At 42.4% G+C, this 115,343-nt stretch carries 97 protein-coding genes, 1 pseudogene and 2 riboswitches (2 of these 100 cut by a window edge); of the genes and pseudogenes, 26 read left to right on the plus strand and 72 right to left on the minus strand.

The features are described 5' to 3' along the window. From gcvPB to ACZ47N_RS05620, 4 genes are all read left to right on the plus strand, one after another. Positions 1 to 1,186, plus strand: the 3' portion of a protein-coding gene (gene gcvPB / locus ACZ47N_RS05605; protein WP_464888152.1) for an aminomethyl-transferring glycine dehydrogenase subunit GcvPB. 377 nt of this gene lie to the left of the window's left edge; only the last 1,186 of its 1,563 coding nucleotides appear in the window; the start codon falls outside the window, past its left edge; the stop codon is at positions 1,184 to 1,186. A gap of 6 nt (positions 1,187 to 1,192) precedes the next feature. Beyond that, entirely contained in the window at positions 1,193 to 2,308 is a 1,116-nt protein-coding gene (locus ACZ47N_RS05610; protein ID WP_464888153.1) for an ATP-NAD kinase family protein, read from the plus strand. Between the two features lie 319 nt (positions 2,309 to 2,627). Further along, on the plus strand, positions 2,628 to 4,643 hold the full coding sequence (locus ACZ47N_RS05615; RefSeq protein ID WP_464888154.1) for a sigma-54 interaction domain-containing protein: 2,016 nt from the start codon (positions 2,628 to 2,630) through the stop codon (positions 4,641 to 4,643). A gap of 290 nt (positions 4,644 to 4,933) precedes the next feature. Beyond that, positions 4,934 to 6,316 (plus strand): YfcC family protein, encoded by a 1,383-nt coding sequence (locus tag ACZ47N_RS05620; protein WP_464888155.1) that lies wholly within the window; start codon positions 4,934 to 4,936, stop codon positions 6,314 to 6,316. 63 nt (positions 6,317 to 6,379) lie between these two features. Here the strand turns inward: ACZ47N_RS05620 and ACZ47N_RS05625 are convergent, their stop codons facing one another. The 10 genes from ACZ47N_RS05625 to ACZ47N_RS05670 form a co-directional block, all read right to left on the minus strand. After that, positions 6,380 to 7,858 (minus strand): alanine/glycine:cation symporter family protein, encoded by a 1,479-nt coding sequence (locus tag ACZ47N_RS05625; protein ID WP_464888156.1) that lies wholly within the window; start codon positions 7,856 to 7,858, stop codon positions 6,380 to 6,382. A gap of 139 nt (positions 7,859 to 7,997) precedes the next feature. Continuing rightward, a complete protein-coding gene (locus tag ACZ47N_RS05630) occupies positions 7,998 to 9,338 on the minus strand; it encodes a sigma-54-dependent transcriptional regulator (RefSeq protein ID WP_464888157.1) in 1,341 nt (446 codons plus the stop codon). Then, positions 9,331 to 11,328, minus strand: coding sequence for an ATP-binding protein (locus tag ACZ47N_RS05635; RefSeq protein WP_464888158.1), 1,998 nt, complete (start codon positions 11,326 to 11,328; stop codon positions 9,331 to 9,333). Before ACZ47N_RS05635 ends, ACZ47N_RS05630 begins: the two co-directional genes overlap by 8 nt. A 262-nt stretch (positions 11,329 to 11,590) precedes the next feature. Continuing rightward, the gene (locus ACZ47N_RS05640; RefSeq protein ID WP_464888159.1) at positions 11,591 to 12,934 is read right to left on the minus strand and encodes a Na+/H+ antiporter NhaC family protein; all 1,344 of its coding nucleotides are present in this window, start codon (positions 12,932 to 12,934) and stop codon (positions 11,591 to 11,593) included. Positions 12,935 to 12,946: 12 nt separating this feature from the next. Then, a complete protein-coding gene (locus ACZ47N_RS05645) occupies positions 12,947 to 13,999 on the minus strand; it encodes a uroporphyrinogen decarboxylase family protein (protein WP_464888160.1) in 1,053 nt (350 codons plus the stop codon). A gap of 144 nt (positions 14,000 to 14,143) precedes the next feature. After that, the gene (locus tag ACZ47N_RS05650) at positions 14,144 to 15,946 is read right to left on the minus strand and encodes an ASKHA domain-containing protein (RefSeq protein WP_464888161.1); all 1,803 of its coding nucleotides are present in this window, start codon (positions 15,944 to 15,946) and stop codon (positions 14,144 to 14,146) included. Position 15,947: 1 nt separating this feature from the next. After that, entirely contained in the window at positions 15,948 to 16,964 is a 1,017-nt protein-coding gene (locus tag ACZ47N_RS05655; protein WP_464888162.1) for a uroporphyrinogen decarboxylase family protein, read from the minus strand. A gap of 34 nt (positions 16,965 to 16,998) precedes the next feature. Next, positions 16,999 to 17,667 carry a corrinoid protein gene (locus ACZ47N_RS05660; protein WP_330386619.1) on the minus strand — a complete coding sequence of 223 codons (669 nt, stop codon included), beginning with the start codon at positions 17,665 to 17,667 and terminating at the stop codon, positions 16,999 to 17,001. Positions 17,668 to 17,694: 27 nt separating this feature from the next. Then, entirely contained in the window at positions 17,695 to 18,765 is a 1,071-nt protein-coding gene (locus tag ACZ47N_RS05665) for a uroporphyrinogen decarboxylase family protein (protein ID WP_464888163.1), read from the minus strand. Between the two features lie 67 nt (positions 18,766 to 18,832). After that, positions 18,833 to 20,620 carry a GTP-binding protein gene (locus ACZ47N_RS05670; RefSeq protein ID WP_464888164.1) on the minus strand — a complete coding sequence of 596 codons (1,788 nt, stop codon included), beginning with the start codon at positions 20,618 to 20,620 and terminating at the stop codon, positions 18,833 to 18,835. Between the two features lie 282 nt (positions 20,621 to 20,902). On the opposite strand from ACZ47N_RS05670, the gene ACZ47N_RS05675 reads away from it, so the two are divergent. Both ACZ47N_RS05675 and ACZ47N_RS05680 read left to right on the plus strand, forming a co-directional pair. Further along, positions 20,903 to 21,682: a threonine/serine exporter family protein gene (locus ACZ47N_RS05675; RefSeq protein ID WP_464888165.1), complete on the plus strand. Its 780-nt coding sequence runs from the start codon at positions 20,903 to 20,905 to the stop codon at positions 21,680 to 21,682. Beyond that, the gene (locus tag ACZ47N_RS05680) at positions 21,679 to 22,110 is read left to right on the plus strand and encodes a threonine/serine exporter family protein (protein WP_464888166.1); all 432 of its coding nucleotides are present in this window, start codon (positions 21,679 to 21,681) and stop codon (positions 22,108 to 22,110) included. Before ACZ47N_RS05675 ends, ACZ47N_RS05680 begins: the two co-directional genes overlap by 4 nt. A gap of 22 nt (positions 22,111 to 22,132) precedes the next feature. On the opposite strand, the gene ACZ47N_RS05685 is transcribed toward ACZ47N_RS05680, so the two are convergent. From ACZ47N_RS05685 to kynU, 3 genes are all read right to left on the minus strand, one after another. Continuing rightward, positions 22,133 to 23,332 (minus strand): EAL and HDOD domain-containing protein, encoded by a 1,200-nt coding sequence (locus ACZ47N_RS05685; protein ID WP_464888167.1) that lies wholly within the window; start codon positions 23,330 to 23,332, stop codon positions 22,133 to 22,135. 257 nt (positions 23,333 to 23,589) lie between these two features. After that, positions 23,590 to 24,963 carry a tyrosine phenol-lyase gene (locus ACZ47N_RS05690; protein ID WP_464888168.1) on the minus strand — a complete coding sequence of 458 codons (1,374 nt, stop codon included), beginning with the start codon at positions 24,961 to 24,963 and terminating at the stop codon, positions 23,590 to 23,592. Positions 24,964 to 25,241: 278 nt separating this feature from the next. After that, positions 25,242 to 26,522 carry a kynureninase gene (gene kynU / locus ACZ47N_RS05695; protein WP_464888169.1) on the minus strand — a complete coding sequence of 427 codons (1,281 nt, stop codon included), beginning with the start codon at positions 26,520 to 26,522 and terminating at the stop codon, positions 25,242 to 25,244. A gap of 192 nt (positions 26,523 to 26,714) precedes the next feature. Here kynU and ACZ47N_RS05700 point away from each other — a divergent pair, with 192 nt between their 5' ends. After that, positions 26,715 to 27,551: a helix-turn-helix domain-containing protein gene (locus ACZ47N_RS05700; RefSeq protein WP_464888170.1), complete on the plus strand. Its 837-nt coding sequence runs from the start codon at positions 26,715 to 26,717 to the stop codon at positions 27,549 to 27,551. Between the two features lie 11 nt (positions 27,552 to 27,562). On the opposite strand, the gene mgtE is transcribed toward ACZ47N_RS05700, so the two are convergent. Together mgtE and ACZ47N_RS05710 are read right to left on the minus strand one after the other, a co-directional pair. Then, a complete protein-coding gene (gene mgtE / locus ACZ47N_RS05705) occupies positions 27,563 to 28,933 on the minus strand; it encodes a magnesium transporter (protein WP_464888171.1) in 1,371 nt (456 codons plus the stop codon). 134 nt (positions 28,934 to 29,067) lie between these two features. Beyond that, positions 29,068 to 29,871, minus strand: coding sequence for an MgtC/SapB family protein (locus tag ACZ47N_RS05710; RefSeq protein WP_464888172.1), 804 nt, complete (start codon positions 29,869 to 29,871; stop codon positions 29,068 to 29,070). Positions 29,872 to 29,946: 75 nt separating this feature from the next. Continuing rightward, positions 29,947 to 30,117: riboswitch (M-box (ykoK) riboswitch) on the minus strand. A 216-nt stretch (positions 30,118 to 30,333) separates the two neighbouring features. Between ACZ47N_RS05710 and ACZ47N_RS05715 the strand changes: the two genes are divergently transcribed. The 7 genes from ACZ47N_RS05715 to ACZ47N_RS05745 all read left to right on the plus strand — a co-directional run bounded on the left by ACZ47N_RS05715 (position 30,334) and on the right by ACZ47N_RS05745 (position 38,930). Next, positions 30,334 to 32,820 (plus strand): LuxR C-terminal-related transcriptional regulator, encoded by a 2,487-nt coding sequence (locus tag ACZ47N_RS05715; protein ID WP_464888173.1) that lies wholly within the window; start codon positions 30,334 to 30,336, stop codon positions 32,818 to 32,820. Positions 32,821 to 32,938: 118 nt separating this feature from the next. After that, positions 32,939 to 33,172 (plus strand): DUF2442 domain-containing protein, encoded by a 234-nt coding sequence (locus ACZ47N_RS05720; protein ID WP_464888174.1) that lies wholly within the window; start codon positions 32,939 to 32,941, stop codon positions 33,170 to 33,172. A gap of 46 nt (positions 33,173 to 33,218) precedes the next feature. Next, complete coding sequence (locus tag ACZ47N_RS05725; protein ID WP_464888175.1) at positions 33,219 to 34,382, plus strand: ABC transporter substrate-binding protein; 1,164 nt, start codon at positions 33,219 to 33,221, stop codon at positions 34,380 to 34,382. Positions 34,383 to 34,412: 30 nt separating this feature from the next. After that, a complete protein-coding gene (locus ACZ47N_RS05730) occupies positions 34,413 to 36,851 on the plus strand; it encodes an MFS transporter (RefSeq protein ID WP_464888176.1) in 2,439 nt (812 codons plus the stop codon). Next, the gene (locus tag ACZ47N_RS05735) at positions 36,848 to 37,879 is read left to right on the plus strand and encodes a DUF7005 family protein (protein ID WP_464888177.1); all 1,032 of its coding nucleotides are present in this window, start codon (positions 36,848 to 36,850) and stop codon (positions 37,877 to 37,879) included. Before ACZ47N_RS05730 ends, ACZ47N_RS05735 begins: the two co-directional genes overlap by 4 nt. A 27-nt stretch (positions 37,880 to 37,906) precedes the next feature. Then, a complete protein-coding gene (locus tag ACZ47N_RS05740) occupies positions 37,907 to 38,680 on the plus strand; it encodes a hypothetical protein (protein ID WP_464888178.1) in 774 nt (257 codons plus the stop codon). A 16-nt stretch (positions 38,681 to 38,696) separates the two neighbouring features. Then, on the plus strand, positions 38,697 to 38,930 hold the full coding sequence (locus ACZ47N_RS05745; RefSeq protein ID WP_464888179.1) for a hypothetical protein: 234 nt from the start codon (positions 38,697 to 38,699) through the stop codon (positions 38,928 to 38,930). Positions 38,931 to 39,165: 235 nt separating this feature from the next. On the opposite strand, the gene ACZ47N_RS05750 is transcribed toward ACZ47N_RS05745, so the two are convergent. The 6 genes from ACZ47N_RS05750 to tdh all read right to left on the minus strand — a co-directional run bounded on the left by ACZ47N_RS05750 (position 39,166) and on the right by tdh (position 45,309). After that, on the minus strand, positions 39,166 to 39,990 hold the full coding sequence (locus ACZ47N_RS05750; RefSeq protein WP_464888180.1) for an ABC transporter ATP-binding protein: 825 nt from the start codon (positions 39,988 to 39,990) through the stop codon (positions 39,166 to 39,168). Further along, the gene (locus tag ACZ47N_RS05755) at positions 39,991 to 40,968 is read right to left on the minus strand and encodes a glycine betaine ABC transporter substrate-binding protein (protein WP_464888181.1); all 978 of its coding nucleotides are present in this window, start codon (positions 40,966 to 40,968) and stop codon (positions 39,991 to 39,993) included. Further along, on the minus strand, positions 40,958 to 41,623 hold the full coding sequence (locus ACZ47N_RS05760; RefSeq protein WP_464888182.1) for an ABC transporter permease: 666 nt from the start codon (positions 41,621 to 41,623) through the stop codon (positions 40,958 to 40,960). Before ACZ47N_RS05760 ends, ACZ47N_RS05755 begins: the two co-directional genes overlap by 11 nt. A gap of 159 nt (positions 41,624 to 41,782) precedes the next feature. Then, positions 41,783 to 42,946 carry a dicarboxylate/amino acid:cation symporter gene (locus ACZ47N_RS05765; protein WP_464888183.1) on the minus strand — a complete coding sequence of 388 codons (1,164 nt, stop codon included), beginning with the start codon at positions 42,944 to 42,946 and terminating at the stop codon, positions 41,783 to 41,785. 80 nt (positions 42,947 to 43,026) lie between these two features. Beyond that, positions 43,027 to 44,217 carry a glycine C-acetyltransferase gene (locus ACZ47N_RS05770; protein ID WP_464888184.1) on the minus strand — a complete coding sequence of 397 codons (1,191 nt, stop codon included), beginning with the start codon at positions 44,215 to 44,217 and terminating at the stop codon, positions 43,027 to 43,029. 63 nt (positions 44,218 to 44,280) lie between these two features. Further along, the gene (tdh, locus tag ACZ47N_RS05775) at positions 44,281 to 45,309 is read right to left on the minus strand and encodes an L-threonine 3-dehydrogenase (protein WP_464888185.1); all 1,029 of its coding nucleotides are present in this window, start codon (positions 45,307 to 45,309) and stop codon (positions 44,281 to 44,283) included. 345 nt (positions 45,310 to 45,654) lie between these two features. Here tdh and ACZ47N_RS05780 point away from each other — a divergent pair, with 345 nt between their 5' ends. After that, positions 45,655 to 46,983 carry a YjiH family protein gene (locus ACZ47N_RS05780; protein ID WP_464888186.1) on the plus strand — a complete coding sequence of 443 codons (1,329 nt, stop codon included), beginning with the start codon at positions 45,655 to 45,657 and terminating at the stop codon, positions 46,981 to 46,983. Between the two features lie 96 nt (positions 46,984 to 47,079). On the opposite strand, the gene ACZ47N_RS05785 is transcribed toward ACZ47N_RS05780, so the two are convergent. From ACZ47N_RS05785 to ACZ47N_RS05800, 4 genes are all read right to left on the minus strand, one after another. Continuing rightward, complete coding sequence (locus tag ACZ47N_RS05785; protein ID WP_464888187.1) at positions 47,080 to 48,510, minus strand: copper amine oxidase N-terminal domain-containing protein; 1,431 nt, start codon at positions 48,508 to 48,510, stop codon at positions 47,080 to 47,082. Between the two features lie 260 nt (positions 48,511 to 48,770). Continuing rightward, positions 48,771 to 50,201: a copper amine oxidase N-terminal domain-containing protein gene (locus ACZ47N_RS05790; protein WP_464888188.1), complete on the minus strand. Its 1,431-nt coding sequence runs from the start codon at positions 50,199 to 50,201 to the stop codon at positions 48,771 to 48,773. A gap of 260 nt (positions 50,202 to 50,461) precedes the next feature. After that, complete coding sequence (yaaA, locus tag ACZ47N_RS05795) at positions 50,462 to 51,226, minus strand: peroxide stress protein YaaA (protein WP_464888189.1); 765 nt, start codon at positions 51,224 to 51,226, stop codon at positions 50,462 to 50,464. A gap of 120 nt (positions 51,227 to 51,346) precedes the next feature. Then, positions 51,347 to 53,044 (minus strand): oleate hydratase, encoded by a 1,698-nt coding sequence (locus tag ACZ47N_RS05800; protein ID WP_464888190.1) that lies wholly within the window; start codon positions 53,042 to 53,044, stop codon positions 51,347 to 51,349. Between the two features lie 190 nt (positions 53,045 to 53,234). On the opposite strand from ACZ47N_RS05800, the gene ACZ47N_RS05805 reads away from it, so the two are divergent. Further along, the gene (locus tag ACZ47N_RS05805; protein ID WP_464888191.1) at positions 53,235 to 53,798 is read left to right on the plus strand and encodes a TetR/AcrR family transcriptional regulator; all 564 of its coding nucleotides are present in this window, start codon (positions 53,235 to 53,237) and stop codon (positions 53,796 to 53,798) included. A gap of 58 nt (positions 53,799 to 53,856) precedes the next feature. On the opposite strand, the gene ACZ47N_RS05810 is transcribed toward ACZ47N_RS05805, so the two are convergent. From ACZ47N_RS05810 to ACZ47N_RS05875, 14 genes and pseudogenes are all read right to left on the minus strand, one after another. Continuing rightward, positions 53,857 to 54,702, minus strand: a complete 846-nt coding sequence (locus ACZ47N_RS05810) for a DMT family transporter (RefSeq protein WP_464888192.1) — start codon at positions 54,700 to 54,702, stop codon at positions 53,857 to 53,859. A gap of 202 nt (positions 54,703 to 54,904) precedes the next feature. Beyond that, the gene (locus ACZ47N_RS05815) at positions 54,905 to 55,546 is read right to left on the minus strand and encodes an RNA-guided endonuclease InsQ/TnpB family protein (protein WP_464888193.1); all 642 of its coding nucleotides are present in this window, start codon (positions 55,544 to 55,546) and stop codon (positions 54,905 to 54,907) included. 6 nt (positions 55,547 to 55,552) lie between these two features. Further along, on the minus strand, positions 55,553 to 56,023 hold the full coding sequence (locus tag ACZ47N_RS05820) for a helix-turn-helix domain-containing protein (RefSeq protein WP_464888194.1): 471 nt from the start codon (positions 56,021 to 56,023) through the stop codon (positions 55,553 to 55,555). Further along, positions 56,007 to 56,267, minus strand: a pseudogene (locus ACZ47N_RS05825) (IS607 family transposase); the annotation flags it as partial. The pseudogene ACZ47N_RS05825 and the gene ACZ47N_RS05820, both read right to left, overlap by 17 nt. Positions 56,268 to 56,303: 36 nt before the next feature. Continuing rightward, positions 56,304 to 56,783, minus strand: a complete 480-nt coding sequence (rlmH, locus tag ACZ47N_RS05830) for a 23S rRNA (pseudouridine(1915)-N(3))-methyltransferase RlmH (protein ID WP_464888195.1) — start codon at positions 56,781 to 56,783, stop codon at positions 56,304 to 56,306. 85 nt (positions 56,784 to 56,868) lie between these two features. After that, positions 56,869 to 58,116: a serine protease HtrA gene (htrA, locus tag ACZ47N_RS05835; RefSeq protein ID WP_464888196.1), complete on the minus strand. Its 1,248-nt coding sequence runs from the start codon at positions 58,114 to 58,116 to the stop codon at positions 56,869 to 56,871. A 32-nt stretch (positions 58,117 to 58,148) separates the two neighbouring features. Then, on the minus strand, positions 58,149 to 58,952 hold the full coding sequence (locus ACZ47N_RS05840) for an MBL fold metallo-hydrolase (protein WP_464888197.1): 804 nt from the start codon (positions 58,950 to 58,952) through the stop codon (positions 58,149 to 58,151). Between the two features lie 155 nt (positions 58,953 to 59,107). Continuing rightward, positions 59,108 to 60,385: a UDP-N-acetylglucosamine 1-carboxyvinyltransferase gene (locus ACZ47N_RS05845; protein WP_464888198.1), complete on the minus strand. Its 1,278-nt coding sequence runs from the start codon at positions 60,383 to 60,385 to the stop codon at positions 59,108 to 59,110. Between the two features lie 362 nt (positions 60,386 to 60,747). Next, the gene (gene yycI / locus ACZ47N_RS05850) at positions 60,748 to 61,626 is read right to left on the minus strand and encodes a two-component system regulatory protein YycI (RefSeq protein WP_464888199.1); all 879 of its coding nucleotides are present in this window, start codon (positions 61,624 to 61,626) and stop codon (positions 60,748 to 60,750) included. 31 nt (positions 61,627 to 61,657) lie between these two features. After that, on the minus strand, positions 61,658 to 63,112 hold the full coding sequence (locus tag ACZ47N_RS05855; protein ID WP_464888200.1) for a hypothetical protein: 1,455 nt from the start codon (positions 63,110 to 63,112) through the stop codon (positions 61,658 to 61,660). 20 nt (positions 63,113 to 63,132) lie between these two features. Continuing rightward, positions 63,133 to 63,660, minus strand: coding sequence for a hypothetical protein (locus ACZ47N_RS05860; protein WP_464888201.1), 528 nt, complete (start codon positions 63,658 to 63,660; stop codon positions 63,133 to 63,135). A gap of 75 nt (positions 63,661 to 63,735) precedes the next feature. After that, positions 63,736 to 65,550, minus strand: coding sequence for a HAMP domain-containing sensor histidine kinase (locus ACZ47N_RS05865; protein ID WP_464888202.1), 1,815 nt, complete (start codon positions 65,548 to 65,550; stop codon positions 63,736 to 63,738). Between the two features lies 1 nt (position 65,551). Further along, a complete protein-coding gene (locus tag ACZ47N_RS05870) occupies positions 65,552 to 66,238 on the minus strand; it encodes a response regulator (protein ID WP_464888203.1) in 687 nt (228 codons plus the stop codon). A 181-nt stretch (positions 66,239 to 66,419) separates the two neighbouring features. Further along, on the minus strand, positions 66,420 to 68,009 hold the full coding sequence (locus ACZ47N_RS05875; protein WP_464888204.1) for a LysM peptidoglycan-binding domain-containing M23 family metallopeptidase: 1,590 nt from the start codon (positions 68,007 to 68,009) through the stop codon (positions 66,420 to 66,422). 256 nt (positions 68,010 to 68,265) lie between these two features. Here ACZ47N_RS05875 and ACZ47N_RS05880 point away from each other — a divergent pair, with 256 nt between their 5' ends. Together ACZ47N_RS05880 and ACZ47N_RS05885 are read left to right on the plus strand one after the other, a co-directional pair. Beyond that, on the plus strand, positions 68,266 to 69,375 hold the full coding sequence (locus tag ACZ47N_RS05880) for a DnaD domain protein (RefSeq protein ID WP_464888205.1): 1,110 nt from the start codon (positions 68,266 to 68,268) through the stop codon (positions 69,373 to 69,375). After that, positions 69,375 to 70,364 (plus strand): ATP-binding protein, encoded by a 990-nt coding sequence (locus ACZ47N_RS05885; protein WP_464888206.1) that lies wholly within the window; start codon positions 69,375 to 69,377, stop codon positions 70,362 to 70,364. Before ACZ47N_RS05880 ends, ACZ47N_RS05885 begins: the two co-directional genes overlap by 1 nt. Positions 70,365 to 70,386: 22 nt before the next feature. Here the strand turns inward: ACZ47N_RS05885 and ACZ47N_RS05890 are convergent, their stop codons facing one another. The 19 genes from ACZ47N_RS05890 to ACZ47N_RS05980 all read right to left on the minus strand — a co-directional run bounded on the left by ACZ47N_RS05890 (position 70,387) and on the right by ACZ47N_RS05980 (position 88,374). After that, positions 70,387 to 71,670 carry an adenylosuccinate synthase gene (locus tag ACZ47N_RS05890; protein WP_464888207.1) on the minus strand — a complete coding sequence of 428 codons (1,284 nt, stop codon included), beginning with the start codon at positions 71,668 to 71,670 and terminating at the stop codon, positions 70,387 to 70,389. 150 nt (positions 71,671 to 71,820) lie between these two features. Next, positions 71,821 to 72,033, minus strand: coding sequence for a DUF1858 domain-containing protein (locus ACZ47N_RS05895; protein WP_464888208.1), 213 nt, complete (start codon positions 72,031 to 72,033; stop codon positions 71,821 to 71,823). A 91-nt stretch (positions 72,034 to 72,124) separates the two neighbouring features. Then, positions 72,125 to 73,462 carry a replicative DNA helicase gene (gene dnaB / locus ACZ47N_RS05900; protein ID WP_464888209.1) on the minus strand — a complete coding sequence of 446 codons (1,338 nt, stop codon included), beginning with the start codon at positions 73,460 to 73,462 and terminating at the stop codon, positions 72,125 to 72,127. 24 nt (positions 73,463 to 73,486) lie between these two features. Continuing rightward, positions 73,487 to 73,933 carry a 50S ribosomal protein L9 gene (gene rplI / locus ACZ47N_RS05905; RefSeq protein WP_464888210.1) on the minus strand — a complete coding sequence of 149 codons (447 nt, stop codon included), beginning with the start codon at positions 73,931 to 73,933 and terminating at the stop codon, positions 73,487 to 73,489. After that, the gene (locus tag ACZ47N_RS05910; protein WP_464888211.1) at positions 73,930 to 75,948 is read right to left on the minus strand and encodes a DHH family phosphoesterase; all 2,019 of its coding nucleotides are present in this window, start codon (positions 75,946 to 75,948) and stop codon (positions 73,930 to 73,932) included. Before ACZ47N_RS05910 ends, rplI begins: the two co-directional genes overlap by 4 nt. 37 nt (positions 75,949 to 75,985) lie before the next feature. Then, positions 75,986 to 76,912: a DUF2232 domain-containing protein gene (locus tag ACZ47N_RS05915; RefSeq protein WP_464888212.1), complete on the minus strand. Its 927-nt coding sequence runs from the start codon at positions 76,910 to 76,912 to the stop codon at positions 75,986 to 75,988. Positions 76,913 to 76,954: 42 nt separating this feature from the next. Then, positions 76,955 to 77,971, minus strand: a complete 1,017-nt coding sequence (locus ACZ47N_RS05920; RefSeq protein ID WP_464888213.1) for an FUSC family protein — start codon at positions 77,969 to 77,971, stop codon at positions 76,955 to 76,957. Continuing rightward, entirely contained in the window at positions 77,968 to 78,567 is a 600-nt protein-coding gene (recR, locus tag ACZ47N_RS05925; protein WP_464888214.1) for a recombination mediator RecR, read from the minus strand. The genes ACZ47N_RS05920 and recR overlap by 4 nt, the downstream gene beginning before the upstream one ends. A gap of 48 nt (positions 78,568 to 78,615) precedes the next feature. Further along, positions 78,616 to 78,963 carry a YbaB/EbfC family nucleoid-associated protein gene (locus ACZ47N_RS05930; protein ID WP_464888215.1) on the minus strand — a complete coding sequence of 116 codons (348 nt, stop codon included), beginning with the start codon at positions 78,961 to 78,963 and terminating at the stop codon, positions 78,616 to 78,618. 104 nt (positions 78,964 to 79,067) lie between these two features. Next, the gene (dnaX, locus tag ACZ47N_RS05935; protein WP_464888216.1) at positions 79,068 to 80,675 is read right to left on the minus strand and encodes a DNA polymerase III subunit gamma/tau; all 1,608 of its coding nucleotides are present in this window, start codon (positions 80,673 to 80,675) and stop codon (positions 79,068 to 79,070) included. Between the two features lie 94 nt (positions 80,676 to 80,769). Next, positions 80,770 to 81,486, minus strand: coding sequence for a CvpA family protein (locus ACZ47N_RS05940; protein WP_464888217.1), 717 nt, complete (start codon positions 81,484 to 81,486; stop codon positions 80,770 to 80,772). 4 nt (positions 81,487 to 81,490) lie between these two features. Beyond that, positions 81,491 to 82,645 (minus strand): hypothetical protein, encoded by a 1,155-nt coding sequence (locus tag ACZ47N_RS05945; RefSeq protein WP_464888218.1) that lies wholly within the window; start codon positions 82,643 to 82,645, stop codon positions 81,491 to 81,493. A 57-nt stretch (positions 82,646 to 82,702) separates the two neighbouring features. Continuing rightward, the gene (locus ACZ47N_RS05950; protein WP_464888219.1) at positions 82,703 to 83,221 is read right to left on the minus strand and encodes a DUF4446 family protein; all 519 of its coding nucleotides are present in this window, start codon (positions 83,219 to 83,221) and stop codon (positions 82,703 to 82,705) included. 25 nt (positions 83,222 to 83,246) lie between these two features. Next, the gene (locus ACZ47N_RS05955) at positions 83,247 to 84,389 is read right to left on the minus strand and encodes an aminotransferase class V-fold PLP-dependent enzyme (protein ID WP_464888220.1); all 1,143 of its coding nucleotides are present in this window, start codon (positions 84,387 to 84,389) and stop codon (positions 83,247 to 83,249) included. Positions 84,390 to 84,418: 29 nt separating this feature from the next. Next, positions 84,419 to 85,303, minus strand: coding sequence for a ParB/RepB/Spo0J family partition protein (locus tag ACZ47N_RS05960; protein WP_464888221.1), 885 nt, complete (start codon positions 85,301 to 85,303; stop codon positions 84,419 to 84,421). Next, a complete protein-coding gene (locus tag ACZ47N_RS05965; protein ID WP_464888222.1) occupies positions 85,303 to 86,076 on the minus strand; it encodes a ParA family protein in 774 nt (257 codons plus the stop codon). The genes ACZ47N_RS05960 and ACZ47N_RS05965 overlap by 1 nt, the downstream gene beginning before the upstream one ends. A 190-nt stretch (positions 86,077 to 86,266) precedes the next feature. Further along, a complete protein-coding gene (locus tag ACZ47N_RS05970) occupies positions 86,267 to 87,091 on the minus strand; it encodes an MBL fold metallo-hydrolase (protein ID WP_464888223.1) in 825 nt (274 codons plus the stop codon). 27 nt (positions 87,092 to 87,118) lie between these two features. Continuing rightward, entirely contained in the window at positions 87,119 to 87,661 is a 543-nt protein-coding gene (gene lepB / locus ACZ47N_RS05975) for a signal peptidase I (protein WP_464888224.1), read from the minus strand. A 152-nt stretch (positions 87,662 to 87,813) separates the two neighbouring features. Then, complete coding sequence (locus ACZ47N_RS05980; RefSeq protein ID WP_464888225.1) at positions 87,814 to 88,374, minus strand: hypothetical protein; 561 nt, start codon at positions 88,372 to 88,374, stop codon at positions 87,814 to 87,816. Positions 88,375 to 88,781: 407 nt separating this feature from the next. On the opposite strand from ACZ47N_RS05980, the gene nhaC reads away from it, so the two are divergent. The 3 genes from nhaC to ACZ47N_RS05995 all read left to right on the plus strand — a co-directional run bounded on the left by nhaC (position 88,782) and on the right by ACZ47N_RS05995 (position 92,873). After that, the gene (gene nhaC / locus ACZ47N_RS05985; protein WP_464888226.1) at positions 88,782 to 90,167 is read left to right on the plus strand and encodes a Na+/H+ antiporter NhaC; all 1,386 of its coding nucleotides are present in this window, start codon (positions 88,782 to 88,784) and stop codon (positions 90,165 to 90,167) included. 152 nt (positions 90,168 to 90,319) lie between these two features. Beyond that, complete coding sequence (locus ACZ47N_RS05990) at positions 90,320 to 91,420, plus strand: amidohydrolase (RefSeq protein WP_464888227.1); 1,101 nt, start codon at positions 90,320 to 90,322, stop codon at positions 91,418 to 91,420. A gap of 58 nt (positions 91,421 to 91,478) precedes the next feature. Then, positions 91,479 to 92,873: a YfcC family protein gene (locus ACZ47N_RS05995; RefSeq protein ID WP_464888228.1), complete on the plus strand. Its 1,395-nt coding sequence runs from the start codon at positions 91,479 to 91,481 to the stop codon at positions 92,871 to 92,873. On the opposite strand, the gene ACZ47N_RS06000 is transcribed toward ACZ47N_RS05995, so the two are convergent. The 4 genes from ACZ47N_RS06000 to ACZ47N_RS06015 form a co-directional block, all read right to left on the minus strand. Then, positions 92,870 to 93,688 carry an ABC transporter ATP-binding protein gene (locus ACZ47N_RS06000; RefSeq protein ID WP_093315439.1) on the minus strand — a complete coding sequence of 273 codons (819 nt, stop codon included), beginning with the start codon at positions 93,686 to 93,688 and terminating at the stop codon, positions 92,870 to 92,872. The two genes, ACZ47N_RS05995 and ACZ47N_RS06000, sit on opposite strands and share 4 nt — an antisense overlap. Further along, positions 93,685 to 94,740, minus strand: a complete 1,056-nt coding sequence (locus tag ACZ47N_RS06005; protein ID WP_464888229.1) for a FecCD family ABC transporter permease — start codon at positions 94,738 to 94,740, stop codon at positions 93,685 to 93,687. The genes ACZ47N_RS06000 and ACZ47N_RS06005 overlap by 4 nt, the downstream gene beginning before the upstream one ends. Before the next feature lie 14 nt (positions 94,741 to 94,754). Further along, positions 94,755 to 95,723, minus strand: coding sequence for an ABC transporter substrate-binding protein (locus ACZ47N_RS06010; RefSeq protein ID WP_464888230.1), 969 nt, complete (start codon positions 95,721 to 95,723; stop codon positions 94,755 to 94,757). A 97-nt stretch (positions 95,724 to 95,820) separates the two neighbouring features. After that, a riboswitch (cobalamin riboswitch) is annotated at positions 95,821 to 96,002 on the minus strand. Positions 96,003 to 96,377: 375 nt separating this feature from the next. Then, positions 96,378 to 97,832, minus strand: coding sequence for a sensor domain-containing diguanylate cyclase (locus ACZ47N_RS06015; protein ID WP_464888231.1), 1,455 nt, complete (start codon positions 97,830 to 97,832; stop codon positions 96,378 to 96,380). 245 nt (positions 97,833 to 98,077) lie between these two features. Here ACZ47N_RS06015 and ACZ47N_RS06020 point away from each other — a divergent pair, with 245 nt between their 5' ends. The 4 genes from ACZ47N_RS06020 to ACZ47N_RS06035 all read left to right on the plus strand — a co-directional run bounded on the left by ACZ47N_RS06020 (position 98,078) and on the right by ACZ47N_RS06035 (position 104,587). After that, positions 98,078 to 100,120, plus strand: coding sequence for a methyl-accepting chemotaxis protein (locus ACZ47N_RS06020; RefSeq protein WP_464888232.1), 2,043 nt, complete (start codon positions 98,078 to 98,080; stop codon positions 100,118 to 100,120). 103 nt (positions 100,121 to 100,223) lie between these two features. Beyond that, positions 100,224 to 103,040 (plus strand): bifunctional diguanylate cyclase/phosphodiesterase, encoded by a 2,817-nt coding sequence (locus ACZ47N_RS06025; RefSeq protein ID WP_464888233.1) that lies wholly within the window; start codon positions 100,224 to 100,226, stop codon positions 103,038 to 103,040. Positions 103,041 to 103,119: 79 nt separating this feature from the next. Then, positions 103,120 to 104,058 (plus strand): EamA family transporter, encoded by a 939-nt coding sequence (locus ACZ47N_RS06030; RefSeq protein ID WP_464888234.1) that lies wholly within the window; start codon positions 103,120 to 103,122, stop codon positions 104,056 to 104,058. Then, entirely contained in the window at positions 104,039 to 104,587 is a 549-nt protein-coding gene (locus ACZ47N_RS06035; RefSeq protein ID WP_464888235.1) for a flavodoxin domain-containing protein, read from the plus strand. Before ACZ47N_RS06030 ends, ACZ47N_RS06035 begins: the two co-directional genes overlap by 20 nt. Positions 104,588 to 104,702: 115 nt before the next feature. Here ACZ47N_RS06035 and ACZ47N_RS06040 read toward each other — a convergent pair whose 3' ends face one another. The 10 genes from ACZ47N_RS06040 to ACZ47N_RS06085 all read right to left on the minus strand — a co-directional run bounded on the left by ACZ47N_RS06040 (position 104,703) and on the right by ACZ47N_RS06085 (position 114,906). Further along, on the minus strand, positions 104,703 to 105,644 hold the full coding sequence (locus ACZ47N_RS06040; RefSeq protein WP_464888236.1) for an ABC transporter substrate-binding protein: 942 nt from the start codon (positions 105,642 to 105,644) through the stop codon (positions 104,703 to 104,705). A gap of 88 nt (positions 105,645 to 105,732) precedes the next feature. After that, positions 105,733 to 106,503 (minus strand): ATP-binding cassette domain-containing protein, encoded by a 771-nt coding sequence (locus tag ACZ47N_RS06045; protein ID WP_093315456.1) that lies wholly within the window; start codon positions 106,501 to 106,503, stop codon positions 105,733 to 105,735. Next, positions 106,496 to 107,233, minus strand: coding sequence for a GTP-binding protein (locus ACZ47N_RS06050; protein WP_464888237.1), 738 nt, complete (start codon positions 107,231 to 107,233; stop codon positions 106,496 to 106,498). Before ACZ47N_RS06050 ends, ACZ47N_RS06045 begins: the two co-directional genes overlap by 8 nt. Before the next feature lie 127 nt (positions 107,234 to 107,360). After that, a complete protein-coding gene (locus ACZ47N_RS06055; protein ID WP_464888238.1) occupies positions 107,361 to 108,536 on the minus strand; it encodes an ABC transporter substrate-binding protein in 1,176 nt (391 codons plus the stop codon). A 42-nt stretch (positions 108,537 to 108,578) separates the two neighbouring features. Beyond that, positions 108,579 to 109,748 (minus strand): nitrogenase component 1, encoded by a 1,170-nt coding sequence (locus ACZ47N_RS06060; RefSeq protein ID WP_464888239.1) that lies wholly within the window; start codon positions 109,746 to 109,748, stop codon positions 108,579 to 108,581. An 11-nt stretch (positions 109,749 to 109,759) separates the two neighbouring features. Beyond that, positions 109,760 to 111,079: a nitrogenase component 1 gene (locus tag ACZ47N_RS06065; protein WP_464888240.1), complete on the minus strand. Its 1,320-nt coding sequence runs from the start codon at positions 111,077 to 111,079 to the stop codon at positions 109,760 to 109,762. Beyond that, on the minus strand, positions 111,076 to 111,891 hold the full coding sequence (locus tag ACZ47N_RS06070; protein WP_464888241.1) for a nucleotide-binding protein: 816 nt from the start codon (positions 111,889 to 111,891) through the stop codon (positions 111,076 to 111,078). Before ACZ47N_RS06070 ends, ACZ47N_RS06065 begins: the two co-directional genes overlap by 4 nt. After that, positions 111,891 to 112,688: an ABC transporter ATP-binding protein gene (locus tag ACZ47N_RS06075; protein WP_464888242.1), complete on the minus strand. Its 798-nt coding sequence runs from the start codon at positions 112,686 to 112,688 to the stop codon at positions 111,891 to 111,893. Before ACZ47N_RS06075 ends, ACZ47N_RS06070 begins: the two co-directional genes overlap by 1 nt. Next, positions 112,681 to 113,700, minus strand: a complete 1,020-nt coding sequence (locus ACZ47N_RS06080; RefSeq protein ID WP_464888243.1) for a FecCD family ABC transporter permease — start codon at positions 113,698 to 113,700, stop codon at positions 112,681 to 112,683. The genes ACZ47N_RS06075 and ACZ47N_RS06080 overlap by 8 nt, the downstream gene beginning before the upstream one ends. A 30-nt stretch (positions 113,701 to 113,730) precedes the next feature. Next, a complete protein-coding gene (locus tag ACZ47N_RS06085; protein ID WP_464888244.1) occupies positions 113,731 to 114,906 on the minus strand; it encodes an ABC transporter substrate-binding protein in 1,176 nt (391 codons plus the stop codon). A 109-nt stretch (positions 114,907 to 115,015) separates the two neighbouring features. Between ACZ47N_RS06085 and ACZ47N_RS06090 the strand changes: the two genes are divergently transcribed. Beyond that, positions 115,016 to 115,343 carry the 5' end (the start) of a Crp/Fnr family transcriptional regulator gene (locus ACZ47N_RS06090; protein WP_464888245.1) on the plus strand. Its footprint extends 368 nt past the window's final position, so 328 of the gene's 696 nt are visible here — the first part of the coding sequence; it begins with the start codon at positions 115,016 to 115,018; its stop codon lies off the right edge, out of view.

The following is a 115,343-nucleotide window of genomic DNA, read 5'->3' on the forward strand; positions in this document are numbered from 1 at the left end:
AGAATCTGTTCAGGGAATCCTGCAAATCATGTATGAGACAGATGTCATGATGAGAGAAATTTCTGGTATGGATCGATTTTCATTTCAGACCGCCAGCGGTAGTCAGGCTGCCTTCGCCATGTCCTCGATTATCAAAGCATGGCATCGGCACCATGGCCAGGATCATCAGCGAGATGAAATCATTACCACGGTTCACTCCCATCCATCGGATGCCGCCTGCCCTGCAGTAAAAGGCTATAAAGTAATTACTATTTTCCCAGACGAAGAAGGCTATCCAGATTACGAAGCTTTTAAGGCCGCCGTTTCCGAAAGAACCGCCGGCTTCATCTGTGCAAATCCAGATGATACCGGCATCTATAATAAACGTATCCAGGAATTCACCAAGCTGGTTCATGAGAAAGGTGGTCTTTGCGGTTACGATCAAGCCAATGCCAACGGTTTATTGGGCGTCACTCGAGCCAGAGAAGCGGGTTTTGATATGTGCTTTTTCAACTTGCATAAAACCTTTGGTACTCCCCACGGCTGCGGAGGGCCAGGATCTGGTGCTATCGGCGTCACCAAAACACTAGAAAGCTTCTTACCCGCTCCCATCATTGATTTTAACGGAGAGGCCTATTTCCTTAATCACGATCTGCCAAACAGCATTGGACGAGTACGTTCCTATAATGGTGTTGCACCCGTAGTGCTAAAAGCTTATGCATGGATGCGTAGCATGGGACCAGAAGGACTTTACGAAGCAGCTAAAGTTGCCGTATTAAACAACAACTATTTATGCCGAAAACTAACGGCTATAAAGGGCATCGACCTACCCTTCAGCCCAGAAAAACAGAGAATCGAACAAACTCGCTACACGTTAGAACAAGTGACAAAAGACACCGGCATCACCACCGGTGACATCCAACGTCGTATGATGGATTTTGGACTGCATTACTGGACCAGCCACCACCCTTATTATGTTCCGGAACCAGCAACCTTTGAACCAACGGAAACCCCCTCCAAAGAAGATTTGGATGAGTACATTGCCACCCTTAGCCATGTAGTACAGGAAGCCTATGAAAACCCAGAAATAATCAAAACCGCCCCCCATAACAGCACCATTCATCTGGTAGACGAATCTGGAATGGACGACCCCCAGCAATGGGCTATGACTTGGAGAAGTTATCTAAAAAAAACAAAGAAAGCGTGATATCCCATGAAAAAACTAGGACTCATTATCAACCCAGTAGCAGGCATGGGCGGTAGCGTTGGTCTCAAAGGAACAGACGGACTGGCAGAAAAGGCAAGGGCACTGGGTGCCCTGCCTCAGTCTGGCCATCGAAGCCATCGTGCTATGAAAGAACTGGTGTCCCTGAGGGACCACCTGCATATTATCACGGTTGCTGGAGCTATGGGTGAGATTCCCCTTAAGCATTTGGGCTTTCACTATACATCTATCCCTACCAGAGAAGGATCACAGACAGAAACCACGGCCCAAGATACCCGTTATGCAGCGGAAGAACTGCTTCGTCACCAAGTTGATTTAATTCTCTTTGCTGGAGGAGACGGCACTGCACGAGATTTATATGAGGTCCTAGGTGAAAAAGTGCCTGTCGTAGGAATCCCGGCTGGTGTCAAGATTCACTCCCCGGTGTACGCCACTAACCCAGAGGAAGCAGGCAAACTAGCCCTTGGCTATTTAGAAGGAACTATTAAACGCATAAAGAGCGCAGAAGTGCTGGATATTGATGAGGACGCCTACCGAAATGGTCAGGTGAACACTAAGCTATATGGTTACTTACGTGTCTTAGATAACGCACGTCTCATGCAGGGAAAGAAAAGTGGAAGTCTTTTATCCGAAGAATCTTCTCAAAAATCTATTGCCTTGGGCATTGCAGACAACATGGAAAAAGACATCCTCTACCTCATTGGCCCTGGTTCCACTACTCGTCACATTATGGAAGCTTTATCTTTACCAGCGACACTGCTGGGGGTGGACTTGGTTTGCAATGGCCAGCTCATAGCCTCAGATCTTTCGGAAAAAGAAATTTTGTTTCATATCCATCATCAAAAGAGTCGGATCGTTATTACGCCTATCGGCGGACAGGGCTATCTTTTGGGTCGAGGCAATCAACAACTTAGTCCCAAAGTGATTCAAGAAGCGGGTATTGATAATATCATTGTCATGGCCACAGTTCACAAGATACAAGCCCTTATGGGACGTCCTTTTCTAGTAGATACTGGAGATCCAACTTTGGATGCTCAACTAGCTGGTTATGTTCGAGTGCGTACGGGCTATCAGGATTCCGTGATGTATCGGGTGCATGGATAAAAACCCTAAAAATTCAGACATCATTCCTCCAATTAATCGTATCCCGATTCTGACCTACCTCTTTAATTCATATGGATCCTTTCAAAATTATCATGTAACCGTCAGCATCGGCATCAGTAAAGCAAGAAAAAAGATACCAGGGCAGCCATGGTTAAACGGGTTGATCCAGGGCTCTATCCAAGAAAGCACCAAGGAAGAAACGGTGTGCTCCAAGGAATTAATGATCCTTTTTTCTCATTGATTATTCGTTCATTTTATGACGATACTATGAGGGAGCTATTCTTTAAGATAGAGCCACAAACCCGAAAGGTGGATTTCTGTGAACCAAATTGCCATCCTTGCTCATAATGCCAATGCCGCCTCTTTTTATAAGGACATTCTGGATTCGATTTTTCAGATCAATACGCTTCCTTTGTCTATGCAGCACCAACTAGACATTCCTTGGCATGATTTAAATCTGGATTTTTTACTAACCACTTCTTACACCTACGGAAATCACACGCAAAACCTACCACCTTGTACCCTAAAGGTCATACGTCTACAGCCTTGTTTGACCAAAATCCAATGCGATATCCTTGACCAAATACCACCTAATAAGGAGATTTATTTTTACCACAGTCATCCAGAATTAGCTTCCGAACACAGCATTTTACTTGCTGATGCAGGGTACTCTTTGCATCAAAGGATTGCTAGACGCCCAGATTCCATTCCAGTCCAACACTCTTCTTATGTGGTCACAACAGACGAATTAAAAGCGGAAGATTTTCAAGAGAATCAACTTGTGCACATTAATTCGCCCAAAATCAGTTCCCTCAGTATCCATCATATTGCCAAAGAATTAAACCTAGAAGAATCTTTGCTCCAAGATTACTATCAAAAATACCTAGATACCCTTGTTTCCTCTGGTCACAGCACCTATTTTACTTCCGCCGCCATGGATAAGCGATATCATTTCTCCTGTATTATAGATTCTCTGGATGAATCGATTCTGGTGGCAACAGAAAAAGGAAGTATTATCTCTATGAACAAAAGTGCCTATCGGATCCTAGGCATCCACTCTTCCTGTATTCAAAAGAACGTATTAGATGTTTTACCAATTCAACAACTTCCCACTGCTTTACAACCAAGCAAGGTGATCACCAAATACCAACAACACTTTTTAACCATCAAAGCTTCTCCAGTTTCCTCTAAAGATTTTTGTGGATTTCTATTTACGTTGCATTCTTTTGCAAAACCTGCCCAAGCCCCCCCAAACAAATACTCTTTTGAAGAAAAGGGTCACCAAGCTAAATATACCTTCCATGATATCAAAGGCATTAGCGGCGATTTACTTCGCTGCAAGGATATTGCCAATCAAATGGCTAAATCGAATAGCTCTGTTCTTATTACTGGCGAATCCGGTACCGGCAAGGAACTCTTTGCCCAAGCCATTCACAATGCTTCCCAACGGCGTTCTCAGCCTTTCGTAGTTGTGAATTGTGCTTCTATTTCTGCTTCTTTACTGGAAAGTGAATTGTTCGGATATGTGGAGGGAGCTTTTACAGGTGCCAAGCAAGGCGGAAAAAACGGCTTGTTTTTCTTGGCTCATCAAGGTACCGTCTTCCTTGACGAAGTAGCCGAATTACCTCTTTCAGTACAAAGTAGTTTATTACGTGTCTTACAAGAGAAAGAAATTAGACCCGTTGGCAGCGATCAACTCATTTCAATCAATGTCCGTGTTATTGCCGCTACCCATCAAAATTTAGATCAACTGGTAGCCGAAAACAAATTTCGACTTGACCTTTATTACCGTTTAAAAGTGCTTCCTTTGCACTTACCAGCTTTGCGCCATCGCAAGCAAGACATCTTAATTCTGTTTCAACATATGCAGCAATTTTTAGGCACTTCCTACCTCTTATCAGAAAAAGCAAAGAAAGCCTTAATCCAAGGAAACTGGCATGGGAATTTAAGGGAACTCAAAAACTGTGTTGAGTATCTAGCACATTTAGAAAAAAACTATATCGAAGTAGAAGATCTTCCAGCATTAGACTTGCTAGACGACTCTATTCCATTAACAGGTGTCTCCATCGCCTCCCGTTCCCATTGCGAGTATTTTGTTTTAAAATGCATTTACCAAGCTATGAAGGCACAACAAAAAATCGGCAGAAGAAGCATTTTAACCATGGCACAAAATATGGAAATGTCCGTCTCTGAACAAGATATTCGAAACGCGCTGCAAACGCTTTATCACGCTAATGATATTATCATTGGTAAAGGACGACAAGGAACCTCTTTAACGGAAAAAGGAATAGAAACCTTACAGAAAATATCCGAAGAAACGGGGGAATTGGGGTGAATTCGGGGGAATTGGGAGACAAACGGGGGGGGAGAGCCATGGCTCTCCCCCTTTGTTATGGCAAAAATTTTCACCTTTCCACCTTCTTATGAAGGGTGTATTTTCAGTGAATTTCATTAATTCCAAATAATATTATTTGAAATTATCTAACATTTCCCACTTTTGGAACAGATGTTGCATTATATCAATCCGAAAGGCGTATTCATCTTAACGAAAGGATGTGGTTTTTTTCCTTGACCTTCATTGAGCAACGATGCATCTCTATTACAATACCTTAAAGGAGTGTTCTTATGAAAAAATTTCCCCATGTGTATGCTTTATTATTTATGATCATTATTGCTGTATCCATCCTCACGTATGTGCTACCTGCAGGAGAGTATCAACGAATAGAGGATCCGGCCACAGGCAGAACAGTCGTTGATGCCGCCTCCTTTGAATATGTCGAATCTTCTCCTGTACATCCTTTTGATATGTTTATCGCTGTTCAGAGAGGGCTTGTGGATGCGTCAAATATTGTGGCTTTTATCTTTATCATCGGTGGGGCTTTTGGTATTATTATGAAAACCGGTGCCATAACCGCAGGTTTAGGCGTCGCTGTTCGTAAATTCGCTGGACGAGAAAATTTACTTTTTCCCGCCCTCATCATTTTATTCGCTATAGGCGGTGCCACTTTCGGACTTTCTGAAGAAACGCTGCCATTCATCCCTATCATTGTACTGCTATGTCGTCAGCTAGGCTACGACGCCATGGTTGGCATGGGCATTGTTTATGTAGGTGCTCGCCTTGGCTTTGCATCCGGAATGCTAAACCCTTTTAGCCTCGGCGTTGCACAAGGAATTGCCGAATTACCCATGTATTCTGGCCTGGCTTTCCGAGGTGTCTGGTTTGTCATCTTGCTGGTTGTCACCATTTGGTATGTTCAAAGATATGCAAAAATGGTTAAGGAGGATCCAGAAAAAAGTTGTATTCGTGACGTAGAACTAGAAGCCACCATCAACGCTACAGAATCTGGTATCGAAGAATATCAACCTCATCATACCAGAGTTCTCTTAATTGTATTCCTTGGGTTTGTAGGCATGGTTTTTGGTGTGTTTCTAAACGGATGGTACATCAATGAGATCTCCGGATTTTTCTTAGCCTTAGGAATCTTTGCTGGACTTTTAGGTAAAATGGATATGAACGAAATCGCTGGAAGTTTTGTAAAAGGAGCAAAAGATTTAGCCTTTGGAGCTCTGGTAGTTGGTGTAGCTCGTGGTATTTTGGTGGTTATGGAGCAAGGAATGATTGTCGATACCGTCATTCACTCCGCCGGCGTATGGTTAGGAACCATGCCAACGGTCATTGCTGCCAATGGTATGTTTGTATTTCAACTGTTTTTAAATATATTGATCCCCTCCGGAAGTGGCCAAGCCGCTGCTACCATGCCTATTATGACCCCCATTGCAGATATCGCTGGCATTACTCGACAAACCGCCGTATTGGCCTTTCATTATGGTGACGGCTTTACCAATTTAGTCACACCGACGGCTGGTGTTTTAATGGCAAGTTTGGCCATTGTTAACGTTCCTTTTGAACGTTATTTGAAATGGGTGCTTCCGCTATTAGCCATCTGGACGGTTATTGGCATAGCAGCTATTACGACTGCTGCCCTCATTGGATTTGGACCTTTTTAACTAATTTGACATAAAAAAGATGCCTCTATCCCTGTTGTCCACAGAAAAGAGGCATCTTTTTATTTAACTTGCTGCTTCTGTCTTTTTTTTCTTTTGATCTGCTTCCCACTTTTCTTCCCAGAAGTCTGCATTTTTAATGCCTAAGGCCTTCGGGTTAAAAACAGGATCAACGCCTAATTTCGTCTGGGCTTCATAGTCTTTCAACGTTGCCACCCCAGTCTTCGCTAGCAACAAAATTGCAATAATGTTCAGCCATGCCATCAGGCCAACACCTACATCCCCTAAGGCCCACACAGCTCCTGCTGTATTGACAGCACCGATAAAGGTCATCACTAATAATGTGATTCGCGTAGCAAAGATATAAGGCTTTTTATTCTTGATGTTACGAGTCATAAAGGCAATATTCGACTCCGCATAATAGTAATAGGCCATCAGCGTACTAAAGGCGAAAAAGAATAAGGCAATGGCTACGAAAATACTTCCAAAGCCTGGCAAAAAGGAATCCAAAGCTCCTTGGGTAAATTCAGGGCCCGGTGCTACACCTGGCATATTTTCAACCAAAAGAGTTTCTCCAGATTGGTCGTACACATTGTACATCCCTGTTATCAAGATCATAAAGGCCGTCGCCGAACAGACAAACAAAGTGTCTACATACACTGAAAATGCTTGCACCAATCCTTGCTTGGCCGGATGAGATACCTCGGCTGCCGCCGCTGCCATAGGCCCTGTTCCCTGTCCAGCTTCATTGGAATAGATGCCTCGACGAACGCCCCACATAATCGCCTGTCCCAGCACAGCTCCCGTTGCAGCTCTGGCACTAAAAGCATGAGAGAAAATAAGATTTAATACAGCAGGCATTTCCGTAATATTCACTGCGATAATTACCACCGCAATAAGAATATAGGCCACCGCCATAAAGGGAACAATAATTTCAGCTGCTTTTCCAATTCGCTTTACACCACCGAAAATAATAAGACCCAACAAAAATGCTACAAAGAGACCTGTGGCTGCCGTCGGAATATTAAAGGCATTATTAACCGCCGTGGCAATACTATTGGCCTGAATACCTGGTAGAAAAAATCCACAAGCGATCACTGCGGAAAAGGAAAATAGTACTGCATACCATCGTTTTCCCAGTCCCTTTTCAATGTAATAAGAAGGACCACCACGGTATTCACCATCGCTTTTTTCTTTATACACTTGGGCAAGAGCTGACTCAATATAAGCTGATCCTGCTCCCAGAAAAGCAATGGCCCACATCCAAAAAACTGCTCCAGGCCCACCAAAGCCAATAGCGGATGCAACCCCTGCAATGTTACCTGTTCCCACACGTCCACCAAGGGCCATGGCGAAACTCTGAAAAGAAGATACCCCAGAATCCGAATCGCCACCTGATAACAAGTGATGGACCATGTCTTTAATAAGACGAAGCTGCGGAAACTTCATCCATAGGGTAAAAAACAAACCTGCTCCCAAACATAAATACACTAACCAATTTGACCAAATAATTCCATTCAAAACATCGACTACTTGATTAAACATATAAACCCTCCCTAAATAGAATAATGATTCACATAATTAAAAAAGCAAGGATCATGCCATCATTTGTAGGGAGTTTTTTCAACCTTTAGAGGATTGATTTATTTTTTCAAACTGAGAAATAAATTTCTCGATATGAAATTTATTTCTCAATATGAATGTTCAACTGTTGGATCTTATTAAACAATTGCCGCCGTGTAATGCCTAGTTTATCAGCCGTTGCAGATAAGTGTCCATCCATATGGATTAACATTTGCTCGATATACGCTTTCTCCGCTTGAGCTCGCACGTCTTTCAGGGTATGCTCTAAAGAATAGGCTTGCCGCTGATGGACTAATAAATCTTTTTTTCTTAATATTCCATCAGAAGAAAGAACAATTACTCTTTCGATTATATTTTTCAGTTCTCTAATATTTCCAGGGTAGGAATACTTTAATAAATGGTCTATTAAGGCAGGTTCAATCTCGCAAGGACCTTTATCCATTTTACGGGCAATTTGCTCCGCAAAAAAACGCAGCATTTCTTCAATATCCTCTTGGCGTTCTCGCAATGGAGGTACTTCTAATGTAAAGGTACTGATGCGATAGAAAAAGTCTTCCCGAAATTCCCCTTTCTGAATCTGTTCTTTCAAGCCTTGATTTGTCGCACATACAAGCCGAAAATCTACGTTAATATGCTCATTAGACCCTATTCTTTCAATGTATTTAGCATCCAAAACCCGCAATAATTTAATTTGTGTATCTAAGGTTGCATCTCCGATCTCATCCAGAAAAAGAGTTCCTCCTTGGGCAGACTCTACTTTTCCGATACGGGTTTCTGTCGCTCCCGTATAGGCACCTTTTTCATGCCCAAACAACTCTGACTCTAATAAGGATTTGGAGTATGATCGACAATTTACAGGTACAAAGGGATAGGAGGCTCTCATAGATTTCGCATGAATATAATTAGCGATGACCTCTTTCCCAACACCCGACTCGCCTAAAAGCAACACATCCGTATCCCCACTGGCTACTTTCTCTGCCATTTCAATAATTTGCTGCATTTTTTTGTTTTTAGATTTCATCAAATACTGGTTAGACTTTGAACTTTCCTGTGCTTTTTCTGTCAAGGAAACGATTCGCTTTACTTTGGCTGTTTCATGGAGCAGTTCCGTTGGATCGTGGGATTTTATATAATAGGAAAAAGCACCGATTTTCATGGCTTCTACTGCATTTCGGATGCTTCCATAGCCTGTTACAATAATGACTTCCAAGGCTTGATTGATTTTTTTAACGGCCTTAATCAGATCAAAGCCATTCATATCTTCCATGAAAAAGTCACTAATCACCAAATGGTAGGTTTTATTTTGAATCATTTCCAGAGCCGTTAAAGAATTTGTCGTGGCATCCACCGCATAGCCTTCACTTTTTAGAATAAAGGATAAAGAATCACAGTAGGCGGATTCATCATCGACTACTAGGATTTCAAAGTTCTTATTATTCATTAAGATCACCTTCTGCTTTCTTGAGGGAAATCACAACGGTTGTTCCCACATTTTTTTTCGATGTCACTTCTATTTCTCCCTTCAACTTCACTAGTTCATTATAAACAATATAACACCCAAGCCCAGTGCCTTCTCCTCTCGTTTTCGTAGTAAAGAAGGGATTAAAAATTCTTTCCTGGGTTTCTTCAGACATTCCATATCCTTTATCAATCACCCTAATTTGAACCCTCTCTCTTTGTTCTTTTAGAGAGATAGTGATCTTGCCTCCTTCTGGCATGGCATCAATGGCATTATTTAAAAGATTAATCAGAATGTGCTTAAGGGATTCTTCGCATGTTTCTATTTCCATTTCTTTTAAAACCAGATGGCAAAAAATATCCTGATGTTCCATTAGTTTTCCGTTTAATTCTATTACTTCTTCTATTAATTTTTTCAAATTCACAAGCCTATTTTCATTGTTCGTCAATCTAGAAAAGTTCAAAAGATTATCGATCACATCCGAAGCTTTTTCTACAGAGGTATCGATTCTTTGAATGGCTTCTCTAATTAACGCTCCATCTCCTTTTGCTCGCTGCATAATAAACGTATAATTTCTAATTAAACCCAAGGGGTTTCTTATTTCATGGGCCACACCCGCTGCTAATTGGCCTATGGCGGCCATTTTATGGTCTTGAAGCAATTGTGCTTCATGCACCTTCCGATCTGTAATATCTTCCATAATAAGGACTGTCGCCGCTTCCATTTGAGATCCATACTGAATAGGACAAAGATCTACCTGATAATCCCTTCCTTGTATAGACGTATCCATGGTGGCCTGGGTATGCTCTAAAATTCTCTGATGGATTGGTTTTAAGCCAGGAAGGATCTCTTTTAGTTTCACAGGCTTTTGTTGATATTCCTTTCCAAAAAATAACTCAAATTGCTGATTCGCCGCTAAGATCTGTAGATCTTGATTCACTACCACTACCATATACCGCAGGCCGTCCATAATCGTTTGTAGATTTTTTTCGCTTCGTTGCAAGGCTTGTGTCCTCTGGTACACAGCTTTTTTCAACTCTAAATTCCATATCACTACCATGGCTAAAATCATAAAGCCCATGGCTCCGGCTGCCAAAAAGAAAAAGCCCATTCGATGTGCTTGTTCATCTCTGCCGATAGGCGTAGAAATTCCAAACCATTTTTGTTGAATTTTATTGACCGTATCTGTCTGATTCAATGCAAAAATACCTTTATTAATGATTCGCTTTAATTCAGGCTTATCCTTTGGAAGACCCAACACTGAAGGAAGTTCATACATCGGTTCCGATACAATTCGATAATTCTCTTTAATGCCATAGGCCTCCATCAGATAACTGATCACTGGTTCATCTCCCACCATCGCATCCACTTCACCAGCTAACAAGTTTTGGAGGCTTTCTTCATAATCTTCAGAAAATACATAATAGATGTCATCACTTTGGCTTCTTAAAAATTCGTGGGCATAATCTCCCTTTTGAACGCCGACACGCATTCCCGCTAAATCCTTAGGTTTTTGCAACTCGGTATTTTCCTTAGCCACTAATATAACTCCACGTTGAAAGTAAATAGGGTCTGAGAAAAGATACTTTTGAGCCCTTTCCTTGGATGGGTACATATCGCATAGGTGTGTTTCTCCTATGCTTAGCTTCTCTAGGGCCTGCTCCCAGGTCATGGCCTGATATTGAATTTCTGTTTCCAATTCAATAGATAAGGCTTGCAAGTAGTCGATGACAATGCCTTTGTATTGAGCCGATTCATCCTCCACAAAATAAAGCGGTGGGGAGTTATCGCCAGAACCGTATATAATAGGTCCATGACGTTCCAAATACTCCCGATCCGCTTGTGTCAGTTGATGATTCCCCGCAAGGTATTCCATGAGGTTCATATGATAGGTCATTTTCATGTAATGATTGACCATAATAACACCTAGCACCAGCATTATGGCCATTAAAATCGTTATTCTTTTTTTCATCTAGTTCTCCAACTATCTCTTTTAGGCATTAGTATAGCATTTCCCAGATGAAACCACAAATTTTGTATGTTTTATCTAGGTTGTTTTGGTAGTATCTAATCCACACACGAAGGATGCCAAAAGAATATTTTGAAAAGCTACACACGCAAAAGAGAGGACGCTTATTGCGTCCTCTCTTTATGTCCTGACAAGTAATCGTCCACCTATATTACGAGCAAACGCTTCTTCCACCTCTATACAACCATAGAGATATTCGAAAAAATCATGCTTCTGGTTGCTGGAAAGGCACTTTTCGAATATATCCTTTTCCAAAAGGAGTCAGGATAGACAGCCCAATAAAAAATAAAAGAATCCCAAAATACCAATTATAAGGAATAATTTCCACCGGGCTGATCAGCCCATCCGTAAAGCTTGCTACCACCAACAACTGGGCCCCATAAGGGATTAAGCCCTGTACCGTACAAGCGCATACGTCCAGCAAAGAAGCTGACCGCCGAGGATCCACATCAAACTCATTTGATATTTCTTTTGCCAGTTTACCACTAATTAAAATGGCTACGGTATTATTAGCTGTGGCCATATTGGTAAGGCCTGCCAGACATCCAATACCCAATTCGGCGCTTTTTTTCCCTTTGATTTTAGAACGAATATTATAAATAATCCATTCCAGACCACCTTTTTCCGAAACCATATGAGCCAGACCACCCGTTAACATAGAAAGAAGAAAAATATCGATCATTCCTGTAAATCCTTCATAAGTTGTCTGCACAAAGCTTAATCCTGTAAAATCTCCATAAAATAAGCCAATTCCTCCTGCAATCACAATGCCTCCGGTGAGGACGGCAAAAACGTTGATTCCTTTTAAGGCCGCTCCTAGTACAAATAAATACGGCAGAATTTTTATGAGGTGATAGTGATACTGTTCCGCTTCTGGCAATTGATCCGGCCTTCCCAGTACAAGCATTACCACTAAGGTAACCATGGCAGCCGGGAAAACAAACCCTGCATTTGCTCTAAACTTATCCTTCATCGAAACCCCTTGGGTTCTGGTTGCCGCAATGGTAGTATCGGAAATAATCGATAAATTATCTCCCAGCATTGCCCCACCAATTAAAGCACCCAAGACCATCGGTAAATTAAGGCCACCTTTTTCTGCCAGTGATACAGCAATAGGTCCAACCGCCACAACGGTTCCCATGGATGTTCCAGTAGAAATTCCAATAAAAGCAGATATGACAAAGACACCGGCTACAATGAAATTAACAGGAATCAGCGTCAATCCTAAGTTGACCGTTGAAGCTACGCCTCCCATAGCTTCAGCTACAGAAGAAAATGCACCTGCCAAGAGATAAATCAGACACATAATAATGATGTTTTCACTACCGCAGCCTTTCACAAAAAGGTCAAATTTCTCATCTAAAGAACCATTCATAATAAAAAAGGCCACTACCACCCCAATAGCCGCTGCAATAGGTGCTGGGAACTGATAAAAAGCCATGGGCACTCCAGCGATCTGCAAAATAATACCTGCACTCAAATATACCATTACAAATACAATTAATGGCACTAAGGCACTAAAACTACCTTTATTGATGTCGTTTTTCATCTAATTGTCCTCCTAAATTGTTTGAATAGGATATTTCCCATAATGCCAGGCTGCTTCCATAAACATTTCTATTTTTTCAATAGGTGTGTTCATGGGTATCTGACATCCTGTGCTTAAAATATATCCTTTCGGCGAATCGTGGCCTTTTCGGATGCATTCCTTTACGGACTCAAAAATTTTTTCTTTTGAACCAAAGTGAAGTACCTCCACTGGTGGAAGATTTCCGGTAATAATGACCTCTTTCCCCATTATTTCTTTGGCTTCTTCCAGATCTTCCACATTATCAATACTAAAATTTGAAATTCCTGCCTGCACTACATCTTCCCAAAGCCGTTTGCTTTTGCCACAAATATGGATTCCTGGAGCCCCGCCTGTTTTTTCTTTTATCTCATCGATATTCTTTTTCAAATACGGAAGCGAAAAAGCTCTAAACTGTTTGGGACTCATTAAACTCGTTGAAGACACTGGATCTGCAAAGCCTATGGATACCCCTAATTTGGCTACTTCTTGGATGTATCGATTATTCGACTCCGTCACTACTTCCATGACTTCATGCAAAGCTTCCGGCTTTTTTACCATCCACCGCAGTAACTTTTCGGTACCAATAATAGAAGCAGCCACACTAATGGGCCCTGACATGGCCGCCGATACATCCACTTCATGACCAATGGCATTTTGTGTTAATTCAATGGCCTTGATCAGTAAAGGTAGTTTGCCATCTTTTAACGGATCTGCCGGCTTTAAACCATGAATTTCTTCTTCTGATTGAATGGCTGGTGCTTTTAAGAAAGAAATATTGTTTTTAGGATACCCTACCTGTGCACCCATGGCTTCTGCCACCCCCCTAAGGCTGGTGGAGATGCTGACAGAGTCGTGTCTGAGTCTCTTAAACAATTGAATTTCCAATTCCGCCATCAAGGTAGCTGAATGATAGTAATCGTCTGCATTGATTCCAAGAAAAGGGGTCATGGTCACCCCCATATCTGGAACCGTAATCACACGATCGATGGCTTCGCCTCTGGAAAAGGCAGCAACTCGTTCCTTCGGTGTCATTTCCTCCTTCATGCTACCCCTCCTTTCTTATTTGTTTGTTGTCCTGCCACCAAATACCAATTGTAGCATAGGCCTCGCCTTTCGTTAAATTAATATTCTGAATCAAATCTTCCTTCCTGATGGAGAAATGTAATAGATATCCTTCTTCCTCTTCCTTTAATCTTCTAGCTTTGGAAATTCCAGAGAATCTCTGAAAAGTTTTTCATAATTAGGATGGGTGCTTAATTCTTTGTATTGAATTTCCTGAGCTAGTTTTTCCATTGTCTTTCGTGTATCAACAGCCATCAAGGCCATGTAAGCTCCGGTCTTAGAAGTGTTGCCTCCATAGCTGATTTTATGCTTCGTTTCTCTGGGCAAAATCCCAGTTTTGACTAAATGATCCGCTGACAAATGTGCCCCAAATTGTCCAGCTACAATGATTTCATCTAATTGATCCATGGTAATTCCCGCCTGATCCAAAAGAGCATAGAAGCCTGACAGAAGAGCCCCTTTGGCTAATTGAACCTGCCGAATATCCGATTGGGTAATATAAATGGGTTGATTGCCGTCGGCTATTAGAAACTCCCGCTTTTTTCCATTGACTTGAAGTCGATGGTACAAAGGATGCTCTTCTTCCAGCTCTGTTTTTTTAATAAACGCACCATTTTTCTTTACCATCCCACTCCGCAACAATTCTTTCGTAGCGGCTAGAATCCCGCTTCCGCAAAGCCCCACCGGTTCTGCATTTTCAATGACTTTCAATTTGATTCCCGAAGAATCTATTTCAATATCTTCAATGGCTCCTTTAGCCGCCCTCATTCCGCTGCTGATATTCATACCTTCCAAGGCCGGTCCGGCAGCGCAGGAGCAAGCACTTAATTTCCCCTCATGAGACAAAACCATTTCTCCATTGGTACCAATATCAATGAGTAAAGTAGTTTCTTTTCTCTTCTGCAATTGACATGAAAAAACCCCTGCAACAATGTCCGCTCCTATATAAGCCGAAACAGAGGGCAAACAATAGATATTCATAGCCGGCAATTTTTGGAATCCAATAGCCGCTGCCTTCAACTCTTTTGACATTGTAAAGGCAGGTGCATAGGGAGAAATTCCAATAGATTCTGCCTTGATTCCCAGCAATGTATGTAGCATAGTGGTATTCGCCGCCACGGTCATTTCATATAGGTAATCTGGATTGATGTGAAGTGTTTGACAAAGATTGATAATGGATTCCTCCAGCTTTTCTACAAGGGTTTTTTGCATTTCCTCTACGGCTGTTTTCGGGTTTTCAATTTGATAGGTAATTCGTGTTAACACATCAGAACCATAGCGATGCTGAGGATTGATCATAGAAGTAACACCCACCTCTGCACCAGTTCTGATATTCACTAGGGAAACCGCCATCGTTGTTGTTCCTATATCCACGGCAATACCATAAAGTTGGTCCGCTGTATCGCCTTTTTCCAACTGGTAGCAATGGCCATGGCGGCATACGATGGTTCGTATTTCCTGATAAGAAGGCACTTGTTGTAATAACTCCCAGTCAAGGCTTTGTGCCTTTGCTGCCTTCAGTAAGCTCTCTTCCATAGACATTTGATTCTCTAAGCTTGGTCGTTGCACCTGTATTTTCTTTTTTTCTATTGACGGATTAAATTCAAATTCTGGTAATGCTCCTTGGGTTAACACCTGACAAGTCGATTCTTTCCCTAAGGTTTCTACCGTAATTTCCGACAAAGGATAGATTAAACAGGCTAGGCGTATGCCTTCTGTCAATTCTCTGGAGGACAAATGCTGCTTTTCTGTTTCCGTTAAATCCGTCACGTCACCTTTTATCAGTCGGACTCGACACTTTCTGCAGGTTCCTTTCCCATTGCAGGGATGATCGATAAAGATATGATGTTCTATTAGCTGTGTCATGAGATTTTTTTGAGGATCCATTTTAATACGTCTATTGAGATTTTGAATTAAAATTTCTTGCATCCTATCGCCCACCTTCTTTAAGGCTTTTCAACATAGCTTGGACATTTTCCAGTGGCGAGTTCATGCCAAGGCCACAAGCCGGTGAGATTATATCCGCCCCGGAACGAAGGCAATTTTGGGTTAAGCTCATGACTTTATCCGGTGTTGAAAATTCAATGGAAAAGGTGCTGACATTTCCCATCACCAACCTATCAGGCAGGTTTTTTTTCGCATCCTTCATGGCCACCACCGAATCAAAACTAAGGACATCACTCTTCACCAGGTCTACTTGAGGGTATACTTGTTTCATCTGACCACAAATATGAACAATACTGGCGGCTCCTTTGTCTCGAATCGCCTGCACCAACTGGTTCAGATAAGGAACCGTAAACTCTTGGAAAAGTTTTGGGCCCATGATTTCGCCCGTACCGCTGGGGTCTGAAATTGCAATGACATCTGCTCCGGCTTCCACCTGTTGAAGGGCAAATTGAGTCAGTTTTTCTGTCACAAAGGCCATCATTTCATGAGCCTTGGAATTCTTTTTCCGTAATTCTTTGTAAAATACCACCGGCTCCATCACAGAACTGGCCGTACTGATAGGGCCCGTAATGTTTCCAATCAGCGGCACCTCTGGATTTTTTTCTTTTAAAATTTGTAAAGCCTTTAGCACCACTTCCGACCTGCCACCTTCTGGTTTTGAGCTTTGAAGTGACCGCCAGTCGTCAACGGATTGAATCACATAATGAGTAACATGGGGTTCACAGTGATTGTCACCATAATCTACTAGGGCACCCATTTCTTCGGCTTCCACCGTCATACAAAAGGGAACGCCATAATTCTCAAAACAGTTTTCTTTGTATACCGCATCAGCAATTTCTGCCATCATCTTTGCATCCTGATGAGCTTCTATAAAGTTACTATTGCTTTTTTCTAACAGGTCGCTCACTACTAGGTTCATCATACCTCCTGGACAAATACAGGGAGGCCGGTCTATTTGCTCTCTGCTTAAAACAGCTTCTAAACGACTCTTAGGTGTCACCGTCCTACCTCCTTTCTGATTTTCTACCTTACTTTCAAGCTACTTGAATCAGTCTTTTCATCAATTTCACCGCTTCCACCGCATTGGTGGAATACCCATCGGCACCGATACTCTCTGCAAACTTTTTGGAAAGCGGGCCTCCACCAACAATCACTTTGACCTGATCCCGAATGCCAGCTTCTTCTAATAATTCAATAACCCTTTTCATTCCCTGCATCGTGGTTGTCATTAAGGTCGACATACAGATAAAGGTTGCTTTCTCTTGTTTTGCTGTTTCTACAAACTGTTGCAAGGGGACATCTCTGCCTAAATCTATCATATCAAAGCCTGCGGTTTCCAGCATGATTTTCACCAGATTTTTCCCTATATCATGGGTATCGCCTTCCACTACCCCAATCACTCCCTTATGCTTTATTTGATTGGCTGTTTCTTCTGGTAAATGGGGTCGTAAAAGTTCCAAGCCTTCGTACATGGCATCGGAACAAAGTAATATGTCTGTTACAAAATATTCTTCTTCATCAAAAAGGATGCTGGCGCGGTTCATCCCGTCTACCAAACCTTCCATAATGGCATCAAAGGCTGGAAATCCTGCCTCCAGATAGGCTTTGCAGGTCTCTATTACTTCTTCCTCTTCCATTTCAACCACATGATCTGATAATTTCTTTAGAAATGCTTCTTTTGATAATTCCATATGATTACTCACTTTTTTCATCCTCCCAGGCTTAAACTATTATCGAAAGTTCTCAGGACTCAAAGGCCATTTTCCATACTTACGGGCAGATTCCATAAATTGATCAATATTTTCTAACGGAAGACTCCCATTCAAATCACAACCAGAGGCTAGTATATACCCGCACTTAGCATCATAGGCTTTTTGAAAGCATACCTTCACAGCATGGTCTACCTCTTCTGGTGAACCAAGATGCATCACTTCCACCGGATCTACATTGCCTAGAATTGGTAGAATCTCACCAGCCACTTTTTTGGTATGCTCAAGATCTACCCGGTTATCCACACTAAGCATGTCACATCCAGCACTAGCCATATCACCAATAATAGTCGTCGTATCTCCACAAATATGATAACAAACCATACCTTCCGCTTCATGGATTGATTCGATTAAATCCACCGTATAAGGGCGTACGAAGTCGAGATATTGCTGGCGGTGCAAAATGGTCCCCGAAGCAATTGGATCGCACATAAGAATCAAAGCTCCAGCTTCAATAAATTCCTTATATATTTGCTTCAGACCTTCGTTGCAAAAATGGATCAATCGGTGAAGCTTTTCTGGTGATTTCCGTGTGGAACGAAGTAGTTTTTCGATTGGATAAAGACTAGCCGCCGCCGTAAAAGGACCAGATATCAATACTCCTATAGGAACTTCATGACCAATCTCTTTAATAAGTATTTTCACCGTCTCCAAGTGCATTGCCAGCTTTAAGTCCTGCACCGACGACAACTGACTAATGCTCAAAGAGTCTACCTGCTCTAAATTCTCTAATGCATACTTTGTAATGGCTGGAACGTCATCTTCCGGATCATTCATTCTGCTTCCCAAGGCCATGCCAACACCGTGAAGTCCATAATCTACAATGGCCAGATCATTTCCAAACCTTTCGTAACAAGCAATTTGCGCTGCTGCTTCTTTTGCTGCTGAACTCCGTTTTTCTTTATGACTGATTCCCATCGCCTGCCCTGACATAGAGCAAACTACCGGAATAGCCAAACTTCTATCCATTGGCTTACCTGTCATAAAAGCAGCTAATCGTTCATTCGGTGTCATCGAATCATTTTTGTGCATCCAAAAACCCCTTTCTTTACGCTTTTTCCTTCTCACATGCTTTGCTCTTTATTTTTACCATCATGCACTATCCCAGACGAAGTCCTTTCAAGATTCTATTCTCTAAGTAAAAAGATCTGTTTTTAATACACATTTGACCTACAAAGTTAAAACTGGATACGGCCTCCAAGCATCCTTCACTGTAATGCATTGGTGCTGATAGGAAAAAATCTTCCCACTGGGCATATCCAGTGCCTACTAAGGCATAGGCGGTTTTAGGACATAAAATCATCATTGAGTTTTCTGATAACACTTGAGTGTCGATGGTTTTCATCAATGGGTAGGTGTATTGGGTAGCTATTTTTTCTGCCAAGTGAGGACCAATAATATTGGCACCGCCAACGGAATCTCCGTAGCTAAAAAGAGTCACACCATTTTTCTGAGCTTCTTGGATCAGCCGAAGGGTTTCTCCTCTTACAAAATCGAAAACAGCTTTCATCTGATCTGGTTTGCGTTTCAGTTCTTTAAATAAAACCCGGGCATCCATAAGGGTATTCAGAATAGTAAGGGGTCCTGACAGGTAAAGAATAACCTGCTCTCTTTGCTCTGCCAGCTTGTTACAAGCTTGTAACAGTTCCGATATTCTCCCTTGAGTAAAATTCATAGGCGACAAAGCTAACAGGTCTTCTGCGCTTCGGCATAGGGCTTCCCCACTGCGAGGCCCTATTCTTTGATCTCCATAATTTATTTTAGCCCCAAGGGCTTCTCCTTCCACAGTATGACAAAAGGGAAGTTCACAGTGAGGGCTTCCTGTATATTTTTTCACGGATAAAGCAATGTGCATCATGGTTTCACTTTCCTGATAAGCCTGGGGAAAAGAAAGGTTTAATTCATGGATGACTGGTTCTGGAAGGCCAGCCATATCATTGTTTTGACAGGGAAAATCATAGATTTTTTTCTCATGGAAATAGGTATGAATGGCTTCTTTTTCCAAGGAGGTGCCAATCAACGTAACCGCTGGAGGAATAACAGCTTCTCTCATTTCCCAATGAAATCGTTGTGGCGTATAATTAAAATGGATGGTTTTTCCCTCTGGTGTGGGTAAGTAGCCTTTGGCCCGACATACCTCCCCCCATTCCTTTTCAATGAATTTTGATTCCAACACTCGCAAATCTTCTTGAGTAAAAGGTTTTGCCTTTTTAAGAGTGGTTTTTTCCAACGCATCTGAACTACCCACGTTTTCCTGCCCACTGTCCAGGGATGAAGCTGTCTTCTTTGTCCTTAGCTGATTTTCCCTTAGAAAGGTTTCCAACATGTCATTTTCCATGGTTAACCACTCTTCCTGAAGCATGAAGGCTTCTAGATTATGCTGGCGAAGCTTTCCGATGATTTGATCCATTTCTTCTGGTTTTTCCTTGCAGAACCGACTTAGCAGAATGATATCAGCGTGTTGAATTTGATCGGTATAAAAACTTCCCATGGATTGATGGTAATCATTAAAATCCTTGACATCTACTAAAACAATCACCGGCTGATAGTCAAAAACGATCTCTAATTGTGTTTCTATACTGCTTAATGCTTTTAGAATAGCCGATAAATGAGCAATGCCAGAGGGTTCTATCCAAATATGTTCTACTTTTTCTTCCTTCATTAGATACAAAACAGCCTTTTTCAGGTCCTTCGCAACGGTACAGCAAATACAGCCACCATAAACCTCCGTCACGCGAAAGTCTTTTTCAAATGCATATCCATCAATACTGACATCGCCAACTTCATTTTCAATAATACCTACTTTTTCTTGCACAAGAGGCAGTATTTTTGTCAAAAATGTGGTTTTTCCAGCACCCAAGAAACCAGATACAATGCTTATTTTCATTTCAAAGCTCCTTTAAGTCTTTTTTACTTATGGAAAGATATGGAAAGATAGAGTTTTATCAATCCACCGTTAAGTGTACCACTTAACTCCTTTGGTATTCCAATAAAGATTGTTTATCATTTTTTCTTCTCTCATTAATAATATCAATGTGAATCTTTTTCTTTTACGGTTACTCTCATAAAAAACAATCTTAATCCACTTCAGAAAGTTATGATAATAGGCTCACCTCTTGCCAGTCCCCCCCACTGGTTGTACAATATAAGAAAGAAGGAGCGAATGTACATGGACGCGAAAAAACATATTCTAATTATCGCTGTCTATGCAGGAGAAATCATGCTGAAAAACGGCGCCGAAACGTATCGAGTTGAAGACACCATCACCAGGCTCTGTCATTCCAGAGGGTTTTCTTATGTGGAAACCTTTGTTATTCCTACTGGTATTTTCGTAAGCCTTGATGCCAAAAATACAGATAAAGAAATGACTTCCTATATCAAACGCATTCAAGAAAGAAGTATCAACTTAAATAAAGTAGCCATGGTCAACGAATTCTCCAGGGCTTTTGTCCATCATGAATTGGAAATTGAAGACGCCATGGATCGACTTAAAAAAATTGATCACTGTCCCAGCTATTCCCTAAGCACTAGGTCTTTTTTTGGCGGTGTTATCAGTGGTTTTTTTGCCTTGCTCTTTCAAGCTACTCTCTGGGAGGCCTTGTTTGCTTTTTTTACAGGTCTTGCTGTTACTTGGTTTTTAAGCCGCTTAAGCAAGGCTAAAATGCCTGTTTTTCTAGCTAATATCCTAGGTGGTTTTTTGTTAGCCACCATGGCCAGCTTTTTTTCTGCTTTTTCTACTCTTATCGATATTGATAAAATCATTATCGGAGCTATTATGGTGATGGTGCCAGGAGTAGCCATTACCAATGCCATCCGAGACTCTATTCTGGGGGATTTACTTGCGGGTTTAGCCCGTGCGGCTGAAGCCATCATTATTGGTGTTTCCATTGCGTTTGGAGTAGGTGCTTCTTTACAGCTCTGGAGTTTGGCAGAAAGGATGATCCCATGACCTATTTGCTTAGTTTTATTTACGGGTTTATGTGTTCTGTTGGTTTTGCTGTGCTTTTTAATGTTCCTAGAGCCTCCGTTGTCAAAGCAGGCCTCTGTGGTGGAGTAGGTTGGGCCATTTACGATACCATGGTTCAACTAGATCTCTCTGTGGTGATTTCTACCCTCATTGCCTCTTTGGGAATTGCTGTTTTAGGTGAAGTCTTCGCAGTCCTAGACAAACAACCTGCCACTTTGTATTTAGTGCCAGGTATCATTCCTTTAGTTCCAGGTTTCGGCGTATACTACACCATGCTTTCCCTCTTGGAACAAAACTACGAAAGAGCCATCCAACAAGGAGTCGAGGCTCTTTTAATAGCCGTCCTCATTGCAGCGGCTCTAACCATTGTTCTTTCTGTTAATATGTATCGAAAAAAGCGCCATGGGTAAGTTTCTCTCCCTGACGCTTTTTTTATTCTAAATTCAACAACTGATTGGTCCAAGTAATAGACTGCTGGTACATATAAGCTACATTCAGATCATACCCTGCTTGGCTCCCGCTACCCTCTCGGTTGATCCATTTGCCTTTTTCAAACTCTAAGACATAGGTCAATACCTCTAGGATTTCTCCACCTTTTCCAAGTAGTGCATTTTCTACTTGTGAAGAAAGAGGGAGTTCTTGGACGATGGATTCAAAAGACTTCCCTGTAATGGCATCTAATTCAGAAAATAAGCCTGCCAAAAAGAATTGATTTTTTTTCTTCTTTTGATGCTCCGCAATGATTTCCATCATTTTAGCCCGGATAAGGCTGTTGGTAATCATCTCGCTATTTTGACCAAATTTAACATCCTGCAGCATGATAATATAAATCCATGTTCTAATGCTTTCCAACCCAATCCGAACCATAGCCTCTTTCACGGTATCCACAGGATATCTTGAGCCAAACTGAATGGTGTTGGCTAATTTTAAAAATTTATAGGTAAGGGACAGATCCTTCTCAATTTTTTGAGAGATTAAATCATATCTAGGATCTTCTTGGTTGAGTTCATCGATGGCTTGCAGCAAGATAGGGTTAAAAGATGGCACTTCTTTTCCCATCATCATAATGGGTTTGCAGAAAAAAAAGCCCTGAAACAGACCATAGCCACATCCAAGCATCTGTTGAAATTCTTCTCGTGTTTCCACTCGCTCCACCAGAAAGGTTTTATTCGGATACCGTTGTATCAGTTGTCGATGCTCATCGACTGAGTAACTGCCATATTCCGTCTTAATAATATTGACTAGGGGGATCAGCTCTTTGTAGTCTTCCCGAAACACAAAATCATCCAGTGCTAAAAGGTATCCTGCTTCCTTTAATTCCCGACAGGCTCCTACCAGCTCATGATCTATCTCAACGGTTTCCAGAATTTCGATGACAATCAGCTCTTTTGGCAGCAACATCGGAACTTTATTCACCAGTAGTTCCCTTGGAAAATTAATAAAGAGACGTTTATTACTCGCATACTCTTGAATTCCAATGCTTAGAAAGGTGTTGTTGATGAGTTCTGCGGTTGCTTCTGTATGATCTGTTCCCATAAACCGATTTTCATCTGTTTTACGGTGAAGCAACTCATACCCAAAAACTTCTTCTAGTTTTGTAAAAATTGGCTGACGGGCTGCATATATGTCCATCCTCCCACCTCCTTCTTCCCTCTTCCCTCTTCCTCCTGTTCCCTACACGGATTCTATTTTTTATTGATACCCCTGTAATTTTTCATAAATCATATTCCTCCAACCTCTGTAAACATTTTCAGAAAAAAGCCTGAGTCTCTAAACACAGACTCAGGCTTGCTTCTTAACCTCTCTACTCTTAAGGAGCTCATCTTATTTTTTCTCCCTAGGGAAATAGTACCAATGCCCTAGGGATAGCTGATTCTATGTGATTCTCCCTAAGATAGATGCTTGAATCGAGCGGTGAAAAATCGTAATACCGGTGATTCATACACAAATTCTAACCCCTTTATTTTCTCGCGTTCCTGATAAAGGTCAATAATGGCGTCTGCCACCACTTCTAAGTGTGCGTAGCTATATACCCTTCTTGGAATGGTTAGTCTAACAAGCTCAAGGGCTGGTTTGTGATGATTGCCCTCTTTATCTCTACCTGCAGATACAATGCCACGTTCCATGGTTCTAACTCCAGATTTCAAGTAAATTTCTGCCGCTAAGCTTTGTGCTGGAAATTTTTCCTGCTCTATATGGGGCAAGAACTTCCTTGCGTCTAAAAATACCGCATGTCCTCCAATAGGCCGTACTACCGGTACTCCTGCTTCGATTAATTTATCTCCTAAAAACTGGACTTGTGAAATTCTATGATGAATATAGTGATAGTCGATCGCCTCATAAATTCCTCGAGCCATGGCTTCCATATCTCGTCCAGCTAACCCCCCATAAGAAGGCATTCCTTCGTACATAACCACCATTTGCGTTGCTCTTATATATAATTCTTCATCATTCACTGCTAAAAATCCACCGATGTTCACAAGACAGTCTTTTTTTCCAGACATGGTACAACCGTCACTATAGGACATCATTTCCTTCAGAATATCTGCAATGGATTTATGTTCATATCCAGCTTCCCTTTTTTTAATGAAATAGGCATTTTCAACGCATCGAGTCGCATCAAACATCACCTTAATTCCATGCTTATGAGCCATGGTATAAACCTCTTTTAAGTTTTCCATGGATACTGGTTGGCCCCCTGCAAGATTTACTGTCACTGCCATACAAATATAGGGGATTTTATCTGCTCCCACTTCATGAATTAAAGCACCTAGTTTTTCAAGGCATATATTTCCTTTAAATGGATATTCAGAATCCGAGTCATGGGCTTCATCGATAATAACATCTCTAAAGGTTCCACCATTTAGTTCCTGATGTGCTCTTGTCGTTGTAAAATACATGTTTCCAGGAATATAATCTCCTGGCTTTATGGTTAATTGGGAAAGAAGGTTTTCTGCCCCTCTACCTTGATGGGTAGGGATCACATATTCATATCCATAAACTTCTTTTACCGCTTTTAGTAAATTGTAAAAATTTTCCGAACCGGCATAGGCTTCATCGCCTAGGTTCATGCCTGCCCATTGGTTATCACTCATGGCCGTTGTGCCGCTATCCGTTAGTAAATCGATATACACATCCTTCGATTTAAGAAGAAAGGTGTTATATCCAGCTTCTTCAATTGCTTTTTGTCTCTGTTCCCATGTGGTTACTGCAATAGGCTCCACCACTTTTACCTTATAAGGTTCTGCAACATATTTGTTCATCGACTCTTCACCTGACTTTCTCTAGTTTGGGGTAGTCTTTCTTGGTTTTATCCTCCGGCCTTCTTCCTCCTCTCTTGCCGGCAAGCATTTAAAAAATGTCTGCTACAAGTTTGTAGAAAAAATGTCATTGTTTCCAAAAGTATACCATATTCCGACAGGCATTACAAATAATTTTAACACTTAAAATTATTTAATAAAATTAAAGGTCTTGTATCTTCCTAAATCAAAATGCTATCCACTTTGCCTTCTTTGCCTGTTATAGACTCCCCCAACCAATCCTAGGCTACTGTGCCCCTACTTCCATCATATTCTTCATAGGCTTTACTTTCCATAATTTCTTCAATGATCTCCACCATTCGATAAACATCTTCGAAGGACACATAAAAGGCTACAGGTGCCAGTCGAATCACGTTGGGGTATCGAAAATCCGGAATGATCTTTCTGTCCTTCATGGCTTTGTTGATGCGGATAGCCTCCCTATGCTCCAAGGCCACATGACCGCCCCGCCGCTGGTCTTCTGTTGGATTGCCATAGGAGAATCCGTACTTTTCCAGCTTGGTATCAATCAAATACATCAGGTAGGCTGTCAGTTTCAGGGATTTTTTTCGAATGTTGTGGATACCAGCCTCCTCAAACATACGAAGGCTGCCTTCCATGGGTGCCATGCTGAGGATGGGCTGGGTTCCGGTTTGCCAGGCTCCAGCATAGTTTGCTGGCTCAAAGCTTTGCTTCAGATCGAACTGGGTTTCTTTGTTATTTCCTTGCCAACCAGCCAGGCCAGGTCCTTTACTGAAATGTTTTTCGTTGATGTACAGTCCTGCAATGGCTCCCGGTCCGCCATTTACATATTTATAATTGCACCAAAGGGCAAAATCGCAGTCCAGGGCTTGGAAATCATGGGGAACACTGCCTATGGAGTGGCTTAAGTCAAAACCAACTACAATTCCTTTTTCTCTGGCAGCATCAGCGATTTTTTGCATATCCACCAGGTAGGAACTGCGGTACAACACCGATGGCAGCAGGATCAAGGAAACGTCTTGTGTCATAGCTTGGATTATATCTTCTTCAAAGATCCGTTTTCCGTCCCGACTTTTCACTATTTTTACGGATGTTTCTGGGTTATAACCTTTTTGTTTGACTTGGCTATCCACGGCATATTTATCCGTGGGAAAGTTAAGGTCATCCACAATGATTTTATGCCGCTGAGGCGTAGGATGGTAAAAGGTAGCTAATGCTTTATGGATATTAATAGTGGTATTGGTGCAGATGGTTACTTCTTCTGGCTTAGCGTTAATCAGTGGTGCCATCAGCTCAGCCAACCTGTCCTGATACAGAAAATAATTTGCCTCTGGATGGCTCCAGAGATGGATCCCATACTTTTTCCAGTCCTCCAGTGCTTTGAATAAATATTTTTCTGCATCCTTTGAGCAAAGGCCGCAGGAGTTACCATCCATATAGATGCTGCCTTCCTCCATGTAAAACCGTTCTTTATAGGATTTCAAGGGATCTTTTTCATCCATTCCTTTGGCAAATTCCAATGTGCTTTCAAATGATCTCATTGTTTTTCCTCCTAGTCTCCAGTTTTTTTTGTGAATTGATTCATATAAGCGTAGCATTTTTGTTTAACATCGTCAATCCATTTAGTAATGTTATGCATTTTTTCTATTGTTGCTTACTGCTTAAGCATGATACAATAATATGTGTAGGAAATAGGGAATAAGGGAAATTATTAAGAAATGGAATGATACCACATGACAAATAAACCATTGCAAAATAACCACAGACTATTCAGCATTAAAGAAGCAGCTAAATTAACAGAGGTTTCTGTATCCACCCTTCGAAACTGGGAACGTAATGGTCTTATAAAACCAAAGCGAAAAAACAATAATTACCGGGCCTTTGATTTTAAGGATTTGGAGTTATTAAAAAGGATCCGTGAGTATTCTCAGGATAAACATTTAAGTCATTCGATTATTAAGGAAGTGTTGACTCAGGAAGATCGACACCATAGAAAGGATGGCGAGCTGGCAGAAATAGGGTATCCGCCTTATCACCATGAAAGATTAAAGCAATTCCGAAAAGAAGCGGGTCTTACACTGGAGGAAGTAGCAGGGGCCGTTGATATTTCACCTTCTTATTTAAGCCGGGTGGAACAGGGAAAAGTAAATGTATCCTATGAAATCCTTGACCGACTTGCTCGTTACTACGGTGAAAGTACGATTCGTTTTTTTGATGCCCAGGAAAATAAGCTGGTACGTGAAGTGGTGAGGTATAAGGATGGACAGGAACTTCCCTTTGCCTTGAAAGGCGTGGCTGCAGAAATGCTAACCACCATAAAAAGTCAGCCCTTTGAAGTGGTTCGTTTTGTGATGGAGCCTCATTGCGGTGATCCACGGCCGCATCGGCACAAGAGTGGCCATGAATACATCACCGTGTTGTCTGGCCAGCTACAGGTGATTCTAGATGACTCCAAGGAATATATTTTATATGAAAAGGATTCCATCAACTTTGAATCTACCCGGACTCATGGTTGGATGAATCCGGGTAAAGAAAAAGCTGAAATTATATGGGTTCATTCCTATTTATAGAAGCCAATTTTTTACATCAAAAAGGTAGATGCTAAAAAGAAATAAATAAGTAGTCCAGAAATATCTTTAATCGTCGTAATAAAGGGGTCGGATCCTGCAGCCTGATCAAATCCAGCTTTGTATAAAATGTATGGGATCAAGAAACCCAAAGCCGTAGCAATGGTCATGGTGGCGGCCAGAGAAACGCCTACTACAGCGCCTAGGTCCCAGCCTTGCCAAATCCCTGCCAAGAATGCCGCAAGGCCTCCTAACATAATGCCCATGGAAAGACCAATACGTACTTCTCGAAACCAATGTTTAAAAAAGGAGCTCATATCAATCTGACCTAGCACCAAGGCCCGAGAAAAAATGGTTGATGACTGTGTGCCTACGTTCCCCCCCATGTCCATGACCACGGGCACAAAGAAGGCAATTGCAACAATGGCCTCTAGGGCATCTTCAAATCCTTCAATCAGGGCTCCGGCCACAAGCCCTCCTATCAAGGTAACAATCAAAAAAGGAACGCGCACCTTAAATACTTCTAACATGGATCCGCTGACCAATCTTGAACTACGATCCGATTCTGTACTGGCAATATCAATTAAACCAGCTTTATTATAAATATCCTCTGTCGTTTCTTCTTCTAAAATATCCATGGCATCATCCACGGTAATAATACCTACTAATCGCTCTTCTCGATCCGTGACTGGAATCGAAAACTGATCCCGATCCTGCAGCATTCGAGCTACTTCTTCTTGATCCGTCTCCGTGGAAACCCATCGGATATCTGTATCCATCACTTCTTTTATTAACCTGTCTGGCTGTTCCATAATCAGGTCCTTTAGGGTGATGGCTCCTAGGATTCGACGGGTATCGTCGGTAACATAGATATCTGCAATGGTTTCTCTTTCTCGCTCTTTCCCAGCTTCACGAACTTTTTCCGTAGCCTGTTGGATGGTCATGTTTTTAGAGATCCGAACGTATTTAGGCGTCATGATCCGTCCAGCACTTTCGGATGGATATCCCATCAGATCCATGGTAATTTTTCGGTCTTCTTCGGCTAACAAAGACACCAGTTTCTTAGCCACTACTGCTGGAAGTTCTTCCATTAATTGGACCCGATCATCTGGCTCCAAGGACTGAAAAAGTTCGGTGGTCCGATCATCCGTAAACGCTTTCAATAACTGCTGCTGTGCGCTGACTTCCAAGTTCTGAAATACTTCCAAGGCTTTATCCTTGTTCAGCAATCGAAATACCACCACCTGTTTTTCTGGATCCATTACATCTATTATATCTGCCAGATCATAGGCATCCAGGTAGTTCACCATCTCTTTGAGTTTTTCCATGTTTCGGGTGTCCAAATATTCCCGAATCAGCTTTAGGGTTTCCATTACGTTTTTCATTCTTCTTCACTCTCCTCTGATAGATTTTTAGGATCATCTTCCACCATGAACATAAATATGAATCTGGGTCCTCTGATAAGGGAACCATGAACACCACCACCTTTCACTCAATTTTCCATGCATTTTACTTTGTTTTATTCAGTCATGACTTTCCAGCTAATCAAGGTTACGGATTCTTCCAAACTCATCTGACTAACGATCTTTTCCATTAAGCTTCGCTGGCCTTGGGTGGCCAATAAATCTGCATTCACTTCAATTTTTCCGGCAAATTCACCATCTTCACTCTGAAGAGACGTCATCAATAAAGGAGAATCGCTGATTAGATTTAAGAGAACTGACCGGATATGTCCCTCGTCCTGGGTATGGCATATGATTCGAAGGCGATATGGCAGCTCTAGTTCTTCTTGGTTCATTTGTTCCCGTGAAATGGTTCTCTGTAGAAATCGAAGGCCTATATTAGCAAGTAAAATCATTAGGGTTCCTATCAAAGAGCCTATAAGGTATCCACTGCCTGCTAAAACTCCTACGGCAGCAGAGCACCAAAGAGTGGCTGCTGTATTAAGCCCCCTTATGTTTAGCCCATCCCTTAGAATAACACCTCCACCCAAGAAGCCAATTCCTGAAACAACGGATGCAGCGATCCTGGTTGGGCTAGCTTCCTGCTCTACCATCACCGATAACAAGACAAACAAAGCGGCTCCTACGGATACCAAGGCATTGGTTCGCAAACTTGACATCCGCTGTCTCCATTGCCTTTCTGCACCAATCATGGTTCCTAATAATAAAGCTACAAAAAGTCTTAGGGTAAAGTCCATCAAAAGCATCTCAAACACCTCTTTCTTGTATTTTCTCCCTTCTGGACACCTGCATTCCCAAAAATCTTCTCTGATAAAGCAGCCTGGCCAAAAGGATTCCTGTAGTTTTCTTATCAAAAACAAAAACGACCCCCGGAGGAGTCGTCGAAGGCACAGAAAAAACCATGCTTTTTCTGATATACAGAAAAACACTTCATGATCATAACTCCTCGTCTGAGTTTTAGCACTGAATGACGTAGATTTCTTAGAGAAATCAGCTACCTTAAGCAGACCTTAATCCGATCTTGCCTGTTCTACCCATTGGCGTCTCTGGACATTTTTGGGCAGCAGCCTGTGTTCATTCAGGAGCCTCACCTAACGAATTACTTTGTTTATATGTCAATTTGGATCCTATCAGACAATTATTGTTTTGTCAACTTTTTTTCTAGAATATGATCCAGTAGATTTTCATTTACCCATCCTGAAAATCCCATGTAAAAACCATGCTTACAGTATTAGGGCGAAAAGCCCACGGTTTCAATCGTGGGATGAAAGCCTATTTTATGGTATAATCATTGTAATTAACACACTATTGGAGGGAGCTTTATGAATCAACCCGTCTTTCAACGTCCAAACCTATGGAAAGAATTCGGAAATATCTGTCTTTACCCTCTGACCATGGCTATAGCAGGAATGGGTTATGGCAAGACCATGGCTTCTCGTGCTTTTCTTGAGGAAAATGAACATACCTATGTATGGCTTTCTATTGGTCAAAATGAAATGTCTCTTGGCACTTTGTGGGATTCACTGGTATTTCAACTTCGTAAAACAGTTCCAGAACTAAGTGTTATTTTCAGCCAAGTAGGATTTCCTTCAGATCCTGCCCAGCGTGAGCAGATTGTCCATGTCATTGGAAGGCACTCTTATGATATCCCTACCATCCTAGTGTTTGATGACTACCACTATGCTTCCATGGCTGAATTAGATCTTCTGGTACAACAAATTGTACGGGCAGATATTGAAAATTTTCATATTCTTCTTCTCAGTCGAACGCTTCCTAGTTTCGACCTTGAAGAACTACTCCTAAAAGATTTCTGTTATTGCATTGAGCCACATTGCTTTGAATTGAATGCCGATGAAATTGCATCTTATTTTGCTTTCCACCATGTTTCTTTAACTCCCAAAGAACTAGAACTCGCTTATTCTCTCTCTGAAGGCTGGATTTCCGCACTTTATCTAATGCTACAACATTACCTTAAAACCAATGAAATTAATGCAGGCATGAATATTTTCCGACTAATCGAATCCTCTGTACTATCCAGCTGTACCCCTGAAGAACTGGAGCTCCTACAAGTATGTAGTTTGTTTGATACCATCTCTCCAAAACAAGCCGTATTCATCTCCAAAAATCCCAATGCTGAAGACTTACTCCAGGCCATTAGTCATCAGATAACCTTTGTTCAGTATCACGAAAAAGATAACTTTTATCGAATTCATAAACTTTTAGCCGCTTATTTGCAGGGCTATTTTGAAAAATCAAATTCTACAACTGTCCTACGCACCATTTTTCTTCGCTGTGGGTGTTGGTACTTACAAGAAGGAATGCCTATCACAGGCCTTAAATATCTTCTGAAAGGCGGTGACTATGACCGGATCCTTCAGGAATTTTCAAAGCCGTCGATTAATAAAATCCTACATAATAACAGTCATTTCATCAAAATGCTTTTTCAAAATATTCCCCTTAACAAACTTCAGAAATTTCCCATGGCTTATCTCACGTATATTGGTTTTTTCATCACAAATATCGATCCTCAAGAGGGAAGGAAGTTGCTGGTGCAAGCTGACATCTACTTCCAGAATCATCAAGACTTGGACCCTTCCTTGAAGCGCCAACTGCAAGGGGAACTACACCTGATTCATGCCTACACCCTTTTTAACGACATTGGGGCTATGGCAAAAAAAATTCAGGAGGCTGAAACCTTTCTTGCCTCTGGGTCGGTCATCGCAAACAAGGATAAAATTGTCACCCTGGGATGCTCCATCAGCCTCTACTTGTATCATAAACATCCAGGACAGCTGGCCACTACCATGAAACTGGCCCAAGAAGCTTTTTCAACTTATAGCAAATTAGCCCACGGATGCGGCAAAGGCCTAGACGATTTGATTTTTGCAGAGTATTTAGCAGAAAAAGGAGATTTTGACAAGGCGGCTCTCTTGGCGGAAAAAGCCTATTATAAAGCAGCCACAGAATCTCAAAAGGATGTCATGCTCAATGCATCCTTTACCCATATACGAGTGCTTAAAGCCCAAGGGAAGCATGATGAATCAACGCAACCCCTAAAGAACATGCAGGCCCTGGGAAAAGAGACTAATAATCCAATCCTTCTTTCCACCTATGAATTATCTGCTGCTTATATCAGCTATCAGTCAAATCAACTGGATTTATTGCCCATCTGGGTTCAAGAAGATAATCTAAAAAACAACAGCATGTCCTTTGAGGGACCCAGCTTTTACTACATTGTTCACGGGAAGTATCTTTTAGCACAAAAGAAATATCTGGATCTGGAAATCAATGCAGAAGAACTATTGGAAGCCTGTAAACCTTTTGAATTCATCCTTGGCTATATTCATGGGTATCTGATGCAGGCTATTTCTCAGACATATCTCTATGGAACCCTTGTTGGAAAAGAACCGCTCCACCAATGTCTTTCTCTAGCTTCTCAAGACGGCATCTTTTTATCTCTTATGGAGTACGGCAAGGAATTAGTTGTTTTGTTGGAGCATCATTTTGCCCTAGGGTCCATCCATGCCAGTTTAGAGGACTATGCTCAAGCCTTATTATCCAAAAGTCTTCAGTACGGAAGTTTGACAAACGCTGCTCCTATTCATCTCAACAGGCCAAAAGAACTAACCCAGCGAGAACTGGAAATTTTGGCACATATCTGTCTCGGCCATACCAACAAGTTCATTGCACATAATCTTTATTTGGCTGAAGTAACGGTTCGCAAACACGTCACTTCCATCTACAAAAAACTAGGGGTCAACGGACGCTCTTCTGCCGTTCGAAAAGCTTCAGAATTAGATTTGATCTAAAATGTATCCCATGCGATAATTGTCTGAATTTTGAAAGTTTGCTACGCTTATGGCGGGCAAACTTTTTTTATTGTCCGGACTGTTTCATCGAACAAAGAGTGGGAGAGGAGAAAGCTCCATGTCCAAGATCGTTGATGTCAGACCCAAGGATGATCACGCCATCGAAATTTTACTGGATAATAATCATAAAATTATTTACAGCATGAAAAACAGACTAAACAGCATTCGATTTTGCGATCTTAGGGTTTTGGACATCTTTAAAGATGTCCATGTTGAAAATGGAGATACAGTGATTTGGAATAGCTTTTGTGAACTCTCTCTCTCAGAGATCTTATTTTCTCTTACTAAATAACCCTTGTCCCTTTGGCGGTCAACGGGAACCGAAATGGAGTGATTCTGTGAAAAAAAACAAAGTACTTTTATCCATGCTAATGATTTTTTTTATTTTAGGCAGTGGCTTGTATGTCTTGGCAAATACAACTCCTCCCGAATCCAGCATTAGCCCTTCTCCACCTGAGTCATTTCAAGGAGAGCCATGGCGGATCGCCTTTGTAGAAACAGATCCATTTGTGAATTTTGCCGGAACTTTCCAGGGGCTCCTCGTCGGTCTTCATGAAAGAGGATGGATTGATGTCCCACTGGATCAGATCCCTTTTTCTGATGGACAGGAAGACAGCCTCGTCATGTGGCAATGGCTAGAAGAACATAATCAAGCTCCTTACCTGACTTTTGTCCAAGATGCTCATTATTCTTTAGTGGAAGAGGAAATCACTGAAGATTTACTGCTCCGAATCGAAGAAGTGCAAGATATTGATCTTTTTATTGCCACTGGCACCACTCCAGGTCGACTGTTATCCCAGGCTACTCATGAAATTCCCACGCTGATTTTTTCCACCAGTAATGCCGTTCAAGCAGGCATTATTGACTCCGCCTACGATTCTGGCCAAGACCATATTTGGGCTCATATGGATGCTACACGTTACCAGCGACAAATTGGTGTCTTTCATGATATTTTTCACTTTGAAAAACTAGGGATTGTCTACGAAGACTCTTTAGAAGGAAGAGTCTATGCGGCCCTCGAAGATTTGGAAGCTCTCCAAAAAGACCTAGGTTTCCAGCTAGTTACTCGAACCGTAAACGAAGCTTCTGGCGATGAAGATAGACTTCGGTATCATCACCAGCTATTACAGGCCTACCAAGAGTTAGCTACAGAAGTAGATGCTTTTTATCTAACCGCAGGGACCAGAGATAACAACCAACTTTCATCTTTGTTGCGACCATTTTACGATGCTGGCATCCCTGTTTTTTCTCAAATGGGAGCCTCGGAAGTTCGTCATGGAGCTCTTTTAAGCCTCTATCGTGCGGATTTTATTGGCGTCGGAAGGTTTGGTGCAGACCAGATTGGTCGAGTGCTTAATGGAGAACAACCCAGAAATTTATCCCAAGTTTATGGCGATACCCCCAGTATTGTCCTGAACATGGAAGCCGCTGATCGAACCGGTTACAATCCACCTTTTGAAATTCTTCTCATAGCGGATGAGCTGTATCACCACATTGATTAAAAAAATGTTGACCAGATAAGGATGGTGCTCATGAACCTCTCAAAAATGAAACAAACATTTATCGTTGCTTCTTTACTTTTAATTATTGGCGTTCTGGCTTTTACCGGCCTCTTGAACATTAGCTCTTTTCAAGACCAGTATAGGACCTCTCTCATGAATAGCCAGTCTGTTGTTGCAGGCGAAACCGTTCGTAAAATAGAGTTTGCCGTCAAATATGGAAAGCCCTTGGATAATTTTCATGGCATCGAAGAATTTTTAGCTGAAATAACAGACCAGCTTACTGGCATCCAACAGGTACAAGTTTTTTCTGTTGAAGGCGAATCTCTTTATGCCCTCCATCCCTCGGAAAATCTCCTTTCAGAAGAATTGCAAGGACAGATATATTTTGAGGAAATACCAGCACAAGCCTACCACTATTTACTTGAGAATGATACTTACCATCAGTTTCTTCCAGTAGTGGACGCCCATCACCAATGGATTGGAAGCATCGGTCTTTCCTTCCCAAGAAGCGTAGTTTCGGATAACGTCCGTCCCTATTTATTTGAACAGGTACGTTATTTATTGTTAATGGCAGCCATTTCCACCTTAGCACTTATTTTCTTTAACAGCAGAAAATCTCCCATTTCTGAAGATGGAGAGATTAACCGCAAAACCTTATTATGGATGATGCTCCTAGTCATCGGTTCCGCTCAGATTATTTATGGGTTTCTTAACTATCAACTGTTCCGAGATGCTTACCTAGAACAAACCAGAGAAAGCACCTCCTCCGTAGCTTCAATTATCGAATCCGATATTCAAAGAGTCTTGGATAAAGGTGTTTCCTACGATCAATTCTATGAAATGGAACAGTATCTAGGAAATATTGCCAATTCTTTGCCGGAAATAGACAGCATTCAAATCATCCAGAATGATCAAGTTCTTTATGGCATGAACATCGAAGAGGCTGGTACGCCTCTTAAAACCACAGAAGAATCGGCCTATAGCCTACCACTTCCCAGTGACAACCAACAAGTGGACCATCCCCGCTCTCTTCAAGTATCTATTTCTCAAGATTACTTGAGGGATCGTTTGCGAGAACTGTTGTTAGATACCCTAACGGTTCTGGCTACCTCTACTTTCTTTATGGTAGAGCTTACGTTTTTCTTGTTACTGTATTTAAGCCGTAAAATCAAGAAAGACCTGCCTATGCAGGAAGAATCACCATTGCTAGAAGAATCTCCTTTAGAGCCTTCTTCTCAGCCAGTCATGGAAACAATTATCATTCGGATTATGGCTTTTATCGTTTGCACTGCCATCTTTATGTCTTCTTCCTTCATCCCCATCTTGATGAAGTCCATTTATCGACCCGTTATGGGACTTTCTGAGAATGTTGTTTTTGGTCTTCCTGTCTCCGTCAACTTTTTACTAGGGGCATTGTCCACCCTCATGGCTGGAAAATTCATTGAAGAAATCGGCTGGAGAAAGACTTTCTTTACCGGCATTTTAGTACTAGGAACAGGTACCTTTCTATCTGGCCTCACTGGAAATCCTTTGGTGTTTATCCTAGTCCGAGGCATTACAGGAGCTGGTTATGGATTAACACTTATGTCTATGCGGGGCTTTGTGTTGCATCATGTTGCCGATAAGGATGGGGGTTATGCCTCTCTCAACGCAGGCATCTACTCTGGCATGAACTGTGGCGTTGTTATTGGTGCCATGCTGGCAGATCGAATTTCCTATCGAGGGGTATTTTTTATTACCGTCCTGATCATTGCTTTGGCAGGTGTATATGTTCTCTTTTTCACCCAGAAGCATCAGCAACGTGTTGAAGAAAAGGAAGGCAACTTATCAAAAAACAAAGGTTCCACCTATAGTTCCCAACAACCTATTACTTCAAAACAATTTCTGGCCGACTCCAAAGTCTTTCTGTTTTTCATCGGCATTCTTTTACCCGCTGGTATTTGTATGATGTTTCTAGATTACTTTTTCCCCTTGTTAACCCAAGACTTAAATGTTCCTGTAGCCAATGTTGGACGTGCTTTTCTGATTAATGGCCTGAGCATCATCTACCTAGGACCTGTTATTACACGAGTCCTTGGCAAACGCCTTCAGGTAGAAACCCTAGTGACCATGGGTGCCTTGAATACAGCCGCCGCTATGATTATCTTTGCTGTATGGGGAAATCTACTAGCTGCTTTTGCGGCTGCATTTTTACTAGGCATCGCAGACAGTTTTGCTCTCGTAGCACAGACCAAGTATTTATTAGGGTTAGAATCTACCCGACGATTAGGCAAAGGATTGGCTTTAGGCTACTACAGCAATGTAAAAAAAATAGGACAAATGCTTGGTCCCGTATTAATTGGAACCGCCATTACTGCTGGTAATCAACAAGGAATTGGTCTGGTTGGTATTGGTGCCGTAATCCTTGCGGCAGCCTATTTCCTCATGATCAAAAGCCAGCCTAAAGAAATGCCAGGTGATATTCAATGAACAAGGATATGACATGGTTACTCGATACCAACCATTGGAAAGTCCCTTTGGCCACACCTATATCTGGTATTTCATTAGCGGATGAAGCTTTTCTAGAGGATTGGCGTAGATATCAAAAAATAGCCGCTGACCAAGGGATCTTAGTGGCATTGAAAAAACCCCTTCGCCAACTCTATTTCCCCATTTCCAAAGGGATTAGTCAGACCAGTGGATATCAAGCTGTTACCAAAAAAGGAGCCAACCCTATGTTCGTACCTGAAGCCACGGGTTTGCCCCTCAAGAGGCCAGAATCCATTCGTCTCTTGTTTTATCCCACTTTAGCCGGAAATCTACCCGTATTAGAAATCCCAGAACGATCTGATTTTGTTCAGCTGGTTCAGGCTATGGCTCACAGAAATGAACCTACCCCCATTCCCGCCTCCATGGGAGCCTGCATGATCAAAGGCTATAATAATTGGGATAGGGTCGAAGTCTACAAGAAGGAAAAAGGCGATGCCTTTGATTTTAACCAATTAAAAGCTGAGCCCGCACTTTACCGAGATGTATTTTTGTTGATTACCAAGGCCCCTTATAGCGCTGTTCCAGCAAAAAAAATGGGACTTGCCTCAAGACAATGGTTAGCCTATTCCAATATCATACGGTTGGCCCATGAGGGCACCCATTACGAAACACTCCGATTATTGGGTTCCGCTAAAAATCATCTGTTGGATGAATTCGTAGCTGATTACAGAGGGATTGTAGCTGCCTTAGGCGTATTCAACCCCCAGTGGCTCCTCCAGTTTTGGGGCATAGGAGAGCATCTGACTTACGAAGAAGGTGGCCGAATGAAACACTACCTAAAGGATGTATCCTTGTCCACAGAAGACTTCAGGGAAGTAATGGCCTGTATCCATCAAGCCGCCCAACAGTTGGAAGCCTGGGGGCATCGATCCCCTTCTGTTTATACACCAGAAGGCAGACAAGAAGCGTTGTTTACAATCACCCAACTAACCCTTCGACAAATGGCTTCAGGTCAAGATCTACCTTAAAATTCTATTGTATTAGGAGGGATCTCCATGCCCGAAGAAAAACATGCCCTGAAAAATCCATTTATCAAAAAGTCGCGGTCGATTATATGCCACCATCCATTAAAGAGAATTGGCCGATTTGCTTATTTAAAAGTCTTGGGGATAAAAGAACTGGAAGCCGTTTTAACCCTGCATACATTGGTGCTGAATACTCTTCCTGATTTATCTTTATACTTCCCCTATACACGTCAGGAAATGAAAGACTACCTACACCAGCAAAGGGGCTTTGTATTAGGGCTTTATGATAAAGAAAAATTAGTAGCCTTTCGGGTAACCACTTGGCCTGGAGTAGATCAGGAAAATTTGGGCCATCATCTATCTCTGTCTACAAACCAACTTCTACGGGTTATTCAACTGGAAGGAACCAACGTGCATCCTTTTTATCGAGGCAATCATCTTCAGCAGCTTTTAACCGAAAAGTCCATTGAATTCTTAGACCTACCAGCAGGTGAATTTATTTTATTAACGGCCATCTCTCCTTATAACAGAAAAAGCCTACTCAATATGATGAGCTGGGGAATGAAGGTGGTTGGCCTTAAAGAATGCCATTCCTCTATGGTTCGCTTGATTCTCAGAAAAGGAACCCCTGCGGAACTCGACGCCACCCCATTACAATGGAAAAACTGCCAATGGATCCGCGCTACGGATATCCAAAGCCAGCAGCAATGCCTAAAGGAAAATTATCAAGGCATACACATAAAAAGCATTGCGAACCATGACATGCAGATTTGTTATGGACAACCAAAATCAACCGTTAGATAAGGAGGTTATGTATGTCATGAAAAGTAAATGGCTACAAAAGTGGTTGGTGTTACTTGTAGTGGTTCTGCTCATCAGTGGGTGTGGATTTCACGACCCCCTAGAGAAACAGCGAGCCATGTGGGACAGAAATCCACAACAGCCCGTAACTTTTGCGGTGGCTGGAAGAATCCCTTTCCTTACCACAAACACTGGCTTTATGAATGGAGTCTTATTTTACCAGCAATTTGATGATAGGTTGTTACACCCTTAGCTTTCATATCTCACCATAAAAGTTCCTTCTGGAATGACTGGCAAATATTGGTCATAAAATTTTTCTAGATTTTATATCCCTGCACTACATCCTCTTCTGCTGTCCCTTTAAAAGCTTTTTATCCGATTTTCACCTATATCCATGGGCCAGTCCTTCTATTTTCTGATCCATAAAAAAACAGGAGCCATAGGCTCCTGTCTTCCATTTCCCTTAACAAGCACGTGACTTGATGGTTTTATTTCAATCTCAAATATACGTCTGCCAGGCTGGTGTTTTCCTCTAAAACCCTCTGATACAGTGCTTTCATCTCTCCTTCATCCAGAAGTGCCATAAACCCTTTGGTGCCTAAAAAACTTCGGACAAAGGCATTGGCTGGACGAAGAATCAAATCTTCTTTGGTACCTGCTTGCTCAATGCGTCCTTGGTTCATCAAGACAATACGGGTACCTAGCTTCACCGCCTCTTGAATATCGTGGGTGACAAAAATGATGGTGCATTGAAGCTGTTGATGAATTTTCAGTAGCTCATCCTGCAGCAAATTTCGGGTCTGTTCATCTACAGCTCCAAAAGGCTCATCCATCAGAATAATTTCTGGACTGGCGGCCAAGGCTCTGGCCACACCTACTCGTTGCCGCTGACCACCGCTCAACTCTCTGGGATAGCGCCTCAGAAAATCTTGAGGCAACCCTACTAATTCCATTAGCTCTTCTGCTCGCTGACGCTGTTTGGTTTTTGGTATGCCCTGCAGAGAAAGTACATAGGCTACATTGTTCATTACCGTCATATGTGGAAAAAGCCCAATTTGCTGAATCACATAGCCTATTTGCCGACGGAGGGTCACGATATCCCATTGGCTTAGCTTCTGTCCTCTGATCCAAACATGGCCGGTATCAAAAGAAACCATTCGATTGATGATTTTCAACAGGGTGGTTTTCCCGCAACCAGACTCTCCCAACAAGGTGACAAACTCTCCTTTTTCCACCTTTAGATCCAGTCCCGTAAGCACATCGCCTTCATTTCCATAGGCTTTGGTGACTTTCTGGAATTCAATGACAGCCATTTACAGCAATCCTTTCTCCTGCAGAAAAGCTTCTGCCACTTTTGCTGGATCTTCGTTGTCCACTTCCACGGCGTAATTCATAGCGATCATTTCATGGTTGGGGATTAGCCCCGTTAATTTTTCCAGCACTGTTTCCAATTCTGGATACTGATCCAATGTTTCCTGCCGTATTAAGGTGGCTCCATCGTAAAACACAAAGAAGTTCTTATCATCTTCCAACAGGACTACTTCCGCATCTTGTAATTGTCCGTCTGTGGAAAATACGGTGATGGCATCAATGTCCTCTGTCTTGATAGACTGATACCGTAGGCCAATATCTATTTCTTTAATATCTCCAAAGGCAAAGCCGTAGGTTTCTTCCAACCCAGGATATCCATCCTCTCGTTCCAAAAAATCGGCGTTGGCGGCAAAGGTAAGTTCCGGACTGGCCGCTCCCAAATCCGACATGGTTTCCAAATTATAGGCTTCTGCTACTTCTGGCGTAACGGCGATGCTATAGGTATTATTAAGTCCATAACGACCAGTCCAGTGGATCCCATATTCTTCCAGATATGCTTCTTTGACGGAATGATATAGTTTATCTGAATCCCGCAGCACATCTTCTTTTAAAACAAACAACCAGCCTGTACCCGTGTATTCTGGATAAAGGTCTATTTCGCCATTGATCATGGCTGGATGAATATTGGAGGTTCCACCACCTATTCCCAATGCCTGCTCCACTTCAATATTCGTTTCGTTTTCGATGAGCAGTGTCAGGATTTCTGCCAGGATATACTGCTCTGTCATGGGTTTGCTGGCCAACACTACTTTCCCTGCTTGCATTGGTTCCTCTTGTTCTTCCACTTCTTGTGACGGCTCTGTTTCTCCTGTTGCTTCTGCTTCCACTGCTGGTTCCTGCTCTCCTCCTGCACAACCGGCCAGCATGGTTAGGGCTAGCAATACACTCAGTACCACTATGAAATATTTTTTACTGTTCATTTTCTTTTCCTCCTTCTCCCAAATATCGTTGACGTACTAGGTTTTCAAATCTTTCCATTGCGTAATCCGTTGTGATGGCTAAGGCGGCGATTAAAAGACTGCCAGCAATGGTCATTTCCGGAAAATTAGTAGAAATCCCTCGCCAGATGGCCCGACCCATGCCACCAGCTCCAATAAAGGAGGCAATACCACCCAGGGCAATGGTCATGACTACCATGGTGCGAAACCCACTAAAGATGACTGGAAAGGCTAAGGGCAATTGAATCCGAAACAGCAATTGTATCGGAGTGCTACCCATTCCCACGGCTGCTTCCACCACTTCCCGATCCACTTCCATCAACCCAGTGTAGGTGTTTCGAATCATTGGCAACAGTCCATAAAGAACAATGGCAATCAGGGCGCTTTTCAGGCCAATTCCCGTTAAGGAAACCAAAATCCCAAACAATGCAATGGATGGAATGGTGTATAAAAAGCTGGTGACTCTCAGAATCCCTGCTGCCAGCCATCGGCTTCGGGTCATCAGAATTCCAACGGTTAATCCTATGGCGCTAATCATTGCCACGGCCAATAGGGTGATCTGCACATGTTGAATCAATAATTCTACAAAAAAAGAAGCCCTTTCTCGATACAGTGCCAATACACGGAAAATCATCATAGCCTCCTCTCCTTTCGACTTAAGCCTTTTTATCATACCCGATTCCCCTAATTTAACACAAAGAAGAGGCTTTTCCTATGCTCTTTTCATGAAAAAAACCTGCCGATTTCCATGGGCAGGTTTTTGATTTCCCTCTTCCTTCTACTTTCATGTCTCTTTTTAAGCAGCTTCTTTCTTATAAAAAGAATCTACAATAAGAGCAATGGCACCATCTCCCGTAACGTTGCAGGCGGTTCCAAAGCTATCCTGAGCCATATAAAGACCTATCATCAGACCAATCTGTGCTTCTGTGAACCCTAGGATCGAAGAAAGCAATCCAAGGGCTGCCATTACGGCCCCACCAGGAACTCCTGGTGCCGCCACCATGGTAATGCCTAACAATAAAATAAAGGGTAAATATTCGGAAAAATTAGGGCTTAAACCATTCATTGCCAGCACTGCTACAGAACATGCTACCAAGGTCATGGTACTGCCTGCCAAGTGAATCGTCGCTGAAAGTGGAATGACAAAATCTGCAATTCGTTCAGAGACTTGGTTGGTTTTAGCACTTCTCAGAGTTACTGGTATCGTAGCCGCACTAGACATGGTTCCCAATGCCGTAGCATAAGCTGGTAACATGTTTTTGAGAGCGACAAAGGGATTCATGCCACTTCGCATACCTGCTACCAAATAAAGTGCCACTAAGTACGCAATATGCATGATCAATATAAGCACAAATACTTGAGCAAATACGCCTAAGGTTGCAAAAGCGTCTCCTTCTGCGGCCATATTGGCAAAAATACCAGCGATATACACGGGAAGCAAAGGGATAATAACGTTTTTAATAAACAGAATAATGATGGATCGGAATTCTTCCATAAAATTAAACATAACGGTTTTGGCTTCCTGATGTCGCAGGAAATTGATTCCTAAACCAAAAATAAAAGCAGTGATCAGGGCCGTCATAACGCCCATAATGGGAGGAATGTCCAATTCAATAATGGTCTGTAGGCCTGAAGATTCTGCGGCAACAGCTCCTTCTGTAACAATAGAAGGAATAATCAGGCTGGATAGGATAAAGGCTGCAATTCCTGCCAATACCGTTGATGCATAGGCAATAGCCGCCGTAGCACCCAACAGCTTTCCTGCTTTTTTCCCCAGTTCAGCAATTCCCGGAATAATAAATCCGATAATGATGAGGGGAACAATGTAGCCCAGAAGTTGTCCAAAAATTTGTGTGAAGGTGTAAAGCACACGCCCCACATGATCTGGCATGGTGAGGCCAACAATGACCCCTAGGATAATACCGATGATGAGTTTGGGAATGAGTCCCATGTTCTTCATGATTGCTTGCTCCTTTCAAAATTCTTTATATTTTGCTTGAACCACCAGCTTCCGCTGGTGGTATTCGCCAGGATACAAAGCTACTCTTTTAAGAACTTATCATAAGACTGTTGAAAAGCTTCTAATGCTTGATCCAATTCCTCTCGGCTGTGGGCTGCGGAAATTTGGGTTCGGATACGGGCTTTCCCTTTTGGTACCACTGGGAAGAAGAAGCCGATCACATATAATCCTCGAGTCAAGAGATCGTCTGCCATTTGCTGGGCCAATACAGCGTCGCCTAACATAACGGGCACAATGGGATGCTCTCCAGGAATGGTGGTATAGCCAATTTCTGTCAAACGCTTACGGAAGTAACGAGTGTTTTCATGGACCCGATCTCGATATTCCGTAGACTCAGAAAGCAGTTTTAATACTTCTAAGGATGCGGATGCAATGGCTGGAGCTAAAGTATTGGAGAAAAGGTAGGGGCGACTGCGCTGACGTAAAAGGTCTATTATTTCTTTGCGCCCACTGGTATATCCGCCACTGGCTCCACCCAAGGCTTTTCCAAGGGTTCCAGTGATGATGTCTACTCGATCCATCACTTCACAGTGTTCATGGGTTCCTCGACCATTTTTACCCATAAACCCAACGGCATGGCTATCGTCTACCATTACCATGGCCCCATATTGGTCTGCTAAGTCACAAATTCCCTTTAAATCTGCTACAATGCCATCCATAGAAAATACACCATCTGTTGCAATCAGTGTTATTCCTTCTTGTTGCCGTTCTTTTAGCTTCGCTTCCAAATCTTCTAGGTTGTTGTTTTTATAAATCAATTTTTTCGCCTTACATAAACGCATACCGTCGATGATGCTGGCATGATTCAGTTCATCACTGATAATGGTGTCTTTTTCCCCAAGAATGGTTTCAAAGAGGCCTCCATTGGCATCAAAACAAGAAGAGTATAGAATGGTATCTTCCATGCCTAGAAAAGAGGAAAGACTAGCTTCTAGCTCTTTGTGAACTGACTGAGTTCCACAGATAAACCGAACAGAGGACAGGCCATATCCCCATTGCTCATAGCTGTTTTTAGCGGCATCCATCACTCTAGGATGGCTAGAAAGCCCTAGGTAATTATTGGCACAAAGATTAATGACATTTTCTTCTTGGGTGGTATTAATACGAGAACGCTGTGGTCCAGACAGGATTCTTTCTTCTTTCCAAAGTCCCTGCTCTTTTATATCCCCAAGTACATTGGCATAATGATTTTTTTGATGGGTTGTAAACATAACACGCTTCCTTTCTTTTTCTCAATCTATTAATGAGCTTGATCTCCATTATCTATTATAACCCTAGTCTTCCCAGTTTAACACAATCTTACCTGAGTTTCCAGAAGCCATCAGTTCAAAAGCTTTTTCATATTCTGTATAATGAAAATGATGGGTAATCACTGGTGAAATGTCCAGTCCCGATTGAATCATGGCTGTCATTTTATACCAGGTCTCGTACATTTCTCTTCCATAAATCCCTTTTAAGGTTAGACCGTTAAATACCATGGTATTCCAATCTATTACGGTATCTGGTTGTTGAATACCTAACACTGCTATTTTCCCACCATGACACATATTTTGAATCATGCTATGAAAGGCTGAGGCATTACCAGACATTTCTAAGCCGACATCAAAGCCTTCTTTCATTCCTAAGGACTTCATTACCTCTTCTACCTTTGTGTTTTGAACATTGACGGCTTTGGTTACTCCCATTTTCCGAGCCAAATCCAATCGATATTCATTGACATCTGTAATCACCACGTGCCGAGCCCCTGCATGGCGTACTACTGCTGCTGCCATAATGCCAATAGGACCTGCCCCAGTAATCAAAACATCTTCTCCTAACACATCGAAACTAAGGGCTGTGTGAACCGCATTCCCTAATGGATCAAAGCAACTAAGTACATCTAATGGAATCGATGGGTCGCAGTGCCATACATTGGTTACTGGAATGGAGAGGTATTCTGCAAAGGCTCCAGATCGATTAACTCCCACCCCACTGGTATTCATGCAAAGGTGCCGCCGACCTGCCAAACAGTTTCGACAACGACCACAAACTAGATGTCCTTCTCCAGACACAATTTCACCAATATGAACATCATGAACATTTTCGCCCATGGCTACTACTTCTCCTACAAACTCGTGGCCTATGGTCATGGGCACAGGAATGGTTTGTTGAGACCAATCATCCCAATGGTAAATATGAACGTCAGTACCACATACGGAGGTTTGTTTGATTTTGATTAATACATCGTTTTTCCCAACTTCTGGTTCTGGAACATCTTCTAACCAAATACCAGGACTGCGGTGTTTCTTTACAAGTGCTTTCATCGGCAGACAACTCCTTTTCTTCAGTAGCAAGCATAAAATCACTTGCGTGAAATCGTTTTCTTTCTTCTTCTCATTTTATTTTATCAAAGATATGTCCTTGCGTCAAAACATATTCGTTTTTTTGTCATTATATCAAAAACCGTCTCACACTCTTATTAATCTTTATTCCATGGCTTAAAACGAATTTTTCGTATTGTTATACAATTCAAACGTCTATGCAGTGTGGACAATCCCAGTGGAGGCTTTATCCTTAGGCCTTAGCTTGTTGATTTTATGGACGTTTTAATGACGTTTCTCTGGTAAGTTTTATAAAAGAGCATTCTGAATTTTCCGAGGAGGGTTTTTATGAGTCCAAAACCTACAGGCCATCATCCACCTACTAATATTTTCACCTCACAAAACATCTTCAAATTTATTTTTTTCAGCGCTATTGGTATTTTTATGTTTTTTATTCCTGTCACTTTTAACGAACGTACATCCATTCCCTTGGATCACATCGTATCTGAAATTAGAGGGAATTTAGCGTCTTATGCACAAATTTATGCCTTACTTGTAATTCTTTTAGGCAGTATCTATCCCTTCTACAAAAAAACATGGAAATCATCACCCGTTAATCAAGGGTTATCTTTCCTTAAAATCCTTGGTGTCCTTGTTGCAGCTATGGTGTATTTCAACTTTGGACCTCATTGGATCCTTGATCCTGACATCGGTCCTTTTCTTTTTAACGCTTTGGTAATACCCGTAGGATTAATTGTCCCTATAGGCTCTGTCTTTTTAGCCTTTATTGTTGGTTATGGCCTATTGGAGTTTATCGGTGTTATTATGCGTCCGGTTATGAAACCAATTTTTAAAACCCCGGGAAGATCTGCTATTGACGCTGTTGCTTCTTTTGTTGGCAGTTATTCACTGGGATTGGTCATCACCAACCGAGTTTATAAAGAAGGAAAATACTCCGCCAAGGAAGCCTCCATCATAGCCACTGGTTTTTCTACGGTTTCTGCCACGTTTATGATTATTGTCGGGAGAACCTTGGGCCTTATGGAAATGTGGAATCTGTACTTCTGGACTACCTTGATTATCACTTTTATAGTGACGGCCATTACGGTAAGAATTTGGCCTCTTAATAAAAAAGAAGATCTTTACTACGCGGATAATGCCAGTTTGGAAAAAGAATACAAGCAAGACTTGTTCAAAAATGCATGGCAGGAAGGCTTAACGGCCACATACCACGCCAAAGACTTCGTCAGCAATGTAACCGAAAATTTAAGGGATGGCTTTGTCATGGCCATGGGCATTCTTCCAAGCATTATGTCTGTTGGCTTGATCGGTCTTTTACTGGCTGAATATACGCCGGTTTTCAATCTGATTGGCTATATTTTTTATCCCTTTACAGCAATTCTTCAGGTGCCGGATCCCATGCTGGCAGCAACGGCTATTTCCATGAGCATTGCAGAAATGTTTCTTCCGGCTCTCATGGTGACAGAGGCTGCTTTAGCTACCCGATTTGTCGTTGGAATTGTCAGCATATCTTCCATCCTGTTTTTTTCAGCCTCTATCCCTTGCATTTTATCCACGGATATTCCCATTAGTGTTACAGAAATGGTAATTATCTGGGTGCAGCGTTGTATCATTACCATTTTACTGGCAGCACCCATGGCTATGATTCTGTTTTAATATCGGAAATTTTCACACTCAAAGCACATGAAACGCCTGCAGGATTCCTGCAGGCGTTTGTTGTGTTGAGCATGATGATGTTTTTAATCCAATCTATTAAAATATAATAACCACTTCTCTGGTAGAATTAATCCATTCCGCCCGAGCATCCAGATTATCCGTTGAGAATCGTAGCGGAACAAAAGTTCTTCCACCAATGGACACGGGTGCTACGTCCATACGACTCATGCTTCCGTTGGTGCGAATATCGTTTCGGTTTAACCACATTTCTACTTGGTTGCCTCTGGCATTTAAGGTGATTTTGCTTTCATTGCCATCCCATCCTACGGTACCGCCCATGGCTTCTACAATGGCTCGTATGGGTACCATGGTTCGTCCTGAGGTAATTCTTGGGACGGTTCCTCGACCTGGGTCTATTTCTTCAGCAACGCCGTTAACGATCATATGGGGCTTATCAATGGTCAGAACAATAAAGCTTCGTTGTTGCGTACTGCTGATGATGTTGGAACTGCTGCGTACGGTGTAGGTGGCAATGGCTTCTCCCAGTTCTTCCTGGATGTCTTGCAGGGGACTGGCTTCCCGCAGTACTGGTTTTACCGTGTAATGGTAGTCTGTATTGGGTTGAATGTTCACATCAATAAAGGGCAGTTCTTCAATAAAGAAGTCCGTTACGGATTCCCCCAGTTGGTTTGGATCCGTGGAGCGGAAAATTCGATACCCCAGTACACCGCTGACGGTAGGCCATTCCATACGGTTCCCGGCATCTGTGGCTTCCGTGGCTTGTCCGGTTGTGGCTGGTGGTGCTGGGGTTGGTGCTGGCTGTGGTTCTGGTGCCGGCTCTGGTGCTGGTGCTGGTGCTGGCGTTGGTGCTGGCGCTGCACTCTCTTGCCATTCGTAGACGTAACGAACACTCGATAGCCCCATTCTCCCTGGTCCTGTCTGTACCTGAAGGATTCGCTCAGTTCCCTCTGGAAGAGCACTCCAGACCGTTCCGCTGAAAGTAACGGAAGTAGATCCTTGCACCCAGAGCTCATCATTCTTTGCACTTTGATATTGTCCGAGTCTTAAACTAGTTTTTCCGGGATGCCCCTCAATTTCAAAATGTCCACCAGACAGGGCTCTTCTAGCTTGAGCAAAGAAGTTAATCCATAAACCTCCTGTTACATTCGCTCTTACTTCCTGTTCCACCTCAATGCTGACTTTCTGGTCAGCCTGGAGCACTTCTGGCGGTGTTGTCCACGTATAAATAACATGCATATGCCTGTCTGGGTAATTATGGGTTATTCCCGAACTATGTTCTTCAATTTCGTGTCTGTTGCTTTCTTGAATCAATACGCCATTGCCACTACCAACATTATAGCGATGCTCTCCACGTGGCGACTCCTGCCATTCTCCACCTACTCCGTACAGTGTCTCTTTAAGCACCCAGGCCCCTTCTGATGCAAAGACCTTTTCCATGGATGCCAAGGAAACCAGAGAAAACAACAATGCTACACATAAAATCATTGAAATTCTTTTTTTCTTCATCCTAATCCTCCTTTTAAATAACTCTGTTGTGTTTGCTAACCATTCATTTTCTGATCAGATTGCCGGATAGTTTTGCGATGGCATTCCTCCTCTTTTTTATTCCTTATATGCTTTAGTCTACTTGAAGAGATGGAGTATCCACCACACACAAAAAGGGTAGTATGTGTTAAGAAAGTACAAAAAGAGAACCTACCCATAATGGGTAGGTTCTTCGAGACTTTGCTATATAAACGCTTTGAGAATAATCATCTCTTTATCTATTAAAATATAATAACCACTTCTCTGGTAGAATTAATCCATTCCGCCCGAGCATCCAGATTATCCGTTGAGAATCGTAGCGGAACAAAAGTTCTTCCACCAATGGACACGGGTGCTACGTCCATACGACTCATGCTTCCGTTGGTGCGAATATCGTTTCGGTTTAACCACATTTCTACTTGGTTGCCTCTGGCATTTAAGGTGATTTTGCTTTCATTGCCATCCCATCCTACGGTACCGCCCATGGCTTCTACAATAGCTCGTATGGGTACCATGGTTCGTCCTGAGGTAATTCTTGGGACGGTTCCTCGACCTGGGTCTATTTCTTCAGCAACGCCGTTAACGATCATATGGGGCTTATCAATGGTCAGAACAATAAAGCTTCGTTGTTGCGTACTGCTGATGATGTTGGAACTGCTGCGCACGGTGTAGGTGGCAATGGCTTCTCCCAGTTCTTCCTGGATGTCTTGCAGGGGATTGGCTTCCCGCAGTACTGGTTTTACCGTGTAATGGTAGTCTGTATTGGGTTGAATGTTCACATCAATAAAGGGCAGTTCTTCAATAAAGAAGTCCGTTACGGATTCCCCCAGTTGGTTTGGATCCGTGGAGCGGAAAATTCGATACCCCAGTGCACCGCTGACGGTAGGCCATTCCATACGGTTCCCGGCATCTGTGGATTCCGTGGCTTGTCCAGTTGTGGCTGGTGGTGCTGGGGTTGGTGCTGGCTGTGGTTCTGGTGCCGGCTCTGGTGCTGGCTCTGGTGCTGGCGCTGGTGCTGGCGCTGCACTCTCTTGCCATTCGTAGATATATTTAACATCATAGCTAATAGGCTGGCGTCCCCTGGTTATCGTAACAAGAATTTCTGTTACACCACTTCCCCAGCCACGATTTCCATAACGAAAGGTTCTTTCAAAAGTGTAGGAACCTGACCTTGTCACATTTCCGTTACCATTAGCAAAATAGCGCAGGTAATAGGTGGGATCTTCTACATTCGAGGGTGCCACTACATCAAAATCTCCACCCGCTGTACCATGCACAGAACTAAGGTAAAAATAATGTGCTCCACCGCCATTTGGGTCGTTACTCCCAAGGACTTCTACATTTACGTTAATGGCTACGGTATCTCCCATTTGGATTTTCTGAGGCGGTGCCGACCAGCTCCATCGGGTATGAATATCCTTACTGGGATCGGTAAACGGCCAAGTCTTAATGGTGGCAGAACGGGTTTCGCCACTAATCGTGCCCGTATCATCTTCTGCTTGCATTGGGAAGGTTGGATTTTTTTCCCAATCTCCCGATCCACCGACTCGATATTCCGTGCCCACCAATACATAGGACCCTTCTGATGCAAAGGCCTTTTCCATGGATGCCAAGGAAACCAGAGAAAACAGCAATGCTACACACAAAATCATTGAAATTCTTTTGTTGTTCATCATAATCCTCCTTTTTAATCAGGTTGTTTTGTTTGCTAGTCATTGAATCTCTAATTCCATAGCTGGATGGTTTTGCGATGGCATTCCTCCTCTTTTTTATTCCTTATATGCTTTAGTCTACTAGAAGAGATGGAGTATCCACCACACACAAAAAGGGTAGTATGTGTTAAGAAAGTACAAAAAGAGAACCTACCCATAATGGGTAGGTTCTCTTTTCTTTGGTATATCAAGGTTTTGGATGATATGAATGATTTACTTCCTTATGATGTCTTTGTCGATTTTTCGTTTTTGATAAACACAAAGCTGTTTTCGTCGGACAAACCCTCTGCAAATTCATAGCTTAGACGATTGAATTTTTTCAGATCCTGAATGTCTTCCACTTTATTTTCTGCCATAAACCGGACCATTTCACCCCTGGCCATTTTTGCCAAGGTGCCTTTTTCCATGACTTTATCGCCTTTCAGTTCACCAAAAACACAGGTGATAAACTGTTTATCTTCTGTTAAATAGCGAGAGATGCATTGGCTATACTCTACAGAAGCCAGGTTCACGATGCATTGGCTTTCGGAAAAAAGCTGTTCTGCCAATTTTCGGTTCCAGAATTCGTAAAGGGAGTCCACTTTTTCCCCTTGTAGCCTAGACTGCATTTCCAGCCGATAGGGGGTAACGCCGTCAAAAGGACGAAGAACTCCGTAAAAGCCTGACAAAATCCGCAAATGCTCTTCGATGTATTCAAAATCTTTGTTTTCAAAAACCACGGGTGCCATATACTTATACTGAATTCCTTCAAAAGCCAAAAGGGCCGGTGTCAGGTTTCGATACAAATTCATGCTTCGAATCCGCTCATCATTCAGGGTTGCAATTTTATCGCTGCACTTCCAGAGGCTTTTCAATTCATTGTAGGTTTTGCTCCGAAGTTCTTCCAACAACACTTCCGTGTCTTTAACAAAGGTGGGCAACTGCTGGTACTGAAGGGCGTCGTTATTGACATTCATGGTTTTAGCTGGGGAAATGATGATTCGCATAGGGTCCTCCTTGCTTTCATGGATAGTTTTATGGATCTACCCATTTATTATATCATCTTTCCCCATGCAGAGACCAATGCAGATACGCCTGTGTTATTAGTGAAAGTGGTATCTGAACTATTAGATAATCCCTTCTATGGATGTGTCTTTGAGTAGCTTTTTAAGAATGGGTTCTGCTGGTAGTGGTCTTCCACTGTTTAATGCCTTCACTGCATTCGCAATTACTCGAATATCATATTGAGAGGCGTGGACTTCTGGTACCTGCTTGTTAAGATCAAGCAGTTTATACGTAGCCATCATTGCGGATCGCACTGAGTATTCAACGGTGAATACGCAATCTCCAGGTATTTCAGTGAACTGTCCCAAAAAGGCAAGGTTACGCGACCCTTCTGGCACTACATCTGGTCGATCCCCTTTAACCCTCGGCATAAATTGTGCTGTTATATAGGGCATCATGGCGGGGATTACTTTATCGGTTTTTAGGATTTCTGGAATCTCTTTTTCTAGCCCTAAATGATAAAGCAACTCCTGTAACAATTCTTCACCGGTACACTCCGTCATTTTTTTCTTAATGAAATTTCCTTTTTCATCTAGAAACAACCCGTAAGCCCAAAGAACGATGACATCATCTGGTTGATCTATAAAATGTGGCTGTCGATTACAAGTAACACTAAGCAACCAATTCGAGTCTGTGATGGTAATGACGCCACCGGTTACTGTTTTTCCTGAATAGGGATCATTACCACTTAATTCTCGGATTTTATCTACAAGTTTAGATCCTTTGCAGGTAATCGTAAAGGATTCCCATTTTGATTGATCTACATTGCTGCAAAACACTTCCGGCTTCCCAAAAGAGGGACTTTTAGCGGCTAGATTTTTCCATAGGCTCCACACTTCCCCTAAGTCTCTCCTAAGCTTTGGAACTGTTTTATTGTCTCCATACTCGGTACACTCTGTCATCGATCCATTGGTAACCATAACAAGATCTTCTGGGCTTATTTTTAGGATTTGCTTTTTTCCATCCCGAATAAGGTGAATCGCTGTAACGGTTTTTTCTTCTTCTGTAATATCCATCTCTAAATCAAGGACTTGTGTTCCATAACGAAACTGAACATTTTTCTCTTGTAAATAATGCGACAGCGGCAAAATAAATGATTCATATTGGTTATATTTAGAAAATACAAGACCTCTCATTTCATTAAACCCTGGTAGTAAATGAATAAATCGATGCATATACCGTTTCATCTCTACTACACTATGCCAGTTTTCAAAAGCAAACATGGATCGCCATAAATACCAAAAGTTTGTCTCTAAGAAACTTTTATCGAAAAATTCTTCCACCGTTGCATTGCCAAGGGTCTCTTCTGTAGCAAGAAAGAGCTCTGTAGTCTTCTTCACATGTGCTGGGGTTAATTCAAGAGAGTCTGTGTTTTTCTTTTGCCCACAATGATGAATCAATCTACAACTCGATATATTGGGATCTCTGTCATTCAGTTCTTTGAACTCATCCAAGACTGAAAAGCCCTTATTTTCTAGGGATGGAATATCTGCGAAAAGATCCCATGTACATTCAAAGTGTTCTTCCATTTCTCTACCACCACGGGCAACGTATCCTGTTTCTGGATTTCCTGCTCCATCCATGGAACCACCTTCAATATCAAGCTTTTCTAAAATAGTAATATTTTTCCCTTCCATATGCCCATCACGCATTAGATAAAAAGCCGCTGATAAAGCTCCAATGCCACCGCCTACTAGGTAGGCTTTTCGTTCTTTAATGCCTTTCGGTTGAATCGTTTGGTTCTTTTGATAATTACCCATAACCCATCATCCTTTCAAAATTTATCTTCGATAATTTAAAACCCCGATCCTCCTTTTGTGCTTCTATTCCATCATCTTATTGTCATCCTACATGTAAAGCTTTATACTAACAATAAACACTTCTTTCCATATGTGACTATTTGTCTCAAATTTCTGATTTTGTGTACCGTCCTGTGAACGGAGGGAATTTATGCCCAGCTCTGTCCTTAATAAAATTACTAAGGATCTCTTTGCCCAAGCTCTCAAAAATCAAATAAAATCCACCCCTCTTCAACAAGTAACCATTCAGGCCCTTGCCAAAGAGTGTGGATTTAACCGTCGTACTTTTTATAGGCACTTTAACGATATTTACGATTTAGTCGAATGGATTTTTCAAGTCGAAATTTTGGATCATGTCCATCAAGAGATCGATTTTATGCATTGGAAAGATGGATTTAAAGCTGTCCTAGCCTTCTTCGTAAAGAATGATGTCATTTGCTCCTCTGTTTTCAATACTTCAGACCGTAAAAACTTAGAAAAATTCCTTCACACAGCTATGACCCAACTTGTTAAGCCTATTATAGAACGAAAAGCACACCCATCCAACTTATCCCAGCAGAAATTAACTTTTTTAATTAATTTTTATGCCCTCAGTTTCACCGCCATCATCATCCAATGGGTCGACCACGGGATGAAAGAAACTCCTGAAATAATTGTTGAAAATACTTCTTTTGTTTTGCAAGGAAGTATCCAACGAGTTGTCAATTCTGATTAGCTTCGGAGCCTTATCCGCACACTGAAAAAATATCCAAGGACCCTTATTTATCGATGCATTACAAAGACTCTTTTTTTTCGCTTTGTTTGACACTCAAAATAGTAACAGTGATTAACACAATGGCCATTCCTGCCAGTTGATTTCCTGCAAGGGCTTGATTCAGCACCACAAATCCAAAAATCGTAGCAGTTACAGGTTCCACCATGGCAATAATAGACGCAGAGGTGGAAGTGGTTTCCTTTAGTCCAGTAATATAAAAGAAGAAAGACAACCCGGCTCCCAAAATACCTAACAAAATCATCCATGGTAAATCCGTAGAGCCTAAGACGGCCAACATTTCACCTCCATCGACAAAGAGAAGCATTATAAGGGTAAACGCCAAGAATGCAATGGCTAAGATCCCTTGAGGATCACCATGATGGTTGGCGTATTTAAATCCAAAAATAAACAAAGCGTAGGACATCCCTGCTGCAAGTCCAGAAAACAGCCCTATCATTGTAATGCTATCTGGACCAACGTTGTATACTTCTGTTAGCAACACTACCCCCGTCATAACAAATAGGATGGCCACCCATTTAGATGGGGACATTTCTTCCAAACGAAATAGATAAGATATCAGAAATACAAAAATGGGAGCCGTATACATCAGTGTCGCTGCCACTGCAATACTTGACTCCGAGATGCTAATCAAGTAAAACCCAAAATTCCCCACTACCCCAATGCCTGCCACAATAGACCAAAACAGCATAGGCTTATTCCATTTAGTGGGATAGAAAAAGAGCCAAATCAGAATACAAAACAATCCCACGGCCCCCCGATAAAAGGAAATGACCAAAGGACTCCACCCTTTTTCCATCAAGAAGCCACCAAGCCCTCCAGATAACCCCCATAGTATGGCGGCCATTACCACTAGTCCTAATCCCTTCACACGCATCTGTGTCCGTTGCCAAAACCTTACAAAACTCTGTAAAGATTGTTTAATTCCCTATTGAACCTGTCCCATTTTCAATAGCCTAAGCTAATCTACTTTGGTTTGATATAACAGTCCGAGGGCATAAATTCGGATACAACGCATCCTACCTATCAGCACAATCTTGAAAGTGATTTTACGCTGATTTATACTGAGCTAGATTTATACTTGCATTGTGATCTCTGTCTACCTTTAAACCGCAATGACATTTATAAACCCTATCAGAAAGTTTAAGGTTTTTGTTTGTATTCCCACAACTACCACATGTCTTAGAAGATGGATAGAACCTATCTGCTACAACCAACTCTATCCCATTAAACTGGCACTTATATTCCATCATGCACCTAAACTCGTAAAATCCTTGTTTTGCTATGGCTTTTGATAGATGTCGGTTTTTCATAATGCCTTTCATATTAATATCTTCTATGACTACTCTAAACGGCTGGTTTTCCACTATTTTAGTAGTAGTTTGATGTAGATAATTTTTTCTGATATTGCCTAATCTACGATGTAAGAGTTGTATCTCTTTTTCGAGTTTTATAATGTTGCTGGTTTTGACAAAGGTACCTCCCTTCTTATTTAGAATATATTTTTTAGAAACTTGTCGCTGCAACCTGCGAAGCTTCTTTTCTAACTTTTTAACCCCTTTTGTCTTATTGATGTTTGCATATACAGTACCATCTGAACATATCGCTAAATCTTTTAAACCTAAATCTATCCCTAGACTGATATTTGTTAATTCTTGGTGTTGCTCTTCTTGTTCTATCCCTACTGACAAATACCACTATTTATTATCATAAGATACTCTAGGATTTACGTAGGGTACTCCAACAGGTATTTGTTCATTTGTTTTGATCCAACCAACTTTTTCAATAGTAACTAATTTGTTTTCTTTAACCTTTAACTTGCCATTATCGTGATAGAAAGACTTTTTACTTTTCTTGCTGTTTTTAAACGTGGGTCTTTGTGCATTACCCTTGAAAAAGTCCTGATAAGCCCTATCTAAATCTTTTACTGCTTGTTTTGGAATTTGTGCGGATCCCTCATTAAGCCACTTATACTCATCTGTTTTCTTCATTTGAGTGATGATCTTTCTAATTTCACCTTCGTATATTGATTTTCCAGTCTCCTCATAAGTTTTCTGTTTCATATCTAAAACGAAATTGTATGCCCATCTGGCTGTGCCAACACTTTTCCATAGAAGTTGTTCTTGATTCTCAGAAGGAAAAAGCCTAACCTTAATTGCTTTTATCATCTTCTATCAACTCCTTAATCATCTTCTTCGCTTTGCTTGCTCTTTTTCCGTGAAGTCTGTAACTAAACACGGTGATTATTTGAATCAAGTCCTCAACAAGTTCTTGTTCTTCTGTTTTTTCAGTTGAATCTATCACTTCTATCGTAGTACCAAACTTATGACCTATATTTTCTATGAGTTCGAACCCAAATCTGACTAATCTATCCTTATATAAGACCACCATCTTCTCAACTTCTGAATTAGTTGCCTCCATTTTCCTATTATCCCTAGTACCTTCCTCTTACTTATGATACGGCTCTTTCTTATTAATTTTAAACCCACGGTAAACCTGCTCCAACAAGATAACTTTCATCAACGGATGAGGAAAGGTCATTTTGGAGAAGCAAAGTTTTTCGTTGGCCCTTGCTAACACTTCTCCAGAAAGGCCCAAGGACCCACCAATAACAAAAGCTATTTGACTCTTCCCCTTAAGCCCCAGGTTTTCCAATTTTTGGGCAAAGTCTTGGGAGCTAAGCATTGCGCCCTTTAGTTCTAGGGCAATCACGTGATGCGAATCGGCTATTTTTTGTAAGATCCGTTGGCCTTCTTTGTTTTTCACCTGTTCCTCTTCAGCAGCGCTTAAACCTTCCGGTGCTTTTTCGTCTGCTACTTCTACATGAATCAATTTGCAATAACGACTTAAACGCTTGCTGTATTCCTGAATAGCCTGTACTAAGTACTTTTCTTTGATTTTCCCTACGCTAATAACCGTAATCTTCATCTGGATCCCTCCTGGTCGGATGCTTTTTTAGCACAAGAGCCCCGCCTAAGCGGCGAGGCTCCTAGTAAAAAAGCATTTTATTCGATTACTGTAATATAATCTCTACACGATATTCCCGCTCATTGCGAATAAACTCCAAGGTCGTTTCATCTCCCGGTCGATATTTATAAAGCTCTCGGATCAAATCCCCCATGGTTCTAATAGGCTCATCTCCAAGACCAATAATAATGTCTCCGCTTCGGAGATCCGCCATTTCTGCCGTAGAATCGGCTAGAATTTCCACTACATACACGCCATGGTCTGCACTAAGGGTAAGGCCGGTGGCACCTTCAAATTCGCTGACGTTGTACCCACGAACCCCTAAGTACACACGACTAAATTCACCTCTCTGGATAAACTGGTCTACAATGGGCTTGGCTGTATTAATAGGAATTGCAAAGCCTAGTCCTTCTCCGGTCTGGACTTTGGCTGTATTGATTCCAATCACTTGACCTTTAGCATTTAGCAAGGGGCCTCCACTATTTCCAGGATTGATAGAGGCATCTGTCTGAATTAAATTATCAATGGCTATGCCCTGTCCCAGTTGAATGCTGCGATTCAACCCACTGATCACCCCTTGGGTCAAGGTACGCTCAAAATTTAAGCCCAAAGGATTGCCTATGGCCACTGCAATTTCCCCTACATCCAAGTTGTCGCTGTCTCCAAACTCTGCTGGCTGAAGATTGATATCGCTTTCTACCTTGATAACTGCTAAATCCATGGATTGCTCATACCAAAGGACCTCTGCTGGCTCCTGACTTCCATCATGAAGCATCACGACCAACTCTTCTGCCTGCCCATCTCCAATAACATGGGAGTTGGTTAAGATATAGCCTCGTTCATCTACGATAACGCCGGTACCCAGACCTTCTGAACGGCGGGTGCCAAAAAAGAAGTCTCTTTGAAGCTTTACCGTACTAACACCCACTACGGAAGGCATGGCTTTCTGAGCAACCGCCGTATACACGCTTATATCTTCTGTTGTTTCAATCACCACGGGTTGATCTGTCTGTGTTTCCTCTAGCAGGCCCCGATAGATCATGATTTCTGGAAGGAACTGATAGAGGGTCGCAAAGCTTATCATACACCCTAGGAGCACGGCTGCCACGAGCATCACAAACACCTTGGCTCCGGAAATCCCCTGCGGAGCATTTTCTTCCCGATTTTTTTTCTTTTGCTGCTGAGGTTCCTGCCTAATTACTTTCCCCATGCGATCCTCATAAACAGCCTCAATTCCTTGGTCTTTTTCCTGTTCTTCCGAAGGAATCTTATCTTGATCTTTGAAATCTTCCATTTTGACACCTCCTATAGAGACGTTTTTTAATCCTACCCGCTTTTATAAGCATACAAACAGCTGATAGCCTCTCGGGTAGAGAGGTTTAGACCGACGTCGGTATTGGGTTTCATCCCATTTTCTTCCATGATGCCAGTAACCGTGGAATAAGCTAATTCTGGAAAGTTATTCTCTTTGCTTAAATGGGCCAAAAGGATGGATTTAACATTTCTTCGAATCATTTCTACAACCGCAAGGCCGGCACTTTCGTTGGATAAGTGGCCGTGATCCGATAACACCCGTCTTTTCAAATAATAAGGATAACTTCCTACTTGTAGCATATCCACATCGTGATTGGATTCCATTACTAACAGGTCCGCATTTTCAGCCATTTTATATAAAGATTCCGGCACATGTCCCATATCCGTTGCCAAACATATTTTAAATGAATGACTTTCTAGTGCAAATCCCACAGGATCTGCAGCATCGTGGGATAAGGCATAAGGGGTTACGGATATATCTCCAATGGTGAAGGGTTTTTCGGAGTCAAATACCCGACGGTGCTCTGGCTTTACTGGCCCTATCTTTTCTTCCATAGCCATCCAGGTTTTTTCGTTGGCAAAAATAGGTAATTGAAAACGACGCGAAAGAATTCCCGCGCCTTTAATATGGTCTGAATGCTCATGACTGACCAAAATTCCTGACAGGTTTTCCGGCACCATGCCTGCATCCAGTAACCGATTTTGTATCTGTTTTCCACTGAGGCCTGCATCAATGAGCAGTTGTTGTTTTCCATCTGATAACACATGGCAATTGCCACTGCTTCCGCTAGCCAAAGTACAGAATGTTGCCGCCATTGTATCGCCTCCATCACAAAGACGCTGAACGTCTGTTTAGTGGTTAGGGATTCCATCGTTGTTCATTACGTCCCAAAGCACCGACTTTTAAGATTTTCCAAGGGAATAAACACCTTAAAAGGCAGGTTGGCTTACTCTAACTATCTTTTGTATTCCTATTTGATCCGTTTCACTTGGGCACCCAAACGAGAAAGCTTTTCATCGAAAAGGTCGTAGCCACGATCGATGTAGAATATATCCTCTACAACGGTTTCTCCATCTGCCATCAACCCTGCAATAACCAGGGCGGCTGCCGCCCTCAAATCCGTTGCCGTTACCGTGGCTCCCATCAGACGGTCTACGCCTTCAATCACCGCCATACGGCCTTCCACTTTGATGTTGGCTCCCATTTTTTTAAGCTGTTCTACATGCTTAAATCGGCCTTCAAAAATAGTTTCTGTTACCATGCCAATCCCTTTAGCCACTGTCAACAAACTACTCATAGGTTGTTGAAGATCTGTGGGAAATCCTGGATAAACCAGAGTCTTGATACTAACATTCTTTAGGCCTTTTGACGCATCTACACGGACTTGCAAAGATTCATCCTCTTCTGTAATGACAACTCCCATTTCTCGAAGTTTGGCAATAACCGACTCCAAGTGTTTGGGAATCACTTTATTAATAACTACATCTCCACCAGTGGCGGCGGCAGCTATCATATACGTTCCGGCTTCAATTTGGTCTGGAATCACCGTATGGTGACAACCACCCACTTCCGGCACTCCATTAATTTTAATGACGTCAGTGCCTGCACCACGAACATCTGCACCCATGCAGTTCAAAAAATTGGCCACATCTACAATATGTGGCTCTTTCGCCGCATTCTCAATGACGGTTTTCCCTTCAGCACGAATAGCCGCCAGCATAATATTAATCGTGGCCCCTACACTGACCACATCCAAATAAATATCTGCTCCGGTCAACTTCTCTGCTTCAACTGAAATGATGCCATGCTCAATGGCAACGGTTGCTCCCAGCGCTTCAAAGCCTTTGATATGTTGATCAATAGGCCGTACACCAATATCACAACCGCCTGGATAAGCTACTTTTGCACTTTTAAATCGGCCAAGGGCCGCTCCTAGCAAATAATAGGAAGCCCTTAAATTTTTTGCCATGTCATGGTCCGCATAGCATTCCGTCATGCATGTGGTATCAATTCGAACCGAATGGGATCCGTTGTCTGGATCCTGACCGTTTCGTTCTACTTTCGCCCCTAAACTTTCCAAAATTTGAGTTAAAATCTTTATATCGCTAATATCGGGAAGGTTGTCTATCACACAGGGTCCCCCTGCTGCCACTGTAGCCGGAATAATCGCTACGGCTGCATTTTTAAATCCACTGATATCTACCTGACCTTTAAGTTTTATGCCACCTTTTATCACTAGTTTTTCCATATAATACCTGACAAATTGTCAGTTGTTCACCACCCTCAATAAAATGATCCTGCTTGCCTATATCCACTCCAAAAAACGGATCGGTCCTGAACATGCCGAAGTACAAGTACCCACGAAGCTTCGGATGTACAGGTGTTTTCACTGTATTATACTGTATGCCTACGCAGAAAAATGTTCATGTTGACTTTATGCTATTTTTGCTTTCTTGTCAAGTTCTCTTTGTTTTTTTGAATCTTTCTGACAATTCTTCTGGCTCTTGATGTGATTGATATAGAAAGGATTCCTGCCTCGCCTTCTCCTAGATGGTCTCAAGAAAAAACAGTTGTTTTCTCATGCTCCCTTGGCATGTAGAAACAACTGTTTTAAAAGGCTTCCTGATAAAAGGTTTTTCCATCCTTTAACACAATCTTCCAGGCAGGTACAGCCGTACCAGATTCAACCGAATCTCCCTCTGCAAAAGTTTCTCTTGTCAGTGGGAAGAAGTAACCCGGAAGCACTTCTGTGATCACGGCTGGTTCCTGAGAAGCATGATGTCTCTGTATTGCTTCAATGGTTCTCAATAAAGCTTCCGGTGCCGAAATCATGGTATGGCTGGTAGTTGTCTCCCCAATGGTTCGCATGTTTTCCAGAAGCAATGCCTCCACGGCTACGATGCCACGATGACCTATAAAGACGTTTACATAGCTCTCCCCAATAAAACGGCCTTCGTATGTTTGCTGATATACCAATTTATGAAGTGGTTCTTCTTGGTACTCTGGTTCCACACCAAAGTAGATTTGCTCTAGCTGAAGCCCTTCTTGATCCAAGTAGTGGGTCCTTAAAAAATCATTGGCTATGGCCACTAGTTTTTCTTCTTCTAAACTTGGGAGCATCCTTCCCTGTTCTTTATTTTGATATATTAGGATTTTTTCTTCTAATACGGTCACACGTCCCTTATGGTTGGCATAGGTATGGATATCCTCTTGAACCAAGGAATTTCCTAAGAGTTTTTCTGCCATTTCCTTGGGCGAAAAAAAACGATACTCTACATTAACGGAGTTCAAGGAAGGAGCAGCAAGGGGTAATTCTGTCCGAATTTCAATATTTTTATCTTGAAGAAACTGAAGGGTTTGTGTCACATAGTCATTACTAATAGCGGATGTTGAATTCCCCTGTTGACCTCCATAAAGGACGACCATCAAAAACAGGTTCGTTAGCAAAAAAGCAGCAATCAAAATATTTTTTGCTTTTGTCCAGTCCATTCAACACCATCCCTTCTCATGTTTCCTTTCCTTAATTCAATGGAATTCCTTCATGAGCATCAAAATAATAAATTTTTTCATCAATCTGTATTCTCCAAGCAGGGATCAGCATTTGTCGTCGATGAACTTCTTCTCTATCCAGATAAATCAATCGAATATCCTCAATGCGCCGAAGCAATTCGTCGCCTTCCAACTCTTCGAGGACTACTTCATCCTCCTCCCTTTCCTCTTGATCCCCTGAGGTGGATTGTCGCAGGTCTTCTAAGAGCATATTGAAGTGGTTTTCGATCAGCCGGTGAGGCGAAATAATCCCCTCTTCTGGTCTCACTTCTGGCATTCCCATTGCTTGCCTGGTCATGGATTGATATCGCTTCACCAAATCTCCGTATACATGAATTTCTATGGGGTTGGTGGAGGCCATTCGTTTTTGCTCCACCGAAACACCTTGCATGGAATAACCGAAAGCAAAGGAAAATCCTCGGTTCCCATCTTGTTCAATCGGGGTTACATTCTTTAAATAGGCTCCTTCAGGAAATCCATGGTTTCTCAACACAAACTCTAATGCGGTTTTAAATGCTCTATTTATATTGGTTCCAGATTCGTTTCCGGTTTCTGCAGTATATTCAATACGTCCCTGTTTGGATACTCTGACTTCTTGTTGTCCATATCCGTACATGTAAATATGACTGCCTGTAGTTTCTCGAATAATTTTTACAAAATCAAAGTTTTCATCAAAAAAAGTACGCACCCGCTGATGTAACCGATTTTCATGACTGGTGTCTACTTCACTCTCCACAAAAATACGCGGCAAATTTTCTTCATAACTTAGAGGCAACAACACGTCGTTCCCTACATAAGAAAATAAGGGGTAGTATTTCACATAACTCCCTGGCTGCTTTCGGTCCAATAAGCTTAATAAATCTGGCCAGTTTTCATCTATCGCATCTTCTTCCAGCGACAACTGGTAATAAATCCCCTCTTCATCCACCATATAAATGCTGTCTGGACTCCTTACGGGAATCAATATTTTTTGGATCATTTGAAGGTTTTGAGTAACCACATTGTCCATAGAGCCAACTAAGGCTGCAAAAAAAACCGACGGTACTCCTTCTCCAAAATAGAGTTCCATATTTCTTCCAGAAAACCCCTGAAGGTAGTCCTCATAGGAAACAACTTGAATCTCTGGGTCCTGGTTAAAATAGGTGCTCAGAACGGCTTTACTATGGTCCCAGTAAGGCTTCATGTTTAAATGATCTAAATGCGTATGATGACTATTGTTAACTCCGCCGCCAAAACCCAAAACCAATCGCTCTGGACGAAGCACAGATTCCTTAGTTTCTGCCAGCAGGGTTTCGCTTACTTCAAAATAAGAAGCCTCTGTTTGTAATAACTCCAGAGGCGAACGAAACCAGACACGCTGGGTCAGCATGACGCTGGTCATTATAAGAAAGACCAGCAGCAAGCTTTTCAGTTTTTCTTTATTCATAACAAGTCACTCCATCGAAGCTATAGCCCCATATTCATCAGTCGATTCAGAATATCCGTGGTGCTAGATTCTCGAACATCCCGCGTTACTTCTTCTTTCATTTCTTCTCGATCTTTCACCGTAATGATTCGCTCCACCGTTGGCAATGCTTCTTCTTTTAAGGTGCCGGTAAATACCAGCTTGTTTTTTCCTTTTTTCAGTTCAATGCCTTCTACCCACCCTCTTTGTAAAGCACCAATTTCAAATTCCATGGGTTCGTAGGTCGGAAGATAGTTTTCTTCTTCTTCCATTAAGCTGGCATTATGAAACACCTCTAAAATCACCAAACTTCCTTCTGGTGCTTTAAAAGAAATCATAGGACTACGCCGACTGGTAGCCCCGTTTCGTTGAGGCTGGACCACTTGAATGACATCCTCTTCCAAATCAATCTCTTCCTCTAAATTGATTGGGCTCTCCAGCATAACCTCATCTTCTGTTGCAAAAACAGGCGCTATTTTTATGCTTATTGTCAGTAGTACCAGCAAGCTGATTACCAGAAATTTTTTCATATAAACTCCTCCACATCTGTTACTAAACTCATTATACAAAAAAAATGTTACAGGAGTATTACAGTGGAATTAAGATCAGGTGACACCTTTTTTTCCCTTATTTTCCTCTTGAAAAAGAGGGAATCTCATAATGACACGAGTGCCTTTATCTTCTCGGCTATACAGGTGCAACGTTCCACCATGGGCTTCCATAATCTGTTGGGCAATGGATAACCCTAGTCCAGTCCCTCCTTGTTCTCGAGATCTGGCTTTATCCACTCGATAAAATCGTTCAAATACACGGGGCAAATCCTGGCTGGGAATCCCCATTCCATTATCTTGTATGGTCAGAGCTGCCGTCTCATTTTCCTTTTGTAGGTATACCCGAATCTCCCCTTCTTCTGGCGTATACTTAATGGCATTACTGAGAATGTTTAAAATAACCTGTTCGATGGCGTCTTCATCCCCTTGGGTTCTCACAGCTTCTTCTGGTGGCTCATAGACTAAGGCTTGACCCTTTCCTTTCATGGTAGGTTCCATAGCCATCAGTGTCTTATGGGTTACTTCCATCAAGTTGATAGGTTCTTGATCCCATTTGGTTTGCTGGAAATCCATATTAGATAACTGAAGTAAATCTCTCACTAAGCGAGCCATACGGTCTGCCTCACTATCGATGACTCCCAGAAACTGTTGTTGCATTTCTGGATCTTCCACGGCCCCATCCATCATGGTTTCCGTATAGCTTTTAATCGTCGTTAACGGTGTTTTTAATTCATGGGATACATTGGCCACAAATTCCTTTCTCATGCTTTCCAGTTTTTCATGCTCTGTAATGTCTTGCAATAAAAAGATAAGGCCTTCCATTTCTTCTTGTTCGTTGCGATAGGGAGCATAGCTTGCTCGAATTTTTGCCCCATCTCTCATTTCCAAAATTTCACTACCGCTCCACCCACTGGGATCTCCTTGAAAATCTTCTAGGCATAAGGATGGTTTTGCGCTGTTAAAAAGATGGTCAAAAGCCATTTCCTGACTCTGCTTACGATCCAAAGAAAGCATATCCAGAGCTCTGGGATTGATATGCACCAATGTTCCAGCCATAGAGGTTGCCACTACGCCGTCTGCCATATAGGTAAGAATGGCATCTAATTTTTGCTTTTCGTTGGATATTTCTTGCAAAGATGTCTTTAAACGAGCCGTCAGGTAATTAAACATGCTGGCCAACTGACCAATTTCATCGTTAGACTTTACTTCTACCACCTGATTAAAGTCTCCTCCTGCCATTTTGGAAGCCTTGGTGGTTACATCCCGTATAGGGCCGGTAATACTAGCGGCAATAAAGTAACCCAGTACAATGGTAATCATCAAGGCCACCACTGTAGAGCGTAAAAAAATGACTCGGGATTGGTATAACGTCTGATAAATATCCCCTAGGTCTCGTCTCACATAGATCACACCAGATATCCGGCTGGTTTCATCGTAGAGAGGAAAAGCCATGTTCTTTGAACGGACACTTTGCTGCCCGCTGCTAATCATGTCTTTTTCTGTCTCTTCCCCATTAAATGCCCCTAAAATCAGTTCTGGTTCCAAAATATAGGTTGCATTCTGATCTCGATGAGCTGGATTGGTGCTGGCGACCACCCTAAAACCGCTATCTTTTTCAACAATATAGATTTCCATACCCACTCGCTCATAAAAGCCAATGGTTTCTTGGGCTTCATCCTGCTGCTCTTCCCAATCCATGTTTTGAAGTGTGGCGGAGACACTTTTGGAAACCTGCATGATATTATTACGTTCCACGTCCAAATGATAGCTCTCAAACTGCTGGATAATAAAAACACCCACAATGACCATGGCAATAAAAATCAACAAAAAATAAATGGTTATCATTTTGATCCGAATGCTTTTAAACATACTAAGGCCTCCTGAAATAGTATCCGACACCTCTTTTTGTCGCTATAAACAGAGGACTTCCAGCATCGTCTTCAATTTTTTCTCGCAGTCGCCGAACAGTGACGTCTACGGTTCGTATGTCGCCATAGTATTCATAGCCCCACACTTCTTTCAAAAGCTGCTCTCTCGTGAATACTTGATCTGGTTTGACTGCTAAAAATCGTAGTAGTTCAAACTCCCTAATAGTGAGCTCCACCACTTTGTTTTCCTTTTTCACTTCGTATTTTGACAGGTCAATATGAAGATTCCCTGCATCTATTTGAGTATTGGCTCCGTTGACTTCTCCACCAATCCGTCGTAAGTTAGCTTTTACTCTTGCCAACAATTCTCTCATGCCAAAAGGCTTTGTAATATAGTCATCCGCACCCATTTCCAGCCCCAGTACTTTATCCACTTCTTCTTCTTTTGCGGTTAGCATAATAATTGGCATGGCATACTGCTCACGAACCTTCCGACACACTTGAAACCCATCTAGTTTAGGAAGCATTAAGTCCAATAGGATGAGATCCGGTTGACAGGACACCACTTTTTGCAATGCTTCTTCTCCGTCATAAGCCACTTCTGTATGATACCCTTCTTTTTCCAGGTTGAATTTCACGATATCAGAAATCTTTTTTTCATCTTCTACAATCAAAATGGTAGTTTTCATCTTTCCATCTTCCTTTCTAAGGAATGCCTCCAAAAATGTTTTACTTTACTTCCTGACCTTTGGGTCTTTTGATGTCCATGATCTTTTCCTTATCATACCAGAAACCGTCTAAAATGAACACATAAAAAGAAAAAGCCCCTAGGGAAAGTCTTTCCCTAGGGCTCTAACCATAATTCGCTTCTTAATAACGGACATAATTTCTAGGATTCACCGGTGTCCCATTTTTACGTACCTCGAAATGCAAATGAGGTCCGGTGCTGCGTCCAGTACTTCCAACGCTTCCAATTTGTTGATCTTTGTGGACTCGCTCTCCACTGGACACAGAAATCCTATTCATATGGGCATAATAGGTTTGGTATCCATTCTCATGATCAATAATGACCAGTCTTCCATAGGCCCCTCTGTTTCCTGCAAAGGATACTCGTCCTGCATCTGCCGCTGTGATGGGTGTACCCGTAGAATTGGCAATATCGATGCCTGTATGACGCCGTCCCCCTCGCATACCAAAAGGAGAGGTAAGCCTTCCTCTAGTCGGATTGATAAAAGTACCTGTTGCCATGGTTGCTGGTCTTTCTTTGGTTCCCACCGCCACCACTCTGGTTACAGGCTCCGAATGTACTTTTTCTTCAATGATTTCCCGTTCTGCCACTACACCATTTTCTTCAATCAAATACGCTTTAATATCTCTTTTTCCTTCTTCCCCCTGGACTGTAATCCGCTGATCTCCTTGATACATGGACTCTGTCTCTACATTTTCGGTCTCAAAAGGAATTTCTTCTGTTTGCTCCACGTAATACCGGCTTTGTACCGTTAAATAAGGCTTTGGCACAACCAAATTAAGCTCCTGCCCAATACTCAACCTCTCTACTTCTATCTCCGGGTTGGCTTCGGCAATGTCTTCCACAGTCATGTCGTTTCGTTCAGCAATTACCCAACTACTGTCTCCTGGTTCTACGGTATATATTTTTTCTTCATCGGTTCCTGTGCGCACAAACTGTACCGCATCTTCCAGCGGTCTAATTTCAGCAATTTGAGCTGGGATTTCTAGGATTTCTACTTCTTCTAAAAATGAAACTTCCGAGTACTCTACCTCTTCCTTAAGAAAAGGTTCTTGTATGCTGGCCAACAAAGCTTTTGCATCTTCTTTGGTACGAAGAATAACCAAGGGTTCGCCTTCCACACGCAGCTCTACTGCTTGGACCTGTTGCCCAAGCTGGGCACGAATGCCGCTCATCAACACTTCTTTAGAGCTTAACCTTGCATTTCTAGCTTTTACTTCCACCCATTCCTGTTCTTCCGGTATGTAGGCTTCCAAATCATAGGTCCGTTTCATTTCTTGTTGAAGGGCTTTTTTCGCTTCTTCAAACTCTTCCTGTTCCCGGACAATCCCTATCAAACTACCTTCTAGGTACACTTCATAGGCTTTCAGAGAAGCTTGGTATTGATGGTTCGCCACTAGAGAAACCGTCAGCACAAGGGCCATCGCCGCCGATACCAAGATGTGTTGCTTTTGCTTTTTTTCCCGAGAGTTCCAAAGTTCTACGGACTTTTCTTTGGTCTCTTTTGCTTTTCCTTGGATCTTTGACCAATAGGGTCCTACTTCTTTTTTTATTTCTTTTAGGTTTTGCTTTATGGTTAAGGCTACTTCTTTAGACTGCGTAGCCCTATGACTTCCAAATCTATTCATATGACTTCCAAATGTATTCAACTGTGTTTTTGCTTGTCCCAACAAGTGAGCCAGACGTCGCTTCCAAGGTTGTCCTTCCTTCATTATCCATATCCCCTCCTGCTATCTCATGATGATCAAAATGATCTTTAAAAACGGCACTCTTTCAGCCGTGGAGGTCCTATTGCTTTTAGTGAGTCCTACTCTTCTTATGAACCACTACACATTATATCCCACTAAAGACCTATAAATCAATACAAAACATATGTTCAGAGCTGCTAGAAGTTGAAAGGAATGGGTTTAGCTCTTTCCTTTCTATGTTATAATGAAGAACAAATAGGAAAAGGAAGGTGTGACGGTTATGGCTTTTTACATTCAAAGTGTTCCTGTAGATCTGGGAGATACTCCCTTAGAGAACATTTTCATTGACCTTTACATGCCGACAGCTCCTGGTGATTATGTAAAAGTGTATTTGCTGGGCTATCGTTATGCACAATTAGGAGAAGAAGCACGAAAGTTTTCTCATCAAAATTTAGCCAACAATCTTAATATACATTTGAAAGACATCTTGGATGCGTGGAATTATTGGGAAGAACGAAATGTGATTCAAAAGAAATGGAATGCAGATGCGTCCCAATCAGACCGGATAGACCCTGGCTCCCCTGCCTTCGATGTTGTCTTTACCTCATTAAAGCAGCTTCATTTAGAAGAGCTTCATTATGTGGAGAAAAAAGGGAAGACCTCCACTTTATCGGATTCTTTACCCAAGTCCGAGCCTGATCCCTACACGGCTTCTCCTACGGATATTATGTCGGCAGTTCGTGACCCTCACCTACAAGAACTTTTTCAACAGTTGAACAAAATCATGCAACGGCCTTTAGTTCCTAATGAGCAAATGGAAGTCTTGCAATGGATTCAGCATTACAACCTTGAACCTGAAATTGTTCGACAAGCCTTTCTCTATGCCTGTCAACAGCGAGAAGTAAGAAGTGTCCGTTATGTGGGAGGTATCCTTCGAAATTGGCAAGATCAGGGGCTTCGAGATTCAAAGTCCCTGGAACATCATTTGGACCGACAGGGGGAACGCTACCGAATGTATGACCAGATTTTTCGGGAGCTTGGTTTTTTCAGCCGCATGCCCACCCAAGCTGAATCTACTCTTATGAACCAATGGTTAGACGAATATGCTTTTAGTATGGAAATGATTTTAAAGGCTTGTAGTTATACGACTCAGACCTCTCGACCCAGCATCAAGTACATTCATGGAATTTTGAGCCGTTGGCATCAGGAAGGCATCAAAGATCTTGCCACCCTCACTGCCCAGGAACAAAACAAATCTAAGCCAGCAAAAGAATCTAAAAAAACTCAGTTTCATCTGGCGGATAGCCGTGGCAAGGATTACTCCAATGATGATTTAGAGAATATTTTGCTGGGCCGTAAACGACGTCGAAATCCCAAGGAGGATGATTAATGAAACGTTCTACCATGACGCGAAATATCAAGAAAAACTATGACAAAAAACGACTTCAGGCAGAGCGTGCCCATGAGGAAAAAATGAAGGCCCTTTACGAATCTGTGCCGGAATTGGAAAAAATAAATGCTCAGATCACTAAACTAGGACTTTCTGTTAGTCGGGCCTTAATTGCCGGTGAGCCCCATCAAAATCAAATCCTCGACGGTCTGCGCCAGGATATGAACGCTTTAAAACAACAAAAAACCCAGCTTCTTCAGGGACTGGGTTTAACGGAAAAAGATTTGCAGGTAGCTTACGAGTGTCAAGACTGCCAAGACCGGGGGGTTTTAGAAAATGGAAAACACTGCCACTGCTACCAACAGGAATTGATTGTTCGAGCCTACACCATGTCCAATCTTTCCGGTGTGTTAGAAAAAGAAAATTTCAAAACCTTTCGCCTTGATTTGTTTTCAGATCAAATTCCACCCAAGGAGAGCCTTTCTCCCAAAGACAATATGATGCAAGTCCTTCAGCAATGCGAGGGCTTCGTTTTTAATTTTGATGCCTATGCCTCGCCGGAGGAAAAATCAAATTTGCTTTTTTATGGCCCCACAGGACTAGGTAAAACGTTTATGGCCAATTGCATCGCCAAAGGTCTACTAGATAGGGGAAAAATTGTCATCTACCAGACGGCCTATCAGCTTATTTCCTTGCTGGAAAAACACCAGTTTCAAGAGAAGCAGGATCCACAAACCATCCGAATGCTCTCTACTTGCGATTTGCTGATTTTAGATGATTTAGGGACGGAACTGACCAACAGCTTTACCAACAGCCAGATTTTCCAATTAATCAACACTAGGCATTTGGAAGGAACTCGAACCCTTATTTCTACCAATTTAACACCCAAAGAACTCATGCTCCGCTATGATGATCGGATTTGTTCCCGTCTTTATGCCTATTATGATTTTGTGAAATTTTTTGGCGAAGACCTGCGTTGGCAACGCTGATCTTCGCCAAAAGTCCTAACTCTTATATCATAGATTCCCGAAGAATCGTCTGATTTCTGTCTGGTCCTACGGATATCATTTTCACTGGAACACCCGTTATTTCCTCTACTTTTTGAATGTATCTTTTCGCTTCTTCTGGTAAATCATCGTACTTGTTAATACAGGTGAGATCTGTTTTCCAGCCCTTCAATGTTTCATAAACTGGCTGGCATTTTGCCAAGGCTGGGAGGCTGGCTGGGAAATAAATGGTTTCTTCTCCATCTTTTTCGTAGGCCGTACAAATTTGAATTTCATCAAATTGATCCAATACATCCATTAACATCAAGGAAATTCCCGTAAGGCCATTGACTCGTGTGGCATATTTGAGCATCACTCCATCCAACCAACCACATCGCCGTGGTCGGCCCGTGGTGCTTCCATATTCGTTGCCATTTTGGCGAATCACTTCTCCTATTTCATTGTCTTGCTCCGTTGGAAAAGGACCTTTGCCAACCCGAGTGGTATAGGCTTTTACAACGCCTATAATTTCATCTAAGGCATTGGGTCCAACGCCAGCACCCGTACAAAAACCTGCAGAAGTTGGATGCGAGGAGGTAACATAGGGATACGTTCCCAAATCAATATCCAACAGCGTTCCTTGAGCTCCCTCAAATAGGATTTTTTTCCCTTTGTCCATGGCTTCATGAATCAAAACAGTGGTGTCTGCAATGTATTCTTTTAAGTGAGCACTATATTGACAGTAGGTTTCAAAGATTTTTTTAGGATCAAAGCCTTCTACGTTATAGATTTTTTTCAAGACTTGATTCTTTCTTTCTACTTGTTGATAGATGGAAGTTTCCAGTTGTTCCAAGTCTAAAAGTTCGCCAACCCGAATCCCAGATCGCTCAATCTTATCCATGTAACAAGGACCTATTCCTCTCCTTGTGGTTCCGATTTCCTGATCTTTTCTTGCTTCTTCTTCTAATTCATCCATCCGCTTGTGATAAGGAAAGATCATATGCGCCCGTTCATCTATTTTGATGGTGCTGATTTCTACATTTTGACTTTTCAACGTCTCTACTTCCTGCAAAAACCCTTCTGGATCAAATACAACCCCATTGCCAATAAGGTTCAGTGTCCCTTCATACAAAACACCAGAAGGCATCAAGTGAAAGGTGTATTTCTTATCTCCTACCACAACGGTATGGCCGGCATTGTTTCCTCCCTGGGCTCTAACCACTACATCTGCGTGGCCTGCCAAGTAATCAATCAGTTTTCCTTTCCCTTCGTCGCCCCATTGGGCTCCTACGATGGCTGTTGATGACATTTTCTTCACTCCTTGCGGGGGTCTCCCGTTGCTGGTTTTGTCTTCTATGTACCCTCTGTCCCTCTAAAAGTCAGCCTTATCGTACCATAGGATGAAAAAAGAATCAACAATGGAAAGACCCGCCAATGTGGCGGGTCTTTCTCTTTTTCTTTATTGTACGTCTGCTTTTTCTAGGTATTGGTTCAAATCCTCTACTAATTTTGATACATCAATCCCATGTACTCTTCCAGCATCTGCAATACTTTCCATCGTTGCACCAGGGCACCCAAGGCATGCAAGGCCATGTTTCATGAAAATAGGGGCTACCCCTTCATCCATTTTTAATACATCCATGATCGTCATTTCTTGATTTACTTTTGACACATTATCCCTCCTTATGCCATCTCAGCATTTAATCCGTACTGAAATTGTCAAGATTATTGTACCATAGATTGAATACGGTGACAACCGCCACTTATGCGTACTTAGATGCATCCACAAACTTCTGAAATTGACCCAGCCAAACCATCTCCACCGTGCCTGTTTCACCATGTCGATGCTTTGCCATAATAATCTCTGCCAAATTTTGTTGTTCGCTTTCTTCATCGTAATAGGCTTCTCGGTAAAGAAAAATGACCACATCTGCATCCTGCTCAATAGCTCCAGACTCTCTCAAATCTGACAGAATCGGCTTGTGATCCGCCCTCTGTTCTGGAGCTCTAGAAAGCTGAGATAGGGCAATGACAGGACAGTCTAATTCCTTGGCCATGATTTTAAGATTTCTGGAAATCGCTGAAATTTCCTGCTGACGATTCTCTGTTCTTCCATCTCCCTGCATCAACTGCAAGTAATCAATCAGTACCAGATCTAATCCCTTTTCCATTTTCAAACGACGTGCTTTAGACCGCATTTGAGTCACGGTGATGCCGGCTGAATCATCAAAATATATTTTTGCATTGGACAACGGTACCATGGCCTGGGCAATTCGATTCCATTCCTCGTCATTAAGCTGTCCACTCTGAATTTTCCCTAAATCAACCATGGATTCTGCCGCCAGCATTCTTAAAATCAACTGTTCTTTGGACATTTCCAAACTAAAGATGGCCACGGCTGCATCGGATTTTAAGGCCGCATTCTGAGCTAAATTCAAGGCAAAGGCAGATTTCCCCATGGCGGGTCGGGCTGCTACCAAAATAAGATCGGAAGCGTGGAGACCACTCAGTTTCTTATCAATATCTAAAAACCCAGTACTAAGGCCCGTAACGGATTGTTTGTTTTCATACCTGATTTCTATTTCATCAAAGGCTTCATTTACTACTTCTTGGATACTGGTAAATCCTTGGCGATATTGCTTTTGGGTGATATCGTAAATATTTTTCTGTGCTTGTTCCAAAAGCTCTTGGACGTTAACATCCGCTCGATAGCCCTGCTGAGCAATTTCACGAGAAGAGTTAATAAGCCTTCTCAGCACGGCTTTTTCTTCCACGATTTTGGCGTAATACTCTACATGGACGGTTACGGGTACGGAAGTGGATAAACTGGTGATATACGGAATGCCACCGATGGCTTCTAGGGTTTCACGTTTTTTTAGTTCTTCTGTAAGGGTAAGCAAATCCACTGGTTCATCCCGTTGAAAGACATTAACGGCTGATTCAAATAATTCTCGATGGGCTTCTTTATAGAAGTCTTCTGGAAGCAACATTTCCAATGCCACAAATACGGCTTCCCGATCCAACAACATGGCTCCCAAAACGGATTGCTCTGCTTCCACACTATGAGGTGGTATTTGCACCATTTCGTTGAAATTTTCCATCCTACCACCTCTTTCTTTTCCAGTTTACTCTGCTTGCACCTTTACGTTCATATTAGCACTAACATTGGGGTATACCTTAACTTCTACTGTAATATCCCCTAAATCTTTGATGGGATTTGTCATGGTGATTTTCCGTTTATCTATCTTTATTTTATGCTGTTTTTCCAGGGCTTCTGCTATTTCTTTGTTGGTCACAGACCCAAATAACCTGCCGCCTTCACCAGCTTTGGTTTGAATGGTAACGGTCAACTCTTCCAACTGTGCTTTCAAGGCCTTGGCTTTTTCCAGCTCTTCTGCTTTTCGTTTGGCCTGAGCTTGTTTTTGCTGCTGTACTTCATGGACATTGCTAGAGCTGGCTTGAACTGCCATTTTTCTGGGTATCAAAAAATTTCGGGCATGTCCATCGCTGGCCTCAACAATTTCACCTTTTTTTCCGAGCCCTTTAACATCTTGCTGTAAAATTACTTTCATGATTCTTCCTCCTCTTGTTCTTCTTCTAAAACCTGTTCAATGGATTGTATCAACGTATTTCTGGCTTCTTCCATACTCACATCTTTCAATTGAGCACCGGCTACGGTCATATGACCTCCGCCTCCCAATCTTTCTAATATTACCTGTACATTAATATCCCCTAAAGAACGTCCACTAATAAAGACAAAGCCTTTGGGATCATTCCCCAGTACAAAAGACGCTTTGACGCCACGTATATTCAACATGATATCCGCAGCTTGAGCCGCTACTAAATTAGCGTTTTCTGATTCATCATCACTCACTGCAATGGCAATCTTCTCTAATATCAATTCTGTTTTTTTCACTACTTCTGCTCGGGAGACAATGGAATCTAACCCATCTTGAAACATTTGCCGTACCAAGGTGGTGTCGGCTCCAGCTCTACGAAGATAGGATGCAGCTTCAAAGGTCCTCACTCCAGTTTTAAAAGTAAAGTTTTTTGTATCCAAGGCAATACCAGCCATAAGGGCTTCTGCTTCTAGGCTCTCTAAATGCAGTTTTTCTTCCATATAGTGAATAATCTCTGTTACCATCTCACAGGTAGATGAAGCATAGGTTTCATGGTACGTAAGAATTGGGTTTTCAATAAAATCCGTACTGCGACGATGATGATCAATCAAAACGATCTTCGTATCTTCCTTCAACAATTCCGGACATTCTGTATACACCGGCCGGTGAGTGTCTACCACCACCACTAGGGTCTTTTTAGCCAACTGCAATTTTTGCGCCTCCTGGCAGGAAATAACGGCTTTTTGATAGGCTGGAATCTTCATCATTCGTTGATACAGCACTTCAATGGATGGATTGCTTTCATTTAAAACAATATAGGCTTCCTTTTTCCGATTTTTGGCTGCTCTATAGATCCCAAGAGCTGCTCCCAAGGCATCTAAATCGGCATTTTTATGGCCCATTACCAATACAATCTCCGATTGTTCCATCAGTTGTCGCAGGCCATAGGCAATAACACGGGCTTTTACTTTTGTCCGTTTTTCAACGGCTTTGCTTTTTCCACCATAAAACTTTATATCATCGTTTTTCTTCACTGCCACTTGATCGCCACCACGGCCTAAGCATAAATCTTTAGCCGTATTGGCATAGGCCATGCACTCCTGAAAATCCTTCCCCATGGTTCCCACCCCAATACTCAAGGTTGGGGGAATCTGGTTGCCCAATTGTATTTCACGAACTTCATCCAAGATTTCAAATCGTTTTACCTCTTGATTCTCCAAATATTGATATTCAAAAATAACAATATATTTATCCTGTTCATATTTTCTGGTAAGCCCTTTGAGTTTGGCTGCCCAGACATGGGTGCGATGATCAATATCTGCTGACACTTTGGCTCGGTTAACATCTTCTGTGCTTTTCATCACTTCATCATAATTGTCTACTTGCACTAAGGCTACCACCATTTTTTCCTGATTGTATTTCTTTTTCAGGTTTTCAAAAGCCGTATTCTCGATCCAGTATAATACCACCAAATAATCCGACCCTTGGATGCCCTGTTGCCGCACCACATTAAACAGCACCTTATAACTTCTATTGTCGATACGTGCATGTCCAATTTCTGGTGTATCTTTTCTCATCAACTCATGTAAATCAAAATTATTCACCAAATCATGGATGTTTTTTTCCAGCAAATCTTTTTCCTGTAGGATCCCAGTAAATTTTTGATTGTACCAGGTCACCGTCCCATCAATTTCCACCATACTTAAGGGAATGGGCATATTGAGGATAGACTGCTTGGTGGCGGAATCAATATCCGTAGAAAGACGCTCGATATAGTCTGTCCATTCTTTTTTTTTCATATTGCTCACCCGTAGATTATACATCAACAAATAGGCAAGCAAAAAAATCCCAACAATCCCAATGGGTCGATTGTAAAATGCAATCAACACAATTAACACCGTGATAATAATCATATAAATACGGGTGTCCGGTATTAGTATTTGGAACAATCTATTTTTTTTCTTCATTGTGGACACTCCTTGAACAAAGATGCTATGCCTGTGCTTAGGATGTCAACTTACGAAAATCCGCCATAGAGTCAATCAACCCCAAAAAAGCAATCAAGGTAATAATGGGGCTTAACAACACCAACAGGATCAACACAAGAATCCGAAGCCATTTAGGAACTCTCGTTCCTTTAATCCAATAACTAATAAGAGAAATCCCTTGCATAAAGAATACCATTACAATCAGCAGCACCACATTGGCTACCAATCCTTCGGTGTTAAAACGATCTATGTAGCCCGTTAACCAAGACAGCATTAGTACCAAAAAAGAACCCATCACCACATGGCCTGGCAGTTTAAACTTACTAAACTCTGGTAATTCTTTTGGATATCCGCCACTTCTCCGCAGGATAGCGATCATCATATAGTAGTTGAGAAATGCGCCAAAAAGTGCCTGTACCATAATCAGTGCCGGAAAAATCAATAACATATAGTGAATCAATTCTTCCACGGCTAGTATATCCATATTAAGATGCTGCAGGGAGTGGATTTGATGCTCTAAAGCCGATTCAAAGACTTGGCCAAGTTCTACAGCCAATTGAATGCCGCTGGTTCGTGCAATAAGGTAGATCAAAAAGAAGGTTGCTGCTGAAGAAGCTGCAGCTCCTGCAAAGATAATTTCATGGGAATGTTTTTCTCGCCGAATCCATGCCCCCATGACGAGAATCATGGGGCCAAAAACAACCATCATAAAGACACTGTATAGAATCCCCGTAAGGATTCCAATGAGCAAGGTGGTGACCATAAAAGAAAAAAAGCCATACCGAGTGGCTCTGCGGGCTGCCAGCACCAAGAATGGCACCGGCAAAAGTACCAGCAACATGGATAATAATGGAATGTAGAGGGTTCCTAAAACAAATATAGTAGTCAAGGCGGCAATCATGGCAGCCTCCATCATGGCTTTTCTATGTTCTCGCTGTTCCAACGCACTCGCTCCTCAGTGAATCAATCCTACCGTTTTAACTGTCTAATCCGTCGAATAGCTAAATATAATGCTGCTTTTGGAAAGTATCTCTTCTACATTATACAGCACTACTAAGAATTTAATTGTTTCTTCAACGGAAAGCGGAACGGCAGTTTCCTGATTTTTAATTTTTTTCTTTATTTTATTGACATGTTCTTCAATTTCTTCTAAGCGATCCGAAAGAGGCATACCTCCACTATCCAGATCTTTCTCTATGTTTTTCAGATCCTGATACACGGCAACCAATTCTTTTTCCATGGGCTGCATAATACTAAGGGATACTCCTTTTTCTACAATGCCCATCAGGTTTTGTAAATGTTGGGTCATTTCTGAGATCAATTTAAACACCAACATCACTTCTTTGATATGCATTTCACCATGCACCTTCAGTTTTTCTTCTTTCTCTTGCAATTCTACCAGTTTTTTAATTTCAATCTGACTTTCTTCGATGCTATCTATTTCTGCCTGCAACTCATCTAAGCTTATATTTTCACGTCTCATTAACACGCCCAGCATTCTGTTCTGGGCTTTAATAATTTCCGGTGCTGCCTTTCGAATTTCCTGCAACACCTGGCGATCATAGGTGGGTGGCATAAAAAAGTAATTAATCACAAGGGCTATCCCTAACCCAACCCCCGTATCAAAAAGACGGCTCAGGGCATAGGCAATGGCACCATTTCCAGCTTCCACAAAGACCGCCACAAAAACAATGCAACTGATGACAACCGCCTCTGGGGTTTTTATCAGATTCATCAACCAAATCAGGGCCAAAACCCCAAAGCCGGCCAAGATAGGGTTAGGCGGAAGCCAGATGGCTAATACCATACCAAAAACGGCTCCTACGGCGGTTCCCATCATCCGGTTGCGTCCCACCACCCATGAATCCGCAATGGTAGGCTGCATTCCAATAAGGGCTGCAATGGTTACAAAGAAGGGGCTTTCTAAGTTAAGCAAGGCTACAGCAAAAAGGCCGATGGTTACGGCAATGCTGGTCTTAATAGTTCGTAATCCAATCTTCATAGCGTTTTCCGACCCTCCATGGCTTTTAAAAGCGTCACTTCATCCACATATTCCAAATCGCCTCCGACAGGAATCCCATACCCAATTCGCGTCACTTTAATCCCCATTGGCTTAAACAACCGTGCCAGATACATAGCCGTGGCTTCCCCTTCAATGGTTGGATTGGTAGCTAGGATAATTTCTTCTACGGCTTCAGCACCTACTCGGTCTACCAGCTCTTTTATCTTGATGTCTTCCGGTCCTATGCCTTCCAAAGGAGAAATTGCTCCATGCAATACGTGATAGAGTCCTTTGTATTCCCTGGTTTTTTCCATAGCTGCCACGTCTCTAGGATCTTCAACGACGCAAATAGTCGTGGATTCCCGTTTTGGACTGCTGCAAAGAGCACATGTTTCCGTATCCGTAAAATTGGCACAATGGCCACAATAACGAATGTTTTTTTTCGCTTCAACGATGGCCCTAGCCAACTGAGTCACCTCTTTGGCATCCATGCTAATAACATGAAAAGCCAAGCGTTGAGCGGTTTTACGCCCAATGCCCGGCAATCTACTAAAGGCTTCAATTAACCCAGCAATGGGCGTTGTAAATTCTTGCATTGATTTCTCCCCGCTTCTTTTCTTTTGGTCTGGCTCTGTTTATTCTTTTTATAATCCTGGTGGCATTCCCATGCCGCCTGTTAGTTTGCCCATTTCCTGATTAACGGTTTCATCTGCTGTTCGAAGTGCTTCATTAACAGCCGCCATTACCAAGTCTTCCAACATTTCCACATCCTCTGGATCTACTACTTCTGGTTTAATCCCGATGTTTTTTATTTGCTTTTTGCCGCTTACGACTACGTTTACAGCACCTCCACCAGCCGTAGCTTCAAATTCTCGTGATTCCAGTTCTTCCTGAAGTTCTGCCATTTTTTTCTGCATTTGCTGGGCTTGTTTCATCATCGCGTTCATATCAGGCATTCCGCCTCCGCCACCGCCAAATTTTCTTTTACCCATTATGTGGTCACTCCTTTTCCTTCATTTTGTTTTTTGGATCGTTTCTCTATTATAACATATCTGATAGAGCTATTAAGGCTTACGCGTATATCCTCTTCTTTTCCTTACTCTTCCTCAATAATTTCCAGTAAATCCTCTGGCACAGCTTCCTTTAGTTGGTCCTGTATCTGACCTTGATTTCCCTTGGCGTCTGTATGGGTATCTTCCATCAATCGAAGCTTCAGTCTCAAGGAATAACCCGTCACTTCTTTTAAAAGCCGTGACATATAGGATCGAATATCCTCTCGATCCAACTTGCCATAATGAAAGCTATGTTCTGGATCAAAGCCCAAAAAAGCCGTATTCTCTTCTAAATCCACAATTCGCCCTTCTCTTGCCATGGCCTGTATGGATGCCTTTTTATCCATCTTCATGCGTTCCAAGACTTCTGGCCATTGCTGCTGCACCGACTCTAAAGTTGGAGACGCAGGGTTTTTGACTTGTTTCTCCGAGTCCAATGGCGGCGTCGCAACTGTTTGCTTTTCAACTGTCGGCGTTGCTTTCTTTGATGGGGCAGATGGCTTTGTTGGGGTGACTGGCTTTGGATCCGATTCCCCAGATTTTTTCCTGACAGATGGTGTTTCTTCCACAGCAGCAGCCAAAGCAATGATTCCACTTTCCAGTAAAATATAGGGTTGTGAGGATCGCTTCATGGAAAACTCAATATCTGCCATGGATCTAATGATCTCTGTGATCTGAATAGGCGTAAATGCTTCTGCTTGCCCCAGCAGCTTGTTTCGTTTGGCCTCTGGCATGGCATCCCACCCCTCTACTTCGGCTTCCAAAGATGCCATCAGCAGCCAACGGAAATGCTTCATTAAATCGGATAATAGTTGTTTCATGTCTTTTCCATCAAGGTAGAGAGATTGAAGGAGTTTTGCTACTTCAATGGCCTCATTGGCAGCCATATGGTTTACCATCTGAAACAACAGGTCTTCATTGATGCTTCCCAAGACTTCAATAACATTTTCGTAAGACAATTCTCCTGGATGATAGGCAATACACTGGTCCAGAATACTAAGGGCATCCCGCAAAGCACCTTCTCCATTAATGGCTATGGTTGTTAAGGCTCCCTCATCGCACACCATATCTAAGGAATGGCAGATTGTTCCCAGACGATTTTTAATCTCTTCCATGGAAATAGGCTTAAAGGTAAACCGTAAGCACCGAGATAAAACCGTTGCTGGTATTTTATGGAGTTCCGTTGTGGCTAAGACAAACACCACGTGCTCCGGCGGCTCTTCCAGTGTTTTTAATAAAGCATTAAAGGCCCCTGAGCTCAACATATGAACCTCATCGATAATGTATACTTTGTACCTTCCTTTTATGGGTGGATATTTGACATTTTCTCGAATTTCCCGAATATGGTCTACTCCATTATTGGAGGCAGCATCAATTTCCAACACATCCATTAACTGTTCCGAAAGCACTCCACGACATACTTCACATACATTGCAGGGATTGCCATCATGTGGATTTAAACAATTGATGGCTCTGGCAAAAATTTTAGCCGTAGAGGTTTTTCCAGTTCCTCTTATTCCAGAAAATAGGTATGCATGAGAAATGGAATCGGCGGCAATTTGATTTTTTAGCGTTTGGACAATATGCGCCTGTCCCATTAATTCTTCAAAAACTTCAGGCCTCCACTTTCGATAAAGCGCTTTATAGCTCATGGTATTTCACCCCTTACTTAGTTTTATCCGCTGGCGGCCAGCCGCTTGGGTTTTATCTGCGGAAGTTGCATCACCGCCGTCCTTAAATAACGGTTTATGATGGATTCAAGGTTCCTGTAACTCCAAAAACACTGGGCATCATATTGTTGAGCCAAGGAAGCAACAAGGATTGGCGAAGCGCTTCTGCCACAGCACCTTGAGCATTAGCCGCCGCAAAAGGCGTCAATAAAATGGTCATCAACCAGATCACAATGAAACCTCGAAGCAAACCTGTCATCAACCCACCTGTGCGATTAGCCATGTTAAGCAGCGGCAATTTAAACAATCCATTAATAAACAAACCTCCTATATATACCAGTTGCTTAACGACTAAAAACACCAGCACAAAAGAAAAAAAGGAGATAAAAAAATGAAGCAATGCTTCTGTGGCTTGGGCCAGCATCCAATCTTCTGCTAAGAGCATGGAAGTATCTATTCCACTCATTTCTCCATATTCAGGGATCCATTTTTGGACAACAGAGGGAACTGGCAGTTGTTGCCAAAAATCATGCATGGTTTCTTCTGTTAAATGGCTGGTTTGCGGCCTTTCCCAGCGGGACTCCAGATATCCATGAACCCATTTTCTAAAAGGTGCCACCATAGAAGGCATTTCAATCCATCGTTCCATGACCAAATGACTGTATTGCTGAGCAGCCCAGTATCCCACTATATAGCTGGCCAAACTTGCAATGGTAAGGATTAAGCCACGGCTATATCCTCGAAACAGATTCCATCCAACAATGATCATAATCAAGATATCTATCCAGCTCATCCCTTCACCTCATTTCATAAAAAAGTATTTCACCTCGGGTTTGCAACGCCACCGTACCGTCTTCCAGCACAAATCCTTTTTCGATATCACTGGAAACAACATGAGATGCCACACGTTCCAACTGGTGATTATAAAGCCTAAGCTGTCGTGAATTGTAGAGGAGAATGTAGTTTTCATTGGCATCCAGTCCAGAAACATCCATAGAAATGAATTTTTCTCGTTTATTCTTTCCGTCCACCGTCAAAAAACTGATTTTCCCTCTAACCTCTTCTTCTACATCTTCCCCTGGTTCCCCCGGTTCTCCTGGTTCCCCTGGTTCCACCTGTTCATGGCGATGAATAAGGACCCAGGCCCTTCCACTATATTGCTTTAAATAAAATGCGTCAACAGGCTGTTCTTCTAGTATTTCCTTTTGCGCTGTCATCACTTGCAGTTGGTCATCAAACAAGATGGAAACTTGGTTATGATGGTATTTAGCATCAAAGATAACCTGTTGAGGAAAAGACCAGGAAGACTCTAATACCCCCTGCATATCCGTCATCAACAAAACAGATTCATATCCCCGAGAACTGGTTTCCAACATACTCAACAACACTCTGTTTTGAGATGAATGAATAGAGCCGCTCAGCACATTGGTTCGTGGCAATAAAATGCTTCCCATCACCCGTCCATGATTATCCAACACCGTAAAAGGCATCAGTCCATCTTCTTCTGGATGCCCCATGAGGAGATGGTGATCTGCGTCGCTGACCATCCATTCCACATACCGGTTAAATGCCTGCTGATACAACATATGACCCTCTTCATTAAGGGCCAATAAGTACCTAGGCGAATTCTCCAAAATAACAATCCGATTTCCTTTTAGCGCCGCAACATGGGCCATATTTTCAGTTCCCAAGGTCCAATCTTGTTGTCCCGACTGATGAAAGTAGCGAACTTCCGCATTTCTTACGACATATACCCCTGCTTGACCTCGGCCAATTTTCCAGTTTCCGCTATAGGGAATCGCCACCTCACGTTGTAAATACAGTTCCTGCTCTCCTCTAAAGACATATTGCTGCAACCATCCAATCGTCCAAGGACTGCTTAGCAGCAGGATGACAAAAACCATCAGAACCCATGCAACAAAGGCTTTCTTTTTTCTTCCTTTTCCTTTCAAAAAAAAACCTCCCGGTTTTTCTAAGGGCTATTGCTCCAGCTTTGTGGCTGGTGCTCCCTATTTTTCAGTAGACGCCGTATGCTTTTCCCGTGCAACCCTAATAGCCTGCACTTCTTCAACGGACAAATGTTGTTCCGATACGCCTCGCTTTATTTCTTTTGCGTAATTGGTAGATTCATATCGCCCATGAATTCCAGTCAGCACCACCCCATTTAATCCATCGTCTAAGATCGCCACAGAGTAGCTTAAGCTACTGCCTATATCATCAAAGGCATTGTAACGAATCACCCCTACCCGTTGTACGCAATTCCTTAGGCTTTTTTCTATTTCTTCCATTCTTTCTCCATGATCTTTGGCTGTCTGATGATGATTCTCCATGGCCTTTTGCTGATCCAACAGTACTTTTTCAATATTCTCTCCTTGGGCGCCCCTCATTAATTGTTTGAACTTTTTTTTAAAGGATAGTAGATTCACCCAGAGCACCAGCACCAGCATCAATAGAACCAAAGATACCAATAAACTAATGCCTACATACATTTCCACTTGCCCACCAAACAATTGATTCCAGTTTATCATCCTCATTTTCTCCTTTTATAATTCATTAGAAGTCGTTGGCCAACTGATTTACTGCCGCCAACGCCTGATCAATTTCTTCTTTGGTTGTAAAATAGCCAGGGCTAAAACGAATCCCTCCCACTGGATAGGTGCCAATAGACTGATGTGCCAAAGGCGAACAGTGAAGCCCTGCTCGCGCCGAAATGCCATAAAGTTGATCCAGCATATACGCCAGCTGGGTTTGATCTAGATCTCTAAGGGTGAAAAGCAGCACCGACCCCTGCTGTTCTATGGATGTCGGCCCATATAATTGAATGCCTTTGATGGTGGAAAGTCCTTGTTTCAATTGAAGGATATGCTGTTTTTCCTTTTCCCGCACGGCTTCCACAGTTTCCTCCAAGAGAAATTCGATGCCTGCTTTGAGTCCAGCCAGTCCATGAGCGTTCTGAGTGCCACTTTCATACCGATCTGGTAGAGTGAAGGGTTGCTGAAGATTTTCGGATTCACTACCAGTCCCACCTTGTCTTTGTTCCTGCAATACGACCCCAGGCTTTATGTATAAAAATCCTGTTCCCTGAGGCCCTAGCAATGCTTTATGCCCTGGCGCCACCAGTAAATCTGGATTCATTTCTTTTATCTGAAACGGGATGCTCCCTAGGCTCTGAGAGGCATCTACCAAGGAAATAAGGCCCTTTTCTTCCGCCAATTTCACCATGGCATTAACCGGCTGAATGCTTCCAGTAACGTTGGAGCAATGGGTCATAACCAGCATTTTGGTGTTTGGCTGTATGGCCTGCCGCATATCTGACACCTTAAGGAAACCCATTTCATCCGCTGGCAAAATGGTGGTTTCCACATTTTGCTGTTTTAGGGTTTCCAAAGGCCTTAATACGGAGTTATGCTCCATCGAGGTGGTAATCACATGATCCCCGGGCTCCACCGCTCCTTTAATGGCCAAATTCAACGCATCCGTTGCGTTAAAGGTAAAGATCAACCGTGTCGGATCTTCTATACCCAGTAACTCGGCTAGTTTTTGTCTTGTTTCATATATGCCACGACTGGCTGCCAATCCACTTTTATGCCCAGATCGGCCTGGATTACCACCAATTTTTTCCAACTGATGCACCACGGCTTCTATGACAGTTTTGGGTTTTGGAAAACTGGTGGCCGCATTATCTAAGTAAATCATCGGCTTCACTCTTTCTTTTTTTAAAGGGTTTATTCGTTGGCATTGAGCACATCCAGAATACGATTCAAATCTTCTTGACTATAATATTCAATCTCTATTTTCCCCTTTTTCCCCTTATGAGAGATGTTGACCTTGGTGCTTAAATAGTCCCTAAGGCGAGACTCCACAGCCAATACTTCTGGATCCTTGGGCTTGTTTTTCTTGGTTGGTTTTTCTTTGCTTTTCTTGTTTTCCTGACGAACCAATTCCTCCACCTGTCGAACATTCAGTTTTCCGTCTCGTATTCGATGCGCCAATGTTTCCTGAAGTTCTGGATCCGAAATCCCAAGCAATGCCCTTCCTTGACTTCCGCTGAGTTGGCCATCTTTCACCATTTGCTTCACTGGTTCATGAAGCTGTAGAAGCCTTAAGGTATTGGCCACATAGGATCGACTTTTTCCTAATGCCTCTCCCAGCGTACTATGATTCAACCCATAGGCTTCCATGAGATACTGATAGGCGTTGGCTTCTTCTATGACCGATAAGTTTTCACGCTGAAGATTCTCAATAAGGGCTACTTCATACAATTCCCGGTCCGTATATTCTTTAACAATACAAGGGATTCTTTCCATGCCAATTTCCTGAGCTGCCCGCCATCGACGTTCGCCCACAATAATCATATAGCCTTTAGATTTTTTCGCCACAAGAATCGGTTGAATCATTCCATGTTGCCGAATAGAATTCCCCAAATCCGACAGCGCTTGGGCATCAAAGACTTTCCTAGGTTGGTTTTCATTGGGATATATTTCTTCTCGTTCGATCATTCGAATCTGATCTTTTTCCACGGATTCCCCTTCCTGTTCAGGATCTTGCCAATGGGGAATTAACGCTTCCAGTCCTTTTCCCAGCCCTCTTTTTTTTGATTGCCCCGCCATTAAAAATCCCCCTCCTCAAGATCAATAAACTCCTCTGCCAGTTCCATATACGCTTCTGCCCCTTTGGACCTCGGATCATAATACATCACTGGCTTTCCGTGGCTAGGCGCTTCTGCCAATCGGATATTGCGGGGAATTAGGGATACATAGACCTTCCCGCGAAACACTTTTTTAACCTGCTCCACCACCTGAATAGAAAGATTGGTTCTTCCATCAAACATCATTAGAACCACTCCTTGAATCGTCAAATTAGGATTTAAGTTTTTTTTCACCATTTGAAAGGTATCCATCAGCTGACTTACGCCTTCCAAGGCATAATACTCACACTGAATTGGAATTAAAATTCGATCGACAGCTGCCAAGGAGTTGATGGTTAGCAACCCAAGAGATGGTGGACAATCCACAAATATATAATCATAATCGTCCTTGATGGTCTGCAATGCATTTCTCAGAACTACTTCCCGTCGTTTCATGCCTGTTAGTTCTACTTCCGCCCCTGCTAACTGTGTACTGGAAGGCAACAAATCTAGGTTTTCATATTCCGTTGGAATGATCACCTCTCGGATATTCATCTCATTAATGAGTACGTCATACACCGTGTATTCCAAGCTTTTTTTGTCAATACCAAATCCACTGGTAGAATTACCCTGAGGATCGATATCCACCACGCATATTTTTTTTCCTTTTGAAGCCAATGCTGCACTTAGATTTACATTGGTAGTGGTTTTTCCAACGCCACCTTTTTGATTGAAAATCGCAATTGAACTGCCCATTCTTTAACGCCTCCCTGCCGAACAACGCTTCCTGCGGTCCGTACCCTTCTTTCTATTCTATCATTTTTTACAACCGCTTGGAATTGAAATCCGCAAATTATAGGAATATAACAAAAGAAGATCCGCCATGAGCGGATCATCCTATGCCACTGCCTTCGACGCAATCTCTCCCTGCTTCATCCTAGGATCGTTACCATTCCAACCTTGATCCGGTGGCCAGGTAATCCACCTTCTCTCCCATGACTTCTTTCAGGATATCAAAAGGGCCTGTGCCAGTACAGTGACCTGTGTAATACATAGCCCCTGTTTTTTTCAAGGTTTCTCCAATTTGTCGAAGCGTTTCTGGATCTTCGTCTTCTCCGGTGGAGTGATTGTGTAAATGAAACCCACTGATCACATAATCTGGATAGCCACCATATAGGTTCACATATTCCTCTAAGATATTCAAAATCCCGTTGTGGGCACATCCAGCAAACAAAAACTGCCGCCCCTTCTCTTGGATAACTAAATTTTGTTCATGCGTAAAATCATCTGGTACCAGCTCCCCATTCTCTTCTTTCAGAAGAATCGCATTGCCTCTTGGAAAGCACTTTCTTCCCTGGACGCCAGAAAAAATCTCTACTGTCTGGCTAATAGCCACTCTATTTTCACAAGCTCTTATCTGGTCATGATGTTTCAAGGATTGATCCAACCCTACGTATCTTGTATGTCCCTTTGAATCCTTGGCATAATAGTCCTCAAATCCGTATTTGCTGATATACACCGCGGCTTGTTGGTTTTTATGTAGAAAATGAGAAAGCCCACCACCGTGGTCATAATGACCATGAGAAATCACTACTGTATCCACAGCGGTCAAATCCACCTGCATTTTCTCTGCATTTTCCCCATAAAGAGAGCTGTCTCCCACATCCAATAGAATCTTATGATCACCAGCTTCCATGTATAAAGACAGTCCATGTTCACCATGAAAATCTTCGGATACCACAGTGTTTTCCACCAGGGTTTTAAGCACCATGCCGTCATCCCTCTCTTCTCTTTTCCCTTATATCCTACCAGCTCGACTAAATGGAAAAATCCGAACCATCACCTTGCCTATAACGTCACTATGATCCACCAAGCCAACGGCCTCGTTTCGGCTATCCAAGCTGCGATTCCGATTATCTCCCATCACAAAAACCGCCCCTTCAGGAATGGTCATTTCTGTGTTTCCATAAAAATCCTCTTCTTTTAAATACGTTTCTTCAATTTCTTGGCCATTGACATACAAGCTGCCACTATTAATAAGGAGCTCATCACCTTCTCGGGCAATAACTCGTTTGATTAAAATTCGATCGTCCGGCAGCGTAGACTCAAAAAGAATAATATCGTCCTGCACCGGTAATTCTTGCCAATAGGCCATTCGAAAAGCAATCACCATGTCTCTGTCAAGAAACGTAGGTTCCATGGAAGGGCCTACCACAAAAGCCGGCGTAATGACACGAGTTATTAAATAAGCCAAAATCATGGCCAAGCCAATTGTTTTAATCCATTCTATTATCTCTTTCATCCATCGGGATGATCTGCTTTCCACCACTTGTTCATTCATGATAACTTATCTCACCTGTTTCTTTAGAATATAGGATCTATGGTTTTTCTTTTTATCCAACGCTATCTTTCTATCATGACATAAAACGGCAAAATCCGCAAGATGCGGCAGAGAACCAAAAGGCCTCTGGTTTTCCACCCTCCTTTCAGAGTTTAAGGGCGGTACTCTATGACAATGCCAGAATTCAATAACCTTTCAAAAATCCTCTTTTTATGCGCTACATCCGATGATTCAAAGGAAAACATAGAAATGGATTGCCAAAGAAAAACCCACCCACCTATATACAATCCTTCCACCAGCAAATCCCCAGCAAGGTTCAACTGAAAAACTGGCTTCATGGAGAAGGCCATTACTAAAAAAATTACGGCAATCGTAAAGTATTTGGCACTTTTACGATACAAAAAATCCAACTTCTGCTTCACTAGATGCAATTGATATTGAAAATTTGCTTTCAAGGCTTCTCGAAGCACTTTTTCTTGTTCTTCGCTTTCTTGGGAAACAACAAATCGTAATTCGATGCTTTGACCAATGGGGATGTCTTTGGAGCATCTTTCGATAAAATAAATTAAATTTGAATTGAGCTCCCTTATTTCCAGATAAGAACTATCCCATTCATTAAAGGCGGATAAAAGCTTATCAATGTATACTTCAATGATAAATTCACCCTTGGCATTCTTCTTGTATAGCTTGTTCAAGTATTCAATATTCTTCAAAGTTCCTTTCCCCCAAACTCATTTCTTTGGTGTTACTGTACCACACCTATTGCATGGTGAAAAGATAGCCTTTCCTAAGCTGCCAGCCAATTAATTTGCAGAGCCAATTATTTTGCTGCGGTTTTTGTTCTGTTTTCGAACACTTTTGCTTCATCCTTCTTTATTTCCTTTATTTTTGCTATTTTCGCATTATTTCGAATGAATATTTCATTTATCGTTTAATTCTTCGGAATGTTATAATTATTCACCTTTGGCCCCCTATTCTAGCCATTCTGTTTTTATCGTTTTTTCTTGATCTGTTCTTCTCTACGGAAATACAAGTTTATTTCTTCTCTGGCATGAATCTTGCTTTTTAAAATAAGAGACAGTTTATTTGCATAAAAAAACAATTTGGAGGGATTCTATTCATGTCCGAAACGAGGCCATCTATTGGCGAAGCACTTCTTTCTTTTCTTTTTTTAATTGTAGTAATGGGAATTAGCATTGGTGTTTATGGTGCTGACCCACATATCCCTATGCTCATGGGAGTTGGATTTTCAGCCCTCATGGCCTTAAAAATTGGATTCACCTGGGAAAAAATCGAAAAAAGCATGTATGATGGGATCTATCAAGCATTACAAGCAATGATTATTTTAGCTATTATTGGAGTTTTAATTGGTATTTGGCTTTTAGCTGGCGTAGTCCCTACCATGATTTATTACGGCTTGGGTATTTTAACGCCTACCATTTTCTTAGTGGCAACTGCCTTAATTTGTTCTGTTACCTCCCTAGCCACAGGAACTTCCTGGGGAACCATGGGGACTATCGGACTTGCCTTAATGGGCATTGCTCAAGGACTGGGGATTCCAGCTCCCATTGCCGCCGGTGCCATTATTTCCGGTGCTTACTTCGGAGATAAGATGTCTCCTTTTTCCGACACGACCAACTTAGCACCTGCCATGGCTGGCACCGATGTCTTTACTCATATTAAGTTCATGTTAGGCAACACGATTATTTCTTACGGGATTGCTCTTTTGGTGTTTTTGTACCTAGGGTTTCAATTTAACACCACGGGAGCCGAGTTAGCCGCCATTGATGAAATACGCAATGGATTGCAATCTCATTTTACCATCTCTCCTATTCTACTGCTGCCACCGGTATTGGTCATTGGATCCATTGCTAAAAAAGTTCCGGCTATCCCTGGTATCACCATCGGCATTTTAGTTGGCGTTGTTTTCGCCCCTCTTTTTCAAGGGGCCAACTTTGGCGATATTCTTACTGCAAGCTATAGTGGATTTGTGAGCGAAACTGGTTTGAGCACCATTGATGATTTATTGTCCTCCGGAGGCTTAACCAGTATGCTTTATTCCATTTCCCTAACCTTAATTGCCATGATGTTTGGTGGCATTATGGAGCAGACTAAACAGTTAGAGGTCATTGTGGAAGCCTTGCTTCGCAGGGTAAAAAGCATCCCCGGTTTAATTGGCCTTACCATCGCTACATGCATCGGTAGCAATGCTACCATGCCAGAGCAGTACATTGCTATTGTGGTTCCAGGCAGAATGTACGCCCCTGCCTATAAGGAAAAAGGACTCCATCCCAAAACCTTGTCTAACGCCCTAGAATCTTCAGGAACTTTAACTTCTGCCTTAATTCCATGGAATACCTGCGGGGTGTTTATCTATAGTGTGTTGGGCGTAGCCACCTTAGATTACGCAAAATGGGCTATTTTCAATTACACCACCCCCATCGTGGTATTTGCATTATCCTTTACTGGCTATACGGTAGCAAAACTAGATTCCAATAAATCTTAGTTTGCTTCATAATCACCGAATTCAATACAAAAACCCTTTACTTTCTATCTATAACCTATATATGACGAAAGCAGTCCACTCCTTCGCCTTACCAAGCGAAGGAGTTTCAGTATAAAAAAAGACAACCTTCCATTAGAAAGGAGCAACAGGAAATGACAGCATCAATAGACGCTTACGCAAAAAAGGTGTACCAACAAATTCACTCTACTCCAGAAGTAGGCTTTGAAGAGCATAAAACCTCTCGCTTCATCGCCGAAGAGCTAAAAAAAATGAATTACCAAGTACTTGAAAAGGTTGGAGGCACAGGTGTCATAGGTATTCTTGACAGTGGAAAAGCTGGCCCTGTCTTTGGATTAAGAGCGGATATGGATGCCTTAGCCTTCGAAAAAAACAAAATAAAGTATGTTTTTCATGCCTGTGGTCATGACGCACATTCCGCTATAGTGTTGGCAACTGCAAAAAAAGTCAGCGAACAGGGCATTAAACAAGGGAAACTCTATTTGGTTTTTCAACAGGCTGAAGAAAAGTTGGGAGCTAACCAAATGATCGACAGTGGCCAATTAGACGAATTGGAGGAACTGGTAGGCATTCATCTCAGACCTATCCAGGAATGCCGCCTTGGCCAGGCAACACCTGCACTGTACCATGGTTCAAGCAAAAGAGTGGATGTTCAAGTAAAAGGCTTGAACGCTCATGGTGCCAGACCACACTTAGGGATCAACGCGGTTGACGCCAGTGTTATGCTGACAAATGCTATCAATTGCATCAAAGCAGACCCAGACGTATCTCATTCTATTAAAGTAACTCGTTTGAACGCTGGAGGTGATACCTTTAATACCATTCCCGATAAAGCAACTTTAACAATGGATATCAGGGCACAAACTAATAAAGTAATGGAATCGATTCTTGAAAAAGTGAAGCTAGCTGTTGAGCATAGCGGAAAGCATTTAGGAGGTGTCGGAGAAATTACCAGTATTAATGGTTCTCCAGCCGCTGAATATGACGCCCATATGGTCGCTTTGGCTAAAAATGCTATCATGGAAGAATTAGGAGAATCTTTAGAAGCAATCAGCACACCAGGAGCAGAAGATTTTCATTTTTATACGCAACGCTTAGGGGTCAAAACGGCCTATATCGGTCTTGGCGCTGATCTCTCACCAGGGTTACATCATCCAGAAATGAACTTTCATCAGGATGCTTTGATCAATGGCGTCAACTTATTATTTAATATGACAAGAAAAAAACTAATGTAATCAAGCAAAATCAAATGCCATTATATTTCATATTTCATACCAAAAAGGAGTGTCTGTAATGACCGCCAAAGAAAAAACTCACAAGAAATTTCAGGTGCCTCATACCTATACATTAATTATGATTTTTGTCATCTTTGCCGCCTTGTCTACTTATATTATTCCCGCAGGCGAATACACCATGACAGAAGACGAAACGCTGGGGATTACCTTAATCGATCCCGATAGTTTTGCATTCGTTGAGAAAAATCCAGTTGGACTTTTTACATTCCTTACTTCTATTCACCAAGGAATGGTAAATGGCGCTAATGTTATTTTTCTAGTGTTTCTGGTGGGTGGCTTTTTTCAGGTAATTAATGATACCGGAGCCTTAGATGCAGGAATCCGTGCTGCTATTGAAAAACTTCAGGGAAAAGAGTTGATGGTGATCCCTTTCATTATGCTTATCATGGCTATCTTGGGCATGTTAGGCATTGTCATCAATGCGGTTATTGCCTTTATTCCAATAGGCGTAGTATTAGCAAAACGGCTTAAACTAGATCCTCTCGTCGGTATGGCCATTATGTACCTGGGAGCTTACTCCGGCTTCGCCATGACTCCTATGGGACCTTTCAACACAGCTATCGCACAAGAAATTGCTGGAGTACCTATTTTCTCTGGTTTCGGCTATAGAACAGCTGTGATGGTGGTCGTATTCATCGCTACCGTTATTTACATCATGCATTATGCTAAAAAAATACGGGTAAACCCAGAAAAAAGCATCCTGGGCCAAGTAGATTTCGAAGTCAGCCAAACCGCTGAAGATATTCATTTCAACTTCTCTCATGCTATTATTCTAACAACTTTAGCTATTGGCTTTGCAGGATATGCTTATGGCTCAACCAGCCTTGGATGGGGACTAGATTACCTCAGTGGTATTATGCTCGGTGTCGCTTTAATTACAGGTGTTGTAGCAAAAATACATCCAGACGAAATGGCAAAATCTTTTATCAAAGGAGCTCAATCCATGGTGTTTGGTGCTCTGGTCATCGGGTTTGCCTCTTCCATCACTATTTTGTTAACGGATGGACGAATTATTCATACGATTATCCACGGAATGTCTATCCCTCTAGGAGCCGTAGGGCCTATTTTTTCATCGATAGGCATGTTTTTAGCCAATCTTCTGTTCAACTTTTTCGTACCATCCGGTTCTGGCCAGGCTTATGTGGTCATGCCCCTTCTTTCACCCATGGCTGATGTTGTGGGAGTATCTCGACAAGTAGCTGTATCAGCTTTTCAATATGGTGACGGGATTTCAAATATTATCATCCCTACATCCGGCGTTTTAATGGGCGCCATAGGAGTTGCTAAAATCCCTTATGAAAAATGGTTAAAATTTGTTATGCCTATTTTCGGTATATGGACTGGAATCGCTGTATTATCTATTGGATTTGCAACCTTGATCGGCTGGAGTTAAAGCAAAGCCCCTTCTGCAAAAGCAGCGGGGGTTTTTCTTTTGGATTTAGATCCAAGACCGAGAAAGTAAATGTGAATACTTCCCGTAAAGGGATTGTTGCTTACTTTGTTTTCTACCTGAAAAATATCCCTAATGACATGTTCCTGCAGTACCTGCTCCGGACTTCCAAAACTTTTAATGGTTCCTTGATGCAAAAGAATGATTTTATCACAATAGCTAGAAGCAATGTTTAAGTCATGAATGGCGGATAAAATACTAATATCCAGTTCTGAAATAATTTCCATGACTTCTATTTGGTATTTAATATCTAGATGATTTGTCGGTTCATCAAGAATCAACAACTCTGGCTTTTGCGTTAAACTTCTGGCAAACAAGACCCGTTGTTTTTCTCCACCGGACAAGGTCGTAAAGCTTCTGTTGGAAAATGCTTTCATCCCCACTTTTTCAATCATTTCATCGACAATCATGTAATCCGCCCGAGAATAGTTTTCGAAGGTTTTTTTATGCGGAGCTCTTCCCATCGCCACCATTTCTCGAACCGTAAAATCAAAATCAATGGTAGATTCCTGTTTTAATACCGCCATCTTCTTTGCAGTTTCTTTTTCTGACAAGGTACTGATATCCTGATGATCCATCAAAATAGTTCCTTTATCTGGACGCAGTGTTTTATAAATGGTTTTTAATAAGGTGGATTTTCCGCTCCCGTTTGGACCAACGATCCCGATAATTTCTTTGTTTTCTACTGCAAAACTGATGTCTTCAATAATTGGCGATCCATCGATTGATAGTGACAGGTCTTTTACAGAAACCATCATTTCGAGCCACCTCCAAAGGAGTAGTCATTCTTTCTAAGCAGCCAGATAAAAAATGGCCCTCCAAATAAGGCCGTAATGGTTCCTATAGGCATTTCTTCCGGCGCAAACAAGGTTCTAGCCAGCACATCTGCCCATATAAGAAACACAGCACCTAACAATGCCGATAAAGGAAGTACTTTTTTATGATCTGCTCCCACTAAGAAACGGGTTACATGAGGCACCATTAACCCTACAAACCCTATAGCACCACTAACTGCCACCATAATTCCTGTTGTCAGAGCCGTCACCACTAATAGCATTTTGCTAAGTTGATGGGTATTCACTCCAAGAGTGATAGCTGTTTCTTCACCCATTAACAAAATATTAAGCATTCTGGATTGGTAAAAAAGAAAAAGAAAAGTACCGATAACGGCTATCAAAGGAATCCATAAATGAGACCATTTAGTACCACCTAAACTTCCCATCATCCAAAAGAGCGCATTGCGAATTCCTTCTTCTCTTGGCGCTGTCATAATAATAATATTCGTTAGTGCATTTAACATGGCCGAAAGAGCTATTCCAGACAAGATAAGCCGAACAGGCAATACTTTTCCTTTTACTTGCGCCAGCATAAAAATAAACAGAACCGCCGCAAGGGCTCCTGCAAAGGCAGCAAAAGAAATCGCCATTTGTCCGAAAAACCGGAAGAATCCTAATACAATCACTAAGGTTGCGCCAACGGAGGCTCCGGAAGACACGCCTAAAATATAGGGATCTGCCAACGAATTTCTCAGAAGCGCCTGCATTGTAACTCCTGACAGCGACAGTCCGGCACCAACGATGGCTGCCAGAAGAACTCTCGGAAACCGAATATCCCATACAATGTGTTTTTGCGCTGTTGTCCAGTCTTCTTCCAGCAATGGTTCCAACACCGCGAACTGACTAAAGGCAATTTCCCACACGGTTCGAAACCCAATAGAGACGGGTCCAATAGCTACAGCCAAGGTAACAGAACCCACCAATAAGACCAAAAACAATATCGATAATTTTGGCATCGAAATCGATTTTTTCATCTAGACAGCTCCCTTTAAAACTGTTCTGGATAGAACCCTTCAGCTAATATCCGAAGGGCATCTACATTGCGCGGACCCTCAAAAACACCGGGAAGTGGCAGGATGACAAAACGTTGGTTTTTCACAGCATCCACCTCCTGCATAAAGGGGTTAGTAAGCAGTTCATCGATTTTCTCTTCTGCCGTTTCATCTCCATAGTCATTGATCACAATAACTTCTGGATTGCGGTCTACGACTTCTTCCCAATTAACACTTCCCCAGTTATTGGCAATGTCATCAAAAATATTTTTACCACCAGCCATTTCAATCAGGGTTGTTTGCAGGGATTGTCCCGCCGTAAATACCGCGTCTCCACCCATATCAAAAACAAGAACTTTCACCGGTTCTTCTATTTCTCCCAATTGTTGCTGAATCGTTTTCATCTCCTGTTGCATTTCACTGACAATAGCAATTGCTTTTTCTTCCACATCAAAAATCCTGCCCAAGTTCAGAAAGTCTTCATAGACATCATCCATGGTTGCTCCATTTACCAAGGTTCCTTTTACCGCATAGGCATGAATTCCATAGGTTTCCATTTCGTTCACAGAAGCTGTTCCATTTGCACCAAAGGCACTGTCACGCCCATATACAAAGTCTGGCTCAGCGCCTAGCAAAACTTCCATAGAGGGATATCTTTCGGCTAACACAGGGATACGGTCAAAATCATCCTTGAATTCCGGCAGGATTTCAGCGTTGTTAAAAGCCGTTCCTACAATACGGTCTCCCAAGCCTAAGGTAAATAATATTTCGGTTGTATGAACATTCATACTGACAATTCGCTCTGGCACTTCGGTAATGCTTAAGGTTCTATTAAAATTTTGGATCGTCACCGGTTGATAATCCGTTATTGTTTCTTTGGAGTCCGTTTGAACTTCTCCTTTTCCGCACCCTATAAAAAGCAGGATTCCCATCATTAGTAACAGAGACAGCCATTTTTTCTTCATTTTCATTCTCCTTTTTTAGGGCATTAAAAAAAGCCCCTTAATTATTAAGAGACTTCCCATCTTAGTTCTCTTTACCTACTTTCCCCTTGTCGCTTTACGCATGTTTTCATTTAAGGCAGGTCTCCTGGCTTGCGTTTCTTCCTCCTCCCAGCCTTCCCAAATTTCTTCAGTGGCATCTTAGGGATTCGTCTTCGCTTACAGTGGTGGGTCCGCGCCGGACTATAACCGGTCTTTCCTATTCTCCTCCTTTTAAGAGGCACCTTAAGGATTTATAGTTTATTTATCTATTCATCCTATCATAGGAAGATTATGAAAACAAGCTATTTCTTATCTTTAACGAAGTCGATCATCCAGGGGGCTCAGGGGGCTGGGGCTCAGTGGGGACAGGGGCAACTCGTCCTTCTCCTCCGAAATCTACGGTATTGCCCAGTAATTGTTTCGAGTATTTTACGAAGGCCCAGTTTTTCCAGAAATTCACGGACTAAAAGCAGACCGTGATTTGACGTTGTTCAAGTGAATAATCAAGGCTTATAAAGGATTTTTTTCCGACTGCCTCTATTCTTGTTCTTTTCTGATTATTGGAGGCCTCACTTTGCAGTCGCTGGAAGAAACACCAGAAAGAACAGGAAAAAAGTCCGTCCCCCCTGTCCTTTCTTACCTATGTCCTTCATGAAAAACTACTTTATTTCTTCCTGATTCCTTGGCTTCATACAAGGCCTCATCTGCATATTCAATGGCCTCTCTGACGCTTATCTTTTTTCCTGGAGCAACCGTAACGACTCCTATACTAATAGTGACCCGTTTAAACGGAGATGTCTCATGCTCCATGGCCAAATGATATACAGCATCTATGCTTTTTTGCGTTATCTTTTCCACCTCTGGTCCTTCAACATCTTCCAGCACTAAAGCAAATTCTTCTCCCCCAAATCGAGCAAAAACATCCTTTTTTCTTACCAGGTTATTGATGCACTTCGTCAAGTTTTTCAAGACTTCATCGCCTTGGATATGTCCATAGGTGTCGTTGTAATTCTTAAAAAAATCCACGTCTAATATCAAGATGCTTAACGCCTCCACTCGCTGTTGCCGCCATACACTTTCTAAGTATAGATTGAGGTAGCGTCTATTATAGATGCCTGTTAAAAAGTCTTTCTCATTTTCTTTCGTTAAAAGTGCATTCATGCTATGCAATTCCGACCTTGCTTTAAGAATCATCCCCATTAAAACAACAATGATGGTGAGCATCAGGGCATTTACAAAGAAAATCCACGGATACCCCAGTTGTGCGTTCCATAGGGTGACATCATCGACTCTGGCCACAGCCAAATACCAATTTCGCCCATCTGCCTTCTGAACAATTCCAAGGATGTCTTCCCCTTCATAGGCATAGGCCATTCGAACAATATCCTGGCTTTGCTTCGCTTCATTAAAATAATCCTTAAACAATGAAGAGCCTAAATCCGTATAAATATTTTGCCCTTCTAGATTAGGTCGATGGGTATGAATCATCATGGTCCCATCTTCATCCACCAACATAGAATAACTATTTCGTTTTTCCATTTCTGCCATTAGAAACCCTCGAATGCTTTCTAAAAACACATCCGCTGATATCACTCCAATAAACCCTTCCCGAAGGTATAGGGGGGAACTGATGGTCACCAACATTTCTCCTGTTTCCCGATCTACATACACACTGGAAACAATGGTTTTGCCAGCTTCCTGTGCTTCTAGATACCAAGTTCTGGTTCTGGGATCGTAATCATCCGGCGGAATCCATTGGCCACCTGTAATAAAATGGCCATCGGCTAATCCAATATATAGTTGAGAAATACTCGGGTCTTCATTATTGATATTCAAATAAGGGTTTTCTGTGTTGTAGGCTACCAATTCTTCATACGAAAAATTGTCATAAATATCTTTAGCCGTATTCACAATACTCTTTTTTTCTTTTATCCATAATCCAAAGGTGGCCGAGTCTGTTCTTAAATCGTTGACCAATGCATTGTATCGATTTTCCAACATTTCATTTCGCACCACATTAAAGTTATAGGCGGTTAATACCAATATGGCTAGAATCAGCAAACCCATGCTCCGTTGAAATATTTTTTTCATTTCCTCACCACCTATTCTTGAAAAAGGGATGTTCTGTCTTGTCATTCCATCCTTCTGTAGCCTTTTTTTACCCTTTCACCAAGAAGAAAAACATATAACTGACTAATCTCATCACACTCTTTTTTTTTGATCATGAAGGTGTATTTCCATATCCACTGGGTATTAAGTATTTATCGTTAGAATTTTCGGTCATTTTATGTTACTACCACTGTCCTTACAAAAAGAGGAAAGAAAGGATGAACAAGATGAAATCTTTAAAAACGAAACTAATTATCATGTTTGGAGCTATTTTTGCCCTAGTTTTCTTAGGGGCAACCTTTATCAACACCTCCCTTACCAGCAAATACATTGGTGAAGAAGTTGAGAGGGCCTTGGTAAGCAATGTCAGGGGTAATGCTTTGCTTCTGGAAGAGATGATGGATGATCATTTTGACTATATGGCTACCTTATCCGAACACCCAGAAATTTATCAAGGCGGCAATAATCCCTTAGACTATACGGACGCTGAGTGGAGGCGCTTCGCTTCTCAATTTCATCCGCAAATGGAAAGAAAAGGCTATGTAAGAATGTTTTTAAGCGATGACCAAGCCAACTCCTATCGCTTGGATAACGAAAGGGTTCACGTTGATATCACCACTAGAGAATACTACCAAATAGCCATGACTGGCCAACCCAATATCTCTGATGTTCTCATTGGCGCTGCATCTGGTGAAGCCATTCTCATTATCGCAGAACCCATTGAGCGAAATGGTCGGGTTCAAGGAATTTTATATGCCGTCATGAACCATCATGAAATCGATCGAATCAGTAGCCAATTAACCTATGGAGAAACTGGTTTTTCATACATTCTCAACGGACAAGGTGATCTTATTACAAGCCCTAATTTTGAACATATTGAAAACCAGGAAAATTTGATTGACCTTGCCAATGGGGATGATTCGATTGTGGGACTGGCGGAACTCCTTCAAGAAAAAGTCCTCCAAGGCGAAACAGGCTATGGCCAATATCGCGTCGAGGGTAATCAACGAGTAGCCGCTTACACACCTGTGGACCACCCTAATTTAGATTGGTATATCGTGACAGCCGTCAATGAAGCAGAAGTTTTTGCAGGTGCCAAATCTGCAAGTCAGGTGGGCCTCTTGATCGCCGTAGCTTCTTTACTGATCGTGCTGACCATTGTCTATATAGCAAGTGGTAGGATTTCCCATCCCATTGTAGCCGTTACACAAAAACTAAATAAACTAGCCACCCTGGATTTTTCCCAGCTAAAGGATGACAAGGAAGCAAAAACCTTGGACCGCAAAGACGAAATTGGCGAAATGACCAAAGCTCTTATTTCCATGAGAGATAATGTGGTTCAGTTTATTCAAGCAACTTCAGATGCCTCGGATCAAGTAGCTTCTTCTGCCGAAGAACTTACAGTCGCAGCCAACGAAACAAGTCTCTCTTCCACAGAAGTAGCGAAAACCATTACAGAGATTGCAGAAGGTGCCTCGGATCAAGCTAGTGATACCGAAAACACTGCCAATAATATAGAAGAACTACGCAAGTTATTAGACTCCAACGCTGAACTGATCTCCAAACTAAATGAAGCCGCCGGAAAAATAGATGCTGAAAAAGAAGATGGCTTTAAAATACTCTCGGAACTAGTGGAAAAAACCAAAGCATCTAATATCGCATCGGAAAAAGTCTATCAAAACATTCTTAGCAACAATGAAAGTGCTGAAAAAATCGAAACGGCCAGCTCGATGATTCAAAGCATTGCGGATCAAACCAATCTTCTGGCTTTAAATGCAGCCATAGAAGCCGCCAGAGCCGGAGAAGCAGGCCGAGGCTTTGCCGTTGTCGCCGATGAAATAAGAAAGCTTGCAGAAGACTCAAATCGTTTTACAAGTGATATAAAAGAAGTGATCCAAGAACTGAAATCCAAATCGGAAAATGCAGTTGATACGATGAATGAAGTAAAAGGCATTATCCAGCAACAAAGCAATAGTGTGAAAGAAACCGAAGATAAATTTGATGGCATTGCCACATCAACCGAATTGGTTAAGCAGGTTGTGGATCAGCTTAATGACTCGTCTGCCATGATGGAAAAAAACAAAGACAATATTGTTGAATTAGTCCAAAGTTTATCAGCTATTTCCGAAGAAAATGCCGCAAGTACAGAAGAAGCTTCTGCCGCTACGGAACAGCAAACCGCCAGTATTAAAGAAGTGGCTAACGCAGGTGAAAATTTAGCTTCTATTGCTGAAGATTTGCAAACCTTGATTAATCGATTCAAAGTGTAAGCATTCTAATGTTAGAAGGAAGGGATGCATCCGCATCCCTTCCTTCTTCCTAAAAACAAAACAAGACGCCTTATCTCTTTTCCCAAAATAAAGGAGCATTGCCATGACATGGATTCAGCATAAACTAGTGCGAAAAATATCTGTTTTCTTCATTCTTCTCACACTTTTTATATTGGGTACCAATAGTTATCTGATGAACCAGTCTTCAACGGGGTTTTTTATTGAGGAAAGTGAGAAAATGCTTTTACGAGATGCGGCGGTCCTCCAACAAGAAATAGATGGATATTTACAAGAATATTTAATGCTAGTAGATACCATGAGTAAAAACGAAGACTTCCTCCTCTTATTAGAAAGAATTGAAGACCGATATGCCAAAAGGGAAGACCCCCTCTATAGACGGGTCACCAGGCAGTTGCAAGGACTAAAATCTTTGGATTCAAGAATATCCCTGGTGTTTTTAGGATTGGCACAAGCCAATGATCTGATTACAGATCGCTATGACTACGATAGTCCCGCTGATTTTGATTTGCGAAACCGTTTTTGGTATCAAGAAACCATCGACGCCGATTCCACTGTCATTACTTCTCCTTATATTGATTTTGTAACTGGCGAAATGATTATCTCTGTGGCAAAAGCCATTTGGAAGCATGGGGAAGATATAGGCGCCGTTGCCATCGATGTTAAAATTGATGACCTTTACCAATTAATGGAGGACTATGACATTGGCATTTCTGGGTACCCCGTACTCGTTACCCACCAAGGAGAAGTGATTTATCATCCCTCCCAACCAGTTTTAACCCAACCTGGACAATTTTCTCTGAAGGATCACTTTCCTTTCCACAATGATTTTTTAACGGAGCCAAAGGGTGTTTTTCATTTCCATAAAAATCAAGATGCTTGGTATGCGGCTCATATTTCCTTAAAGTCAGCCGATTGGACTCTTATGACCTTTTTGCCAGAATCAGAAGTACTGGCTCCCTTGGGAATGCTCCACCAACATTGGTTGACCTTGTTATTGGGTTTTTCTGCTTTGGCGTTGGCACTTATTCTTTTGATCAGTCGCCAGATGACTCGACCTCTGTCCATCATCACCCATGAAATTCGCACCTACGAACACGAAAAGATCATGATGGCTTTTCCTACTCCTTTCTTTGAACGGACGGATGAAATTGGTAGCTTAGTCCACAGCCTTTATGAAATGTCTCACACCATTAGTCAATATACAGAAGAACTACAAGCACAAAACGAAGAACTCATCGAAGAATCCCAGCAACGAAAAGCGACACAAGACCGATTAGAACTTATTTTAGAATTGCTGTCAGGCAGTCAAGAAGCTACTTTCATTACGACTCGACAAGATACGTATCTTTATGCCAACGACCCTTTGCTGACCCTAATCAACAAAACGCCAGAAAGCCTTGCATCCCATGCTTTGTTGCAGGATACCTTTCAACTTGATGTGAAAAACCTACCCAAATTGGTGAAAGGAAATACCTTTCACAAAGAAATCACCTTAAGGCCCCCTCAGGAAGAACCGCAGGTCTTTGATTTGACCCTTCAATATGTCCAATTGGGAAAAGAACTTTATTATTTAGGCTATCTTCATAATATTACCAAAGAAAAAAAACAGGAACATGAAATCTTACAGCTTAAAACCATTGATCCCCTCACAGACTTATTAACTGGGGTTTCTTTTGAAAATCAGGCCAAGAAAATCCTCACGGAACATCCTTTTTCCCTTCATGCTTTTGTGCTCTTGAACATCCGTAGATTTCGCCTGATTAACGAAGCCCGGGGACATCACTTTGGCAATCAAATTCTCATTCGAATCGCCACCATGTTAAAAAAATTCGTCTCCCAAGACGATTTAGTTTCTCGTTTCACAGGAGATGAATTTGGAGTCTTACTGACTAATTTAAGAGGAAAAGAAGCTATTTATCAACAAGTAAAAGCCTTGGGTGCCTTACTAAATTCAGCTTATGCCATCGATGAAGAAGAGGTCTATATAGAAATCGCCATGGGGGTCAGCGTCTATCCTAGCGACGGAGATACCTATCGCAAGATTCTTTCCGGCGCTACATCGGCCCTTAATCAATCAAAAAAACAAAAACTGGAAAATATTCAGTACTACAACGAACTGTATAATCAACAGAGTATTTATCAGTATGAGCTTCAAAAATCCTTGCGTAATGCCATCGAAGCAGGCGAGTTTTCTCTTGTCTATCAACCACAAGTTCATATGAAAACCAAAGAAATTATTGGAATAGAAGCCTTATGCCGATGGAACAGTCCCAAAGGGCCTATTCCTCCAGATGTCTTTATCTCCTTGGCAGAAGATTCCGGTCTGATTGTTCCTTTAGGAGAATGGATTTTACAAACATCCTGTCAATTTGCTGCATCCTTGGAAAAGAACAACCTGGCCCTACCAGTGAGTGTCAATGTTTCTGCATTACAGTTTACCTATCCATATTTAGTGCAATTAGTAGAAAAAACCTTACAAGAAACAAAACTATCCCCTGATCTTTTAGAATTAGAGCTAACGGAAGGGATCTTAATGCATCGGGAATCCCAAAGCGTTCAATTACTCAAAGCCCTCTCGGGCATTGGTGTAAAAATTTCTATTGATGATTTTGGAACAGGCTACTCTTCCCTATCCTATTTAAATAAGTTTCAGGTTGATAAGATTAAAATTGATCGGTCTTTTATCCAAGGTATTCCCAACAAAGACGACGGCACCATTGCCAAAGTCATCATCGAGCTGGCTCATTCTTTTGAATTGGAAGTCATTGCCGAAGGGGTAGAATCCTCTTTGCAAGCATCCTTTTTACTGGAAAAAGACTGTTGCTTTGCTCAAGGGTATTATTATTACAAACCATTGTTGGCCTCAGATCTGCAAAATGTATTGACAAGAGATTCATGATTTTCCCATGCATGCTATTGTATCCTTGGAAAAAATTGCGTATGCTAGAGATAGATCGCATACCAAAGGAGTCGATGGCATGAGAAACAAAGATAAGCTACTGGCATTCATGGTGGTAATCCTGTGGGGATTTAACTTTACGGCCATAAAGCTAGGACTGGAAGGAGTCCCGTCCACCTTATTGGCCGCCTTGCGATACACCTGTTTATTGCCAGTGGTTTTTTTCGTAAAAAAACCGACCATTCCCTTGGGATATGGCGTCGCTTATGGGCTTTGCGTAGGAGTGGGACAATTTGGGAGTTTATTTTATGCCATGGAAATTGGCATGCCGGCAGGACTATCTTCCATCGTGCTACAAGCTTCGGCTTTTATCACCCCGCTACTGGCCTTCTTTTTCCTTCAGGAACCCATGAACCGCCGGCAACATTTAGGGCTCATCATTGCAGCCTGTGGGCTCCTCTTTATTGCAAATAGTGGTCAGCACAACCATATAGCCGGCATCCCGATATCTGGGCTTTTATTAACACTGCTAGCCGCATCCTTTTGGGCACTATCCAATATTATCCTGAGATATGCTGCCAACCAGGCCATTGCTAGAGGCGAAACCATCGATATGTTTGGGTTGGTCATCTGGGCTAGTCTCATTCCACCTATCCCTCTGTTCCTCATCGCTTTTTGGATAGATAGCCCTGCTACCATTTTAAGTGCCCTGACCCAACTCAGCTCTATTTCCATTTTTTCGATTCTCTACCTGGCCTTTGGTGCCACGCTATTGGGCTATGGAGGCTGGAGTTATTTATTAGGAAGATACCCAGCTTCCCGCATCGCTCCTTTTTCACTGCTGGTACCTGTCACAGGGCTTCTCTCTGCAAAATTAGTTCTAGGTGAACAAATGACATCCATGCAGTGGATCGGTGGCATCACCATCTTAGCAGGATTGATCATTGCCAATTTTGACCTATCCCGATTTCAAAAACAACATACATGGAGGAATCAACATGGAACAAAACAACACTAAAAAAGTGGTGGTATTATACAAAAGTCATTACGGAAGCACCCAACAATATGCACAGTGGCTAGCCGAAGAAACTGGCGGTGACTGTTGGGACTTGGACAGCGTCCAGATGGATGCACTTAAGCACTATGATGTGATTCTCTTTGGCGGAGGGTTATACGCTGCTGGAATCAGTGGAATAAAATCCTTTCAAAAAATCTATCCCTCTCTACACGCTAAAAAAGTAATTGTTTTTGGAGTCGGTCTGTCACCCTCCAGAAAAAAAACTTTGCTCGATGTTGAGAATGCCAGTTTTTCCGATGAAATGAAGGGTCAAGTTCCACTGTTTTTGCTTCGGGGTGCTTTTGATTATACCAAACAGAAATTCATGCATAAAATGATGATGAAACTCATGGAGACAAAAATCAAAAGCAAAGATCCATCCCAATGGACGGAGGATGACAAAGGTCTGTTGAATTCCATGAAAAAACCCGTAGATTATCTTGATAGAACCTCCATCAAGCCCATTTTAGACGCAATCGCCGATCGCTAAATTTCCCCATCAAACTTTCTTTTGCAGCCACTTGATCCATCGATCCCATCTACCAAAAGGGACGCAAGAAGCGTCCCTTTTTTCCCCTAAGCGACAGCGTAGATGATCATCGCATTCAATCCTCTAATAGACTCATATCCTTTTGCTCCACCCATTCCCAACTGGGATAGAGTAGTTTTCCTTTATATGCCATGAGTTCTTGCTTTGGCTCCACTTCAGGATGAACTGGAATCATGAGCCCTCTTTGACTATATAAATCCTGTATTTCTTGGGAATAAAGGCTTTCTAACAGGATTTCTCGTACTTCTGGTCCAGCGTCTGCCCTTACGGCCACGTAAGAAATAACCACGAAGAGCCCTTCCTCTGGCCATATTTTTTCCACCTGGCCGCTTTTTCCTGGACCCGAAGCAAACAGCAGTGGCACAATGCCTAAGGGGTATTGGCCTCGATCCACCGCATCAAAAACAGCCGCTGGATTACTTACGACACTAAAATGCTCCTTGGCGGTGTGTAGCCCTTCTTCTCCATACAAATACCAATATCCTTTTAAAATAGATTTCCCTGCAGGCTTATCTGTGCTGGAAATGGCGATTTTCCCTGCCAGTGATGGATCTAACAAATCTTCCCATCCACGGATTTCCGTTGTTTCCTCCAACATTTCCTTGTTTTTTATCATGACGACTGGCACCACTACTCCAGGCTGAAAATACCCTTGAGCATGAGCCATCTCTGCAAATTCCTTGCGAATCGGAAACCAATCCTCTATGGGCTGAAAAAGAGGAAGATTTCCCAGTAACAGATCTTTCCGATGAAACAATTGCATATCTGTACTCACCAGTACATCGGCTCCCATTCGTCCCTGCTGCAGATCTTCCTCTAATCGATCCTCCATTAACATGTCTTCAATCAACCCATAATAATCAAAGTCTACGGTGGCATTTTTTTGTGCTTTCCAACGGGAGGCCGTTGCATCCAGTTTTCCTTCTACCGCTTTTTTCAGGCAGCTAGGGTTATTCCAATATAATGTGATGTGTTTTTCGATCCCTTGATTCTCCATTTTTTCATGCCCCTTTCTTCCTAAACCCTTTTTTCTTTCCCCATCCAAAATTTCTTTTTGTGATCCATCCTAGGCGTTATGCTTTCTTTTATGGTTGAAATTCTAAGGATACAGATTCTCCCTGTCGCAACTGGTCTTGCAAACCTTGCAGAACACCTGCCATTTTTTCCAGTCTGCCACGAACTGTTACTTCCTGTTGTGTTAATGCCAGTACCGCCTGCATCCCTCCGTTGCCCATGATGATTCTTTTTTCTCCTAATAAGGCTAACAGTGGATCGTGGGTGACCACCAACACGATTTTTTGTTGTGCTGCCAGGGTTTCCATGGCTTTAAGCCGATGAATTCCCGCATTTTCCACTTCGTCAATCAATACCACCGGAGAATCTCCATTAATGGCTACATCGGCAATCATCAAGGATCGAGATTGCCCTCCGCTGAGGCGTGTCAAGTTCTCTTCTGGTTTTATGGCTTCTCCCGCAAAGGTATTGGCGCATTCAATGACTTCTTCTGCTTTTTTTCCCGGTTCCCTAAAGCCTCGACACCCTGCATGCATGATTAAAAACTCTTTTACTTTCATATCCAAAATAAAATTCATATTTTGAGAAAGGTGTGCCACCAAGTTTTGTTCATATCTATGGAGGGCATTATCCAGAGGAGGCTCGCCATCCAGCAAAATTTGACGTCTGGAAATAGAATCTCGCTGGGCTATTTGTTCAATATCATTAATGAGCTGACTTTTACCTGATCCCGTAAATCCCACAATGCTATATACCTGCCCCACTTGAACCGTTACTTCTTGTACGGCTTCTGGCTCTCCATTTTTCTTGCGTCCTCCCAGAATGGTAATCTCCCTAAGCATATATGCCCCCTCCTCTTTTGCTAAAATCCATTTTATAGACCACTCCATGTTGGTGTTTATTGCCCAAGCGTTTTTCTCCCATGCAATAGGAACAGATTGCCGTTGGCATAGGATGACGCAGCCGCGAATCACTGATTTCCTGCAGGGGGTCTTCTTGATGAATAATAGTAGCCAGCCCCTCACATCCGCTACCAGTTAATCCATTGGCTTCTAGAATAAGGGCTTTGTCGTTGATTTCTCGGATTTTGGCACGAAATACTTCTCTTTCGGCTTGAGACACCATATCTCCCTTGGTCATAATCACCACATCGGAAGTGGTGACCACCGGACCTGCCTTCTGAGGTGTTTTGATGCTGGACAAACAATCCACCACGCAAAAGGTTAGGACGCCTTCGATTCCTGGAGCACAGCGATGACAAAGCCCTGCGGTTTCAATCACCAAAATTTCCGCTTCATTTTCTTCTGTCCAGGAAATCATTTCCTCATAATTCACTGCATAAAAATGATCCGGACATATGTCGTTGCTCAAGCCAACGGCTACCGGAACTCCTAAGGCTGCATATTTCACATCGTCTTCCGTCTCCAAACAGTCCACCTTTACGACGGCCACTTTTTGATCTTTTCGTTGCAAATTTTTCACCACATGAAGCATGACTTCTGTTTTACCTGTAGCCGGCGGTCCAGCCACAATGACAGCTTTAGGCCGTTGTTGCTTTGTTTCCTCAATCATCCATCTCATTCCTTTCCTTTCCATTATTCTGTGATTTAAAAGAAGGTGCTGGCGGGGAATCCACTTTCAGGAAATGACCCCGCCTGCGTTTCTTGAAATCCAGTAAATGCCAAGAAGGGTTTTTGCTCTACTGGCCGCCGCCTCCGGCAGCTCCTTCCCTGACTGGATTCAGGATGGCATGTATTTCTTCCTGGGATAATTCGTAGTCATAGTAGGCGGCATAATAGCTACGTATTTCTTCTTCCATATCGTAATCGAATAAGTCTGGTTGATTGTGCTGTGCCAACCACTGCAACATTAAGGGAGCGTCGCCGGAAGGGGGGAACCACCGGTAAATGCCCATGGGGATTTTATACACCCTTTTATTCTTCACGGCATGGATTTGGCTCCAATCCTGACCTTGGATCTCGTTGTTGTAAAAGTCTTCTGGTTGTAGTGCTGTGAAGTTGGTAATATAAATAATTTCTGGATTCCAAGCATAAATTTGTTCCATTTCTACTGGAGCTCTTCCAGTAATCTCTTCTTCGGCTACATCAATAGCCCCAGTGGTGGTTAACCAATAATTCCCAAAGAAGTTGGATCCAGAAACCACTGGCTGCCCATCAATATGATTAAAGAGCATCATGGCCCGAGGTTTTTCTTCGAGATCTTGCACTTTTTCGGTGATTTCATTTTCAACTTGTAATCCATAATCAATAATTCCCTGGGCCCGGTCTTCCAAGTCGTAGATTTCGCCTAGCATTTCAATCCAGCTATTGATGGTTTTTAGCACATCACCGTCCGCAATGCCAGTAGTGCCAATGGCTACTGTCCGAATTCCTGCTTCTTCATATAAGCCTTCCAGGCCAGATTCTGCCCGAATAAATACCAGATCCGGATCCAGCATTAAGAGCTCTTCTATATTGATTTCTTCGCCGCTGGCAAAGCCGGTTTCGGCTGCCTGCATCCCCGGTGCCAGTACCGACAGCATGGAATGCTCATAAGCACTTTTAGATGCCGGATGCATGCCTACAATGTCCTCATCTCTTCCTGTTGCCAGAAAATAGACGGATGGAAAGGGAAGGATTCGATCCGTAACGACCCGATTTATTTCATCTGGAATTTCCACTTCCCGCCCTAATTGGTCGATAATGATTCGCCCAGTCTTTTCTTCAGATCCTTGGACCTCTGTCGAATCTGCGGTTTCCTGAGACGTGGTTTGGGAAATCTCTTGGCTGGTATCACCGCTATTGCCACAACCTGTCAGCAGTGCCAATACCAGCACTAGCAATAGGGCTGTCCCCCTGATTCCTCTGTTTTTCATCTGCCTTCTACCTCCTCTGACTCTTGTTTCGGATTGGTTTTTTTATAAAATACTTCTTTTCTTGCTTTCTATGACGTTTGGTGCCAGGCCTGTATAAAGCACCTCATGGCCCCAGGCAATTCTGCTGGATACGGCTAAATGGGGAATGGAATAATACCTTGGTTTTCTTTCTTTAAAAAAAGCCTGAAACAACGGATCTCCCACTACCACGTCATAGTCATGTTCTGCCACCAGTCTTTCCATGGCTTCTTCTGACGTTAATTGCCGATCTCCCTGACGCATATAGGCTTTCTCCATTTGAAAAAAGGAACATACGTGCAAAGATTCCATGGCTTCTTCTTTTTCCAGATACTCCCGAAAGGCATTGGCCCATATTTGTTCGCCTATAATAAGCCCCTTTGGAGGTGTTTTACTCCCTGCCTCTTTTCCCAAGAAAACTGGCTTTTCCTCCTTGGGATTCCCTATTTTTCCCACTAATTCCTTCGTTGGTTTTCTGCCAATGGGTACGCCTACCACATAAGGCATATCATACTGTTGTTCCAAATACTGTGCTGCTTTTAAACCAGCCATAGAAATCACCAGATTCACCTGTGCATTGAGGCTTGTCTGGATGCTGCTTAGTCCTTCGCCATCCATGCCCCAAATGCTGTTGACCCGTTGGCCATTTTCTTCCAGTGCTTCTTTTATCTGAGCAAGTTGATTGAGGCCCCAATAATCCATGGGAGTTGCACCAAGAATGTTCACATTTCCCTTGGCTGGTTTTTCCGAAGAAGCCCATCTTTGGGCTATGGCTTCAAAGGCTTGTGAAGCGCCTTTTTCATAGGTGTCCATGCCCGTGGTATTCATAGGAATAACAGGAATCGACTGTTCTTCCATAATCATTCTGGAAATGCTTTCATGGTCACTGGCAATCACAGCGGAAGTAGGCGTTCCCATAATGACGATAAACTGTATCGCTTCTTTTATTTGGGCGGTTCTGATTTTTTCCAGTAGTACCTCTTCATCTCCAGTGATGGCATGGATTTCCCGCAACCCTGAACTAAAGATATAGGAAGGTTCTTCAAAAAAACGTGGTTCATCATACCCTGTAACGTTGCCGATACAGCCATCGGCTCCATTCAAAAGAATCACGCCGCCCAAAGAGTAAAAGGCGGCACTGGCACCGGAATAATCTGGGGCCATGGGGGGAAGCTTCTTTAATATTGTCTTCATTCTTTTCCTCCTTATATCACCAGATTGGCTTGATAAATCCGTTGTATCAAATCGCCCTGATATGGCTTGGCCTTAAGGATACGGTTCATCAATGTTTTAGCCCCTTGATAGCCATAAAGGGTTTCTTCAAAGGGTAGTTCTATCAAGTGGCTCACATCAAAATAAGCGGCGGCGTCCAAGCCAATGCCCAGATCTAGCTGATCCAATCCTCCTTGGACTCCCGACAAACTTGGCTCCAAATTGGGAATCACTTGGATAGGTTCTGCGTTTTCTGCCAACCACTCTACATAGGATTTTTCTGATGGATGGACGGTTTTTGCCAAGATATACCGAACTTTCATCCCTTGTTGGGTTAAAAATTTGGCCAGTTCAAAAGGCCTTGCATGGATGGTAGCACCTATGGCCACGGTTTTTCCTGCTACTTCTGGGGAGGCTTCTTTTAAAAAGGATTCCACTTCTTCCTGATATTTTTCATAGCCCAAGGAAACACCCAGTGCCTTTTCCATCTGGAGGTAATGATGGGTGGTTTCTTCTGGTGAAAAACTGCTTAAGGCTTCTACATATGGTATCCCTAGTGTTTTCTCTAATGTTTTCACCGCATAAGCACCACCAACAGATACCAGAACATTCAACCTATGGTTGGCCATGGTCTGAAATTTACTCAGCTCTTTATACTCTGTGATATGCTTCAGTTGATAGCCTCCAGCATCCTGCAACAGGGAGTGAATTTCCGAGTTTTTATCCAAGGCCGAAAAGGACCCAATGGTATTGATGTATTTTTCTCGCTTAATCCCTGCCAATGGCTTTTTGTGCAAATAAGCATACATGCTGTCTTGAATCATCAGCTCTGGTGGTTTGGTGGTTTCAGACATAATAGGATTCATTTTAGCCCGTACAATGGGAATACCATGGGCTTCTTCCGCCATTTCCAAGAGGCTGTCGAAATCCGTTCCCAGCAGATCATCGATACAGGTAGAAAAAACCATCATGCCCTTGGGTTTTTCTTGGTCGATCAGGTGATCAATGGCTTCTTGGATTCGTTCTTCATAACTTCCTACAACAATTTCTGTTTCTTCGATCAGCAGATACCTTACTTTCTCGTTATCTCCTGTCTGAAAGGCTGCTATCCCACCATGGCGGCCGCATCCTACTGGAATCACAAATAAAATCAATATTTCCGGCACTAAGCACGCAGCTCTTACCACGCCCCAGCCTCCACCAGAAGGCGCACAGTAATGAAGGGCGCTTTTTCGATTGGTGTTGTTTCTTCTGGTAGCCACTTCTTCTAGCAAGGTATCCATGGGAATATAATAGGGTTTCCATGGTTTCATGCCAACACCCTCTTTCCCAAGGCTTCTGACTCTGAGGAGTTTGTGGTATTGGTGGCATCTGTGGATTTTTGCTGGATCAACCGATCGGCAATTTCAAAAATACGCTTGGATACCGGCAGGGTAGGATCTCCCTGGATTACAGTTTTGTATTGGTCTTCATAGGTCTGGATGGCCGCATCCCTTTCTACCCTACCAATAATCTGGGTATCCGCCTGTTCTGCAAAGGCTTCTACGATTTGTTCTTCGTTTTCGATATTCCGCTTGTTCAGAATTAAGCCCACTAATTTTGCGTAGTTGCGGTTCTGATACTGATCCATGGCCATTTTGATATTGCCTGCCGCAAACAATGCCATTTTTTCGCCGGAAGTAATAATCACAACTTCTTCTGCATAGCCCTTTCGAATTGGCATGGCAAAGCCGCCGCATACCACATCCCCCAGAACATCGTACAAGACAAAATCCGGCTGATATCGTTGAAAGGCATCCAACTCATGCAACAATTCAAAGGCCGTAACAATCCCTCTTCCGGCACAGCCAGTTCCAGGTTTGGGGCCGCCGGCTTCAAAGCATACAATGTCCTTGTATCCAAGGGTAGCAATCTCTTCAATATCATTACATTCCCCATGTTCCAGCAAATAATTGACGATAGGGACGGTTTTTTTTCCACCTGTTAAATTAATGGTAGAATCCGCCTTGGGATCACAACCAATTTGCATCACCCGATATCCTCGAGATGCAATGGCCGCTCCAATACTACTGGTGAGGGTGGATTTACCGATGCCACCCTTCCCATAAAATGCAATTTTCCTCACTATACTGCCTCCTTTGATATGCGAACGGGAAAAATCCGTTGATGTTTCTTTTCTTTCTCCAACCACTCCACCATTTGGCTATCGACATGGAAATAGGTGCGGATTTTCTCATCATTAATTAAATCCGATGCTTCCCCAAAATCCTGTTGTTTTTCCTGGCCCAATAACAAGGCTTTGCCTCCCAGACGAAGGGCATGGTTGGGATAATGGGTATTGATGATAATGGTTAGGCCCATGGTCTCCCTTAAATGTTCCAATAAGTCCAGTATGATCAACTGGTTTTTCATATCCAGATTGGATTCTGGTTCGTCCAGTACCACCACTTCTGGCTGATTCACAATGGCTCTGGCCATTAATACCAGTTGAAGTTGTCCCCCGCTGATTTGTCTGGTAGAGCAATAAGTCAACTCTTCAATACCTACTTTTTGGATGGCTTCTCGGGAAAGATCCACATCCTTTTGGGATGGCTTGGAGTATAAGCCAATGCGAGAGGCTCTTCCCAGCAGCACCATATCCAGCACGGAATAAGGAAAAACAATGTTTCTGGCCTGTGGCACATAACTGACTCGCTGAAAAAACTCCTTTGGTGCATATTCGCGAATCGACTTTCCTTCAAATAAAATCTCTCCAGCTTTTAGCTGTTGAAACCCCATCAAGCATTTAACAAGGGTGGTTTTCCCTACGCCATTGGGCCCTAAGATAGATAAGGTTTCTCCTTTGTTTAAGGACCAACTGACGTCCTGAAAAATAGGCTGATTTTTTTTATACTCGAAAGCTCCTTTTTTCATTTCAATCATGCCATCGACCTCCTGTTCGTCTCAACAAAAGCGCAAAAAATGGCGCTCCAATAATGGCCGTTAACACAGAAAGGGGAATCTCTGCGGCTGTCACAGATCGAGCCATGGTGTCAATCACCAGTAAGTAAATCCCCCCCAATAAAATGGTGGCCGGTATTAATACCCGATGTTCATGGCCCACCATCATTCGGGCAAAATGTGGAATCACCAGTCCCACAAAGCCAATAATGCCGGATAAAGACACCGCCACGGCGGTAATAATGGTGGTAGCGACAATAATCATGCCTCGTAAAAGCTTTAGGTTCACCCCCATGGAGTGAGCCTCTTCTTCGGATAAAGACAGCACATTGAGATGCCAGCGAATGCACCAGATCATCAGGATCCCTATGCCAATAAGTGGAACCCCCAGTTTCAAATCGCTTAAACTGGTGCCACCAAGGCTTCCCATCAACCAGTAGACAATGCTGGGAAGTTTTTCTTCTGGATCTGCCACGTACTGGATCAGAGAGATGAGGGCCTGAAACAGCGCCCCCACCACTACTCCTGCCAACACCAACATATACAATTGAATGCCTTTTTTGGAATGACCTATTCGATAGGTTAAGCCTATGGCGATGATGCCAAATAAAACCGCCAAGGCCTGTATCAAAAGCGGGTTTTCCGATAGCAGAATCCCCAGTGCAGCTCCAAAACCTGCTCCGTAAGAGACTCCCAATACATGACTGCTGACCAAAGGATTGGCAAAAAGAGCCTGCAACGCCGCACCGGACACCGATAACCCTGCCCCAATAAGGACTGCTAACACAATTCTCGGCACCCGAATGCTCCAAATCACCGTTGCTTCCACCTCTGTCCAACCTGGTTCTATATTCAACACCGAAGACGCCAGAATAGACAGTACTCGATCAAAGGGAATCATATAGCGTCCGATTCCCGCCGCCGCCACCATAGTCCCTATTAATAACAACGTAAACCCCAGGATGATTTTATTCGCATTCTCTCGTGTTTGCATGTTTTTCTCCCTATCTCTTTGTTACTTGTTTTAATTCTGTCGGCTAAGGCCAGAAGTCCCTTGGGAAGTGGCTTCTACTGGGTTCAGAATCCCGATTGCCTGGTCTTCTGTTAGATCATATTGATGGAATTGCTGATAATAGGATAGGACTTCCTGCTTCATATCATACTGAAAATAATCTGGTTGCTGATGCAAGGCCATCCACTTCATCATAAGAGGCACATCGCCACTTGGTGGATACCAGCGATAAACCCCTACCGGCACCTTGTAGACCCGTCCATTTTTAACGGCATCTATCTGGCTCCAATCCTGTCCTTCTATGTTGTTCTCCAACAGGTCCTGGGGCGTTGTGGAGGTAAAACTACTAATGAAAATAATCTCCGGATTCCATTGATAAATTTGCTCCATATTAACGGCTGCTGTCACATCAATCTCCTTGGCAACGTTGATGCCGCCGGTGCTCTCTATCCATACGTCTCCATAGTGTCCAGCACCAGGCACAATGATTTCCTGACTATCATGCCGGAATAAAAACATACTTTGGGGCCGTTCTGCTTCTGGCAGTTCTCCCACCACAGCTTGAATCTCTTGGGATACTTTTTCTCCATAATCAATCACTGCACCTACCTGATCTTGCTGATTAAAAACTTCTCCCATAATTTCCAGCCAGCTCTGTAAGGTAAGCAATGCATCGCCATCTCCTTGAGTATTGACCCCAATGGCTGTAATGCCGGCTTCTTCCAGTTGCTTTGTCTGATTGGCATAATCCGCCCAATAAAACACCACATCTGGATTAAGTTTCAATAATTCTTCAATATTAATGTCCGTTCCTTCGATAAAGCCGGAGGGAACCTCCAACAGTTCTGGATACATTTCTCCCATAATGGAATTTTCGATGGCGCCTCTGGAACCCGGATGCATACCAGCTACTTTATCAATAGGCTCTCCCGTAATGGCATAGATACTGGGGAACGGCAAGGCTGTCATGACCACCCGCTCAATATCCTCCGGAATTTCTACGGTTCTGCCACTTTGATCCACAATGGTTCTAATGGCCACTATCTCTTGTTCCTCCGTTGCTTCTTCTGAAACCGGCTCCTCCGTAGCACCCGAGGAACCACAACCAGTTCCAAAAACTACCATAAAAGCCATCAAGATTGCTAAAAACCCCTTTGCGAGGCTTTCTCTTCTTCTTTTCTTTCCCATGCTCTCCACTCCTATCTGTTATTGATTATCAATATCATCTGGATTATAATATAGGTGTCCGTTAAAAAACTATCCAATATCGAACAGTTTTCTGTAAAGGGGAATGAACATGAGCAATTGTTTTTGTTTGGATTCCATTAAGAATCAAAAGACATCAGATTTTTGGGATGGAATTCCTGCCCCAGAAGCCCAACTTATTTTAGAAGAAATTTCCTGCGGGGCTAGGGTATATCCCTGTGGATGCTTTATCGAACATGAAGAAACCGAAGACAGTATGCTTTATTTGAAACATGGTCAGGTCACAGCCTTTATTTCCTTAGAAAACGGCAAAAATATTCCCCTCCGATTTATTCAAGCTGGAGAGATGTTTGGCCTGTCTTACCCCTCCCTCCTTACAGGTAGCCTGACTTTTCAAGTAAAGGAAGAAGCCTCTATTT

The organism is Tindallia texcoconensis, assembly GCF_055383815.1.

What these genes read in the sequence shown, in the direction of transcription:
- ACZ47N_RS05610 (WP_464888153.1), top strand. Translation starts at nt 1,193, where the DNA reads ATGAAAAAACTAGGACTCATTATCAACCCAGTAGCAGGCATGGGCGGT.
- ACZ47N_RS05620 (WP_464888155.1), top strand. Translation starts at nt 4,934, where the DNA reads ATGAAAAAATTTCCCCATGTGTATGCTTTATTATTTATGATCATTATT.
- ACZ47N_RS05625 (WP_464888156.1), bottom strand. Translation starts at nt 7,858, where the DNA reads ATGTTTAATCAAGTAGTCGATGTTTTGAATGGAATTATTTGGTCAAAT.
- ACZ47N_RS05630 (WP_464888157.1), bottom strand. Translation starts at nt 9,338, where the DNA reads ATGAATAATAAGAACTTTGAAATCCTAGTAGTCGATGATGAATCCGCC.
- ACZ47N_RS05635 (WP_464888158.1), bottom strand. Translation starts at nt 11,328, where the DNA reads ATGAAAAAAAGAATAACGATTTTAATGGCCATAATGCTGGTGCTAGGT.
- ACZ47N_RS05640 (WP_464888159.1), bottom strand. Translation starts at nt 12,934, where the DNA reads ATGAAAAACGACATCAATAAAGGTAGTTTTAGTGCCTTAGTGCCATTA.
- ACZ47N_RS05645 (WP_464888160.1), bottom strand. Translation starts at nt 13,999, where the DNA reads ATGAAGGAGGAAATGACACCGAAGGAACGAGTTGCTGCCTTTTCCAGA.
- ACZ47N_RS05650 (WP_464888161.1), bottom strand. Translation starts at nt 15,946, where the DNA reads ATGCAAGAAATTTTAATTCAAAATCTCAATAGACGTATTAAAATGGAT.
- ACZ47N_RS05665 (WP_464888163.1), bottom strand. Translation starts at nt 18,765, where the DNA reads ATGCACAAAAATGATTCGATGACACCGAATGAACGATTAGCTGCTTTT.
- ACZ47N_RS05670 (WP_464888164.1), bottom strand. Translation starts at nt 20,620, where the DNA reads ATGAAAATAAGCATTGTATCTGGTTTCTTGGGTGCTGGAAAAACCACA.
- ACZ47N_RS05675 (WP_464888165.1), top strand. Translation starts at nt 20,903, where the DNA reads ATGGACGCGAAAAAACATATTCTAATTATCGCTGTCTATGCAGGAGAA.
- ACZ47N_RS05680 (WP_464888166.1), top strand. Translation starts at nt 21,679, where the DNA reads ATGACCTATTTGCTTAGTTTTATTTACGGGTTTATGTGTTCTGTTGGT.
- ACZ47N_RS05685 (WP_464888167.1), bottom strand. Translation starts at nt 23,332, where the DNA reads ATGGACATATATGCAGCCCGTCAGCCAATTTTTACAAAACTAGAAGAA.
- ACZ47N_RS05690 (WP_464888168.1), bottom strand. Translation starts at nt 24,963, where the DNA reads ATGAACAAATATGTTGCAGAACCTTATAAGGTAAAAGTGGTGGAGCCT.
- kynU (WP_464888169.1), bottom strand. Translation starts at nt 26,522, where the DNA reads ATGAGATCATTTGAAAGCACATTGGAATTTGCCAAAGGAATGGATGAA.
- ACZ47N_RS05700 (WP_464888170.1), top strand. Translation starts at nt 26,715, where the DNA reads ATGACAAATAAACCATTGCAAAATAACCACAGACTATTCAGCATTAAA.
- mgtE (WP_464888171.1), bottom strand. Translation starts at nt 28,933, where the DNA reads ATGAAAAACGTAATGGAAACCCTAAAGCTGATTCGGGAATATTTGGAC.
- ACZ47N_RS05715 (WP_464888173.1), top strand. Translation starts at nt 30,334, where the DNA reads ATGAATCAACCCGTCTTTCAACGTCCAAACCTATGGAAAGAATTCGGA.
- ACZ47N_RS05720 (WP_464888174.1), top strand. Translation starts at nt 32,939, where the DNA reads ATGTCCAAGATCGTTGATGTCAGACCCAAGGATGATCACGCCATCGAA.
- ACZ47N_RS05730 (WP_464888176.1), top strand. Translation starts at nt 34,413, where the DNA reads ATGAACCTCTCAAAAATGAAACAAACATTTATCGTTGCTTCTTTACTT.
- ACZ47N_RS05735 (WP_464888177.1), top strand. Translation starts at nt 36,848, where the DNA reads ATGAACAAGGATATGACATGGTTACTCGATACCAACCATTGGAAAGTC.
- ACZ47N_RS05740 (WP_464888178.1), top strand. Translation starts at nt 37,907, where the DNA reads ATGCCCGAAGAAAAACATGCCCTGAAAAATCCATTTATCAAAAAGTCG.
- ACZ47N_RS05745 (WP_464888179.1), top strand. Translation starts at nt 38,697, where the DNA reads ATGAAAAGTAAATGGCTACAAAAGTGGTTGGTGTTACTTGTAGTGGTT.
- ACZ47N_RS05750 (WP_464888180.1), bottom strand. Translation starts at nt 39,990, where the DNA reads ATGGCTGTCATTGAATTCCAGAAAGTCACCAAAGCCTATGGAAATGAA.
- ACZ47N_RS05755 (WP_464888181.1), bottom strand. Translation starts at nt 40,968, where the DNA reads ATGAACAGTAAAAAATATTTCATAGTGGTACTGAGTGTATTGCTAGCC.
- ACZ47N_RS05760 (WP_464888182.1), bottom strand. Translation starts at nt 41,623, where the DNA reads ATGATGATTTTCCGTGTATTGGCACTGTATCGAGAAAGGGCTTCTTTT.
- ACZ47N_RS05765 (WP_464888183.1), bottom strand. Translation starts at nt 42,946, where the DNA reads ATGAAGAACATGGGACTCATTCCCAAACTCATCATCGGTATTATCCTA.
- ACZ47N_RS05770 (WP_464888184.1), bottom strand. Translation starts at nt 44,217, where the DNA reads ATGTTTACAACCCATCAAAAAAATCATTATGCCAATGTACTTGGGGAT.
- tdh (WP_464888185.1), bottom strand. Translation starts at nt 45,309, where the DNA reads ATGAAAGCACTTGTAAAGAAACACCGCAGTCCTGGTATTTGGTTAGAA.
- ACZ47N_RS05780 (WP_464888186.1), top strand. Translation starts at nt 45,655, where the DNA reads ATGAGTCCAAAACCTACAGGCCATCATCCACCTACTAATATTTTCACC.
- ACZ47N_RS05785 (WP_464888187.1), bottom strand. Translation starts at nt 48,510, where the DNA reads ATGAAGAAAAAAAGAATTTCAATGATTTTATGTGTAGCATTGTTGTTT.
- ACZ47N_RS05790 (WP_464888188.1), bottom strand. Translation starts at nt 50,201, where the DNA reads ATGAACAACAAAAGAATTTCAATGATTTTGTGTGTAGCATTGCTGTTT.
- yaaA (WP_464888189.1), bottom strand. Translation starts at nt 51,226, where the DNA reads ATGCGAATCATCATTTCCCCAGCTAAAACCATGAATGTCAATAACGAC.
- ACZ47N_RS05800 (WP_464888190.1), bottom strand. Translation starts at nt 53,044, where the DNA reads ATGGGTAATTATCAAAAGAACCAAACGATTCAACCGAAAGGCATTAAA.
- ACZ47N_RS05805 (WP_464888191.1), top strand. Translation starts at nt 53,235, where the DNA reads ATGCCCAGCTCTGTCCTTAATAAAATTACTAAGGATCTCTTTGCCCAA.
- ACZ47N_RS05810 (WP_464888192.1), bottom strand. Translation starts at nt 54,702, where the DNA reads ATGGCCGCCATACTATGGGGGTTATCTGGAGGGCTTGGTGGCTTCTTG.
- ACZ47N_RS05820 (WP_464888194.1), bottom strand. Translation starts at nt 56,023, where the DNA reads ATGATAAAAGCAATTAAGGTTAGGCTTTTTCCTTCTGAGAATCAAGAA.
- rlmH (WP_464888195.1), bottom strand. Translation starts at nt 56,783, where the DNA reads ATGAAGATTACGGTTATTAGCGTAGGGAAAATCAAAGAAAAGTACTTA.
- htrA (WP_464888196.1), bottom strand. Translation starts at nt 58,116, where the DNA reads ATGGAAGATTTCAAAGATCAAGATAAGATTCCTTCGGAAGAACAGGAA.
- ACZ47N_RS05840 (WP_464888197.1), bottom strand. Translation starts at nt 58,952, where the DNA reads ATGGCGGCAACATTCTGTACTTTGGCTAGCGGAAGCAGTGGCAATTGC.
- ACZ47N_RS05845 (WP_464888198.1), bottom strand. Translation starts at nt 60,385, where the DNA reads ATGGAAAAACTAGTGATAAAAGGTGGCATAAAACTTAAAGGTCAGGTA.
- yycI (WP_464888199.1), bottom strand. Translation starts at nt 61,626, where the DNA reads ATGGACTGGACAAAAGCAAAAAATATTTTGATTGCTGCTTTTTTGCTA.
- ACZ47N_RS05855 (WP_464888200.1), bottom strand. Translation starts at nt 63,112, where the DNA reads ATGAATAAAGAAAAACTGAAAAGCTTGCTGCTGGTCTTTCTTATAATG.
- ACZ47N_RS05860 (WP_464888201.1), bottom strand. Translation starts at nt 63,660, where the DNA reads ATGAAAAAATTTCTGGTAATCAGCTTGCTGGTACTACTGACAATAAGC.
- ACZ47N_RS05865 (WP_464888202.1), bottom strand. Translation starts at nt 65,550, where the DNA reads ATGTTTAAAAGCATTCGGATCAAAATGATAACCATTTATTTTTTGTTG.
- ACZ47N_RS05870 (WP_464888203.1), bottom strand. Translation starts at nt 66,238, where the DNA reads ATGAAAACTACCATTTTGATTGTAGAAGATGAAAAAAAGATTTCTGAT.
- ACZ47N_RS05875 (WP_464888204.1), bottom strand. Translation starts at nt 68,009, where the DNA reads ATGAAGGAAGGACAACCTTGGAAGCGACGTCTGGCTCACTTGTTGGGA.
- ACZ47N_RS05880 (WP_464888205.1), top strand. Translation starts at nt 68,266, where the DNA reads ATGGCTTTTTACATTCAAAGTGTTCCTGTAGATCTGGGAGATACTCCC.
- ACZ47N_RS05885 (WP_464888206.1), top strand. Translation starts at nt 69,375, where the DNA reads ATGAAACGTTCTACCATGACGCGAAATATCAAGAAAAACTATGACAAA.
- ACZ47N_RS05890 (WP_464888207.1), bottom strand. Translation starts at nt 71,670, where the DNA reads ATGTCATCAACAGCCATCGTAGGAGCCCAATGGGGCGACGAAGGGAAA.
- dnaB (WP_464888209.1), bottom strand. Translation starts at nt 73,462, where the DNA reads ATGGAAAATTTCAACGAAATGGTGCAAATACCACCTCATAGTGTGGAA.
- rplI (WP_464888210.1), bottom strand. Translation starts at nt 73,933, where the DNA reads ATGAAAGTAATTTTACAGCAAGATGTTAAAGGGCTCGGAAAAAAAGGT.
- ACZ47N_RS05910 (WP_464888211.1), bottom strand. Translation starts at nt 75,948, where the DNA reads ATGAAGAAAAAAAATAGATTGTTCCAAATACTAATACCGGACACCCGT.
- ACZ47N_RS05920 (WP_464888213.1), bottom strand. Translation starts at nt 77,971, where the DNA reads ATGAAGATTGGATTACGAACTATTAAGACCAGCATTGCCGTAACCATC.
- recR (WP_464888214.1), bottom strand. Translation starts at nt 78,567, where the DNA reads ATGCAAGAATTTACAACGCCCATTGCTGGGTTAATTGAAGCCTTTAGT.
- ACZ47N_RS05930 (WP_464888215.1), bottom strand. Translation starts at nt 78,963, where the DNA reads ATGGGTAAAAGAAAATTTGGCGGTGGCGGAGGCGGAATGCCTGATATG.
- dnaX (WP_464888216.1), bottom strand. Translation starts at nt 80,675, where the DNA reads ATGAGCTATAAAGCGCTTTATCGAAAGTGGAGGCCTGAAGTTTTTGAA.
- ACZ47N_RS05940 (WP_464888217.1), bottom strand. Translation starts at nt 81,486, where the DNA reads ATGAGCTGGATAGATATCTTGATTATGATCATTGTTGGATGGAATCTG.
- ACZ47N_RS05950 (WP_464888219.1), bottom strand. Translation starts at nt 83,221, where the DNA reads ATGATAAACTGGAATCAATTGTTTGGTGGGCAAGTGGAAATGTATGTA.
- ACZ47N_RS05955 (WP_464888220.1), bottom strand. Translation starts at nt 84,389, where the DNA reads ATGATTTACTTAGATAATGCGGCCACCAGTTTTCCAAAACCCAAAACT.
- ACZ47N_RS05960 (WP_464888221.1), bottom strand. Translation starts at nt 85,303, where the DNA reads ATGGCGGGGCAATCAAAAAAAAGAGGGCTGGGAAAAGGACTGGAAGCG.
- ACZ47N_RS05965 (WP_464888222.1), bottom strand. Translation starts at nt 86,076, where the DNA reads ATGGGCAGTTCAATTGCGATTTTCAATCAAAAAGGTGGCGTTGGAAAA.
- ACZ47N_RS05970 (WP_464888223.1), bottom strand. Translation starts at nt 87,091, where the DNA reads ATGGTGCTTAAAACCCTGGTGGAAAACACTGTGGTATCCGAAGATTTT.
- lepB (WP_464888224.1), bottom strand. Translation starts at nt 87,661, where the DNA reads ATGAATGAACAAGTGGTGGAAAGCAGATCATCCCGATGGATGAAAGAG.
- nhaC (WP_464888226.1), top strand. Translation starts at nt 88,782, where the DNA reads ATGTCCGAAACGAGGCCATCTATTGGCGAAGCACTTCTTTCTTTTCTT.
- ACZ47N_RS05990 (WP_464888227.1), top strand. Translation starts at nt 90,320, where the DNA reads ATGACAGCATCAATAGACGCTTACGCAAAAAAGGTGTACCAACAAATT.
- ACZ47N_RS05995 (WP_464888228.1), top strand. Translation starts at nt 91,479, where the DNA reads ATGACCGCCAAAGAAAAAACTCACAAGAAATTTCAGGTGCCTCATACC.
- ACZ47N_RS06000 (WP_093315439.1), bottom strand. Translation starts at nt 93,688, where the DNA reads ATGATGGTTTCTGTAAAAGACCTGTCACTATCAATCGATGGATCGCCA.
- ACZ47N_RS06005 (WP_464888229.1), bottom strand. Translation starts at nt 94,740, where the DNA reads ATGAAAAAATCGATTTCGATGCCAAAATTATCGATATTGTTTTTGGTC.
- ACZ47N_RS06010 (WP_464888230.1), bottom strand. Translation starts at nt 95,723, where the DNA reads ATGAAGAAAAAATGGCTGTCTCTGTTACTAATGATGGGAATCCTGCTT.
- ACZ47N_RS06015 (WP_464888231.1), bottom strand. Translation starts at nt 97,832, where the DNA reads ATGAAAAAAATATTTCAACGGAGCATGGGTTTGCTGATTCTAGCCATA.
- ACZ47N_RS06020 (WP_464888232.1), top strand. Translation starts at nt 98,078, where the DNA reads ATGAAATCTTTAAAAACGAAACTAATTATCATGTTTGGAGCTATTTTT.
- ACZ47N_RS06025 (WP_464888233.1), top strand. Translation starts at nt 100,224, where the DNA reads ATGACATGGATTCAGCATAAACTAGTGCGAAAAATATCTGTTTTCTTC.
- ACZ47N_RS06030 (WP_464888234.1), top strand. Translation starts at nt 103,120, where the DNA reads ATGAGAAACAAAGATAAGCTACTGGCATTCATGGTGGTAATCCTGTGG.
- ACZ47N_RS06035 (WP_464888235.1), top strand. Translation starts at nt 104,039, where the DNA reads ATGGAACAAAACAACACTAAAAAAGTGGTGGTATTATACAAAAGTCAT.
- ACZ47N_RS06040 (WP_464888236.1), bottom strand. Translation starts at nt 105,644, where the DNA reads ATGGAGAATCAAGGGATCGAAAAACACATCACATTATATTGGAATAAC.
- ACZ47N_RS06045 (WP_093315456.1), bottom strand. Translation starts at nt 106,503, where the DNA reads ATGCTTAGGGAGATTACCATTCTGGGAGGACGCAAGAAAAATGGAGAG.
- ACZ47N_RS06050 (WP_464888237.1), bottom strand. Translation starts at nt 107,233, where the DNA reads ATGATTGAGGAAACAAAGCAACAACGGCCTAAAGCTGTCATTGTGGCT.
- ACZ47N_RS06055 (WP_464888238.1), bottom strand. Translation starts at nt 108,536, where the DNA reads ATGAAAAACAGAGGAATCAGGGGGACAGCCCTATTGCTAGTGCTGGTA.
- ACZ47N_RS06060 (WP_464888239.1), bottom strand. Translation starts at nt 109,748, where the DNA reads ATGAAGACAATATTAAAGAAGCTTCCCCCCATGGCCCCAGATTATTCC.
- ACZ47N_RS06065 (WP_464888240.1), bottom strand. Translation starts at nt 111,079, where the DNA reads ATGAAACCATGGAAACCCTATTATATTCCCATGGATACCTTGCTAGAA.
- ACZ47N_RS06075 (WP_464888242.1), bottom strand. Translation starts at nt 112,688, where the DNA reads ATGATTGAAATGAAAAAAGGAGCTTTCGAGTATAAAAAAAATCAGCCT.
- ACZ47N_RS06080 (WP_464888243.1), bottom strand. Translation starts at nt 113,700, where the DNA reads ATGCAAACACGAGAGAATGCGAATAAAATCATCCTGGGGTTTACGTTG.
- ACZ47N_RS06085 (WP_464888244.1), bottom strand. Translation starts at nt 114,906, where the DNA reads ATGGGAAAGAAAAGAAGAAGAGAAAGCCTCGCAAAGGGGTTTTTAGCA.